General features: G+C 39.1%; 97 protein-coding genes (1 of these 97 running past the window's edge). 38 read left to right on the forward strand and 59 right to left on the reverse strand.

The window, feature by feature from the left end:
• Positions 1 to 294 precede the first annotated feature (294 nt).
• The 11 genes from GQR53_RS00005 to GQR53_RS00055 all read right to left on the reverse strand — a co-directional run bounded on the left by GQR53_RS00005 (position 295) and on the right by GQR53_RS00055 (position 17,768).
• Positions 295 to 1,269, reverse strand: coding sequence for a transposase (locus tag GQR53_RS00005; protein ID WP_165742499.1), 975 nt, complete (start codon positions 1,267 to 1,269; stop codon positions 295 to 297).
• Positions 1,270 to 1,365: 96 nt separating this feature from the next.
• Positions 1,366 to 1,671: a hypothetical protein gene (locus tag GQR53_RS00010; RefSeq protein ID WP_165742500.1), complete on the reverse strand. Its 306-nt coding sequence runs from the start codon at positions 1,669 to 1,671 to the stop codon at positions 1,366 to 1,368.
• 644 nt (positions 1,672 to 2,315) lie between these two features.
• Positions 2,316 to 3,041, reverse strand: a complete 726-nt coding sequence (locus GQR53_RS20700) for an RHS repeat-associated core domain-containing protein (protein WP_346774379.1) — start codon at positions 3,039 to 3,041, stop codon at positions 2,316 to 2,318.
• Entirely contained in the window at positions 3,042 to 7,133 is a 4,092-nt protein-coding gene (locus GQR53_RS00020) for an RHS repeat protein (protein ID WP_165742501.1), read from the reverse strand.
• Positions 7,133 to 7,552: a hypothetical protein gene (locus GQR53_RS00025; protein ID WP_165742502.1), complete on the reverse strand. Its 420-nt coding sequence runs from the start codon at positions 7,550 to 7,552 to the stop codon at positions 7,133 to 7,135. Before GQR53_RS00025 ends, GQR53_RS00020 begins: the two co-directional genes overlap by 1 nt.
• 7 nt (positions 7,553 to 7,559) lie before the next feature.
• Positions 7,560 to 7,940 carry a hypothetical protein gene (locus GQR53_RS00030; RefSeq protein WP_165742503.1) on the reverse strand — a complete coding sequence of 127 codons (381 nt, stop codon included), beginning with the start codon at positions 7,938 to 7,940 and terminating at the stop codon, positions 7,560 to 7,562.
• A gap of 457 nt (positions 7,941 to 8,397) precedes the next feature.
• Complete coding sequence (locus GQR53_RS00035; protein ID WP_165742504.1) at positions 8,398 to 10,653, reverse strand: acyl-CoA dehydrogenase; 2,256 nt, start codon at positions 10,651 to 10,653, stop codon at positions 8,398 to 8,400.
• 339 nt (positions 10,654 to 10,992) lie between these two features.
• Positions 10,993 to 12,021, reverse strand: a complete 1,029-nt coding sequence (locus GQR53_RS00040) for a zinc-binding dehydrogenase (protein ID WP_165742505.1) — start codon at positions 12,019 to 12,021, stop codon at positions 10,993 to 10,995.
• Positions 12,022 to 12,031: 10 nt separating this feature from the next.
• Entirely contained in the window at positions 12,032 to 13,444 is a 1,413-nt protein-coding gene (locus tag GQR53_RS00045; protein ID WP_165742506.1) for a TolC family protein, read from the reverse strand.
• Entirely contained in the window at positions 13,437 to 16,589 is a 3,153-nt protein-coding gene (locus GQR53_RS00050; protein WP_165742507.1) for a multidrug efflux RND transporter permease subunit, read from the reverse strand. Before GQR53_RS00050 ends, GQR53_RS00045 begins: the two co-directional genes overlap by 8 nt.
• A gap of 9 nt (positions 16,590 to 16,598) precedes the next feature.
• Entirely contained in the window at positions 16,599 to 17,768 is a 1,170-nt protein-coding gene (locus tag GQR53_RS00055) for an efflux RND transporter periplasmic adaptor subunit (protein WP_165742508.1), read from the reverse strand.
• A 119-nt stretch (positions 17,769 to 17,887) separates the two neighbouring features.
• On the opposite strand from GQR53_RS00055, the gene GQR53_RS00060 reads away from it, so the two are divergent.
• Complete coding sequence (locus GQR53_RS00060; protein WP_165742509.1) at positions 17,888 to 18,826, forward strand: LysR family transcriptional regulator; 939 nt, start codon at positions 17,888 to 17,890, stop codon at positions 18,824 to 18,826.
• A 10-nt stretch (positions 18,827 to 18,836) separates the two neighbouring features.
• On the opposite strand, the gene GQR53_RS00065 is transcribed toward GQR53_RS00060, so the two are convergent.
• The 7 genes from GQR53_RS00065 to GQR53_RS00095 form a co-directional block, all read right to left on the reverse strand.
• Positions 18,837 to 19,874 carry a GGDEF domain-containing protein gene (locus GQR53_RS00065; RefSeq protein ID WP_165742510.1) on the reverse strand — a complete coding sequence of 346 codons (1,038 nt, stop codon included), beginning with the start codon at positions 19,872 to 19,874 and terminating at the stop codon, positions 18,837 to 18,839.
• Between the two features lie 147 nt (positions 19,875 to 20,021).
• Complete coding sequence (gene moaA, locus GQR53_RS00070; RefSeq protein ID WP_165742511.1) at positions 20,022 to 20,993, reverse strand: GTP 3',8-cyclase MoaA; 972 nt, start codon at positions 20,991 to 20,993, stop codon at positions 20,022 to 20,024.
• Positions 20,994 to 21,179: 186 nt separating this feature from the next.
• On the reverse strand, positions 21,180 to 23,471 hold the full coding sequence (locus GQR53_RS00075) for a molybdopterin cofactor-binding domain-containing protein (protein WP_165742512.1): 2,292 nt from the start codon (positions 23,469 to 23,471) through the stop codon (positions 21,180 to 21,182).
• A gap of 12 nt (positions 23,472 to 23,483) precedes the next feature.
• Positions 23,484 to 23,972, reverse strand: coding sequence for a (2Fe-2S)-binding protein (locus tag GQR53_RS00080; protein ID WP_007582016.1), 489 nt, complete (start codon positions 23,970 to 23,972; stop codon positions 23,484 to 23,486).
• Positions 23,973 to 24,170: 198 nt separating this feature from the next.
• On the reverse strand, positions 24,171 to 24,764 hold the full coding sequence (locus tag GQR53_RS00085; protein ID WP_165742513.1) for a nucleotidyltransferase family protein: 594 nt from the start codon (positions 24,762 to 24,764) through the stop codon (positions 24,171 to 24,173).
• Positions 24,758 to 25,786, reverse strand: coding sequence for an XdhC/CoxI family protein (locus GQR53_RS00090; protein WP_165742514.1), 1,029 nt, complete (start codon positions 25,784 to 25,786; stop codon positions 24,758 to 24,760). The genes GQR53_RS00085 and GQR53_RS00090 overlap by 7 nt, the downstream gene beginning before the upstream one ends.
• An 84-nt stretch (positions 25,787 to 25,870) precedes the next feature.
• Positions 25,871 to 26,734, reverse strand: coding sequence for a DUF6279 family lipoprotein (locus GQR53_RS00095; RefSeq protein WP_165742515.1), 864 nt, complete (start codon positions 26,732 to 26,734; stop codon positions 25,871 to 25,873).
• 684 nt (positions 26,735 to 27,418) lie between these two features.
• On the opposite strand from GQR53_RS00095, the gene GQR53_RS00100 reads away from it, so the two are divergent.
• The gene (locus GQR53_RS00100; RefSeq protein ID WP_165742516.1) at positions 27,419 to 28,144 is read left to right on the forward strand and encodes a tetratricopeptide repeat protein; all 726 of its coding nucleotides are present in this window, start codon (positions 27,419 to 27,421) and stop codon (positions 28,142 to 28,144) included.
• Between the two features lie 137 nt (positions 28,145 to 28,281).
• Here GQR53_RS00100 and GQR53_RS00105 read toward each other — a convergent pair whose 3' ends face one another.
• From GQR53_RS00105 to dnaK, 12 genes are all read right to left on the reverse strand, one after another.
• Positions 28,282 to 29,700: a coniferyl aldehyde dehydrogenase gene (locus GQR53_RS00105; protein ID WP_197098430.1), complete on the reverse strand. Its 1,419-nt coding sequence runs from the start codon at positions 29,698 to 29,700 to the stop codon at positions 28,282 to 28,284.
• Between the two features lie 190 nt (positions 29,701 to 29,890).
• Positions 29,891 to 31,366 (reverse strand): SLC13 family permease, encoded by a 1,476-nt coding sequence (locus GQR53_RS00110; RefSeq protein WP_165742517.1) that lies wholly within the window; start codon positions 31,364 to 31,366, stop codon positions 29,891 to 29,893.
• A 9-nt stretch (positions 31,367 to 31,375) separates the two neighbouring features.
• The gene (locus GQR53_RS00115) at positions 31,376 to 32,332 is read right to left on the reverse strand and encodes a porin (RefSeq protein ID WP_165742518.1); all 957 of its coding nucleotides are present in this window, start codon (positions 32,330 to 32,332) and stop codon (positions 31,376 to 31,378) included.
• 177 nt (positions 32,333 to 32,509) lie between these two features.
• Positions 32,510 to 33,874 (reverse strand): sigma-54 dependent transcriptional regulator, encoded by a 1,365-nt coding sequence (locus GQR53_RS00120; RefSeq protein WP_002959078.1) that lies wholly within the window; start codon positions 33,872 to 33,874, stop codon positions 32,510 to 32,512.
• On the reverse strand, positions 33,867 to 35,597 hold the full coding sequence (locus GQR53_RS00125) for an ATP-binding protein (RefSeq protein WP_165742519.1): 1,731 nt from the start codon (positions 35,595 to 35,597) through the stop codon (positions 33,867 to 33,869). Before GQR53_RS00125 ends, GQR53_RS00120 begins: the two co-directional genes overlap by 8 nt.
• Before the next feature lie 190 nt (positions 35,598 to 35,787).
• A complete protein-coding gene (locus tag GQR53_RS00130; protein WP_024595558.1) occupies positions 35,788 to 36,051 on the reverse strand; it encodes a hypothetical protein in 264 nt (87 codons plus the stop codon).
• A 161-nt stretch (positions 36,052 to 36,212) separates the two neighbouring features.
• Positions 36,213 to 36,464, reverse strand: a complete 252-nt coding sequence (locus GQR53_RS00135; protein ID WP_002959073.1) for a hypothetical protein — start codon at positions 36,462 to 36,464, stop codon at positions 36,213 to 36,215.
• 304 nt (positions 36,465 to 36,768) lie between these two features.
• Positions 36,769 to 37,137, reverse strand: a complete 369-nt coding sequence (locus GQR53_RS00140; protein ID WP_165742520.1) for a response regulator — start codon at positions 37,135 to 37,137, stop codon at positions 36,769 to 36,771.
• A gap of 92 nt (positions 37,138 to 37,229) precedes the next feature.
• On the reverse strand, positions 37,230 to 37,634 hold the full coding sequence (locus GQR53_RS00145) for a DUF1761 domain-containing protein (RefSeq protein WP_002959069.1): 405 nt from the start codon (positions 37,632 to 37,634) through the stop codon (positions 37,230 to 37,232).
• A gap of 150 nt (positions 37,635 to 37,784) precedes the next feature.
• Positions 37,785 to 38,246, reverse strand: coding sequence for a Cys-tRNA(Pro) deacylase (ybaK, locus tag GQR53_RS00150; RefSeq protein ID WP_024604031.1), 462 nt, complete (start codon positions 38,244 to 38,246; stop codon positions 37,785 to 37,787).
• A gap of 97 nt (positions 38,247 to 38,343) precedes the next feature.
• Positions 38,344 to 39,483 carry a molecular chaperone DnaJ gene (gene dnaJ / locus GQR53_RS00155; protein WP_002959065.1) on the reverse strand — a complete coding sequence of 380 codons (1,140 nt, stop codon included), beginning with the start codon at positions 39,481 to 39,483 and terminating at the stop codon, positions 38,344 to 38,346.
• A 201-nt stretch (positions 39,484 to 39,684) separates the two neighbouring features.
• A complete protein-coding gene (dnaK, locus tag GQR53_RS00160; protein ID WP_165742521.1) occupies positions 39,685 to 41,595 on the reverse strand; it encodes a molecular chaperone DnaK in 1,911 nt (636 codons plus the stop codon).
• A 241-nt stretch (positions 41,596 to 41,836) separates the two neighbouring features.
• On the opposite strand from dnaK, the gene GQR53_RS00165 reads away from it, so the two are divergent.
• The gene (locus tag GQR53_RS00165; RefSeq protein ID WP_165742522.1) at positions 41,837 to 42,652 is read left to right on the forward strand and encodes a thioesterase family protein; all 816 of its coding nucleotides are present in this window, start codon (positions 41,837 to 41,839) and stop codon (positions 42,650 to 42,652) included.
• On the opposite strand, the gene GQR53_RS00170 is transcribed toward GQR53_RS00165, so the two are convergent.
• Complete coding sequence (locus tag GQR53_RS00170; protein WP_165742523.1) at positions 42,641 to 43,387, reverse strand: transporter substrate-binding domain-containing protein; 747 nt, start codon at positions 43,385 to 43,387, stop codon at positions 42,641 to 42,643. The genes GQR53_RS00165 and GQR53_RS00170 overlap by 12 nt on opposite strands.
• A 164-nt stretch (positions 43,388 to 43,551) precedes the next feature.
• Between GQR53_RS00170 and GQR53_RS00175 the strand changes: the two genes are divergently transcribed.
• From GQR53_RS00175 to GQR53_RS00185, 3 genes are read left to right on the forward strand one after another with little or no spacing between them, the layout of a single operon-like run.
• Positions 43,552 to 44,718, forward strand: coding sequence for a paraquat-inducible protein A (locus GQR53_RS00175; RefSeq protein WP_231619869.1), 1,167 nt, complete (start codon positions 43,552 to 43,554; stop codon positions 44,716 to 44,718).
• Positions 44,715 to 46,370: an intermembrane transport protein PqiB gene (pqiB, locus tag GQR53_RS00180; RefSeq protein WP_165742525.1), complete on the forward strand. Its 1,656-nt coding sequence runs from the start codon at positions 44,715 to 44,717 to the stop codon at positions 46,368 to 46,370. The genes GQR53_RS00175 and pqiB overlap by 4 nt, the downstream gene beginning before the upstream one ends.
• Positions 46,370 to 46,978: a PqiC family protein gene (locus tag GQR53_RS00185; RefSeq protein ID WP_165742526.1), complete on the forward strand. Its 609-nt coding sequence runs from the start codon at positions 46,370 to 46,372 to the stop codon at positions 46,976 to 46,978. Before pqiB ends, GQR53_RS00185 begins: the two co-directional genes overlap by 1 nt.
• Here the strand turns inward: GQR53_RS00185 and GQR53_RS00190 are convergent.
• Positions 46,975 to 47,481, reverse strand: a complete 507-nt coding sequence (locus tag GQR53_RS00190) for a GNAT family N-acetyltransferase (protein ID WP_165742527.1) — start codon at positions 47,479 to 47,481, stop codon at positions 46,975 to 46,977. The genes GQR53_RS00185 and GQR53_RS00190 overlap by 4 nt on opposite strands.
• A gap of 323 nt (positions 47,482 to 47,804) precedes the next feature.
• Here GQR53_RS00190 and GQR53_RS00195 point away from each other — a divergent pair, with 323 nt between their 5' ends.
• Positions 47,805 to 49,187 (forward strand): Na+/H+ antiporter NhaC family protein, encoded by a 1,383-nt coding sequence (locus tag GQR53_RS00195; protein WP_165742528.1) that lies wholly within the window; start codon positions 47,805 to 47,807, stop codon positions 49,185 to 49,187.
• 70 nt (positions 49,188 to 49,257) lie between these two features.
• On the opposite strand, the gene GQR53_RS00200 is transcribed toward GQR53_RS00195, so the two are convergent.
• Complete coding sequence (locus tag GQR53_RS00200) at positions 49,258 to 52,140, reverse strand: insulinase family protein (RefSeq protein ID WP_165742529.1); 2,883 nt, start codon at positions 52,138 to 52,140, stop codon at positions 49,258 to 49,260.
• Between the two features lie 239 nt (positions 52,141 to 52,379).
• Between GQR53_RS00200 and GQR53_RS00205 the strand changes: the two genes are divergently transcribed.
• Entirely contained in the window at positions 52,380 to 52,796 is a 417-nt protein-coding gene (locus GQR53_RS00205; protein WP_002959052.1) for an MAPEG family protein, read from the forward strand.
• 67 nt (positions 52,797 to 52,863) lie between these two features.
• Here GQR53_RS00205 and GQR53_RS00210 read toward each other — a convergent pair whose 3' ends face one another.
• Positions 52,864 to 53,604: a peptidylprolyl isomerase gene (locus tag GQR53_RS00210; protein WP_165742530.1), complete on the reverse strand. Its 741-nt coding sequence runs from the start codon at positions 53,602 to 53,604 to the stop codon at positions 52,864 to 52,866.
• A 250-nt stretch (positions 53,605 to 53,854) separates the two neighbouring features.
• Between GQR53_RS00210 and GQR53_RS00215 the strand changes: the two genes are divergently transcribed.
• Together GQR53_RS00215 and ushA are read left to right on the forward strand one after the other, a co-directional pair.
• Positions 53,855 to 54,040 carry a hypothetical protein gene (locus GQR53_RS00215; RefSeq protein ID WP_024594581.1) on the forward strand — a complete coding sequence of 62 codons (186 nt, stop codon included), beginning with the start codon at positions 53,855 to 53,857 and terminating at the stop codon, positions 54,038 to 54,040.
• Between the two features lie 87 nt (positions 54,041 to 54,127).
• Positions 54,128 to 55,759 (forward strand): bifunctional UDP-sugar hydrolase/5'-nucleotidase UshA, encoded by a 1,632-nt coding sequence (gene ushA, locus GQR53_RS00220; RefSeq protein WP_165742531.1) that lies wholly within the window; start codon positions 54,128 to 54,130, stop codon positions 55,757 to 55,759.
• A gap of 29 nt (positions 55,760 to 55,788) precedes the next feature.
• Here the strand turns inward: ushA and GQR53_RS00225 are convergent, their stop codons facing one another.
• Positions 55,789 to 56,733, reverse strand: coding sequence for a hypothetical protein (locus tag GQR53_RS00225; RefSeq protein ID WP_165742532.1), 945 nt, complete (start codon positions 56,731 to 56,733; stop codon positions 55,789 to 55,791).
• Positions 56,726 to 57,592 (reverse strand): hypothetical protein, encoded by an 867-nt coding sequence (locus GQR53_RS00230; protein WP_182671136.1) that lies wholly within the window; start codon positions 57,590 to 57,592, stop codon positions 56,726 to 56,728. Before GQR53_RS00230 ends, GQR53_RS00225 begins: the two co-directional genes overlap by 8 nt.
• 251 nt (positions 57,593 to 57,843) lie before the next feature.
• Here GQR53_RS00230 and GQR53_RS00235 point away from each other — a divergent pair, with 251 nt between their 5' ends.
• The 3 genes from GQR53_RS00235 to GQR53_RS00245 all read left to right on the forward strand — a co-directional run bounded on the left by GQR53_RS00235 (position 57,844) and on the right by GQR53_RS00245 (position 65,380).
• Positions 57,844 to 58,698, forward strand: a complete 855-nt coding sequence (locus GQR53_RS00235) for a S1/P1 nuclease (RefSeq protein WP_165742533.1) — start codon at positions 57,844 to 57,846, stop codon at positions 58,696 to 58,698.
• A gap of 43 nt (positions 58,699 to 58,741) precedes the next feature.
• On the forward strand, positions 58,742 to 61,924 hold the full coding sequence (locus tag GQR53_RS00240) for a TonB-dependent receptor (RefSeq protein WP_165742534.1): 3,183 nt from the start codon (positions 58,742 to 58,744) through the stop codon (positions 61,922 to 61,924).
• Between the two features lie 336 nt (positions 61,925 to 62,260).
• Entirely contained in the window at positions 62,261 to 65,380 is a 3,120-nt protein-coding gene (locus GQR53_RS00245; protein ID WP_165742535.1) for a TonB-dependent receptor, read from the forward strand.
• A 52-nt stretch (positions 65,381 to 65,432) separates the two neighbouring features.
• Here the strand turns inward: GQR53_RS00245 and GQR53_RS00250 are convergent, their stop codons facing one another.
• Entirely contained in the window at positions 65,433 to 65,864 is a 432-nt protein-coding gene (locus GQR53_RS00250) for a MarR family transcriptional regulator (RefSeq protein WP_165742536.1), read from the reverse strand.
• Positions 65,865 to 66,015: 151 nt separating this feature from the next.
• Between GQR53_RS00250 and hmgA the strand changes: the two genes are divergently transcribed.
• Positions 66,016 to 67,317 (forward strand): homogentisate 1,2-dioxygenase, encoded by a 1,302-nt coding sequence (gene hmgA, locus GQR53_RS00255; protein WP_165742537.1) that lies wholly within the window; start codon positions 66,016 to 66,018, stop codon positions 67,315 to 67,317.
• A 2-nt stretch (positions 67,318 to 67,319) separates the two neighbouring features.
• On the forward strand, positions 67,320 to 67,949 hold the full coding sequence (gene maiA / locus GQR53_RS00260) for a maleylacetoacetate isomerase (protein WP_024591819.1): 630 nt from the start codon (positions 67,320 to 67,322) through the stop codon (positions 67,947 to 67,949).
• Between the two features lie 11 nt (positions 67,950 to 67,960).
• Here maiA and GQR53_RS00265 read toward each other — a convergent pair whose 3' ends face one another.
• The gene (locus GQR53_RS00265) at positions 67,961 to 68,194 is read right to left on the reverse strand and encodes a TIGR02647 family protein (protein WP_007375551.1); all 234 of its coding nucleotides are present in this window, start codon (positions 68,192 to 68,194) and stop codon (positions 67,961 to 67,963) included.
• A gap of 126 nt (positions 68,195 to 68,320) precedes the next feature.
• Between GQR53_RS00265 and GQR53_RS00270 the strand changes: the two genes are divergently transcribed.
• Positions 68,321 to 68,623: a DUF1496 domain-containing protein gene (locus tag GQR53_RS00270; protein ID WP_002959040.1), complete on the forward strand. Its 303-nt coding sequence runs from the start codon at positions 68,321 to 68,323 to the stop codon at positions 68,621 to 68,623.
• A gap of 54 nt (positions 68,624 to 68,677) precedes the next feature.
• The gene (locus GQR53_RS00275; RefSeq protein WP_024591820.1) at positions 68,678 to 68,986 is read left to right on the forward strand and encodes a VF530 family protein; all 309 of its coding nucleotides are present in this window, start codon (positions 68,678 to 68,680) and stop codon (positions 68,984 to 68,986) included.
• Positions 68,987 to 69,037: 51 nt separating this feature from the next.
• Here GQR53_RS00275 and GQR53_RS00280 read toward each other — a convergent pair whose 3' ends face one another.
• The gene (locus GQR53_RS00280) at positions 69,038 to 70,657 is read right to left on the reverse strand and encodes a diacylglycerol kinase family protein (RefSeq protein ID WP_165742538.1); all 1,620 of its coding nucleotides are present in this window, start codon (positions 70,655 to 70,657) and stop codon (positions 69,038 to 69,040) included.
• A gap of 348 nt (positions 70,658 to 71,005) precedes the next feature.
• Here GQR53_RS00280 and GQR53_RS00285 point away from each other — a divergent pair, with 348 nt between their 5' ends.
• From GQR53_RS00285 to GQR53_RS00310, 6 genes are all read left to right on the forward strand, one after another.
• Positions 71,006 to 71,530: a sigma-70 family RNA polymerase sigma factor gene (locus tag GQR53_RS00285; RefSeq protein ID WP_007582398.1), complete on the forward strand. Its 525-nt coding sequence runs from the start codon at positions 71,006 to 71,008 to the stop codon at positions 71,528 to 71,530.
• Complete coding sequence (locus GQR53_RS00290) at positions 71,527 to 72,210, forward strand: anti-sigma factor (RefSeq protein WP_165742539.1); 684 nt, start codon at positions 71,527 to 71,529, stop codon at positions 72,208 to 72,210. Before GQR53_RS00285 ends, GQR53_RS00290 begins: the two co-directional genes overlap by 4 nt.
• Before the next feature lie 156 nt (positions 72,211 to 72,366).
• The gene (locus GQR53_RS00295; protein ID WP_165742540.1) at positions 72,367 to 73,959 is read left to right on the forward strand and encodes a DUF4331 domain-containing protein; all 1,593 of its coding nucleotides are present in this window, start codon (positions 72,367 to 72,369) and stop codon (positions 73,957 to 73,959) included.
• An 11-nt stretch (positions 73,960 to 73,970) separates the two neighbouring features.
• Positions 73,971 to 74,480: an Ig-like domain-containing protein gene (locus GQR53_RS00300; protein ID WP_165742541.1), complete on the forward strand. Its 510-nt coding sequence runs from the start codon at positions 73,971 to 73,973 to the stop codon at positions 74,478 to 74,480.
• A gap of 53 nt (positions 74,481 to 74,533) precedes the next feature.
• Positions 74,534 to 75,559 carry a hypothetical protein gene (locus GQR53_RS00305; protein ID WP_165742542.1) on the forward strand — a complete coding sequence of 342 codons (1,026 nt, stop codon included), beginning with the start codon at positions 74,534 to 74,536 and terminating at the stop codon, positions 75,557 to 75,559.
• On the forward strand, positions 75,556 to 76,668 hold the full coding sequence (locus GQR53_RS00310) for a HupE/UreJ family protein (protein ID WP_165742543.1): 1,113 nt from the start codon (positions 75,556 to 75,558) through the stop codon (positions 76,666 to 76,668). The genes GQR53_RS00305 and GQR53_RS00310 overlap by 4 nt, the downstream gene beginning before the upstream one ends.
• A 66-nt stretch (positions 76,669 to 76,734) precedes the next feature.
• Here the strand turns inward: GQR53_RS00310 and GQR53_RS00315 are convergent, their stop codons facing one another.
• The 7 genes from GQR53_RS00315 to GQR53_RS00345 all read right to left on the reverse strand — a co-directional run bounded on the left by GQR53_RS00315 (position 76,735) and on the right by GQR53_RS00345 (position 86,874).
• Positions 76,735 to 77,361: a TetR/AcrR family transcriptional regulator gene (locus tag GQR53_RS00315; RefSeq protein ID WP_002959031.1), complete on the reverse strand. Its 627-nt coding sequence runs from the start codon at positions 77,359 to 77,361 to the stop codon at positions 76,735 to 76,737.
• Between the two features lie 96 nt (positions 77,362 to 77,457).
• Positions 77,458 to 78,876: an efflux transporter outer membrane subunit gene (locus GQR53_RS00320; RefSeq protein WP_165742544.1), complete on the reverse strand. Its 1,419-nt coding sequence runs from the start codon at positions 78,874 to 78,876 to the stop codon at positions 77,458 to 77,460.
• Complete coding sequence (locus tag GQR53_RS00325) at positions 78,873 to 82,007, reverse strand: efflux RND transporter permease subunit (protein ID WP_165742545.1); 3,135 nt, start codon at positions 82,005 to 82,007, stop codon at positions 78,873 to 78,875. The genes GQR53_RS00320 and GQR53_RS00325 overlap by 4 nt, the downstream gene beginning before the upstream one ends.
• A 12-nt stretch (positions 82,008 to 82,019) precedes the next feature.
• On the reverse strand, positions 82,020 to 83,189 hold the full coding sequence (locus GQR53_RS00330) for an efflux RND transporter periplasmic adaptor subunit (RefSeq protein WP_165742546.1): 1,170 nt from the start codon (positions 83,187 to 83,189) through the stop codon (positions 82,020 to 82,022).
• A 307-nt stretch (positions 83,190 to 83,496) separates the two neighbouring features.
• Positions 83,497 to 84,798, reverse strand: a complete 1,302-nt coding sequence (locus GQR53_RS00335; protein ID WP_002959027.1) for a hemolysin family protein — start codon at positions 84,796 to 84,798, stop codon at positions 83,497 to 83,499.
• 147 nt (positions 84,799 to 84,945) lie between these two features.
• Complete coding sequence (locus GQR53_RS00340; protein ID WP_165742547.1) at positions 84,946 to 85,635, reverse strand: transporter substrate-binding domain-containing protein; 690 nt, start codon at positions 85,633 to 85,635, stop codon at positions 84,946 to 84,948.
• A 129-nt stretch (positions 85,636 to 85,764) separates the two neighbouring features.
• Entirely contained in the window at positions 85,765 to 86,874 is a 1,110-nt protein-coding gene (locus GQR53_RS00345; RefSeq protein ID WP_024605708.1) for an arginase family protein, read from the reverse strand.
• A gap of 454 nt (positions 86,875 to 87,328) precedes the next feature.
• Between GQR53_RS00345 and udp the strand changes: the two genes are divergently transcribed.
• Positions 87,329 to 88,084 carry a uridine phosphorylase gene (gene udp, locus GQR53_RS00350; RefSeq protein ID WP_007582384.1) on the forward strand — a complete coding sequence of 252 codons (756 nt, stop codon included), beginning with the start codon at positions 87,329 to 87,331 and terminating at the stop codon, positions 88,082 to 88,084.
• A gap of 94 nt (positions 88,085 to 88,178) precedes the next feature.
• On the opposite strand, the gene cdd is transcribed toward udp, so the two are convergent.
• Together cdd and ppc are read right to left on the reverse strand one after the other, a co-directional pair.
• Positions 88,179 to 89,105: a cytidine deaminase gene (gene cdd, locus GQR53_RS00355; RefSeq protein WP_165742548.1), complete on the reverse strand. Its 927-nt coding sequence runs from the start codon at positions 89,103 to 89,105 to the stop codon at positions 88,179 to 88,181.
• 136 nt (positions 89,106 to 89,241) lie between these two features.
• Positions 89,242 to 91,887 carry a phosphoenolpyruvate carboxylase gene (ppc, locus tag GQR53_RS00360; protein WP_002959021.1) on the reverse strand — a complete coding sequence of 882 codons (2,646 nt, stop codon included), beginning with the start codon at positions 91,885 to 91,887 and terminating at the stop codon, positions 89,242 to 89,244.
• A 120-nt stretch (positions 91,888 to 92,007) separates the two neighbouring features.
• Between ppc and GQR53_RS00365 the strand changes: the two genes are divergently transcribed.
• The 5 genes from GQR53_RS00365 to GQR53_RS00385 all read left to right on the forward strand — a co-directional run bounded on the left by GQR53_RS00365 (position 92,008) and on the right by GQR53_RS00385 (position 95,839).
• Positions 92,008 to 92,406 (forward strand): DUF393 domain-containing protein, encoded by a 399-nt coding sequence (locus GQR53_RS00365; protein WP_024594554.1) that lies wholly within the window; start codon positions 92,008 to 92,010, stop codon positions 92,404 to 92,406.
• Complete coding sequence (locus GQR53_RS00370) at positions 92,403 to 93,125, forward strand: SDR family NAD(P)-dependent oxidoreductase (RefSeq protein WP_165742549.1); 723 nt, start codon at positions 92,403 to 92,405, stop codon at positions 93,123 to 93,125. Before GQR53_RS00365 ends, GQR53_RS00370 begins: the two co-directional genes overlap by 4 nt.
• Before the next feature lie 9 nt (positions 93,126 to 93,134).
• Positions 93,135 to 93,743, forward strand: a complete 609-nt coding sequence (locus tag GQR53_RS00375; protein ID WP_165742550.1) for a flavin reductase — start codon at positions 93,135 to 93,137, stop codon at positions 93,741 to 93,743.
• 101 nt (positions 93,744 to 93,844) lie between these two features.
• Positions 93,845 to 95,065 carry a Xaa-Pro peptidase family protein gene (locus tag GQR53_RS00380; RefSeq protein ID WP_165742551.1) on the forward strand — a complete coding sequence of 407 codons (1,221 nt, stop codon included), beginning with the start codon at positions 93,845 to 93,847 and terminating at the stop codon, positions 95,063 to 95,065.
• 114 nt (positions 95,066 to 95,179) lie between these two features.
• Complete coding sequence (locus tag GQR53_RS00385; protein ID WP_165742552.1) at positions 95,180 to 95,839, forward strand: DsbA family oxidoreductase; 660 nt, start codon at positions 95,180 to 95,182, stop codon at positions 95,837 to 95,839.
• 56 nt (positions 95,840 to 95,895) lie between these two features.
• Here GQR53_RS00385 and GQR53_RS00390 read toward each other — a convergent pair whose 3' ends face one another.
• Complete coding sequence (locus tag GQR53_RS00390; RefSeq protein WP_165742553.1) at positions 95,896 to 96,753, reverse strand: immunity 49 family protein; 858 nt, start codon at positions 96,751 to 96,753, stop codon at positions 95,896 to 95,898.
• A 1,045-nt stretch (positions 96,754 to 97,798) separates the two neighbouring features.
• Between GQR53_RS00390 and GQR53_RS00400 the strand changes: the two genes are divergently transcribed.
• A complete protein-coding gene (locus tag GQR53_RS00400; RefSeq protein ID WP_165742554.1) occupies positions 97,799 to 98,530 on the forward strand; it encodes a MauE/DoxX family redox-associated membrane protein in 732 nt (243 codons plus the stop codon).
• Between the two features lie 107 nt (positions 98,531 to 98,637).
• On the forward strand, positions 98,638 to 98,982 hold the full coding sequence (locus tag GQR53_RS00405; RefSeq protein WP_165742555.1) for a TonB family protein: 345 nt from the start codon (positions 98,638 to 98,640) through the stop codon (positions 98,980 to 98,982).
• Between the two features lie 67 nt (positions 98,983 to 99,049).
• On the opposite strand, the gene GQR53_RS00410 is transcribed toward GQR53_RS00405, so the two are convergent.
• The 6 genes from GQR53_RS00410 to GQR53_RS00435 all read right to left on the reverse strand — a co-directional run bounded on the left by GQR53_RS00410 (position 99,050) and on the right by GQR53_RS00435 (position 103,413).
• Positions 99,050 to 99,328: a peptidylprolyl isomerase gene (locus GQR53_RS00410; RefSeq protein ID WP_004588770.1), complete on the reverse strand. Its 279-nt coding sequence runs from the start codon at positions 99,326 to 99,328 to the stop codon at positions 99,050 to 99,052.
• 87 nt (positions 99,329 to 99,415) lie between these two features.
• A complete protein-coding gene (locus GQR53_RS00415) occupies positions 99,416 to 99,838 on the reverse strand; it encodes a DCC1-like thiol-disulfide oxidoreductase family protein (protein WP_165742556.1) in 423 nt (140 codons plus the stop codon).
• Positions 99,839 to 99,865: 27 nt separating this feature from the next.
• The gene (locus GQR53_RS00420; RefSeq protein ID WP_165742557.1) at positions 99,866 to 100,393 is read right to left on the reverse strand and encodes a response regulator; all 528 of its coding nucleotides are present in this window, start codon (positions 100,391 to 100,393) and stop codon (positions 99,866 to 99,868) included.
• Positions 100,390 to 101,631 carry a sensor histidine kinase gene (locus tag GQR53_RS00425; RefSeq protein ID WP_206013065.1) on the reverse strand — a complete coding sequence of 414 codons (1,242 nt, stop codon included), beginning with the start codon at positions 101,629 to 101,631 and terminating at the stop codon, positions 100,390 to 100,392. The genes GQR53_RS00420 and GQR53_RS00425 overlap by 4 nt, the downstream gene beginning before the upstream one ends.
• Before the next feature lie 61 nt (positions 101,632 to 101,692).
• On the reverse strand, positions 101,693 to 102,097 hold the full coding sequence (locus GQR53_RS00430) for a DUF4440 domain-containing protein (protein WP_024595765.1): 405 nt from the start codon (positions 102,095 to 102,097) through the stop codon (positions 101,693 to 101,695).
• An 8-nt stretch (positions 102,098 to 102,105) separates the two neighbouring features.
• Entirely contained in the window at positions 102,106 to 103,413 is a 1,308-nt protein-coding gene (locus tag GQR53_RS00435; protein WP_165742559.1) for an amidohydrolase family protein, read from the reverse strand.
• Positions 103,414 to 103,566: 153 nt separating this feature from the next.
• On the opposite strand from GQR53_RS00435, the gene GQR53_RS00440 reads away from it, so the two are divergent.
• Positions 103,567 to 104,646 (forward strand): ketoacyl-ACP synthase III, encoded by a 1,080-nt coding sequence (locus GQR53_RS00440; RefSeq protein WP_101216126.1) that lies wholly within the window; start codon positions 103,567 to 103,569, stop codon positions 104,644 to 104,646.
• A 70-nt stretch (positions 104,647 to 104,716) separates the two neighbouring features.
• Positions 104,717 to 105,103 (forward strand): VOC family protein, encoded by a 387-nt coding sequence (locus tag GQR53_RS00445; RefSeq protein ID WP_024605693.1) that lies wholly within the window; start codon positions 104,717 to 104,719, stop codon positions 105,101 to 105,103.
• Positions 105,104 to 105,141: 38 nt separating this feature from the next.
• Here the strand turns inward: GQR53_RS00445 and GQR53_RS00450 are convergent, their stop codons facing one another.
• Together GQR53_RS00450 and GQR53_RS00455 are read right to left on the reverse strand one after the other, a co-directional pair.
• Positions 105,142 to 106,506, reverse strand: a complete 1,365-nt coding sequence (locus GQR53_RS00450) for a leucyl aminopeptidase family protein (protein ID WP_024605692.1) — start codon at positions 106,504 to 106,506, stop codon at positions 105,142 to 105,144.
• 87 nt (positions 106,507 to 106,593) lie between these two features.
• Positions 106,594 to 107,016 carry a hypothetical protein gene (locus tag GQR53_RS00455; protein ID WP_007582356.1) on the reverse strand — a complete coding sequence of 141 codons (423 nt, stop codon included), beginning with the start codon at positions 107,014 to 107,016 and terminating at the stop codon, positions 106,594 to 106,596.
• Positions 107,017 to 107,128: 112 nt separating this feature from the next.
• Between GQR53_RS00455 and GQR53_RS00460 the strand changes: the two genes are divergently transcribed.
• The 3 genes from GQR53_RS00460 to GQR53_RS00470 all read left to right on the forward strand — a co-directional run bounded on the left by GQR53_RS00460 (position 107,129) and on the right by GQR53_RS00470 (position 111,876).
• Positions 107,129 to 107,299 carry an oxidoreductase-like domain-containing protein gene (locus GQR53_RS00460; protein WP_010553991.1) on the forward strand — a complete coding sequence of 57 codons (171 nt, stop codon included), beginning with the start codon at positions 107,129 to 107,131 and terminating at the stop codon, positions 107,297 to 107,299.
• A 310-nt stretch (positions 107,300 to 107,609) separates the two neighbouring features.
• On the forward strand, positions 107,610 to 110,192 hold the full coding sequence (locus GQR53_RS00465; RefSeq protein ID WP_024605691.1) for a TonB-dependent receptor: 2,583 nt from the start codon (positions 107,610 to 107,612) through the stop codon (positions 110,190 to 110,192).
• Between the two features lie 250 nt (positions 110,193 to 110,442).
• Positions 110,443 to 111,876 carry a sulfotransferase gene (locus GQR53_RS00470; RefSeq protein WP_024605690.1) on the forward strand — a complete coding sequence of 478 codons (1,434 nt, stop codon included), beginning with the start codon at positions 110,443 to 110,445 and terminating at the stop codon, positions 111,874 to 111,876.
• Here the strand turns inward: GQR53_RS00470 and GQR53_RS00475 are convergent.
• Entirely contained in the window at positions 111,873 to 112,781 is a 909-nt protein-coding gene (locus tag GQR53_RS00475; RefSeq protein ID WP_024605689.1) for an alpha/beta hydrolase, read from the reverse strand. The two genes, GQR53_RS00470 and GQR53_RS00475, sit on opposite strands and share 4 nt — an antisense overlap.
• A gap of 128 nt (positions 112,782 to 112,909) precedes the next feature.
• Here GQR53_RS00475 and rlmF point away from each other — a divergent pair, with 128 nt between their 5' ends.
• Together rlmF and ltaE are read left to right on the forward strand one after the other, a co-directional pair.
• Entirely contained in the window at positions 112,910 to 113,842 is a 933-nt protein-coding gene (gene rlmF / locus GQR53_RS00480; RefSeq protein WP_024605688.1) for a 23S rRNA (adenine(1618)-N(6))-methyltransferase RlmF, read from the forward strand.
• Between the two features lie 40 nt (positions 113,843 to 113,882).
• Positions 113,883 to 114,887 (forward strand): low-specificity L-threonine aldolase, encoded by a 1,005-nt coding sequence (ltaE, locus tag GQR53_RS00485; RefSeq protein WP_024605687.1) that lies wholly within the window; start codon positions 113,883 to 113,885, stop codon positions 114,885 to 114,887.
• On the opposite strand, the gene GQR53_RS00490 is transcribed toward ltaE, so the two are convergent.
• Positions 114,861 to 115,343, reverse strand: partial view of a thymidine kinase gene (locus GQR53_RS00490; protein WP_007582344.1) — the 3' portion only. Its footprint extends 111 nt past the window's final position; 483 of the gene's 594 nt are visible here — the last part of the coding sequence; its start codon lies beyond the right edge, outside the window — the gene reads right to left on this strand; its stop codon occupies positions 114,861 to 114,863. The genes ltaE and GQR53_RS00490 overlap by 27 nt on opposite strands.

The raw sequence follows: 115,343 nt of genomic DNA on the forward strand, positions 1-115,343 counted from the left end.
CAAGCCTTCCTCATCACATATCATCAGCACTTGCGTAAAAAGCGGCTCACTCTGTTCATGCATTTTAGCCACAAAACCCGCTATAGATGTGTAACAGATAAACTAGACAGCCACTCTAATTGAACAAACAAAATGTTGCCATTAAATTTAATTTGTAGGTTAATAATATATCTTTTATCGACAGGTTATTTTCATTTCATCCATCAAATAAGTCACTAGCGCTCTTAATCTAAATTGCACGCATGAAAATGGCTGCATGGTGCAGTTGTGATTTATTACTGAGTAGTTTACGTTTTATGCCAGTAGCTTTTCGCAGTTACTGATATTCGCTCGCCGCTTTCGCTTTAAGTTTTCACAATAACCTTCTTGTGAGGCTGGCCTGCCCACTGCGCCATGAAATACGCGCGTAAATTGGGTTGTAAGCTTTAACCAGTTCTCTGGAGATATATTCACCCTTTCCAGTAAAGGCAAATGTGTACTTTCAATATACCCTCGCTTGTCTTCTCGCATACAACGTCCTGTTAATTCAACAAGTTCAAGGTACGATTTAAGCTCAAACGGCAGCCCTTTTGGCATAATCTGACGTGGCATACCTGCAAAGCGAAGGAGTTGTTTTGGCTGCTTGCCTTCTTTTGCGCATATTAAGCGTACTTGAGCGCTGGTATGGTCTGACTCTTCTGGCGTTTTAGCCATTTTGGCTCTAATCGGGTTTAAATCGACATACGCCATACAGGCGGCAAGTGCGGCTTCATCAAGCAGTGCTTGTGAGCTAAATCGCCCCTCCCAAAACCTGCCGGTACAGTTATCTTCCTTATTTGCTCTGCGAGCAATATCTTCATTTAACAACCGCATAAACCAGCTAATACTTGATAGACGCTCTCGATATTCCTTTACTGTTTGATTAAAAAAAATAAGTTCAACTTTACTTAGCTTTTCACCCTGTACATATTTTTGCGTTAACAATGTGCCTTTACAGAGTTTATGCCAGCGAATAACAATCGCTTTATCATTCAGCCTATTCGCTTTCTTATCATCAACATACAAGACTAAATGTGTATGATTACTCATTACGGCATAAGCACATACATCAATACAAAATGTCTTGGCTAACTCAAGCAGTTTGTCTTCAACCCAGCCCCTACGATGCTCGTAAGATTTGCCTGTAAAACGGTCTTCGCCACATAAAAATGCACGGCGTACGCAACGTGAAATACAGTGGTAGTACTTTGTATCAACCAAACTTACTTGACGCTTTCTTGCGATTGCCATAAAACACCCTGCTTATTTTTTACACTAAATAAAGGCTAGTCTTTAACTTCTAAAAGTGCAAAATTTAAAGTGGGTGTCTTGTTTATTTCTGTGCCATCAATTTAGAATGTGTATATACTTTCCTATACAATCAGTGTCATTATCATTTATATAAAATCTTATTTTTTTACCAGCAACCAGGCTAGTCATTAACATTGAATAGACTATCTTATTGTTTTCAGTATTATTTTGCCAAGTAAGCCATCCTCCTTCTGGACATGTAGTGCTTCCAACATCCAACTTAAATTTAATAACATCTGGCATATAGGTTGCCTCTAGTGTTACTACTTGACCTGTCAAAAATTCTAAAGAGAGCGCTTTGCTACTAAAAAATACAACTATAGTAAAAAATAATACTTTCATGAACCCTACCTTGGCTTATTAAAATTTTTAGTTATGGTGTATATTACTACTCTCACAACTACCTGTTTATTAAATTATATTAACTTAAAACCTTATCAAACACAGGTAATAAATAGGTAAACTTAGCTAAAATATTTAGCTGGTAACACAAAAAAATTTAAAATACAGGGTGTGTGGCGTGGATATCTTTTTATAACTAAAAACTAGTACAGTTATCTAAGACCAAACATACTTTCCATTGATGATAATCATAAAAGACAAATAGAAAGACCTGACCCTATGATCTAGGATCTAGTGATCTAGTGATCTAGTGATCTAGCATACCCACATTGAAAAAGTTCGTCCGTATCTAAAACATGTTAATTTTATCGCCTTTAGATCGAGTAATAAAAAGCCCCGCGAGGGCGAGGCTATAGAATAAAAGCACGTTTAGAAACTATCTTTTCTTTTCGGTGTAATCTATGACGAATAGAATTAGAGCTAAAACAATTGAGGCTGGTAATATTGCATATATAAAGCCATCAAGTATTCGTTGAAAACTTAATTCATACATTTCTCCATTCAAAGCTACTTTTAAAAATGTAAGCCCTGTTAAAATTCCAATACAAACAATTGTCAGTCTAAAAAACATTCTAAAACTAGTTCTAACACTCATTTTTAACACTCGAACATGACTCGCTAATTATCTTTTCACTACCTTGCGTTGCAGCTTCAGTACCAAGTTGTTTAGCCGTATCTCCGACCCCAGTCTTACCAAACGCTTTATTTGCCGCAGCTCCTGCTATTTTCCCTACAGCTTTAACATGGGGTGCCAAGCTTTCTACAGCATTTTCGACTGCATTATCAACAATTTGCCCTGACGGAGTACCATCTAAAGAATCATTTACCATACCCGCACCTGTATTTAATACAGCTCCTCCCCCAACAGTCATAGTACCAGCAAGGACCTTTTCAGCGGTAGTCGCAACAATTTGCCCACCTGTCGAGATTGTCGTTTTTGCTAAGGAACTCAAACCACCTGTTGCAGCCCCTGCTAGCCCTGAAACTGCGACTTTAGTTAAGCTAATCTCTTTACCCGTAAAGTATTGAGAAGCAAGTTCAACACCCGCCCCTACTACAAAGCCTATTACTAAATGAGCAAATTCTCCATCAGGATCTGTATATTTATATGGGTTGTTGTTAGCGTAAGCGTACCTATTAAGCCCATGAACAGCATTACCACGTGCAATATGACCCATCGCATCAACAGGGTCATTCGAGTAAAAACGCCCGATAACTGGATCATAGTATCGTGCCTGCATATAACTCAACCCTAAATCGGTGTCGAATTTATGCCCTGTGTACCCTACATCATCTTTGGGGGCTTCTATCTATTCACCAAATGGACGAGCATGCTGACGGCTTTCATTCACTGTTTGCGGTGTTACATTACCATATTTGGCAATCAGTTTTTTACCTAAGTAAATATAGTTAGTGCCGCTGCCGGTTATGGTGTCGCCTTTTTCTCTGTACAGCAATGTACCATCTTGGCTGTACATTGAATAACTTGTACCGTTAGCATCTGCCTGTTTTACGCGGCGGTTATGACCATCATATAAATAGCTGTTGCCTTTGGCTGAAGTAAGCAGATTAGCGCGGTTAAAGCTCAGTGAGTATGCGCCATTATTAGTGATGTTACCTCGGGTATCGTAACCTATTGAGCCATATCGTCCGCTTACGCCGGTTACTTTAGATAACCGATTTTTAGCGTAATCATAGGTATAATTAAGTGTTTTACCCTTATTTTTATAGTACGTAATGTTACCGAGCCCATCGTAGTGCATTTCACTCGACCCAATACCTGCTGCCCCAGTGGTACTGGTTAAGCGGTCAAGGTCGTCATACTGTAAATTAGTTAAACTATAGGCGCTGTTTTGGCTATCAATAATCGACGTTACATTTGCATTATTGTCGTAATCATAGGTTAAAGCCATAACAGTACTAGGTATATTACTGCCAGCTGGGCCTGTGTCTTTAAGCTGTTTTGGTAGTAGGCTATCTGCATATAGTGTTGTTTGATGCTTAACACCATTACCATACGTAAACGAACTCAGTGTACCATTAGCATAGTAGCTTGCACTTTTCGCAAAACTTAAATCAACATTTCCACTTTTATACACTTGTGCTTCTGTTGGCTCACCAAAGCCATTGGGTTTGAAGTTTACAATAGTTCCATCTGGGTAACCTAACTGTTCACGCTGTTGCAAAGCATTGTATTTATAATTAAGCATTAGAGGTAGTTCATTACCCACAAATAGCTGCTCTTCTTCGAGGCGATTTTGGTTGTTGTACTCATAACGATGAATTACATTACCAGCTGTTAAGGTTTTAACGTTCCCGTTGTTATCGCGCTCGTAGCTAACATCGCCTGAAGCATCTGGGTAGTTAACTTGTTTAAGACTGCCTAAGTTTTCATATGTATAAAAAGTACTCCCACTCGGCGCTGTACTGGTACATTGTGTATTAGCAACGCCACCTTGGCTCCAGATGAGTTCACCTAGTGTGTTATACTTATAAAGGGTATTGCCTACATCCGGTCGTGTAGTTAAACATAACTGTTTACTATTGTCGTAATAACGACGTTCAGTAACACTCGTTGAATTTCCATACTGATTAGCACCAGCTTGTGTAATAGCATGTGTTAAACCAAATATATCAATATCTAATGTGGTGGTTACATTCTCAGGCGATTCTATTTTTACTGCACGTGAGTAACTTGGTGAACCAAAGGCTTGATAGGTTGTAGTTGTTACGTGACCTTTTGCATCAGTTACTTCTATACGGTTATCAGATAAATAGGCGTAATTAATGGTGCCTACTCCACTTGTTGTAACACTTTGCTGTCGACCTAGTGAATCATAAACGGTTGTAGTGCCTTTATTTTCACTTATATTTGCGCTTGCATAAGATTGGAACGTTGGCTGATTCAAGTAGTTATATTCGAAAAGCTGATAACGGGTACTATTTGCTGCTGAGCTATTGACTAAATCTTGGCTTTTTGTTTTTGTCAGTCGCAATAAGTTGTCATAGTACTCTGTAGTTTTGAATACAGCGTTACCTGTACATGCTGTGCGTGAACTATTTAACGTACACGTTGATACAGTACGGGTATTGGTATCGTTATCCCAAGTATATAACGTGTCGTACCAGCTGCCATTAACCGCATCATTTGTTAAATCTACGGATTTAATACGACCCATGTCATCATAGGTGTAATTAGTTGATACGCCATTATAATCGGTTGTACGAGTTACCCACCCGTTATTATCAACTACCCTACCCGCACTCATGCTTCCTGTGGTTGACCTATTTGGCACCGTTATTACCTGCGGTAAACCGCGCTTGTAGTTTGCATATTCAATAAAACGCTTACCAGTGCCTACTGAACGATTTGAATTAAACTCTATTCGCTCAACATTGCCTTGTGCGGTGTAATCAGTGAAAGTACGTTGTAGTTGACCAAATAGGTACACTTTTGATGGTAATTGTTGGTTTGAAAAGTAACTATTCGAAAAAGCATTGTACTGAATGCGTTTAGTTTCTATATAGTTTTGATCATCGCTTGATACTTGGGTGATGGTAGGTAAATTTAAAATCCAATTTAAAGTGTCATGCTGGTAAAACTGCTTTTTATAAAAAGTACCCGATGGCCCTGCTAGAACAACTTGCTCAGGTGCATCATAAATATTATAGATATAACTTTTAGTAAAGCTGTCACTGTTAACATGTTTAGTAACTCTTTTGTCCTTTACGATATAAGATAAAGTGTCTGTATTCGTGGTTAAAATTGGATCGACAATACCACTGTTACCTTTAAAACTACTCTTCCAATATTGAGTCAATGTTTTTTGATTTATTTCTCCATTTGGGCCATGTTCGACCTGAGCTATAACCTGCCCTTCAGTTTCATCCCAGCGTTTACTAATATAGCTGTTAATATAACTATTATTCGGCGCTGTGACCTTGAGTACCCTTAAGTCATAAGCAGATAGCCCCAAACCACTTGGGATAGAGGAACAATCACTTTTAGTATTACAAGTAACTTCTTTAGTGTTTCCAATAATTGCAATACCACGTCTGAAACTACTAACTTCTGAACTACTTAAACCTGCAGAATTAAAGTGTGAATAATTATTACTGTAGGCATATGTCCATACATATTGTTCATCATTAATATCTATTGATTTACTTGAAATTGCTAAATTAGCATAGCAAGCATTATAGTTTATAGGCTTGCCTTGACGAGTATGACGCTGACTTTTTGCCGGGACTTCCGTTCGTCCATGTACGGTCAATTTGTAGTTAAAACTTATGTTGGCGCCGTTAGGATGTTTTACTTTAAGGGAGCTTTCTGGGCCATATAGCGGAGTAGTGTGGCTATATATACAGCTTTCTACATTAAAATTTGGTTTTACATATATCTTGCTCGCGTAGTTTATAAACTCAGGAAAATCATACTCCCAACTTTGGCCTGTTGGAAGTATGACGTCTGTTAAGTTATGGTTTTGATTTGCATACTTTTCTTCATATAAATACTCCCAAACCCGCTCTTGGCTTGTTATTTTATTTATGCGTCCCGATGATTCATATGAAAACGAAACGAGGTCTTCGCTATGGGCTGAGCCAGAAGGTTGGTATGTGATTTTTTCCAACTTACTACCATCAAATATATAATGCAGCGTATTGCCAAACTTATCTTCAACTTTTGTTGCAACGTAAGCAAGTTTACTACGTTGTGCAGGTTTTGTTTTTACAAGTGGTAACCCCAATTTTTCGATACGATGACCTAAAGTATAAATTAAGCCTTCACTCGTTTTTACAATAAAATACTCATTGCCATTTTCACTACTACAATTTATTGATGCATTGAGCTTGGTTCGGTAACGATGCTGGCCAGAACCACTTAATAATTTCCCACTAGCACCAGGTATAATCACATCGGCTCCGTTCCAATATTCATGCTGCTCATAAACATCACCATAAAATGAAATGGGGCCAGGAGATAAAGCACTTGAACAAGCTGTACTAGAATAATAATTATTGCTATAGCGAGTGCTGCCTTTTAAGTAAGTAGCTTCTATTTTTGGTAACTCGAGCTCCCAATCACCGAACTGTGCTGGGGATTTATCATTTTTACCTGTAAGCCGATTATATGTCCGTGTAATATTTAGAGGGATCTGTGAGTTCGTTTTAATACTTAAGTCAGTGACAGTAAATGAGAGTGAACCATCAGCTAGTGAAATACTTTCACCAGCCAAATTACTTGTAAGCGCCTCAACCTCTCGCTTGACGGCAAAACGCTCTAAATTATACTCAGATGGTGGCGCTATTAACTCAACATCACCTCCACCCGGAGGCTGTGCCGCTAAAGTAAACAGCGGAGCTAATAACATTGTTGATAAATAATAAGTAAAATTTTTCATTATTGCTCTTCCTGAGATTCAGCCACTGGACTACCAAGTAAATCCGTATGTATAAATATAATTTGTTTTGTGTTTGCTGGTGAACTAACCGTATAAACGGCCTCTTTTATATCACTAGATAATGAGCCGATCTTAGTTGCAAACACACATAACTGGCGACTAGAGTTAATAGAAAGAGGTGCAACATAGGTAAGCCAGTTATTTACACTGGAACAATCATACTCGAGAGGTATCAAAGCGTATTTCATTACTGCTTGCTGAGCATTCGTAATAATTATGTTATCTGTTGGAATTACATTACCCCCATCCGGTGATATAGAAGGAGCGGATAACTTAACTTGACGATTGATTAGAGGGCTATATAAATAAGCGGAATAAACAGAACTATCAGTAAAGGTATCTGTTCTTTTAGCTCTCACCCTAAATTTAACTGCTGAAAAAAACAGCCATGTTGTATAAGTAACTATTGCTAATTGTACTGCCTAGTAATCTATAATCATTACTAAGCATACTGTATATATTATTATTGCTAAGCTCTGCAATCTCAACGTCTATACTATATTTATAGTTACCCTCTCTTGGAACAGAGAATAACTCAGCCGGTGGTGGAAGTTTAGGCGGTAGTGTAATTACGCCATCATTGGGATACCAATTCCACATAATGCGCAACGAACCATTATTTTCTTCATACCTAAAGTTGCTTGGCGTTGGAACCAACGAAGGGGCTGGTATTGCAGGATCGATAATAGCTCCTTTCGAATCAAATACACAAGAAAGCATTAACAAAAAAGCTACTAAGAATCTCATTTTAATTTCTTTTTATATACAATAATTAAACATACAGTACACCTTTATAGGTACATAGTAAATTAAATTCTTAGTATGAAATGTGCTCACTTATTCAGAATAGTTACAAAAATTAAATACTTGTTTTTAGTTAATTTTATATCAACTAACTTTATTAATGGGCTACTTTGAGGTAAGACAGCTTTGTGGATAACGAGAAAAATATCTCGTTATATTATTGTCTTCGACAATTGATTTTCCTCCAGATCTTATTCAACCATAAATCAGGAAAAGCCACCGTAGTTGATATCAAGAATAATCTCAAAAGTTGAATAAATATTATTGAAAACTGATATTTAAAAAAACATAAAAAAGCCCCGCTTGTTTTTACACAAGCGGGGCTCCACACTAATACTTTTCAACAATAAAAGCGCCGATACTGCGGGCGCTTTGCATTATTGAATTTAATTACTTTAACTTACTGATTAACTACGCTTTTAAGCGGGTTAATCGGCTGTGCGTTATCGTCTAGTAGGTTCATATCAAAATCGAACTCATCTACACGAATCGCTTTTTCACGTTTAATGTTGTAATCAATTAACTGAACGTGCTCAGCTTGCGTGATTACATTTGCCGCTAATGCGTTATCAAGTGTAATGTTAAAACGTGCACCTGGTTTAATTACTTTAGCACGTAATGCTTTTTTAACTTTAGCCAGCTCGCCAAGTGATGCCATTTTAGCTTTGTAAGCTTGCTCATTAATATGATGGCCATCGCCCACTACTGGTTTAACTAAATGCGTGATTTGCGCTTTAAATGCAGTATCAAGCTGAGCTTGCTTAGCTAGTTCGCGGATTAAGTCATCGCTAATTTTTGGCATTTTAGTTGAGTAGTTCATTGTAATGAAACGAATAAACTTACGAGTACCACTTGCAGGGAAGTTATCTAAAAACTTGTGCAGCGCTTCTTCAGCACTTTGTAGTGCAAAGCGAGTTGCATAATGAAAATACGGTGCTGCTTGCTCACGTTCACTACTTGATACTTTTTGCTCGTAGTATTTAATTGACGCCATTGCCGCGTATAAAAAGCTCATTACATCGCCTAAACGTGCCGATAGCATTTCTGCTTGTTTTAACTTACCGCCAAGTACCAATAACGAAAAGTCTGCATATACCGCTAATTTAGCTGATAATTTATGAACAGCTTTTTCGTAGTCGCGTACTTCTGGTAAATCAGAGTTTGCACTTGCTGTAAATGGTAAAACACCTAAGCGGAAAGCACGTAAGCTGTTTGCTGTGCTGTAACCAATTGTTTTGCGTAAAATGCCGTTAAATTCTTTATCTGCGCCTTTATCTTCACTATGGATAGATTCAACCATAGATTGTAAATATGGATGACAACGCATAACACCTTGACCAAAGATCATTAGGTTACGAGTAAGAATGTTCGCGCCTTCTACGGTAATGGCAATCGGCTGAGCAACATAACCACTTGCTAAGGTATTTTGTGGACCGTTTTGAATCGCTTTACCCGCTTGAATATCCATTGCTGAATCAAGCACGTCGCGACCAAGCTCTGTCATGTGGTATTTAGCGATTGCAGTTACTACTGATGGTTTTAAGCCCATGCCTAAGCCTTCAGTTGTAAGTACGCGCATTGCTTCTTGTAGGTATGTTTTACCTGCAATGTCAGCTAGTTTTTCTTGAATACCTTCAAACTGACCAATGGCTAAACCAAACTGTTCACGCACTGCTGCATATTCAGATGCTGATTTAAATGCAACTTGTGCTGTACTAACACCTAGCGCAGGTAATGAAATACCACGGCCAGCACCTAAACAGCTAACCAGCATTTGCCAACCACGGCCGATGTTTTTCTGTCCACCAATAACAAAGTCCATTGGTACAAATACTTTGTTACCACGTGTAGTACCGTTGTAAAAACGAATACCCATTGGGTCGTGACGATTACCAAGCTCAACACCTGGGTGCTCTTTAGGAATAAGTGCACAGGTAATGCCTAGGTTTTCTTTACCACCTAGCAGACCATCAGGGTCAACTACTTTAAATGCTAAACCAAGTACGGTAGCAATAGGTGCAAGTGTAATGTAGCGCTTGTCCCAGGTAATTTCTAAACCAAGGACTTCTTCGCCGTTGTACATACCTTTAGTTACTTTACCAACATCAGGAATACCACCTGCATCAGAACCCGCTTCTGGGCTTGTTAATGCAAAACATGGAATGTCTGTACCATTTGCTAGGCGTGGTAAGTAATGTGCTTGTTGCTCTTGCGTACCAAAGTGAAGTAATAACTCACCTGGGCCTAACGAGTTAGGAACCATTACGGTTACCGCAACTGCTGAGCTTTTAGTCGCAATTGTGCCAACAATAGTAGAGTTTGCATAAGGGCTAAACTCTAAACCACCAAACGACTTAGGAATGATAAGCGAGAAAAAACGCTCTTTTTTCAAAAATTCTAAGATGTCATTTGGTAAATGAATGCCGTTTTGAATCACTGAATCGTCAATCATGCCCAATAACTCTTTTACTGGACCGTCTAAGAATGCTTGCTCGTCTGCGCTTAATGTAGCAGCAGGTACGTCGCGAAGTGCACTGAAATCAGGTTTACCTTGGTAGATAGAACCTTCAAGCCATACATCACCCGCGTCTAGCGCTTCTTGTTCTGTGATAGAAATACTTGGTAATACTTTTTTTAGTTTTGTACGTAAACTCATGATTGAACTCATCCGACCAGCTAAATAATAACTACATTACGTCATAAAAAATCGTTTAGATCAATTACTCTATTCAATTAATTAACAGTTTTTTCAATTTATTTTCTTTACCTGAACGTAAACTGTTGAAACACAAAGGCTTACAGTTGTACGCTGAAAAAAAGTATTTTAGCTAAAATGATGAATAAAACAGCAAAAGCGCTAGCGCTGTATCTATTTTTTTATGGGCATAAAAAAACGCAGCACAAATAGGCTACGTTTTTATTCAATTTGTAGAGGCTATATTATCAGTTAATCTAGCTAAAACTACCTAAATTTAAATCAAATTGTATAAGCGCTTCACTTAGCAACTTTAACAACTTGCTTGCCGGTAAAACCACCAGCAAGTTGTTTATTAAGCGCTTGCGATACTGACTCAGCACTAAAATCTACGGGCGTTATTTCTGGGTGTTTAATGTCGCCACTAACAGCGCCTTCAAGTAACAGGTTGCCCATAAAACTCAAACGTTGTTGTGCACATAAACTATTAGCAAGCCATGCTCCACCAATCGATACAACGCTAATATTGGGCGCTCGGTGATACATTAAGTCTCGATCAAAACAAGGTAGCGGATTTAAGCAGGCAATACGTCCGCAAAAACGCATTAACTCAATATTACGCTGAGTACACTCACCACCTATCGTATCAATAACCGCATCAAAGCCTTGTGGGCCAAGTTCTCTGCGGATTTTTTCGCATAGCTTTTTATCGCTATAGTCAAAAACCACATCAGCGCCTAGCTGCTTAACCAACTTATGGTTACGCTTTGATGCCGTGGTAAATACATCTGCACCACGATGCTTTGCATATTGAATAGCAAACTGCCCTACCGCTCCGGCTCCGCCTTCAATAAAAATAGTATCGCCTTCACTAATGCCTATTTTATCTAAGCTGATGAGTGCTGCCATACCGGCGCATGGAAGTGTTGCTGCAATGGCCGGATTTAAACCGCTTGGCACAACCGACACTGCAAAGTTAGATACTTTGGTGTATTCGCTCAAAGCACCTTGCTCACCAATGTTGGCATGCCACATAACGCGCTCGCCAACATTTGGAAACACACCTTTATTAGCTTTAACCACAACACCTACGGCGTCTAAGCCTAAAATATGTGGATACTGCCATTTACAAAAGCCTGTTTTAGCAAATTGACCATCAACTGGATTTAAACCAACGTACTCTACTTTTACAAGCAGCTCGTTATCTGCACAGTCTGGAACAGGCAGCTCAGCATCCGCTAAGTCAATTGCTTCATTTGGTTCTGGCAGTACAATAGCGCGCATTGTTTGCGGGATAATGTATTCATGTAAATTTTCAGTATTTGGCATCAATATAACTCTACTTATTAGTGTCGTTTAACGCATAACTCCATTGGCCATTAAATGACTGGTAAGCATTTACTTTGGCAAGCAGTGAAGAAATTGTTGTTTCAACAGCATTTTCTTGTGCTATTAAAACATCCTGGCGCGCTTCTAACAACTCAAGGTAAGGAATTTGACCTTCTTCATACATGGCTTGGGCTTGTAAAAATGCTTTATTAGCAAAGTCATAGCGCTCATCGGCAAAGCGTTTTTGCTGTGCTTGATTGACCAACAATTGCAGTGAAAGTTCACTTTCACTTAGTGCAGTTAATACCACTTGTTGATAATCGCTGTATGCGGCTTCACTTAAAAACTGCTGCGCGTCGCGCTGTGCTAATAATGCTGGGTAGCTTAATAACGACCATTGTAACTGCGGCGCTACTTGCCACTGCTGATCGGTATTTTTTAAGCCTGTGCTGTCTATACTCACAACCCCTGCAAATGCAGATAAGCTAATATCGGGTAATAACGCTTTGCTCGCTGCAACACTTAAACTATTTGCTTGGCTAAAATCAAACAGCGCGCGGCTAATATCAGGGCGTAAGGCAATAGCGTTATTAGCATTTTTTAGTGCGACGCTAAAGTCACGTTCAAGCACGCTTTGCTCGTTTTCAATAGCAATATTTTGCGCTAGCTTACCGCTTAGTACTGCAAGCGCAGATAAGTCGCTATATTTTGCATACTCAATGGCAGGCATAAGTGCTTGTTGCTGCCTAAGCTGCGCCATAGTACGGTTTAAATCAAGCTCGTTAGCTACACCTTCATCAACACGGGCTTGCAAAACGTCAATACTTTGCTCAAGCGCTTCTATTTGAAGCGCTACAATGTGTTGTTTTTCAACATTACCCTGATAGCTCACAAAGCCTTTAACAACTGACGATACTACTTCTATTTGTAATAAGCGTACTTGCTCTGCTTGGCTCATGGCCGATGCATTTGCAGCATCAACCAACGCCGTTATGCGACCAAATAAATCTAGCTGCCAATCAAGTGCAACGTTTGCACTTGATTGGCGGTCAAACACGCTTGGTGCATCGCTTCGGGCTGCGCCAACATTTACGCCACCTTGCGGAAGGTACTGGGCTTTTTGCTCTCCTAATCGCGCTAATGCGCTTTTAAGTGTCAGCTGGCTGGTTTGCAAATTATAGTTATTTGCAAGCGCGCCAGTAACAAGCTCATTTAGTTGATCAGAATTAAGCTTTTTCCACCAGTTTGTTTCATCAGCAACGCTAACGTTACTAGCAATATTAGCTTTAGCAACAAATTCGTTAACCGCTTTTTGCTCGCTCATGGTGTCTATTTTACTCGCGCACCCTGCTAAAAACGCAGCGACTAATACCGCACTGACGGTTAGACTTGTTTTAAGCCTTTTTTGCATTAATTTAGTCATGAGTATTCTCCTGCGCTTTCTCTTTTTTATTAGTCACTAGCATATAAAATACCGGCGTAAACAATAGGCCAAACACGGTTACACCTATCATGCCTGAGAATACTGCGTTACCCATTGCGTGTCGCATTTCGGCGCCCGCACCGGTGGCAAGTACTAACGGTACAACACCTGCTGTAAATGCAATCGACGTCATTAATATTGGGCGCAAGCGCATACGACATGCCTCAAGTATTGCCTCTAAGTGCGATAAGCCTGAGTCGTGTCTATCTTTTGCAAACTCAACCATCAATATCGCATTTTTAGAAGCCAACGCGACCAGAACTATGAGCGCTATTTGGGTGAATATGTTGTTGTCAGAGCCAACAAACCACACACCTAACAAGGCTGAGAAAATAGTCATTGGTACAATTAATATAATTGCCAGTGGTAAACGTAAGCTCTCGTACTGCGCTGCAAGTACCATAAATACAAGTAATACAACTAACGGGAATACATAAACCATGGTGTTACCGGCAAGTACTTGTTGGTACGTTACTTCAGTCCACTCATATTCAATACCTGTTGGTAGTGTGTCTGCGAGTACTTTTTCAATAGCAACTTGTGCTTGATCAGAGCTATAACCTGGCGCTGGGCTACCATTTAGTTCTGCACTTGGGTAACCGTTGTAATGCATAACACGGTCAGGACCAATTGTTGGTGTTACTGTTAATACAGAGCCTAGAGGCACCATATTACCTGAGCGGTTACGTACTTTTAAATTAAGTATTTGATCAGGGTCTAAGCGGTAGTCAGCATCAGCCTGTGCATTTACTTGGTACGTACGGCCAAACATATTAAAGTCATTTACGTACACAGAGCCTAGATAAATTTGCAGGGCATTAAATACTTCATCAAGTGGAATACCTTGAATAAGCGCTTGCTCACGGTCAATATCAATATCCATTTGTGGAACTTGGATACGGAAACTTGAGTACAGGCCAATTAATGCAGGGTCTTGTTGCGCTTTACCAATAACGGCTTGCAGGCTATTAAATAATGCTTCAAACCCTTTATTAGCTCTGTCTTCTATTTGCAGTTTAAAACCACCGGTAGTGCCTAAACCTTGAATTGGCGGCGGTGGAAATACCGCTACAAATGCCTCATCAATGGCAGCAAAACGTTTATTCAACTGCGCCGCTATCGCCATCGCTGATTGGCTTGGATCGCTACGTTTGTCAAAGCTTTCAAGTGGTGTAAATACAATGCCGCTGTTAGGGCTGTTTGTAAAACCGTTCACTGATAAGCCAGGAAAAGCAACAGTATGTGCAACGCCTGGTACTTCTAGTGCAATTTGCTGCATTTGAGCAAGTACGTCTTCAGTACGATCAAGGCTTGATGCGTCAGGTAACTGCGCAATAGCCACTAAATACTGCTTGTCTTGCTGTGGAATAAAGCCACCTGGTACGGTATCAAATAACTTAATTGTGCCGCCAACAAGTGCAATATAAGCCACCATTACAACAACGGTCATACGAATTAGTTTTTGTACCAGTTTTTCGTACCCTTTAGCACCACGATTAAATACGCGGTTAAATGGTTTAAACAACCAACGACCAAACAATTTATTAAGTAAACGCGTGAACGCATCTGGTTTTGCATCGTGCGATTTTAATAACAATGCAGCAAGCGCAGGCGATAACGTTAATGAGTTAAACGCTGAGATAATCGTCGAAATTGTAATTGTAAGTGCAAATTGCTTATAAAATTGACCTGATAAACCGGTAATAAACGCAGTAGGAATAAATACAGCACTTAGTACTAGCGCAATGGCAATAATAGGGCCTGTTACTTCGCTCATTGCAACGCGGGTTGCTTCAAGTGGCGATAAGCCTTTTTCAATATTACGCTCTACGTTTTCAACAACTACAATCGCATCATCTACAACAATACCTATGGCCAATACTAAACCAAACAACGACAAGGTATTAATTGAGACACCTAACCACTGCATTACGGCAAATGTACCAATAAGTGAAATAGGCACAGCAATTAGCGGAATAATAGATGCACGCCACGTTTGTAAAAATACAATAACAACAATAACTACCAGTACAATTGCTTCAAGCAAAGTGGCAATTACCGCGTCAATTGAGCCGCGAACAAATACCGTAGGGTCGTACACAATGTCGTATTCAACACCAGTAGGGAAATCTTTTGATAAGCGCGCCATTGTTTCGCGTACTTGATCGGAAAGCTCAATAGCGTTTGAACCTGGGCGTTGGAATATTGGTATTGCAAGTGCTGGTTGGTTGTCAAGCTCTGCACGCAGTGCGTAAGTGTCTTGACCTAAATCAACACGGGCTATATCAGATAAACGCGTTAACTGACCTTCATCGCCTACTTTAATAATAACTTGTTCAAATTCTTCAATACTGTTTAAACGACCTTTAACATTTAACAGTATTTGAAATTGACTGTCGTTTGAAATAGGTTGCGCGCCTAAGCTACCTGCAGCAACTTGCTGGTTTTGCGATCGAAGCGCTGTTACTACATCTGTTGCTGTTAATTCGCGTGCAGCAAGTGCATCTGGGTTTAGCCATACTCGCATTGAGTATTTACCGCCACCGAATAAGCGAATATCACCTACGCCTGGCAAGCGCGCAATTTCATCTTTAATGTTTAAATCAGCATAATTAGATAAGTAAGCTGTGTCGTGCGTTTTTTCAGGTGAGTATAAATGCACTAACATGGTTAAATCGGGTGATGATTTTTCAGCCACAACACCTAAACGTTGTACCTCTTCTGGCAAACGCGGAAGTGCACTGTTTACACGGTTTTGTACTTGTACTTGAGCACGGTCTAAATCGGTACCTAACGCAAATGTTACCGTTAGTGTCATACGGCCATCACTGGTACCTTGCGAAAACATATACAACATGTTTTCAGTACCGTTAATTTCTTGCTCCAGCGGTGTTGCCACTGTTTGCGCAATAACGGTAGGGTTAGCACCTGGGTAATTGGCGGTAACAACAACTGTTGGAGGAACTACTTCTGGGTATTCACTTACTGGTAATTGGAATAGTGATATGCCACCAGCAATTAAAATAACCAACGAAAGCATAGCCGCAAATATTGGGCGCTGTATAAAGAAATGCGAAAATTTCATCAATAAACCTTATTGCTTAGCCACAAGTTGTGCGTTGTCGTTTGACAATGTAAATGCCACACCGCTTGTATCAATTGTTACTGTTTGCGGAGAGATTGGCATACCAGGACCTACGCGAGCAGGACCATTTACAGCAATTACATCACCTTCGTTAAGGCCTGAAGTAACCGCACGTAATGCACCGTAACGCTCACCAATAGTAATTAGTTTGTATTCAAGTACGTTGTTTTCGCCAACGGTTAATACAAAACGATTTTTTAAGTCGGTACCAATTGCACGTTCTGGAATAATAATAGCGTCGCTAATAGAATTGGCTGCAAGCTTGATACGTGCAAACGAGCCTGCGCGTAATTGGTTGTTGTCTTCATTAAATACGGCACGTACACGTAATGTGCCCGTTGATGAATTAATTTGGTTATCAATAAAGTTAATGTAGCCTTTGTATGCAAAATCACTTTGACCGACTTTTTGCATTACAACAGTTTGATGGCTCGCAGCAGTAACATCATTAAAAGAGCTATTCCATGTGCGCTCATCAACATCAAAATAAGCGTACATAGCTTGGTTCGAAACAATCGATGTTAATACGCTTTGACCCGCAAGTACGTTATTACCTTTAGTAATATTTGCACGAGAAATAATGCCATCAATTGGTGATACTACTGACGTAAACTCTAAATCAAGTTCTGCTGAGGTAAGTTGTGCTTGCAGTGCAGAAAGCTGTGCTTCGCGTTGGCGCAGTGTTGAAGTACGCGCTTGTGCTTGCTCAGTTGAGATTGCCTTACGGTCTAATAAGCGTACCGCACGTTTGTCTTCACTTTTAGCTTGTTCAAGTGCGGCTTCTGCACTTTTAATTTGCGCTTTTAAGCTTGCAACAACCGCTGCAAATGGGCGAGCATCTAATTGAAATAAAACATCGCCTTCTTTAACCACGTCGCCTTCTTTAAATTCAATGCTATCGATGATTCCTGATACACGCGGCATTAAAGCAACTTCTTGTGGAGACTCTAAACGAGTTGTATATGTGTGCCAGCTCTGTACCGGCTTAACAAGCACCTGTGCTACATCAATTGGTTGAAGTTGCTGTGCAGGTGTTGATTGAGCTGTGCTCTCATCAGCACAACCCGCAAGTGTTAAAGATGCCGCAGTAAGTGCAGCAGCAATTAGATGTTTGTTCATGAAGACGCTCCATTGTTGATTAGCCTCGCATAATACGGATTAAACCCGTGTGTAAAAACCATAGATTTTTAAATTCATTAATGCCAAAATGGCATCAATAGATTAGTTAAGGTGTAATAATGGATACAACAAGTCGACTTTTAATGTTACTTGAAGTAGTTGAGCAAGGCTCTTTTGCTAAAGCTGCAGAAATACGCAACATAGATCGCTCTGTTATATCTAAACAAATTAGCCGTTTAGAGGATGAGTTAGGCGTTAGGTTACTTAACCGTACTACCCGTTCATTTTCGCTCACTGCGGCAGGCGCCGAAATGATCAAAAAAGCCGCAGAGCTTAGAGAGCTGCTCGGCGAAACCGTGCGCATGGCTGAAAACTACCATTTAGAGCCGCGCGGCGTTTTAAAAATCACTTCATCAACTCTTATTGGTCGCCGTTATTTACAACCTGTGCTTAATGATTTTCAAAAACGCTTTCCGCAAGTAGAAGTCGAACTGCGTTTAGACGATAGATTTGTAGATATAGTCTCTGAAGGATTTGATTTGGCTTTTCGTGTAGGAGAGCCTAAAGACTCGTCACTTATTGCACGTAAAATAGCGCGTAATCGATTATTAATTTTAGCTGCGCCACAGTTTATTGAAACTTATGGTATGCCAAAAACAATGGAAGAGTTAGCGAAATTACCAGCAGCAAGCTATGCCAGTAATTCTATTCGAGTAGAAGCAATAGATTATTACGATAGTAAAGGTGAGCGCTGCGAGCAAAAAATAAAAAGTGTGTTTCGTGCTAATGATGCCGAGTCATTGTTAATGAAAACATTATCGGGTACAACTTACTTTGTCGCCCCTGCATTTATTATTGGTGATGAAGTAATACAAGGTAAGTTAGTGCCTTTATTGACCGATGTAAAACTGATGGAATTGAGCGCAATGTATGCCGTATATCCGCATCGAGATTTACCAGTAAGAACCCGATTATTTTTTGACGCTGTACGCGAGCATTTAGGAAAAGATAAACCGATTTGGGAAAACGGGATCCCTAACTTTGAACAAATGTACTAAGTAGCACGACTTACGCAACGACTGCCTGGTAATCATTTTCTTTTTTAAACTTACAATACACTTTATTGCGACCAAATTGCTTTGCTTTGTATAACTGTTTATCAGCTTGGTTTACAAAGCTTTCCAATGAATTGGTACTTTTAAATTTTGCGACACCAATACTGGTTGTAACATTGATTGCAAGGCCGTCAATGTCAAATGTGGTACTTTCAAAACGTGCCCTTATTTGTTCAGCGGTATTAAGTGCAGCCTCTTCATTTTCAAAAGAGCTAAATAAAGCAAACTCCTCACCGCCGACTCTAAATAAATACCCTCTAGCGAGTATAACTCTTAGTAAAGTCGCTACTTCAATAAGCACTTGGTCACCCACACCATGGCCATATTCATCATTTACTTGTTTAAAAAAATCTAAATCAAGTAAGAATAAATATAACTGTGATTTATCTTGTAGTTCTACTTCAAAGTAGTGGTTCATTGAAAGGCGATTGCCTGCACCCGTTAGTGGGTCAAGTAACGCTAAATTTTTAAGTCGCCTTGAAAAGTGTGAACGACTCCCTTCAAAAACGTGAGAAATTGCCCAAATACTTAAATAAGCACAGAGTAGATTAAGGGATAAGTTAAAAGTCTCAAAAGGGGCAAGAGTAGACTGACTACCTAAAATAAACACTTGGATCACTAATAAATTTGCAGAGAAAATTACACCATATTGTTTACCCAATAGTAGGTAGTACAAAATAGGTAATGCAAACGACCATACATACACACCGTTACGAGGCGACGCCAAAGATGTACCCAAAATAACGATGAATGTGATAAGTGCGCACATTACAACGGATTGCCAAAACTGTAATGGTCGGCGTATAAGTGTAATGTAAGTAAATATACAATAAATAGAAAAACAGATTTCGATATAGCCAAGCAATGGAAAGTTATTTACAGTTAAATTAAATCCCGCAAATCCAACCGATAAAACACCAAAGCAAAGGCACATCCCTCTTAGAACGTCCTTTCTTAATGATTTAGTGCTATTAAGGGCTGCGATATCCATTCTAATCACTTAATAAAAATAAAAAGTAAGTTTAACGTGAAAATACAATTTAACAAGCTTTGTTGCTCTAAAACCATGTAAACACACCCTTTTATTGGTGATTTAGGAACACGTTTGATGTTTTTGTTTACAAGTTAGCTCTAAAAATTAACCACCTAACATAGATAAATTAGTGGTGATGCCCGTATTACCTTGATGCAAAAGATGAGTTGGCTTCTTAGTTTTAATATAACGAGATAACAAGGCCATTAATTCACTATGCGAACTATCGTTCATATATTCTCTTAGCGAAATACCCTCTTCAGAAAACAAACACAAGTGCAGATTTCCTTTTGCTGTAACCCTTAATCGGTTACAGGTACTACAAAAGTCGTTACTGTAAGGCATTATTAAACCAATTCTGCCTTGATAATCGGGGTGGGCAAACTCTTGAGCAGGACCTGCTGATGCACTACGCGCAACTTGCTGCCAGCCCGTTTGTAGTAGCTGAGTTTTTAAAACTTGCCCAGAAACATGGTTAGCATCAAAAAAGGCTTTGTTGTCGTTTGTTTGCATCAATTCTATAAAGCGGATGGTGACGGGGCGGTGTTTAACCCAATTTAAAAATGTATCAAACTCTTTTGCGTTGTATTGCTTCATCAGCACGCTGTTTATTTTTACCGAATCAATACCCGTTTCAAGCGCAGTATCAATACCTTTCATTACTGAGGTAAATTTGTCATGCCCAGTGATGGTGTTAAACATGCGTGAATCTAAACTATCAATGCTTACATTAATGGCGTTTAAGCCTGCATCTACCCAGTCATGAATATTCTTATGAAGAGAAAAACCATTGGTGGTCATTGCAATTTTTTTTATGCCCGCAACATCTTTTGCCGCGCGAACAACATCTATAAAGTCTTTTCTAAGGGTTGGCTCTCCGCCAGTGATCCTTACTTTTTCAATACCATGGTGTGCAAACGCTTTAAGCGTATTGCTAATTTCATCAATTGTGAGGAAGCCACGGTCATGACCGCCCTGATAACCATCTGGTAAACAATAAACACACTTAAAATTACATACATCCGTAATAGACAAACGTAGGTAACTAAACTCTCGCCCTGTTGGGTCGATTAGCATAAATAAACCTTAACTAATATCAACACGTAATAACAACCTAATACCAATTTGCAATAATGCTTAATCGTTTAATTAAGCAAACTGGTATAAACAACGCTACCTATTGATACATAAATAATAATTACATAAATATATTTAATAACTTAAAGGGGCAGCATAAAACATACCCCTTTAATTATTTTTGTTTTACGCTTCTAAGCCTTTTTTAAGTTCGCTTGGCTTCATTGGTAGGTCACGTAAACGCACGCCTACAGCATTAAACACAGCATTACCAATAGCAGGAGCGACCCCTATAACACCAGGTTCGCCTAAACCAACTGGAAACTCATCGCTTTGTAAAAATTCAATGTCAATATCTGGCGCATCTTGCATTCTTAGCGGTAAATAAGTATTAAAGTTAGTCGCTGATACCTGTCCATCTTTATACGTATTTGATTCATGCAATGCAAGGCTGCTGCCCCATAGTAACGACCCTTCAATTTGCGCCAGTGCGCCATCAGGGTGAACTATTAAGCCCGCATCTACAACAACATAGAGCTTTTTAAGCGTTATTTTACCACTATCACGGTTAACGTGAACATGCGCTGCGGTTGCAAGCCATGCTGGCATGGTACGTTCTTGCCCTGAGCTTACAGAAAAACCAATGCCCTCATCTTTAGCTAATTTAACAGAAGCTACTTTATCAGACACCGTTTTAAGCACATTACGTAAGCGCAGTGCTCCACCAACGCTCTCAGGTGCTTTACCCGCTTGCTTGCCTTTACCGTCTAACATTTCAATTCTAAATTGAACTGGATCTTTGCCTTGCTTATGGGCAATTTCATCAATAAACGACTCAAGGCTCCATGCAATCCAGCCAGGCCCTACTGAACGTAACCAACCAGGAGTAAAGGTGCTTTGTGCAACTTCGTTATTAATAGCACGTGCACGATGACTGCTCATGCTATACCAATGATCAGCGCCCGATGCCGAAAATGCATCAAATTTACCTTTGCCATCAACACCCGGTGATAAAAACCCTGGTGCCATAGCTTTAGTAGGCCAACCAGCGGCAAATGCATGTTCCATTCCTGTGAAGGTACCATTTTTATCAAACGACGCCGTCATTTTTGCAGCAGATGCAGAGCGAGACTGATCGAATAAACTATCATCTGCTCGTGTAAATACCAGTTTTACTGGTTTACCTACTGCTTTTGCAGTTAGAGCCGCAGGTACAGTCCAATCACCAAATAATCGACGACCAAAACCACCACCTAAATAGTAAGGACGGATAATTACTTTGTTTTGTTCTATATCGAGTGCTTTAGCAAGCGCTGGTAACGTAAGTGACTGCCACTGGTTACCAGTATGAATAATCCAATTTCCGTCTTTAAACTCTGCAACCGCATTTAATGGCTCTAGCTGATAATGACTCGCTGTCGCTGTGGTATACATTGATTCTAACGACTCACTAGCGTCTGCTTGGGTTTTCTTTATATCGCCTTCATCAACAAACAAAGTGCCCGAGTCGCGTTGCTCGCATAATCGCTTACCTTCTTTTTGAATATCAGCTTCAGATATATTTGCCGACTCACCCTTTTTGTAACTCACCTTTAAAGCATCTACTGCTTTAATGGCACTTGGGTAACTATCAGCTAATACAACAACCCAGCCTTGCACTGTGTTACTAGGGTCATTTAAAATTTCATAGCCTTTGTAACCTTTAATTGCTTTTGCTGCACTATCGTCAACGTTTGTTACTGTGCTGCCATAGCGAGTTGGTGGAATAACTGGACGCGCGTACAGCATGCCTTCAACTTCTACATCTATCCCATATACTGCTGTACCATTTGTTTTGGCTGGTATATCAAGCGCTTTAAAGTCTTGTTTAAGCCCAGTTAAATGACGTTTATTAGCAGGTTTTAGTGGAAGGTTTGCAACTTCATCACTGGTAAATGTACGATTAAACTCGCCTTTTTTAACTATGTCAGCATAACTAACCGATTTTTCGCCTGCAATAATGTAGCCCTTTTCAGCACGACATTTATCTGCAGGCACGCCGAGCATTTTCGCTCCTGCTTCTATTAATGCAATTCGACCCGCAGCGCCGGCTTGAGATAATGGCTTAAAGCTTTGAAATACAGACCATGAACCACCCGTTACCATAAAGCCCCATTTTTCATGAGTATCTACGTAGGTAATTGATACTTTATCCCAATCACATTCAAGTTCATCAGCCACAATACGCGCAAGAGCAGTACCGATATGTTGACCCATTTCAACTTTAGCAATACTCACTTCTACGGCGCCGTCGGTGCTCATAGTCCACCAAATAGTGGGTGAAAAAGCCTGTTGCGCAATTGATTCTTTTGCACTGAGCGAACCCGAAAATAACGCAGGGGCAAACGCCATGACTAAGCCTGCGCTAGCAGTGCCAATCATAAACGAGCGACGATTTAAATTAACGGTTTCGCTATTTTTTTGAAATAATTTTTTCATTATCGGCTCCAGTTAAGCGTCTTGTGCATTTGGATCAAATATATTTACTACACTTTGTGACTCATCTGCAGCGCGTTGAATAGCAGTTTTAATACGTTTATAAGCCATACAGCGACAATAGTTACCATTCATATGGCTTACTATTTCTTCATCTGAAGGACTTGGATTAGCTGCCAGTAATGTAGCAGCTTGCATTATTTGCCCCGACTGACAGTAACCGCACTGTGGTACTTGCTCTTCAACCCATGCTTTTTGAAGTGGATGTTCGTTATTAAGCCCTTCAATTGTGGTAATGTTTTTTCCTGCAATTGCGCCAATTGGTAAAACACATGAGCGAGTTGCTTGCCCATCTAAATGCACCGTACACGCACCACACATTGCAATACCGCAACCAAACTTCGTACCTTTTAATCCAATTTCATCGCGAATAACCCATAACAATGGTGTATCTTCACTTGCGTGTGATTCAACCACCTTGCCATTAATTGTAAACGTCACCATAGCTTGCCCCTTGATTAAGCTTTATAACCTGCGTTTAAATTGTTTAATTTAAACTAAGGTTATAACAGTTAAGATTGTTGTAACTACTAATCCATAACACATATAGTTACCGCATCAGCTACATTAACACTAAATACCATAACCACTACACTAAAGCGTTAGCGCAGCTAAAACTTATTTTGCCCTACTACTACTTTATCACTCATTTTTAGCTATAAAATTACTTAGCTGCTTTTGAGTATCTATGTCTACACTCGCACTACTTAAACTAATTGTATTGACGACCTCACTGCTGGAGCGCAGTAATTGCTGCGCACCTCTATCTGAAGTTAAGCTTGCAAGCTGAGATAAATCAACCGCTGGGAATAAAGCGGGTACACCTAAACGCTCGCCATAGTTTGCGCACCAGCGCGATGGGTTACGTTTAAAACCAGTAACTAGCTCACTTAAGTGCGCTACTTTTAGCTCAACCTGATCCGCAAGCATAAATAAAATCCCATCAAAGGACTTATTTTTAAACAAAGTTTGAGAAGCTGTCGCTATTGAATGACCCAAACCTTGGCTCCATTGCTTGTTCTCAATCAGCTCTATGTTTTTATAGCCTGCCAGTACTTGCGCTACTTCTTTATGCCATGCCCCGGTAACTACATACACGGGCGTGTCATCAAGTGCTTGCAGTGTATTTACAGCATGCTCAATCATTGTTTTGCCAAAGCCAATATCAGCTGTTAATTTACAGCCGTTAAAGCGAGATGATTGCCCTGCGGCTAAAACAACTTTTGCAATTAGCACGGCTCCTGCCCCCAATGACTTAGTGATTGGGCATCTTTATCACACAGCACTGCATGTATTTCGCTGATCAGCGATAGTGCAATACTCTCTGGCGAGTCGCCGCCTAAATTTAAACCGACGGGCCCAAAAACAGGAGACTTAATTTGTGAAACACGCGTATTTGCGTGCTCTAAAACTTGTTCACGTCTGTGCTTCGGACCCAATAATCCTATATATTTAAACGGAACATCTTTAAATTGAGCCAACGTACTGGCGTCAAGTTCAACGCTGTGAGCCATTAGAATAGCCGCATCAACTTTATGGGTTATGCAATATTCTTTTAACTCATTCGGTGTGATGCGCAAAATAGCATCTGCATTTTTAAAATATTGTCTTTTTGCATTAGCCGCGCGTGTATCCCATACCGTTACACTCCAACCAAGTTGTTTGGCAAATGTATAAACCGGAACTGCATCTGCGCCACCACCTACTATTAATAGATGGGGCGGTGGATAAATAGAGGTTTGCAAGCACGTAGCGCCTTGTAATTCTACCAACTGCGCTTTGCGGTTCATTGATAAACCATGCAACTCATCATTTTGCGTAAATACACCACTACCGGCTGGTAAAATGGGGCTTACTTGTTGAAGATATCGCCCTGGTTTATTCTCATTAAGTGCTTTAGATACAAGCTCTAACTGTAAATAGTCATTAGCCTTATGAATAGGCTGCAGTAAAATATGTACTATGCCTCCACAACCAATGCCAAGTTGAAATGTTAAATCGTCTTCATCGGTGGCATCATAACTAATGGTTTTACTGCTTAAAGTACTCATTACTTGTTTAGCATGGCGCTGTATGTCAGCTTCTAAACAGCCACCCGAAAGCATCCCTAAGCGCTCGCCTAGGCTCGAAATAAGCATCATAGCACCTAGCTTTCTGTAGCTAGAGCCTTCAATTTTGTACAAAGCAGCTAAAACCCATTCTTGGTTGTCCCTGTTGGGATACCAAGTGTTTAAGATACTTTTCAAATCTGTAACCATATATTGCCCTTTAAAAAGCATTTTTGCGTTTAAAAACAAATCAGCCTAAACAGCTAATTTAAAACTTAATAATTCACGCACAATTTAGTTTTCTATTATATCGTTTAAAGTCTCAATTAACTCATCAAATTGATCATTAACGCTTTGGCGTTGTTTATCATTTAAGGTTGAGTTTAATTCGTAGAGTAAATTTATATATAAATCTAAGTTTGCTTCATTGGTTTTCAATAGTGCGTCGCTCATATATAGTTCGCGCTCTTTAATAACTGTACTCAACTGATTTATAAATTCTTTTTTTGTTATTTCAACATTTTCAAATACCTGTTTGGCTGCATTCAAACGGGTTTGTTTGTATTCCAACCACAACATTCCAGAGTCTTGATGTTGCTCATTAGTTGATTTAATCAGCGCTTTTTGTTGTTTATTAAGCTTGCCTATCCACTGCTCGTAGTATTCAAATTGCTCTTCCAAACGCTCACTTTTTCGCTCAAGTGGGGTTTGTTCGTTAAACTCTTCGCGTTCGTCGTTAATTTTTATTTGGATATTGTCTAAAAGCTCACCTCTTTGCTCACTTGATAAGGTTGCCCCAAGTTCAGCTAAAGGCAGCTTTGCGTATCCAAGTAGGTTCTGCCAATGTTGTTTTGCAAGCACAACCTGTGTTTTTAATTGTTTAGCCTCCAATGTTTGGTTAAACAATACTTTTATATTTTGTATGTCTTGTCTGTAGGCGGGTAACTGCGTACTTCTATGCCACGCTTGGGTCGAGTTAATAATCTGTTTAAGCTGCTTATTTTGTGTTTTATTTAAATCAATATAATCATCTACCCAAAATGACGAAAGCCAGCTCAAGTTGTTATAAGTGAATGAGGCTGAACAGCTACACAAAAATACCATGCTGATAGCAAAGCATGCATTTATCACTTTTTTAGCTTTAAGATTATTAAGCATCACTTTCCTTATTTTAATTTTATAATTATGAAAACCTTATTTGATAATAATTATCATTTAAGCATTGACTTGCGAGTTAATCTAACTAATAATCATTATCATAAACAAAGTGTACCGACCTCAGTGCCTATGGAAGGATATTCAGCAAGGATGCTGACACATTAAAAGAAGAGCGTGCCGCTTCGTGTTATTACTTACTCGACCCAAGTAATAACATCAAATATCACATTTACTTGCTACATTGCTCATATTAGTGACGGTTAATATGACTCAAAAAAGCCCTAACGGGCTTTTTTTATTTCTTTAAATTTTCTATAAAATCTGTATCTTACACTTCTTAAACTCATTTACTTACCTTAAAAGTCCACCGCGCTATTATTTACATTTTATACGCACGATCTGATAAGGTATCGCCTTGCGTTTGCGCTAAAGCTGGCGTAAAACATAACAGTAGACACCCTTTTTTGCATCTATTTATAGTAACCGATTTAGTCTCTACTTAAATGCATTGAGTATTAAACGTTTAAAATGCGTAAATAGTGCAAAAATTTAATAATTTAGCATTTAACTAAAGTCTGTTTACCTTTCGGGATTAAAACTTGTTCTATTTAGGCGCTATTTAATCGCGGCAAGATATACTGGCCCTAAAACCTATCGAAACTATTACTAATTGGAGACATTAATATGTCACAGTTTAATTTAAAAGCACTCATTCTTGCTGGCGTTTTACTTGCCAGCCCTTTCGCTCATGCAACATTAGAAGATGGCATAAGAGCAGCTAACGAAGGTGAATTTGCAGTCGCCCTAAAAGAATTCCAATACCTAACAGATAAAGGTTTTGCGCCAGGAATTTACGAACTAGCTAAATTATACGAAGGTGGATACGGTGTAACACGCGATTACCGCAAAGCAGCTGCACTTTATCAACAAGGCGTTAAAAAGAACCATGCTGATTCGATGTTTGCTCTAGCTGTTTTATACGATGAAGGTAAAGGCGTTAAACTTGATCATCAAATGGCAGTTACCTTATTTGAAAAAGCAGCTAAGAAGAATTTACCTGCAGCTCAATTTAATTTGGGCGTAATGTACGCTAATGGCGTGGGTGTTACACGAGACTATGAAGCGGCACGTAACTGGTACGAAAAAGCAGCTGCAAACAATTACTCTTTAGCGCAATTTAATTTAGCCCTCATGTATTTTGAAGGACTAGGTATGCCGAAAGATTTAGAAAAGTCATATATTTGGAATACTATCGCTGAGTACAACGGTAATATGCAAGCGAGTCATAGCCGTAAACTTGATGAGCGTAAAATGCTGCCTAAAGAAATTGAAGAAGCTAAAGAAAAAGCCGATGCCATTTATGCAAAAATACAAGTGGGTACCTATGCTGGCGAAGGTCGCTTATTTTAAAGTCTTATTTTAGAAGTTTAAGACCGTAGCTTTAAACTAATCTAAAAAAGGCTGAATTACATAATGTAATTCAGCCTTTTTAATATATCTTGATTAGCAAGTTAACACTTATTCAACTTTACCAAATCAGCACCCTATTATTTTATGTAAAGCCACTTTAGAAGCTTAATAATAAGTTTGCTTTGTTTTAGTAGCATAACAATGCGAGGATTAAACGAGCCCGATACTAACGTATTTTTAGCATGGCTAAACGTTAAAAACCCTTCTATACCATGATAATGCCCCATTCCTGAATGCCCTACACCACCAAAGGGAGCATCATCAGCAGTTACTTGCACTAAGGTGTCGTTTATTGCCACAGTGCCACTGATTGTTTGCTTCATAATGTATTCTTGAGCGTGCTTATCTTGGCCTAAAATATAAAGCGCTAATGGGTGATGATGAGCTTTAATATAGTCAATTGCGCTGTCGAGCTTTTCATAACTCATTATTGGTAGTATTGGACCAAATAACTCATCTTGCATAAGCTGCATTTCGTCAGTTACTTGAGTTACTAAATGCAGCCCCATACGGTGCTTTTCTTCGTCTTGCTGGTTTTGCTCAAGTGGCTTAATAATGTTTGCACCCAGTTCTTGGGCTTGCTCTAAGTAGGTTGCCAAACGTTTATAATGCGCATCGCTAATGATAGAAGTTAAGTTTTTACCTTCAACACCGTCTTTAAAATGCTTTTTATACAACTCGCATAATTGCTGAATAAGCTGATGCTCAAGCTCTTTGGGTACAAATACGTAGTCGGGTGCAACGCATATTTGCCCTGCGTTGGCCATTTTGCCAAACAGTAAGGCTTGTGCCGCTTTTTTAATATCGGCATTTTGCGTAATAATAACTGGCGATTTACCACCGAGTTCAAGCGTTACCGGCGTTAAGTTACGACTCGCTGACGCCATTACTAATTTACCTATGTTCGTAGAACCCGTAAATAATAAATGAGCAAATGGCAGTGATGAAAACTGTGCTGCAACATCACTCGCCCCTAGTATTATTTTACAATGAGCTTGCAGATCATCTTTAAAGATTTTTTCGATAACGGCGTTTGTATGAGGTGTGAATTCGCTTAATTTAAGCATCACTCTATTACCGGCAGCTATGGCGGTAAGCACAGGTACTAACGCTAACTGAATCGGGTAATTCCACGGTGCAATAATACCAACCACACCTTTGGGCTGATAATTAACACTTACTTTTGAAGGCCATAAGCTTAAACCCACAGAGCGATCACTTGGCTTTGCCCATTTTGGCAATTTTTTAATAATGTGCGCGAGTGTTTGCACTGTAGGTAATATATCGCCTAGTAATGTATCGAAAGCGGTTCTGTAACCAAAGTCTTTTGAAGCAGCATCTACTAGCTCTTGCTCAAGTTCAACAATACGTACACGGAGTTTTTTCAATAAAACGAGACGTTTATCAATTGGCAAGTAAGGCGTTTCGAGAAAGATTTTTTGTAATTCATCAAACTGGGGAATTAAAGGCATTGCCTGTGATGTCTCAGTGCTCAAAATAGGTTACTCAATTTTTAAAGTTATTAACGACTATAACCTTGTTCTGTTTTTCGAGCAATAACACTAATTATCTAAAAAAGAGCTTCTTAAGCAATATAAATAAGCATAAAGAGTAGCTTTGTTTAAAACTGTAAATATAAACAAAGCTACTCTGGCATAGATTGGTTTGAACTAATTTAGTTCAGCTTTAAAAGCCAAATACTTGGGCTGCAATCGTCATTGTAACCAGCGTAATTAATACAATAGCCACAATGTTTAGCACAAAACCCGCTCTTATCATGTCGCGCATTTGAATTTGCCCAGAGCCAAACACAATAGCATTTGGTGGTGTCGCTACCGGCATCATAAACGCACAACTACACGCTATAGCTGCAGGAATAACCCAAACCAATGGTGAACCTGTTATAGACTCTGCAACGGGCCCTAACAAAGGAAGAAAGCCAGCAGCAGTCGCTGTATTGCTTGTGATCTCAGTTAAAAACGTAATTAATGCCACAACAACAAGTACACTCATAACAAGTGGAATAGTGCTAGCGCCTTCAATTAGGTGAGCAATAAATTCAGCAAGCCCTGATGACTTAATTTGAGATGCAAGTGTAAGCCCGCCACCAAATAATAATAAAACGCCCCACGGCACTTTAGCTGCGCTTTCCCAATCAAGGATACGCTCATCTTTGCCTTTATTCGCTGGCATTACAAACAACAGCAATGCCGCTGCAATTGCAATAGTAGTATCTGAAATATTAAGACCTGTTATGTCACCTAATAGAGGTCTAAATATCCAACACAGTGCTGCTAAAACAAACACAAATAACACGCCTTTTTCGGCGCGCTGCATTATACCTAGGCTTTTTAACTGCGTTGAAAACACCGCTTTTGTATCAATTTTTTGATCGTTTTTAATATTAGCATCTACTTTATACGCAAATTTAGTAAGCCAAACCCAGCTAATAATTAGCATGCCTAAAGACAGTGGTACGCCTACAATCATCCATTGCGCAAAGCCAATTTCTATTTGGTAACTATCTGACAAGTAAGCAGCCATTAAAGCATTAGGCGGAGTACCGATTAAGGTAGCAATACCACCAATACTTGCACCATAAGCAATTGATAACAGTAAAGCCTTACCAAAACCTTCATTACTCGGGTCTGATTGCTTTACTAAATTGGTAATCGAAAGCGCAATAGGCAGCATCATTACAGCTGTTGCGGTATTAGACATCCACATCGACAAAAATGCGGTTACCAGCATCATGGCTAAAATTTGCAAGCTTGGCTTTTTACCCGCATATAACATGGTGCTTAGCGCAATACGTTTATGTAAGCCCCAACGCTCCATAGCAATAGAAATTAAAAAACCACCTAAAAATAAAAATATTAGCGGGTGCGCATACGGGGCAGCCACGCTTTTAATTGCTGCTATATCAGCAAGTGGTGATATTACCAGAGGGAGCAAAGCAGTTGCTGGAATTGGTACTACTTCGCTCACCCACCACGATGCCATCCAAAATGCTAAACCTGCGGTTTTAAATGCCGCTACAGACATACCCATTGGTGGATCGAGTAAACATGTCATTAGCATTACTACAGGGCCTAGTATCAAAAAAAGCCATTGGAAATGTCTTTTCTTATCTGGTTTTTGCGTGAGTATATTATCTGTCATGGCAGGCCTCTAAAATTTGTATTTAAGACCAAGCGCAACACTGCTGTCGTCTTGTTCTTCTAAATTAAGGTCGGTGTATAAAAGGTAAGCAGTTGTTTGCTTATCAAATACATAGTCAAGGCCCGTAGTCCATTGTGTTGCCTCAGAAGTTTGACGAAGTAAAGAGTCATCTTTAGCAAACTGTAATTTAGGTACCCATTTATCAAGCGTATAGCTTGCACTTAACACATAACCGCTACCTGATTTTATACCATCTGTTGATTCTGAATGCTGATACAGTGCACCAAGCTGTAATTGTTCAAATTTATAGGCTGCTGCTATTCGGCTCGCATTAATATTATTAAGAGAATCAACATGGCTTAATGATAAGTAATATGAGGTTTTTTTTAAGCTACGATCACCATAAATAAAAGTTGCTGCAAATCCAGCTTCGTTATCTTTGTTGTCGTCTTTTGGAGCATAAGTAAACGAAAATTGCGTATTATGCCAATAATTAGAAGTGTATGTTAGCGTATCACCAAGTCTATCTTGTCCTGCAATAACTTGGGCTATGTCACCTTGGGTTTCATTAAAGTTATCAACTTTGCCTTCAGAGTATTTAAAGCGAGTATCATTTCTTCCCACTACAAGCTCGCCAAATTGACCTTTTAAACCAAGATAAGTATTCCTTGCACTAAATGGCTCTTCGGTGTCATCTTGCTCAAAGCCTTTTACTTGCACTTCGTATTTAAAAACAACGTTTAAATATTCATTTAATTTGTGTTGCCCTTGAATGCCTATACGCGAAAATGGCGCTTCAATCTGCGTGCCTTCTTCTGCGTAACGCATAATACCCGTATCTGTATTAGCAATTTGAACTTCGGCTTTACCATAAACATCATATTCAGTAGCGCAAGCCGTGTACGAGTAAAAAGCAAAGCTACTTATTGAAGTGAGTAAAATAGTAGAGTGTGTAAACTTTATCATTATGTGTCCTAATTATTAGAATCTACTTGTTGTCAGACCTAATAAGGCAACTTTACTGCCAATGGTAAAATACTCTTATATTTCAGGCGCTTAATGGATACTGCATATAAAAAAAGAGAATAAATGTGCGGTTTCCCACACACCATAAAAACGAAGTTGTCACATAAACCACACAATTTAGTCAATAAACATATCGCGGTTTAAATTGTATTTACTCATTTTATCGTAAAGGGTTTTACGAGCGATTTGCAGTGTATCCATCGTATTTTTAATACTGCCATGGTTACGCTCTAGGGCTTCTTCTATTAACGACTGCTCATAAAAAGCAACTTTTTCAGATAAGCTTAAATCGGGAGAAAGCTCACCTTTAGCCTGCGTTTTGCTAACACTAAAAGCAAGTTCTACTCCTAATAAAACCGCGCGCTCAGCTTGGTTTCTAAGCTCCCTTACATTACCAGGCCAGTCGTACGCTAAGAGTCGCTGTTGTATTTCGCTATTAAGAGGTGCTGGCGGCTTGTGATAGCGTGTTGCTGCAATAGAGCTAAAATGCTTAAACAGTAATACTATATCTGCTTTGCGAGCTCTAAGAGGCGGTATATCTACTTTTACCAAGCTTAGTCGATAATATAAATCTGCTCTAAATTCACCTTTTTCAACTAATAAAAGCAAATCTACTTTAGTGGCTGCAACAATTCTTATATCTAATTCAATTGCTTTATTATCACCTACTGGAGTTACTTTTCGCTCCTCTAATACGCGTAATAATTTAACCTGCAACGACATTGGGGTACTTTCTATTTCATCTAAAAAAACGGTACCGCCTTGTGCAAATTCAAACTTTCCCTTACGCGTGTGAGTTGCTCCTGTATAGGCGCCACTTGCAGCACCAAATAACTCACTTTCTATCAACTGCTCAGGTACCGCGCCGCAATTTATAGCCACAAAGTTACTTGCTGAGCGAATACTTTGATCATGTAAGTAACGCGCTACTAGCTCTTTACCGGTGCCAGTTTCACCTTCAATCATTACATCAGCGGGAGTATCAATAACCGTATTGAGTAAATGCATCATATCTTGCATTTTAGGAGTATCACCTAGTATTCGTACACCCGGCGCTGAGGTTTTTTGTACAGCAAGTTTTAGTGCACGATTTTGAATCACTAAGCTACGCTTGTCGCATGCTCTTGCTATGCAATCAAGTAATGTTTCGTTGACTGGTTTTTCAAATAAGTCATACGCGCCTAATTGCATAGCTTTAACAGCAATGGTTACATCGGCGTACCCAGTTAAAAATATAACCGGCAGTTCGCTATCAAATGCCGTAACTTGCTCAAGCAAAGTAAGCCCATCCATTGCAGGCATATTTATATCACTCAGTACAACACCCATAAAACGTCGATTAAGCTTTGTTAGTGCGGTACTTGCATCATTAAAACACTCAACTGTATAGCCTTCGAGGGTAAGTAATTGCTTTAATGAATCTCTGATCATCGCTTCATCATCAACTACAATGATGTGCTTACACGGTGAGTTTTCAATCATCTGTTTTATCCTGCGTGCTTGATAGACTGATTATAAACTCAGCCCCACCTTGCAGTCGATTGTGCGCACTTAAAGAGCCATTAAACGAATCAATGATTTGTTTTGAAATAGATAATCCAAGGCCTAAACCGTTACTCTCTTTAGTACTATAAAAAGGTTCGAAAATATTACCAAAAGCGTGTTGCTCTATCCCAGGCCCAGTATCTAAAATTGAGAGTTTAACTCGGTTATCAAAACACTCAACATTAAAACTTAATTTACGTATTATTGCGCCATTCATAGCTTGGCTCGCGTTGGTTATTAAGTTAACCAACACTTGCTCAAATTTAAGTGAATCAACCCACACTATTAACCCACTATCTAAATTAGGCTGCTCTACGTGTACGTTATCTTGCTTTAGTTGTGAGCTGGCAATCATCAAGGCGTTATTTAATAAACCAGCTAACGGATAAGGCCTTAATTGAGTTTGTGATGGTTTGCTAAAATGTTTTAGCTGCCCCACTATTTTGTGTACGCGACCTACAAGCCCCTCAATCACCGTTATGCTTTCGCCAAGTGCGGTGTAATTTTGCTTAGCGAGTAAACGTTTGGCGCTTGCTAGGTAAGTATTCATAGCGCTAAGGGGCTGGTTTATTTCGTGATTAATACCTGCGCTTAACTGCCCAATTGTTGCAAGTTTTGCTGATTGAACTAATGCAACTTGCGTTTTCTCAAGCTCTTGTGTGCGCTCAATCACTTTTTGCTCAAGACTATGCCTAGAGTAAACGAGCTTTTTATAACCCGCAAAACGAGCAAGTAAACTATAACCAACAATAATAACTAAAGCATAAATGCTAAATGCCCAAAACAAGCGTATTAATTGAGCTGAATTTACTTTTGTTATATCAACAAGTACGTTCATATGTGCACTAAAATAACGCAGTGGTTTTGTCGCACTCACATAAAGGTTTTTATTAATTTTAAAATGCGAAATACCCTGGCTCTTATATTGAAATTGCTTAATATATACAGGTTGATGATCTAAATAAGCACGGCGTAATTTTATATTACGTCGCTTTGTTATATCAAACTCGCTGAAGCTATTTAAACGCCATGTTTGCATATCAGACATCGCAATTATATTATCACTAAGCTCTAAATAAAAATGGCTACCTTTAGATGTATTTAAAAGCTCTCTGTCGTTTTCAAATTTGCTTACATTCACTTTTAATACAACAACACCAACCGCTTTGTTGTCGTGATAAACAGCCTGCGAAAAATAAATGCCACGCTCTTTTGAACGCATACCTAGTGCAAAGTAGGCCACTTTTTCACCTGCAAATGCACGTTTAAAGTAAGGTCTAAAGGCAAAGTTACTGCCTAAAAATGTGTAATCGGCTTGCCAGTTACTACTTGCCGTTACTGCGCCTTGGGCATTAAGTACAAATATATCTGATGCACCACTGGCTTGTTGTATATCAGCTAAGTAATTATTTATAGCGTTGTAATGGGCTTGGTCGCCGTTTGCAAATTCAATCATTAACTGATTATAAGTAAGTAGCTGGGGAATAGCCGAAAAACGAGCGAGTTCAGTATCAATGTAATTATTTAATTGAGTAACCTGACGCTGCGCTTGAGCTGTTGCTTTTTCAATATCGTGAGCGCGGCCTACCCAAAATGTAACAACCAAAATTAATACTAATAATATACATACTGTAATTATTTTTTTAGAAAACGTAAACATGGCCTACCCGAGAAATAGCCTAAAAATTTAAGGTCGCTAGTGTAACGACTTATATGAGGCAGGGATATAAACTTTTTGTTAACAAATGAATTTAATTATACTTATTAATTAAATCTAGTCCTAAAAACAAAAAACACCACAAACAGGTGTGCTTGCAGTGTTTAAGGTTTAGAACAAAATTAATACGTTATTAATTTGTAGCTAAAGCTGATCTGTTTTTTAGGTATTTGTATAAACCAATTAATGAAGCAGCTATCCAAAATATTTCTATCACAAAGCTAGCTAAATTAAAGTTATAGCAAAGGCTAATTAACAACAAAATCGCCCCTGTTAAATTCATCATATTATACGTTAGGCTAGATGGGGACGTTTTTCCTAGCTGCAGTAAGAAAAATGAACCAACTACTAAAAAAGTACCTGTCATACCTATGATGTCAAATAAGAGTGCTATCACGAAACTATCCTTTATCCATTTTTAAATAACCCAATAAACTGGCCCGATCCATGGGGAGGGTATTTTTTCATTCATTGAAACAGCAAACCGAGCGATTCTATCAATATGGTAAATTCTAACAAGGCCATATGTCCGTATGAAGAAATTTTACTGTATCTGAATTATTTAAAAGTTACTTTGCCACCAATTATTTTATAGGCAGGCGCACCACGAATAATCGCTTCTCGGGCAAAAGGCCGACTGCAATTAGGGCAAATACAGGGCTCGTGTGTAAAGTCTTGACTAATACGCTCTTTAAAACACTTAACTAATGCTCCTTTGCCTCCTTTTCGATATTTAAATAGGGAAGCTTTACAAGCAGAGCAAAAAATATCGACCGTTTTAGTAGGGCCTTTTTTATTGGGTTTTGCCATTAAGTCCTGCTGTACTATATAAAAAATTATTCTTTATGATACCAGTTTATAGCAATTCGTTTAATTAAGTGATCTATTTGAGGGTAGAAAAACGTGTTGATAGCTAGGCGAAAATTCGCTATTTAATTGTCCTAAATGAGAATTTTTTAACACAGGGAGAGATACATTAAGCCTCGCAAAATGATTAAGTATTATTGCTCATTGGTATTAGGTGGGTAAAGGTGACCACTGGGTTTTAGAATTTTTACGCGGTATAGTTATTAAAGTGAGCTCATAATAATTTAATGATGATGAAAAATATAACCTAATCTTTGAAAAAGAAGCGGTTTAATTGAGATGATAATACATTCATATTAAAAGGTTTGATTATAAACCCTGATACTTTAGCTGCAATAACTTGCTTAACTTTATCTCTACTATCCTCACAGGTAACCATCAACACAGGAATATCGGCAAGGGCTCTGTCTTTTCGAATGTTTGTGAGTAAATCAACACCATCCATTTTTGGCATATGAAGATCTGTAATAACCAAATCGAAATGTTGGTCACGCAATAAAGCCAAAGCTTGTAATCCATCAGTAGCTTCAACGATATTGCAATACTCCAATTTTCTTAGCATATTAATTAAAACATGACGCATGAGCGGCATATCATCAACTACTAATATTTTCATTAATACCGCTACCAAATCATGTAAATACGATTATATAAACCTACTCTACTCTCAGGTAAGAATCAAACCGGGCATTAACGGCTACTCAACCCTTACGGCCAAATACCTAAAATAAGCCCCATTAACGAAAACTGTAAAATACAGTAACTCCCGTTAATTAAAAATAGCTTTAAAGGGCGTTGCTCAAATATATAACTTAACCCTAGTGAACTACTGATCCAAAAAAAGCCGATCACAAAGCCTGTTCCTATACACTCAACTAAGCTTGCGTCTTTACCTAAAAATAGAGACAACATTAAAGCCGCTATAAATACTAAAAAGAAGCTGCCGCCAAATATCAACTTGGGATTGGCTGATTGTAAATCAAGGTCAGTTAAGCCAATACTTTCTAGCCAAGCGTTTTTAAAGAGTGCTTTTGAGTACCATATGCCGCCAAGCATAAAAGAAGACAATGCAGCCACCAGTATTGCAAAATAATCTACATCTAAAAGGTTCATACAAACAGCCGTATACAAAATGTGTAATACCGTTTGGTATTAAATATTAACGGTATAAAGATACTCTCAATGTAGTTACAAATAAGGTATTGAGCAAATTGCTTAACTTGAGTTAATTGCCTTTATGAAGAGTAATTTTAAAAATAAAGGCTATAAATCGCCAAATTTAGCGTCAGTTAACGCCGCTAAATTAGTTGGGGAGAGTGCGATTTCTAAACCTCGCTTTCCGGCGCTCACATAAATAGTATCAAAAAGTGAAGCACTACTATGAATAAACGTAGCTAAGCGTTTTTTTTGTCCAAGTGGACTTACTCCCCCTAAAATATAACCAGTGCTAGCTTGAACTTTTTGCGGGGCAGCCATGGCTACTTTTTTGGCACCACATAATTTTGCTAACTGTTTTAAGTTAACTTGTTGCGACACAGGAGTAACAGCAACAATTAGCTGCCTTTCGTGTGTTTCAAGAACGAGGGTTTTATATACTTGGGCGCTATCTAAATTTAACTTTTCAACAGCTTCAAGCCCATATTGACTATTACCTGCATCGTGTTCGTAACTGAGTACTTCAAAGGGGATTTTTTGTTTTTTAAGTAATTCGATTGCTGGGGTCATACTATTTAATCGTGTTTTTTTTAACAGTAACAAAAATAAAATTTAAAGCAAAAAAAACGACGCTAAAAAGCGCCGTTTCATTATTAATAATTTAAATTTACTTGGTTAAATCATCAAAAAACTTTTTAACACCGTCAAAAAAGCCTTGCTCTTTAGGACGATTTTTCGAGCTATCTGTACCCATACTTTCATCTAACTCTTGCAGTAGTTCACGTTGACGCTCGTTAAGATTAACTGGCGTTTCGATTACTACCTTACAAATTAGATCGCCTTGGGCACCACTTCGAACAGACTTAACGCCTTTGCCACGCATACGGAACATTTTGCCCGTTTGCGTTTCAGAAGGTATTTTAAGTTTTGCACGACCATCAAGTGTAGGCACCTGAATTTCGCCACCAAGACCTGCTGTTGTAAAGCTAATTGGTACTTCACAGTATAAATTATTTGCTTCACGCACAAATATTTCATGTTCGCGAACAGATACTTGCACGTACAAGTCGCCAGATGGCGCGCCGTGCATTCCGGCTTCACCTTCACCAGTTAAGCGGATACGGTCTCCTGTATCAACGCCAGCTGGAATTTTAACTGAAAGCGTTTTAGTTTTTTCTACGCGGCCCTGACCATGACATTTGTTACAAGGGTCTGAAATAATCTGACCTTGTCCCTGACACGTTGGACACGTTTGCTGAACAGCAAAGAAACCTTGGCGCATTTGTACTTGGCCAGCACCATGACACGTAGTACATGTTTTAGGCTTAGAACCTGCTTTAGCACCACTGCCATCACACGGCTCACAACCCACCCATGTTGGTACTTTAATTTCAACTTCTTTACCACGAACCGCTTCTTCTAAGCTCAAGTCCATGTTGTAACGTAAGTCAGAACCACGTTGTTGACGAGATTGACGTCGACCACCGCCGCCACCAAAAATATCGCCAAATACGTCACCAAATACATCACCAAAATCGCCATGACCGCCACCAAAGCCGCCATGACCACCGCCACCGCCTTGCTCAAATGCCGCGTGACCATGTTGGTCATACATTTGGCGTTTTTGAGGATCGGTTAAAATCTCGTAAGCTTCTTTAACTTCTTTAAATTTAGTTTCAAGCTCTTTATCGCCTGCGGTACGATCTGGATGATATTTCATCGCTAAGCGTTTATACGCTTTTTTTATGTCTCGCTCACTCGCATCTTTGCTTACGCCGAGGGCTTCGTAATAATCGCGTTTTGACATATCTATCACACTACTCTTTTCTGTTTGCAGCGTGAGCTGCTGGATAAACCGATAAATCGCATCGATTTATCATTGAATTTTTAAACCTTAAATACATGCAAAAGGCGCGACAAGCTATTGCTCGCGCGCCTCAATTGTTCATCCTAACCTAAACACTCGATTGAGTTAAGTGTTTTGGCTAGCGAGAAGCGTTAGCAACAATTACTTGTCGTCTTTCACTTCTTCGAACTCTGCATCAACAACGTCGTCGTCTTGCTTAGCTGATTGCTCGCCTGCATCTGCTGAACCTTGCTGTGCTTTCGCTTGTGCAATTTCCATTAGTTTTTGAGACTTTTCAGCAAGAGCTTGAGTTTTAGCTTCAATCTCTTCTTTGTTGTCGCTCTTAATAGCAGCTTCTAAATCTACAACAGCCGCTTCAATCGCTTCTTTGTCTTCACTTGGTAATGCATCGCCAGCTTCTTCAATTTGCTTACGAGTACCGTGTACTAGAGCATCAGCTTGGTTACGAGCAGCTACAAGTTCTTCAAACTTTTTATCGTCTTCAGCATGTGCTTCTGCATCACGAACCATTTTTTCAACTTCTTCATCGCTTAAGCCTGAAGATGCTTGAATTGTGATTTTTTGCTCTTTACCTGTATCTTTATCTTTCGCAGATACATGTAAGATACCATCGGCATCAACATCGAATGTTACTTCGATTTGCGGTGTACCACGTTGTGCTGGGCGAATACCTTCTAGGTTAAATTGACCTAAAGATTTATTGTCGCTTGAACGTTTACGCTCACCTTGTAACACGTGAATTGTTACAGCAGATTGGTTATCTTCAGCTGTTGAGAATGTTTGCGATTTCTTAGTAGGAATCGTCGTGTTTTTCTCAATTAATGCAGTCATTACTGAGCCCATTGTCTCAATACCTAGAGATAATGGAGAAACGTCTAGTAATAGTACATCTTTAACGTCACCAGCAAGTACACCACCTTGAATCGCTGCGCCTACTGCAACTGCTTCATCAGGGTTTACGTCTTTACGTGGTTCTTTACCGAAGAAATCAGCAACTGTTTTTTGTACTAAAGGCATACGTGTTTGGCCACCAACAAGAATAATATCGTTGATGTCGCTTACTGATAAATCAGCATCAGCAAGTGCACGTTTAAGTGGCTCTAGAGATTTAGTTACTAAATCTTCAACTAGTGATTCAAGCTTAGCACGTGTTAGTTTCACGTTCATGTGCTTAGGACCAGATGCATCAGCAGTTACATACGGAAGATTTACTTCAGTTGATTGTGCAGATGACAGTTCAATTTTTGCTTTTTCAGCAGCTTCTTTAACACGTTGCATTGCAAGAGGATCCGTTTTTAAGTCTAAACCTTGATCTTTCTTGAATTCAGCTACTAGGTAGTTGATTACACGGTTATCGAAATCTTCACCACCTAAGTGAGTATCACCGTTTGTAGCAAGTACTTCAAAAGTGTGCTCGCCTTCAACTTCATCAATTTCAATGATTGATAAATCGAAAGTACCGCCACCTAAGTCATATACTGCAACAATGTTTTCGCCACGGTTTTTATCCATACCGTAAGCAAGTGCCGCAGCAGTTGGCTCATTGATAATACGTTTAACTTCAAGACCCGCAATACGACCAGCATCTTTCGTTGCTTGACGTTGTGAATCGTTAAAGTATGCAGGTACTGTGATTACAGCTTCAGTTACTTCTTCACCTAAGAAGTCCTCTGCCGTTTTCTTCATTTTTTTCAGTACTTCAGCAGAAATTTGTGGTGCAGCGCGTTTTTCGCCACCCGCTTCTACCCATGCATCGCCGTTATCAGCTTTGATGATTTTAAACGGCATAATGCCGATATCGCGTTGTACTTCTTCGTCTTCAAAACGACGACCAATTAAACGCTTGATTGCAAATAATGTGTTTGTCGGGTTAGTAACCGCTTGACGCTTAGCAGATTGACCTACTAATGTTTCGCCGTCTTGCGTGTAAGCAATAATAGACGGGGTTGTGCGATCGCCTTCCGCGTTTTCAATAACACGTGCTTTGCCACCATCAAGTACTGCAACACAAGAGTTTGTAGTACCTAAATCGATTCCAATAATTTTACCCATGAAACTTCTCCAACTTCAATATTCGTTAATACGTTCGATGACATAGTAAATAGGGATGCGCCAAACTTATTTCAACTGTAAAAATGAAAAAAAATTCATTTTTTGTGATTTATTTACAAAATAACCCTAATAATTGTAAGGAATGGTGATTTTTGCACCGCCAGAGACGTTTTTAATTACTGGTCTGACTAGTTTGGTTGTGTTATAAATTTATTAAATCGCACTATAAAAGGACATCTTCATGCATTTTGAACAATTACTTCTACAAGCTGCAAAAATTGGAAGTTCAGACAATACCGAACAATTAACTAGCACAATGCAATTTCCAGAAAACTGGTGCCAAGGCAGAACTGCCTTTGGTGGGCTCTCAGCCGCACTGTTGTATCAAGCTATCAGAGGAAAAGTATCTAATGATCGTCGCCTACTCTCACTCAGTACAAATTTTGTAGGGCCATTACTAGCTGATACTCCTTTTTCGTTATCGGTAGAAATATTACGACAAGGTAAAAGCAGCACACAAGTACTTGCCAAAGCCATTCAAAATGAACAAGTGTGTGTAATTGTACAAGCGTGTTTTGCTAAAAGTAGAGAGTCGGGTGTAAATGTGCCAGTTTCAAAGTCTTTAGGATTAAAACCGGTAGACGAGCGCCATACTCTACCTTTTATTAAAGGCCAGATGCCTGAATTTTTTCAACATGTTGATTTATGTCCTCAACAAGGTGCCATGCCATTTAGCAGCGCAGAAACTTCTCACTTAGGGGGGTGGATGCGCTTTAAGCACACCCCAGAGCAAATAACAGAAGCGCATGTAATTGCATTAACAGATGCATGGCCACCTACGTTATTACAAATGTTTAAACAACCCGCTCCAGCTAGTAGCATGTCATGGTATTTAGAGTTTGTACAAGAGCCAAACTTAACACCTGGAGAATGGCTTGGCTTTGAAGCAATCACTCATCATTCAAAAGATGGCTATGGTTTAGAAGATGGCTGTATATGGTCACAATCCGGTGAGCTAATAGCGCTTACACGTCAAACAGTGGCGTTATTTGATTGATGAATGGGTTTGGCCTTCATCAACAATTCTTTTATAAGTACCGTTTTGCTTGATGAGCGCCAAACCAATATCAAACTCAGTAGCTAAAGAGAAGTTATTAAAATAAGCAGGTCGCTCTGCTTTTGGAAATAAAGTGTAAATTTGCACAGCTTCGGGTGATTTATGTTGATTGTAGTAATAGTAAAAAATACGCTTATCTAACACAATTATATCCACCCAACCTTTTAACAGCTTATCTACTTGCGCTTTTTGATTAATAACCTCTTGATATGAGCTAAAGTGTTTAACATTACTTTTAAATATAGAAGGCAGATATGCAGTTGCATTTTGAAAAGCAAGAACGTTTTTATTAAACATGCCTTCTATTTCATCAATATTATATTTATTTCGCTTGAGTGTAATGGCTACATTTTCATAACTAAGTACCGGTTTACTTGGGTAAATACCAGGACTACTTCTTCCTGCATAATTTAAAAGTATATCCACTCCTTTATTATGCAATTGATGCTCAGCGCGTTTATTCGACATATATTGCACATTAATATTGGCAAATCCATTAGCCTTTAACGCGGCTTTGATTAAACCTAGGTGTATACCCGAGTCTGTTTTTGCAAAAACATAGGGCGGGATTGATGCGCTCGCGGCGATAATTACTTCTCGCTCTTTATTAATAGCCACAGCATTTTGCGAGAAAATAAAGAGCCACATTAATATGCAGTACAAATAATATTTCAAACGCTTCCTTTATATAACGAGCAGCTTGATGGCAGAACGCGTTGTATTAATGTATTAAATATAGCAAAATTGAAGAAATATTCTTCTTGCTTGGTATTAAATTGCAAACTGTCTGCCCCTGTTGTGATCTGATCATAGATATACCTCGCATAATCGCAAAACAAATGGCGATATGCCCACATTGTCACCATAAACTTTGCGAAGCCGATGTTAATCACGACAGTCGCATAGTTGCACTAAGCTTTAGCGCACTTTTAATGCTGCTCAGCAGTATGTTTTACCCTTTTATTTCATTTAGTAGTAGCGGTATAACTCAAACTATTACACTGCCCGACGCGGCTCGAATTTTGTTTAATTATGATAGTGAGCTGCTTGGCTTATTTATTGATTTGAGCATTATTGCCCTGCCCATGGGTTTGCTTGTTATTTTAATTCCTTTGCATCTTGGGCTTTTAAAAGCATTACCAGAGAGCATTGCAAGGCGACTACTAAAGTTCACTTTGGCGTTAGAGCCTTGGATTATGTCGGAAATATTTTTAATTGGCGTACTTGTTAGTATGGTTAAAATCATGTCGCTGGCTGATATTAGCTTCGGCACGAGTTTTTGGGCTTATGTGGGGTTTGTTATTTTATACATAGCTGCACTTGTTCACTTAAATCGCCCACGCTTATGGGCTCAAATAAAGCCTGTAAAAGTACTTGAAGGCGCAGAGCATGCTAAACGTGCAATAGATGAAAATATTAAAGCCTGCCATGTGTGCCATCAACTATGTACCGGTAATATTTGCCAGCGTTGCCATACAAAAACACACGTCAGAAACCCTTATAGCGTACAAAAAGCAGCAGCTTGGCTAATTACTTCTGTTGTTTGTTATATTCCAGCTAATGTTTTACCTATTATGCATACCACTAGCCTTGGGGATGAATCACCTTCTACTTTAATTGGTGGCGTAATTACACTTTGGAAAAGTGGCTCCTACCCCATTGCTGCCATTATATTTTTAGCCAGTGTGGTTGTGCCGCTTGCAAAAGCATTTGTACTCAGCTTTTTATGCATAATGGTAACAAGGCCTGCAAACAGACACACAAAAAGTTATACACGAATTTATCAACTGACAGAGTTTATTGGTAAATGGTCGATGATAGATGTATTCGTGGTTGCTATTTTAGTTGCCTTGGTTCAATTGGGTAATTTAATGTCAGTAACGCCAGGATTAGGCATTGTATTTTTTACAGTTATGGTAATATGCCAAATGATGGCTGCCCATGCCTTTGACCCACGCTTATTGTGGGATTCACCCAAAAATAAAAAATCAGAGAACAAAGCATGACCGAAACTGCCGAAATAACAAAAGAACCGAAAATTTCCGCTATCTGGATTATTCCGGCAATTGCGCTGTTAGTAGGCATGTGGATGCTATACCAATACCAAGCTAATAAAGGCCCTACGATTTTTATCGAAATGCCACAAGCCGAAGGCATTATTGCAGGTAAAACTGAAATAAAAGTACGCAGTGTAAAAATAGGTCAAATTGATCATGTTAGGCTATCCGACACGCAAGACAGCGTAATTGCTCGCGCGCAAATAGATAAAAATTACAACGAGCTACTGACTGACGATGCCAAAATTTGGGTCGTGAAACCACGCATTGATGAAACAGGTATTAGCGGGATGAGTACGTTATTGTCTGGTGTATATTTAGAGTTTTCACCCGGTGAAAGTAAAGAACTAAAAGAGCGTTTTAAGTTACAAGATGAACCCGCCCTCATTGGTAAAGATGTGAAAGGTGGTCGTTTTAAATTAATGAGTTACAACGCTGAAGTACTTGATGTAAGCACCGGTATATTTTTCAAAAATTATAAAATAGGGCAAATAGAAACCGCCACTTTTGATTGGGAAAACCAAGCAATGAAGTACGGCGTATTTATTAAAGCCCCTTATCAAAATCTGATCACCATGAACTCTATTTTTTGGGTGAACGCAGGAATTGAAATTGACCTATCTGCCGATGGTATCAATATTAATACGGGCTCTTTAAGCAAACTTTTAAAAGGCGGTATTTCGGTTGGTTTACCTGAGCAACAGGCCCCGGGTGAAATAGCACAAGATGGGCATAGCTTTTCATTAAGCCAAAGCTATAAAGAAGCATTAGAAGAGCGCTTTTACGATTTTGATTACTACCTAATTGAATTTGAACAATCAGTTCGAGGACTACGCACTGGTGCACCTGTCGAATACAGAGGTATGCGTGTAGGTACTGTTGTTGAAGCCCCTGCTAATGTAATTGTTAACGGTAAGCCCGCTCACTTTAGAAACCACAATACGGCCGTTCCGGTACTTATAAAAGTAGAATACGGACGCTTGTATCACGACAGTGCTTCAGCAAAAGAGTATTGGCAAGGTAGTTTAAAAGGCTGGATTGAAAGTGGTATGCGCGCCTCGTTAAAGCCTGGTAATTTATTAACAGGTGCTGTGTATGTAGATTTTGATATATACCCAGATGCACCGCAAGCACACCTAGGTAAACTTGTTCAGTATGATGTTTTTCCAAGTGTTTCTAGTGGGATAACTGTATTAGCAGATCAAGTTTCTGACGTACTTAATAAGGTAAACAACTTAAAAGTTGAAGACAGCTTGGCACAAATGCAAGCTACATTTACCGATTACCGAGCGCTTGCTAATGAAATGCGAGAGCTGCTAAGCCAAAAAGATACACAAAACTTACCAGGCGACTTTAACCGTAATTTCGAAAAGATGACAAAAAGCATGGAGCAATTTGAAGTCACTATGCGCCAATTTGATAAAACCATGGCCAGTTACCAAGCCGGTTCTGAACTTCATCATCAAATACAGCAAACATTAAAAGAGTTTAAACGTTTAAGTGAAGGTCTACAGCCTCTAACTCGCGGATTAAACGAGCAACCTAATATGCTAATTTTTGATAAATCATTACCAGCAGATCCAAAACCAAGGAAGCAATAATGAAATCGTTATTTTTAACTGTAAGTTTATTATTACTATTGGCAGGTTGTAGTTCATCAATACAAACTGCGACACAGTATTACCAGTTTGAGCAGCCTATAGGTGCATCGTCTCGAAACGTTGCAGATACAGATGCGCAACTAAGAATACAAACTGTTGTACTTAGAGGCGCTTTAAATAATTTGGGCATTGCGATGAAAATAGATAGCAACCAAATTCATGCTGCAAATTATAACCTGTGGGGCGAATCGCCGGATGTAATGCTTACTGCAACAGCCCAGCAAACACTTTTTAATGCTATGCCCAACTGGATGGTAATAAAAGGCTTACCGGTCATTACTGAACTTGATCAACAAACGTTTTATGAGCTTGAATACGAAATTCACCACTTTAATGGCGATATGCAAGGTAACGCTGATATTTCTGGGCTTTGGCGTTTATATTACACACACCCTGAAACAGGCCGACGCCTTATAAGTATTCATAACTTTTCGCAATTGGTCCCTATTGATGATGATGGCTATGACGGTTTAGTTTCAACACTTGAAGCAACATGGCTAAATATAAACCTAAATGTTGCAAAACAAATAGAACAAGCAAGACTTTAATCGTTAAGTGACAATATAATCACGGCGGTTTTATCATCATTGATAACCGCCTTGCCCTCTATTTTAAAACCCAATTTTAACAACACATTCTGCGATGCCCTATTATCTGGTGATGTTATTGCACACAGTTTTGTAATTCCAAATTCATGCTTATGTTGCAAAAGTGCGCTGGCCGCTTCAAAAACATAACCCTTTTTTTCAAAACCGCTTACAAGTGCAAAACCTAAATCAGGTTGCAGTAACGCGGCGCGTTTATAAAACCCAACAACGCCAACCACTACAGCATTATGCAAAGTAATAATGTAAGGCCCAAAGCCTTGGCGTACATGAGAAGCAATAAATGACTGATTGATGTACGACTTGGCATCATCAAGGGTATAGATTGCTTTATCACCAATATGCTCTATGAAACTCGCCTGATTAACTAGCTTAAGTAACATAGCTGCATCAAGCTCATTTGCATGGCGCAACAACAGTCGATTTGTTTTAAATACAGCGTTCAATGTAAGCTCCTTTAAAAAACTTTGTTTTGCATGTAACTTTTTGTTGACTGAAATTAAAAAGCAGATTATTTTTGCGCCGATGTTTTTACAGGCACAACAATAGCGGTTTGCACTCCTTGCACCGTCTGGCGCCAAAGCCAACGCGTTTCACTTAAGCTGCTATTTAACATAACTGTTTATGTGTCCCTCCCTCGCGTACAAAAGCAGTGACTTGGAAGATGATTTAACAACAAACTTATCATCTTCTTTGTTTTTGTATAAGCAGTTTAAAAATTAATACTATTTTAATTTTTATACATGCTTTTAATTTTGTGAATACTTAAATGCTTGAACCTTCTGCGTTAAGTTTACTGCCACCGTTGGTGGTAGTTGTATTGGCTGTTGTATTACGCCGCCCCATTTTATCTTTACTTATTGGTGCTTTAGTTGGTTTAGTTATCGCCGATCCTGCACAAGTACTTACTAACTTTGCGAGTACATCGCTAAAAGTGATGACAGACGAAACCATCGGCTGGCTAATACTTGTATGTGGTGGCTTTGGTGCTTTAATCGCGCTATTAGTTCGCACAGGTGGCGCATCGGCTTTTGGCAAGTTAGCCCTTAAATACACTAAAGGTAAACGCTCATCTTTGTTTATGACCTTTTGTTTGGGTGTAGTTATTTTTATTGATGACTACTTAAATGCGCTTACCGTGGGTGAAACCATGAAACGCATTACCGATAAATTTAAAGTGAGCCGTGAGATGCTTGCCTATGTTGTAGACTCTACTGCTGCACCAATTTGTGTACTTGTCCCTTTATCTACCTGGGCGGTTTTTTTTGGTGGCTTACTTGTAGATAACGGTATTGCTGAAGAAGGCAAAGGGATTGCGGTTTATATCCAAGCCATACCGTATATGTTTTATGCGTGGTTTGCAGTGCTTGTTGTTTTACTTGTTGTGCTGGGTATTATTCCTGCGATTGGTCCAATGAAAAAAGCAGAGCAAATGGCGCAAATTGAGCAAGCTCAAGTCGAACCAGCCCAATACAATGATGTTCAAACAGCGGATGAATATGCAGTAAAAGCCGTAGAAGAGAACTTTGAAGATGCTGATCCTAAAGGTAAATTACGTAACTTTTTGGTGCCGATTATTTTACTGGTTGCATTTACTGTTTACTTTGAAATAGACGTATACAAAGGCTTATTAGCAACAATGGCGGTCACTCTCCCGTTTTATGCTCTACAAAAATTAATGAGCGTAAGTGAAATGATTGAACGCATGCTTGATGGCTTTAAAAGTATGATCCCCGCGATTGGTACTGTTATAGCTGCGTTTATATTTAAAGATGTATGCGACTTAATTGGTTTGCCTCAGTTTGTTATTGGCAGCTTAAGCCCTTATATGACCGCTGCATACTTACCAGCCGTGGTATTTATTTCAATGGCTATTTTAGCGTTTGCAACGGGGTCTAGCTGGGGTATTTTTGCTGTATCAATTCCCATTGTTATGCCACTGGCTAATGCGGTTGATGCAAACATACCACTGGTAATTGGGGCGCTATTATCGGCTTCCTCTTTTGGTAGCCAAGCGTGTTTTTACTCAGATTCAACCGTACTCGCAGCGCAAGGTTCTGGTTGTAATTTAATGAGCCATGCCGTTACACAATTGCCTTACACGCTAATTGCTGCGGCATTAGCTGTTATAGGCTTTTTAATAATGGCTTAAATTAGCTGAATAAATAAAAACCCCAATGTATTACTACATTGGGGTTTATTTTTAGCTACATAAATAAAGCTTATTTTTGTAATTTAATACCATTGTAATAGGCATCAAGCGTTGTGATTTTAGTTTGATTTGGTAAATCGGCAAAGTCACTTTCTAAAAACTTAGTCCCGCGTAATTGCACATTTAAACGTGCAGCATTAGGGTTAAGCATTGTTTGCTTGTAGTAGTCTTTTATATCTGCAAGCGTTACTTTTTCAACTTCATCAATCAGCTTTTGCTTAGAATCAAAGGTAAAGTTTTCACGGTACCAATCGTTTATAAGTGGGCTCATTTCATCACTTAAGTTTTTAGGCTGCTCTTTAAGTGATACAAGGGTAGAGTTTTTCAGCTGCTCAAAAGTCTCTTCGCTCATGTTATCAAGTTCAACTGCGTATTCTTTTTTAAACTTATCAAAACGAGCTTGTATTTCTTTTGGTCCTTTAACTGGTGTTTGAATATACAAACCAATTGCTGAGTAATCTTCAATTGGGCGAGCTAACGCACCTACTGCGTATGCAAGTTGCTCCTCAGTACGCATTTTATCAAACGCAACTGTTCTAAAGTGGCTTTGTAGTACAGCTGCTTCTGCTTTTTGTTTGTAACCCGCAACAGGGTGAACGGTCATATCAACCACCGCTACATCGGCTACATCAATATCTTTTTGCAGTACCAGCGTTTCGCCAGGTTGTGGCAACCATGCTTTGCTTCGCGCAAATTCACTGTGTTTATGATTACTTGGTAATGTTGCACTTAACTCTTGTGCAATCGCGTCTATATCTTGCTGATTGTAGTTACCGTAACTAAATACTCGTAAATCGTTTTGTGCAAACGTAGCTGTTTTTAATTGTGCTAAGTCGGCAACACTCAGTGAGTCAGCGGCTTTAATAAGCGCATCTGTATCAAAGCCACCTGTACGCGTTAGTTTTGAATACTCGCCAAATGCTTGTGCATACGGAAACTGCTTTTGTTGATTTAATAAATTACGTTTAAAACGATCTACCGCTTGGCTAAATGCTTGTGCTGTTTCATCGGCTTTTAATCCGGTTAAAGCTTGTTTAAGCAATACATCTTGCTTATCTGTAAAACCACTCATAGATAAAACAAGACCATTACTCGGTGCTAAGCTGACGCTCATACCGGCGATTGCTGCTTCAGTACTTAACTGACTTTGTTGAAGATTGTATAAATCAGCCCAAACAGAATAAAGGACTTCTGCTTTAATATCGTTCAAACCGGGTTGAGTATTTATATAAACTTCAACAAGCCCTTTTGGCTGCTCTGCAAATTTTTGACTTGCTTGGCGCCATACTTTTACACCATTTTTATCGTAAGCAAGTTCTGGGTGTTTTTGCTCTTTAAATGCTTGCGTTTTTATTGCAAAATTTTCAGGCAATAAATTGTTTACTGTTGGTAGTGCTAACTTAAATTCGCTTGGTTTTTTCCAGCTGGCAATTTCATCATCGCTAATATCACTGATGCGGTATTTGCCGTCGTAAAAGTGTAGTTGTGAGTCTGTCTCTTCTTGCTGCGATACATACCAAATACGAAGGGTATCGGCATTTAACTGCTCAAGTACATTACTTATAGCGTCAGCGTCAAACTTTGCATAATAATAAGGTGCATTAATAGCGTGATTTAACGGATAGTCTTGCATGCTTTGCGTAAGCGAGCTTACATAATTAAATTCATCACCTTTTTCTAAAAACTTAAACTGGTTATTAAGGGAAGTACGAATCTCGTTGAAGTACTTGCTATCAACGCCTTCTTTTTTAATTAAATCGATGTACTGCATAATAGTCGCAACTATTTCGTCACGATTTTTCATGCCTTCATCGGTAAGCTCTACATTTACATTTAACGAACCGTAGTTGCCATATTGATTTGGTGCAGCTGAAGCTGAAAGCTGAGACACCCACCCTTTATCACGAAGAAGTTGCGCTGGGCTGCCCGGCATTTCATTACTTAGTAAATACGCTACAAATCGGTTTGGTTTAAGCGCAAATTCGCTATTATTATTAGCAATGGTGAAATCAAGTTGCAGCTGTTTTACATCTTCATTTGGTGCATAAAACACGCGTTTTCCGCCAGCGTTATCAAAATCAAGTTTTGCAGTCACTGTTGGTTTTTCGATATTTTTATTTTTTATGTCAGCAAAGTATTTTTGCGCTTTTTGCTCCATTTCAGCAATAGGTAGATTATCAATAAGCGCAACTTTCATAATATTTGAAGAGTAATATTTATTATAAAAATCAACTGTTTCTTTATGAAGTGAACTGTTTTCTTTATCGCCAAGGGTTTCTAGGTTACCAATTAAAAAGCGATTAGCCGGGTGATCGCCCATCATTTTACGCGCGAGTTTAAATTGTCCAAAAAAGTCCATTTCGCGGCGCATTGACCACTCTGCATTCACTGCATTTTTTTCTTTATCTGTGTATTCTGGGTATAACTTAGGCGCTTTGAAAAAGTCAGCAAAACGGTCTAGCCCTTCATCAAACGCGTCGTTATTAATTTTAAACATGTAATTAGTAATATCGAGCCACGTGTAAGCATTGTGCGCGCCACCATTTTTGGTCATAAAATCAGAATACCCTTTTGTGTCTGGGTAGCGATCTGTGCCTAAAAACAGCATGTGCTCTAAATAATGCGCCATACCTTGTTGCGACATTGGGTCGTGCAGTAAACCAACACCAACGCTTAGTGCCGCTGCTGATTTTTCAGCACCTGGATCTGACACTAAAATTACTTCAATGTCGTTTGCCAGCTTAAGTGTTTTATATTCGCGGTTATCGTTAGGACTTACAACTAACGTATCTGATAGTAAAGAGGCCTGAGGCGCCACTGAAACCGAAGCCGTATTTGAACAACCACTTAAAACTGCAAGTGCGATAGCACTAAAACCAATAATCTTTTTCATTTTTGTTTTCCATTAAAAAGTATTGCGCAAAATAGCGTGCGCCAATTCAAAGCAATATAGTTAAGCTAAACTAACATTTTCAATTAATAACTTTCTACAAAATAACGCTATTTTGTGTAACACATTGTGAAAAATGTCTTCATAATCGGATATTAGTTGGGAGTCTGCCAACCTTGCGAGATTAAAAATCTTTCAATATCAAAAAATACGCAAATTCTAAATAATAATAAGGAAAAACAATGGAAAAAATCATCATACTTGCCATGTTTGCACAAGTTACGCTTTCACTGGTTGTCATGCTCATTATGGGTAAAAGGCGCTTTGCCGCAGCTAAAAACAAACAACTAGATTTAAGTGATTTTAAAACAATGCAATTAGATAAGGCTGGCGACACTATTAGGGTGGCAGATAGAAACTTTTCAAATCAGTTTGAAATACCTGTGCTTTTTTACGCGGGGTGTTTACTTGCACTGCAACTAAATAGCGCCAGTACACTTGTGGCAATACTGGCCTGTTTATTTGTAGCAACACGTATTGTGCACAGTGTTATTCATTTAGGTGAAAATAACGTACGCGCACGTTTTAAAGTGTTTTTACTGGGTTGTATTTGTGTGTTTTCAATTTGGCTAGCAATGGTTTGGCGAGTACTATTTTAAACAGCAAAGTTTAATAATAGTAATGTGGACGGCTGGTTTAGGCCATCCACATTACCGTTAATTTTAATTATTTAGCACGTTTTAAACGAGGTACCGCAAGCAAAAAAGCACCTAAAAGCCAAATTAACCCGCCGCCAGAACTGCTACTAGAACCTGTTGATGTGTCAGAATCAATTAACGTATTTTCAGTGACAGTAAGGCCTGCTGCTGAATTAGGATCATCATCCATTACCGCCACATTTTGAATAGTCACTAAGTTAGCACTACTAATTGTTACATCAGTACTTGCACATTGCTCAGCAGTAATATCAACCACGGGTGTTTCACCACAGTGTACTAACGCTGCAATTTTATCTAAAGTAGATTGGCTTGCTGCAGTAATTTGTCCAAACACAGTAAAGCCACCATTTTGCGTATCAAGTGCTACACTATTGTCTGTAATATTAAAAAACCACTGACTTGTTGCGCTATTAGCATCACCCGATAATTTAGCCATCGCAATGGTGCCCTTAACATTAGAAAAAACGGGCTCATTTTCTACAGCAGGCTTTGTAGTAATCGCATCTAGCGAATCAGAAAATGTAAATCCACCACCTTGAATAACAAAGTTACTAACAGAGCGGTGAATTACTGTTTCGTTATATGAATCGTCTTGAACGTAACTTAAAAAATTTGCGACTGTTTTGGGGGTTTGTTGATCAAATAAGTTAATCTCTATGACACCTTGGCTCGTGTTCATTTCAACTATAGTAGCGGTGCTTGTAAAACTTGCTGCAGCAAGTGCTGAGCCAAGTAAAAGTTTTTTCATGTTTTATTCCTGTTGTTATATTTTTTAAATAATTAGTTAATGCGTTAACACATTAATGCCATCGGCGACTAAAATCGATTCTAAAGTGTGAGTTGATACAATTAAGACCGTGTTGATAACAAATTAATTACATATGCCATTATTTATATTCTTTTTTGCTATATAAATCTAACTATTTAAAATTAAATCATCTTAAAAGTGTGGTCACTTATTTGTTACCTTAAAAAAACACAAACAACAGGATCTAACAATGCCACACACTAAACAAACAATTTGCGACTTTGGTTTACACAAAGGTGAACCATACACAAAACTACCGGCGAGCTTTTTAACGTGGATGGTAGGTATAAACCATACTAAGCGGGAATATGCGGATGCAGAGTTAAAGCGTCGCGAAAGTGCCGCCACAAATCGATTAACTGTACCTTCTAAATAAAATGTCAATAAGTACGTTTTTTTAGCATAAAACTAGTTTAAACTACCCGCTTGATAAATTAAGTAGACCTTAATCCATAGGTATTTTATGCGTATAATTATTTTATTTTCGATTATTTTTAGTGTACTTGGATGTACATCTCCTGCTCCTGAATCAATCTCTAACAGTACTCCTACTGAATATTTAACTGTTCTTCATACTAATGATAATCACGGCCGTTTTTGGCAAAACGAAAAAGGCGAATACGGTATGGCCGCTCGCAAAACGTTAATTGACTCTTTACGTAATGACGCCCAAAAGCAAGGTCATGCCGTTTTACTTCTCTCTGGTGGTGACATTAATACCGGTATTCCTGAGTCAGATTTACAAAAAGCAGAGCCTGACTTTAAAGGTATGTCGCTGATTGGTTATGATGCAATGGCATTAGGTAATCACGAATTCGATAACCCTATTGATGTATTGAAGCAACAGCAAAAATGGGTGAACTTTCCTTTTCTATCAGCCAATATATTTGAAAAAGAATCAGGCGAACATGCGTTTGATAGCTATAAAATATTCAAAAAAAATGGCTTAACTATTGCTGTTATTGGATTAACAACAACAGACACAGCTAAAATTGGTAATCCTCAGTATATTGGCCACTTAGAGTTTAAAGACCCTGTTGACGTTACCGCAAAACTAGCTAAAGAAATAAAAGCTAAGTACAACCCTGATATTACCATTGCGCTGACTCATATGGGTCATTATGTTGATGCTAGCTTTGGCATTAATGCACCAGGTGATGTAACACTTGCTCGCTCACTTCCTGCAAACACACTTGATATGATCATTGGCGGTCACTCACAAGAACCTGTGTGTATGAGTGATACAAATGTAAATGACGATAACTTTAAACCTGGCCTTGCCTGTAAGCCAGACCAGCAAAACGGTACTTACATTATGCAAGCCCATGAATGGGGTAAGTATGTTGGTAAAGCTGAGTTTAAGCTTGAAAACGGAAAATTAACGTTACTAGACTACAAACTCATGCCTGTTAATTTGTATGTAGATAAAGTTCAAGCTGATGGCTCTACTAAAGCAGTATTAGCAAACGAGTACATTAAACCAGACCCTAAACTTGAATCTTATTTAGCGGTATACCAAGCTAAAGGCGCTAAACAAATTGAAGGTACCATTGGTGAAGTAGATGCTCGCTTAGAAGGTGACAGAAACAAAGTTCGTTACCAACAAACAAACCTTGCACGTGTAATTATTCAAGCTCAAATGGATGTAGTAAATGCAGACTTTGGATTAATAAGTGGCGGTGGTATTCGCAGCTCAATAGAGGCTGGTAAAGTAAGCTATAAAGATATTTTAAAAGTACATCCTTTTAAAAACCGCATTACTTATATGGATTGGCAAGGCAGTGATTTATGGGATTACTTAAATACAGTAACGAGCTTCCCACCGGATGCTGGTGCCTATTTGCAATACCATAAAATATCGTTTGAGCGTAAAAATAATCAGTTGGTTAATGTTTTGATCAATGGCGAACCGCTTAATAAAAATAAAACATACAGAATGAGTCTAAATAGCTATAACGCATCAGGCGGTGATGGTTATCCTGCACTTACAAATAAAAAAGGCTTTGTAAGTACAGACGAAACAGATGCTAAAGCACTTCAAGACTTTATTTCAAAAAATAGCCCTCTCAAAGCGGCTGAATTTACCCCTAAATAACCTCTAAGAATAAGAGGAAAGTAATCTAGTTACTTTCCTCTTATTTCAATATTACCTTTTTTAATATTTACCAGCCCATAACTATGCAAACGAGAACGAGAGCCTTCTCCATAGGCTTTAGGTGGGTAATATAACTCTTTTTCTTCAGGACACTCACTAAGTACTTCATCTAACGCCGCACGTATTTCACTCAAGGTTTTTTCTAGGCTATTATTAAAATTAGGTCTTTTTCTAACCGTATGACCAAGTTCGACCAACCTATAAAAATACTTGTTAGCGAGCTCTAGAAGCTCCTCTGGTACATCTTTGTTATGGCTAAGCGCTACATCATCGTTATTTGTACAATACTCTACAAGTGCTAAATAAAAGCATAATGGCTTATTAGCTAAACCCACTTTTTGCTCTGTATTACAACTACTTGATAATGTCTTATCGTTAAGATCGACTATAAGTATCAGCGGCGTAGGCTCTGCAATTGATTGATGCTGTGCATTATTAGACTGCTTATTGCTTTGTTTGATAAACGCAAACTTCACCCAAAAACTAATCAACACACTTAATACTAAAAATATAAAATAGTAAATAAGATGGCTCACTGTAAAGTCGGTTTGCTGAACGTTAAATACAACTAATACAGGTCCGTTATTAGTGCTCAAACTACGTGTTATTTGGTGTAAGTTTACAGGTGCTAGTATTTCGCCTTTTGGTGCAATAGCAACAACTTTAAGATCATTCGAATTAATGTAGCTGTTTAAGGTTTTAATGTAGCTATTAACCGCATCTTTATTCCCTGAATGCTTTAGCAGCTCATTTGATAAATCAAGTAATGGTAAGTCGAGTGCTATTTGCCTTTCTATCTGCGTTATTTTTTGTTTAGTCACTTGCTGGCTTTTTTGAATTACAGAAATATAAAACACAGAAGATAAAGTTAAAAATAAGCATAGTAAAACAAGTAGTTGTTTATATTTACTCATCACTAACTTCCTCTTTTAAGTTTACTGAGCTAGTACCGCAACTCCAAAACGATTGTGCATTTTGATAATAATGCAAACTTTGATCTTTAGACATATCAAGCAAATTTGCCTGTACTGCACATAATAAATCAGTATTGTTTTGCTGCATTTTTAAATACCATCTTGTTCCAGTAATATTATTACTCAAAGGCGTAATATAGTTTTTTGAAAAACGTTTTTCGTCACTCTCTTTCCAAAACGAAGCAATAATATCTACTTTTCCGTCGGCGAGTAAATCGCGTAATTCGTTATGAGAACTAGCATAAGTGATTTTCAAATTAGCTAAATTTATATCCAGTTCTTTAAACATTTGCTTTGGTAAAATATGCCCTGATCGGCTGGTAGGATAATCAAGCAAACCTATGCGTTTATCTAAAAAATATTGTTTAGTGACTCGAGGTTTTTCTTTAGAAGATATAAAAAAAGCCGTGTAGTCAGAAAAACCAACAACGGGCTGGTAGTTATATGTCGACTCTGCTTTAAAGGCTGCCATAATATTGTTTTTAGCCAAAATTAGGTCAGCAATTCCTTTACCCACAAACTCAAAGCTGTCTGCCGTTCTATACCCCCAATACCCTTTTACAGAGCCATATTGCTTAGCTACTACGTTATCAGAGCATAACTTTTGTGTTAATAATTTGGCTATTTTTTTTGATTGTGTAAAAACAATTAATTGGCCTTTATTACTTGTAGCAGTTGTTTGACACTCTGTTGAGGTTTCGATCATAACCGGAAAATGTAAATCATCATTGTATACACTAACTTGACCGCAAACCCACGTAACGACCAATAATAGAAACAAAAATGTAACAATTAACATTTTGTGCAACACAATATTTTTATAATCCAAAGCAATGCCACCCAAAAATAGACGATATAGTGTATTTGAACAATTTCGCTTACCCATTACAACAAGTAATTTTACCTGTTAAATATAAGAGACTGATTTTAAACGCAATTTAATAAGAAACTATGAATTTTAATAAGTCCTTCCTATCAACATTAAAAATGAGGACAATTGACCGCATTAGCTTATAGCAACCCCATGAAATATTCATTTAGGAAGTTTTAATGCATAACAATATAAAGTACTCGATATCTTCTGCGCTTTTGATTAGTGCGATATTCACAAGCACTAACTCACACGCTTGGGGTCAAAATGGCCACCGTATTGTAGGGCAGATTGCACAATCTCATATAAGCGAAACAACTAAAGCAGCAATTAAACCTTATTTAGATGGTGAGTCACTTGCGCAAATATCAACGTGGCCTGATGAAATGCGCTCTGCTCCTGGCGACTTTTGGCAAAAGCAATCATCTCGTTGGCATTATATTAATGCAGCACCAGGAAAATCTTTCAGCTTCAATCACGATCACACAAAAAACAAAGAATCTGTAAGTAATATCCTAGAAGGCATTCACTATTCAATGCAAACACTCACTGATAAAAATAGCACCTCAGATGCTAAGCAGTTCAGTTTGCGTTTTTTAGTGCATTTAGTAGGCGATAGCCATCAGCCATTTCATGCCGGTCGAGGTGAAGACAGAGGTGGTAACCGTATTAAGGTTTCATTTTTTAACGAAGAAACAAATCTTCACAGCCTTTGGGATACAAAGTTAGTTGAGAACGAGAACTTGTCGTTTACTGAATACGCTCAATTTATTGATACAAATAACAGCGAGTTAATTGCTGAGTATTTACAAAGCTCACCTAAAACTTGGGTTGAAGAATCACACAATTTAGCAACAAAAATTTATAAGTACACCAACGACGAAGTTGGGTACAGCTACATTTATAACAACACTCCAATTGTTAAAACACGCCTACAACAAGCGGGTATTCGACTAGCTGGACTATTGAACGCCTTATTTGACCCTTCTGCAAAAGAGTTAGAAACGGCACTAAAAATGACGACTGACAAATAAACAGTATTAAATTTATATAACCTACACACGGGAAATCAACATTATGACTAAGCTTCGCCTTTCGAAATTAACTGGAGCGGTAATTTTAGCTCTAGGTGTTTCTACAAGCGCAATGGCTGCTGATACTTCATCTGCAATGCGTGGTAAAATTACAACGCCTTCAGGTGGCAGTGCTGCAAACGTTAAAATTAAAGTAGTTCACCAACCAACGGGAACTATTAGCGAGCTAACTACAAACGAAAGTGGTACGTTTATCGCTAATGGCTTACGTGTAGGTGGTCCTTACATGGTTATCATCGATTCTGATAAGTTTAACGATACGACTGTTGAAAATATCTATCTAAATCTGGGTGAAACATACCGCTTAAGTTCGCAGCTTGCTCCGCTAAACATTGAAAAAATTGAAGTGTCTGGTTATAAAATTGTTCAGCAATCTGGTGGCTCAAGCAGCTCATTTGGTTCTGATACTATTGAAAATATGCCAAGCTTTAACCGCGACATTAAAGATATTGCGCGCTTAAACCCACTTGCCAGTATTAATGGTAATGGCGAGCTAACGTTTGCAGGTAGTAACCCTCGTACCAACGGTTTAACTGTTGACGGTATTGGTCAAAATGATGACTTTGGCTTGAACTTTGGTGGCTACCCTACTTCTCAGCCTCCTGTAGCACTTGATGCTATTGAACAAGTTTCTGTTGATGTATCTCCTTTCTCAGCTTCTAAAGGTAACTTTGGTGGCGGTACTATTAATGCAGTAACAAAATCTGGTACAAATGAGTTTAAGTTCTCTGGCTTTTATGAAATCTCTACTCCAGAGATTGCAGGCGATGTCGATAGCATTGTTCAAGAAGATGACCTTGATGAGCTAGGTCATAAAACTTATTCTACAAATAAAGTAGAGCCGATTAAAACTGAAGAAAGATTTGGTTTTAACGTTGGTGGCGCAATTGTTAAAGACGAACTGTTTTATTTCGTTAACTATTCAGAATGGTCAAGCGAATTAGATCTTGATTACGGCTTTGACGGCTCTGGTGCAGCCAACGAATTTAATACTTCAGAAGCTAACTATAACCGTTTCATTTCTATTTTAAATAATGAATATGGCTTGACTGATTCATTAGCAGGTGCGCCAGAAGATACAAATAAAAACCTGTTAGTTAAGCTAAGCTGGAACGCAAGTGATGACCATCGTTTAGATTTTACTTACCAATGGCAAGACGATCAAGATGAGCGTAACACTAGCACCGGTGGCGATAATATTGTACTAACATCGAACACCTACGCCTACGTAACGAAGTTCAATAACTTTTCAACAAAGCTTTACTCTGATTGGACTGAAGATTTTTCTACTGAAATTGGTGTGTCATATAAAGATGTTACCTCTGATAGCGCAACTCGCTCAAACCTAGGTAGTATTTCAGTTGATGAAGATGGTCGAAATGGCCCTTCTTACAACTTTGGTACAGATCAATATCGTCATGCTAACCGCTCTGAAACGCAAAATTTAACTTTCACACTCGATGCTACCTATTTAATGGATGAGCATGAAATAAACTTTGGTGCTCAATATGAGTCACTTCGTTTATATAACTTATTTGCTGAAAACTCTCTTGGCACGTGGAAGTTTGATAGCTTAGAAAATTTTGAAAACCGTGAAATTGGTTCTTATGATTTCTCTTATCAGAATGCTTACACTAATGATTCAGCTGATACAGCATATGATGTAAGACGTAACCAACTAGCACTCTACATTGAAGACACTTTTTATGTAGGTGACGATTTAGAAGTTACAGCAGGTGTTCGTTATGAACGTTTATCATCAGATGATAAACCAACTCTAAATGAAAATTTTGCGAATACGTATGGCTTTACTAACCAAGAAAATCTAGATGGTCTAGACATTATACTTCCTCGCGTTGGCTTTAAATACTACGTAACAGAAGCCCTTACTATTAACGGTGGTATTGGTCGCTTCCAAGGTGGTATTCCAAATGTTTGGTATAACAACTCATTCCAAAGCGATGGTATTACATTAGTATCTGCTCCTAACGATGTAATTAACGACTACTATGCAAATAACACTGCCGATATTACTCAGGTGCCTGATGAAATTAAAAACTCATTAGAACAAGGTGCTGGTAGCGTTGCTTATATCGACCCTGATTTTAAATTGCCTTCAAGCATTCGCACCCAAATAGGTTTTGAATATGAGTTTGATTCTGAACTATTAGGTGATGGCTTTAAATGGCAAGCAGAGATTGCTTATCATAAAAAAGAGAATGAGGCGGTATGGCATAATACATCTATTAACCCAATCGGTATTGCAGCTGATGGTGAACGCGTCATAAATGAAACTATTTATAGTGGTTCTTTAGCTGATAACGCTGACATAGAAATGACGAATTCATCTGATGATGGACGTTCAATTATTATTTCAACAGGTATTGCTAAACAGTGGGATAATGGCCTGTTTGTATCGGCAAGCTATGCTCACCAGGATGTTACCGAGTCATCAGCCGGTTCAGCTTCTCAAGCGGAAGGTAACTACAAGCATAATATTACAGTAAATCGTAATGAAGATATTGCAGCACGTGGTTTTTACGAAGTTGAGCACAGCTTTAAAATCAACTTAGCATATAACACAGAGTTTTTTGAAGGGTATGCGACTAAGTTTAACGTGTATTTTGAACGTCGTTCAGGTCGTCCATTTAGTTATACAATGAACATGTATAAAGACAGTGATTTGGGTGATACGAGTAGTTTCTTCAGTAATGGTGCTTACTTACCATATATACCTACAGGTGCTGATGATCCAAATGTAAACTGGGATGAATCAGGTATGACTTGGGCTGAGTTAGAACCATTACTAGAGCGTGCTGGTATATCTCAGCGTGGTGGTATTTTAGGTAAAAATACAGCAACTCAACCTTGGGTTACTACGATGGACGTTAGCATTAAGCAAGAAATACCAGGCTTTGCTGAAGGTCACACTGGTGAGGTTTATCTAATGATTGATAATTTCGCAAACCTTCTAAACAGCGACTGGGGTGTAGAAAAACGCTTAGGTTACTCTAACCAAACTATTTATGACTTTGGTGGCCTTGATGACCAAGGCAGATATAAAATAGACAACAGCTTTGGCGGTGCAGATGTGCGTAATTACTCACAAATCAATTCATCGTCATCAGCTTGGCAGGCTAAAGTTGGTATTAGCTACAAGTTTTAAGCCTTAATAGGTAAGTAATAACACATTAAGTTAATTGTTAACAAAACCCATTGCAAATTTGTAATGGGTTTTTTGTTTTTCACACCCCAATTTCACATGTTTGTCATAAAGCCCACGTAATATATACCCCGATATAGAGTTATTGCTCAAAAAAACACTCAAATAGACAAAAATAGTACTATTTATTAAAAATATATTGCAGTTGTATTTTATTTGTAACGAATAAATAAGGTACACTAGTAACGGATTTTGAATAAATGAACTTTAACTGTTTATTTTGAAAAATTTTAAAATAAAAATATAAAAATTTAATTAATAACTACACGGGAAAATTAAATGAAAACTCAATTACGCAAAACAGCTCTTTCACTTGCTATTGCAGCATGTGTTGGTGTAAGTGGCGCTGCAATGGCTAACGAAACGACCTCTGCAATTAAAGGTCAAGTAATGGGGCCTAACGGCAACCCAGCAGCCGGCACTAAAGTAACAATTTTACACGTACCTTCTGGATCAGTAAAAACAACTGAAGTAAATGACGCTGGTTATTTTACAGCTAAAGGCCTGCGAGTTGGCGGTCCTTATAAAGTAATTGTTGATTCAGATGTATATGCAGACCAAGAATTCAATAACATTATTCTTAATATTGGTAACGATTATCCAGTAAACGTTTCTCTTGAGTCACAATCAAGCATGGAACAAATCGTAGTTTCTGGCGCGCCAATTAGCTCTATGTCTGGCGGTACTGGTCCGGCGTCTACTTTCACACTTACAGATCTAGAGAATCAGCCTGCTATTAACCGTGATTTAAAAGATATCATTCGTGTTGATCCACGAGTAGCAATAGATGATAGCCGCGGCACTATTAACTGTGGTGGCGGTAATCCAAAATTTAATAGTTTAACGCTAGACGGCGTTCGTATGAACGATAACTTCGGCTTAAGCTCAAATGGTTACCCTACTATTCGCGCACCTTTTTCTTTTGATTCAATTGAGCAAGTAGCTGTAGAACTTGCACCATTTGATGTTCAGTACGGTGGATTTACAGCGTGTAACATCAATGCTGTAACTAAATCTGGCGGCAACGAAATTCATGGTGGCGTGTTTTTCGATTACACAAATGATTCAATGAAAGGTGATAAAATTGAAGGCGAAGACGTTGATAACGGTAGTTATAATGAAAAACGCTACGGTTTTAATGTTGGCTTACCTCTAATTAAAGATTCATTATTTTTATATACTTCATATGAAAAGCTAGAAGGGGTAGCACAATTCAATTATGACCCTTTAGGTTCAAGTGTTTCTGAAAGCGACTTAGCTCGTATCCAACAAATTTCACAAAATGTGTATGGTTATGATGCAGGTACCACTCCTTCGAGTGCACCTGTAGAAGATGAAAAAATATTAATTAAATTAGATTGGAACATTAACGATTCTCACCGTGCTAACTTAGTTTATAACTATAATGACGGCTTTACATTATCTCAATCAGATACTGGTTCAACTCGCCTATCGTTAGATAGTCACTTTTATGAGCAAGGTGCAGAATTTACTTCAATCATCGGTTCAATATACTCAGACTGGAATGACGATTTTTCAACTGAAGTTCGTTTAGGTAAATCGGAACTAGATGCACGTGTTGAATCACTTGATGCTGCAAGCAGCTTTGGTGAATTCCAAGTAAACACATCGGATGGAGGTCGAGTATATTTAGGTCCAGATGATTCTCGTCAATCAAACGATTTAAATTACGATACAACTACATTTAAACTTGCTGGTACTTACTACCTTGACCAGCACACGATAACAGCTGGTTACGAGTATGAAGAGCTAGAAGTATTTAACCAATTCGTTCAACACACGCAAGGTGAATGGAGTTTTGCAAGTATTGATGATTACGAAGCAGGAATTGCAAGTGCAATTTTCTACAATAATGCCGCAGGTACGAATAATGCTGCAGATGCCGGCGCTAGCTTCTCATATGCTCAACATACTTTTTATATTCAAGATGAATATAGCTTCTCAGACATTGATGCATCACTAACGTTTGGTCTTCGTTACGACAGTTACACTAGCGATGACAAGCCTACTTTAAATGAAAACTATACTGCACGTTATGGTTTCAGTAACCAATCAACATTTGATGGTGTGGATTTAGTTCAACCACGTATTGGCTTTGAATGGTATGCAACTGATGCACTTGAAGTTCGCGCAGGTTTGGGCTTATTTTCAGGTGGTAATCCGAATGTGTGGTTATCTAACTCATATTCAAACGACGGCATCACAAATATTAGCGCAAATCAGTTTGGATCTATTGATTTATTTGCTACACCAAATGTGAATGGTGGAAAACCAGGTTTTGATGTACCACAATCACAGTTTGATAAAGTAGCTAACACAGTAATTGGTTCTGGAGATAGCTTTACGAACGCCGTAGCTTCTGATTTTGAAATCCCATCGGAATGGAAATATTCAGTAGGGGCTACTTATACAACAGAAGACGAATATGTAATCTCATTAGATTATCTCTACACCAAAAAGCGTGATGCAGCAACGTTAATGGACCAAGCCCTTACTGACAGTGGTACTACTACTTTTGATGGTCGTCCAATTTTAACCTCTATTGAAGGACGTGACGGTGATTTACTTTTAACAAATGTTAATGGTGACAGTGGTGAAACTTCAATTATCTCTGCAGCTGTAAGCAAAGCATTCGATAACGGTATTAAAGTACAACTATCATATGCTTATACAGATGCTGATGATGTTAACCCAATGACAAGTTCAACAGCGAGCTCTAACTACGGTAACTTGGCAACGTCTAACCCGTTAGATCCTGGTGTATCTTCATCAGATTATGAAATACCTCATCGCTTTACATTAAACCTTGCTTACACACATGAATTTATCGATGGATATAGCACTCGCTTTAATTTATTTGGTGAAGCATACAAAGGCTTGCCTTACAGCTTCACATTTAATGGTAACGATGAAGATACATTTGGTGATTTTAATTCAAATGATTCTCGCCAACTACTTTATGTACCGTTAGTAAACGATCCTAACGTTGTTTATAACATGTCAGCAGATGAGATTAATGAATTTAATGAGTTCATTGCATCTGAAGGATTAAAACGTGGTGAAATTTCAGGTCGTAACGCGCAAAACTCTGATTGGTTTGTTAAGTTTAACTTTAAGCTAACTCAAGAAGTACCTGGGTTCATGGATGGCCATAAAGGTGAAGCATTCTTCGTAATCGATAACTTAACTAATATGTTAAACGATGATTGGGGTGTACTGAAAAAAGGTCCTTTCGTTGGTGCTCGTATGATTTCAACAGATATTGATGACCAAGGCCGTTACGTTTATTCAAACTTTAACGGGAATAACGCAAGCACCACAACTCAACGTGATGCATCTCTTTGGGAAATGCGTGTAGGTGTTCGTTACACTTTCTAATTTAGAACTGTAGCCTAAAACATCTTTTAAAAGCCCACTTTGGTGGGCTTTTTTATGTCTTTAATTTGTTATTTAACTTTTCAAAAATACCCACTAACACTTCGTATTCTTCGTTGGTTAAAGTATTCAGTAATTGTTTTTCCCAATTCAGTGCATCGGGTGCTATTTGCTCATATAAGCTTTGACCTACTTTACTCAGTACAAGTAAGGCCGCGCGTTTGTCTTGTGCATTTAACTCACTTTTCACTAAACCTTTATCTATTAAAACTTTTACCGCACGCGACACTGTCGACTTGTCCATATTTGCTTGCGTGCATAAATCCTTTGCGTTGCTCTGACCATATTGCGCTAAATTAGCAAGTATTCGCCACTGCGGAATATTTAAACCGTATTTAGTTTGATAAACCTCGGCAAAGTCATTACTTACACGTGTTGCTACATTCGTTAATTGATAAGGTAAAAACGTTGCTAAATCAATTTTCATTTTTAGTTATCCCAGCTTTATAAGGCTTACTTTAGTGTTCATTAATATTTACACGGATGCGTAGTTGCACATTTGATATTAGTCTCACTTGAGAGTATCTTAACTGAAATAAAAATAATATTAAACCAACCCCCTCTCACAGGAGTCAGTAATGGCGACACAATTAAGTTATATGACCGGTTTTGGTAATGAATTTGAAACACAAGCGCTACCCGGTGCACTGCCAATAGGACAATTTAGCCCACAAAAAGTTAAATACGATTTATACACAGAGCAATTTAGTTCGACTGCATTTACGGCTCCTCGCGCTTCAAATCGTCGCACTTGGTTTTACCGCCTTCGTCCGTCTGTAGTGCAAGGTGATTACCAAGCAATTGATAACGGCCTAATAAGAACAGCCCCAATCACTGAAGCCGTAACACCACCAACAATGCTACGTTGGAATCCTATTGATATGCCTTCACAGCCTACTGATTTTATTGATGGGTTAGTAACGATGGCTGCTAATGGCAGTGCTAATGGGCAATCTGGTATTGGCATTCATGTATATGTCGCTAATCAGTCAATGCAAGGGCGTTACTTTTGCAATGCCGATGGCGAAATGTTGTTTGTCCCTCAGCAAGGTGAGTTATTAATTCACACCGAGTGCGGTAAGTTAAGCATTAAACCAGGTGAAATTGCTGTAGTTCCCAGAGGAATTAAGTTCTCTGTTGATTTAATTGATAATACAGCCCGTGGTTATATTTGTGAAAATTATGGCCATGCGTTAGAGCTTGCAGAGCGAGGACCTGTTGGTGCAAACGGTTATGCCAACGACAGAGACTTTCAATACCCTGTAGCGGCCTTTGAAGATAAAGAAGGTGACTTTGAGCTTGTTTCTAAATTTAACGGTAATTTATTTAGCTGTGAAATTAAGCACTCTCCTTTTGATGTGGTTGCATGGACGGGTAATAGTGCGCCCTATAAATACGACTTATCGCGTTTCAATGTAATAAATACAGTGAGCTTTGATCACCCCGATCCTTCTATATTCACTGTACTAACCTCTCCTTCTGCTACTGAGGGTATGGCAAATGTCGATTTTGTGATATTTCCACCGCGTTGGATGGTAGCCGAAAATACATTTCGCCCGCCGTATTATCACCGCAATATTATGAGTGAATTTATGGGCTTAATTGAAGGTGTGTATGATGCAAAAGAGCATGGTTTTGTACCTGGTGGCGCAAGTTTACACAATTGTATGTCGCCACATGGACCTGAAGCCGACGTATTTGAAAAAGCCTCAAACGCTGAGCTTACACCACAAAAATATGAAAACACATTGGCCTTTATGTTTGAGTCGCGCTATATAATTTCACCGACAAAATATGCATTAGAAGGTAAAGAGCGCCAACCAAATTACACCGATTGCTGGCGCACAATTAAAAAACAATTTACAGGTTCACAGGATTAATTATGAAATTATACAGCTACTTTCGCTCATCAGCGGCTTATAGAGTGCGTATAGCGCTTAACTTAAAAGCAATCGATCATGAACTTGCTATTGTTAACCTTTTAAAATCGGAGCAGCTTGGGAAAGAATACTTAGCGACTAATCCGCAAGGCTTACTACCGGCACTTGAAACCAATGATGGTGTTTTAGCACAATCGCTTGCAATACTTGAGTGGCTAGATGAAACTTATCCGCAATCGCCATTAATTACAGGGACTGCGTGGCAAAAGTCGCAAATAAGAAACTTAAGCTTTGCCATTGCTTGCGATATTCATCCTGTTAATAATTTACGCGTGCTGAAGTATTTATCAAACGAATTAGGTGTTGATGACGAGGCTAAAAATAAATGGTATCGACATTGGATAGAAGTGGGTTTTGAAAAAATAGAACTGATGCTAAACGAAAATAATGGCTACTGCTTTGGTGACCAACCAACACTTGCTGACATTTGTTTAGTGCCGCAAGTATTTAATGCAATTCGTTTTAACGTAGATATGAGCGCTTATCCAAAAATTGCAGCCATTTACGAACATTGTAATAAATTAGCTGCATTTAATGACGCTGCACCGCAAAATCAACCCGATGCAAATTAAGCTAATTTAGATTAACTTTGTAGCGCGCTATGAATAACCGTAACGTGCTCAATTAAATCTAAGCCCAGATCAGTTAAATATCCGCCATCTGGGCTATCTATAATCCCTTTTTCAAATAAACGTTGCGCTGCGCTAAGTAAGCTTGGCTCTGCGTCTGAATGTAATTTAATACCCTGCATTTTACTGTCGCGAGGAAACTTTGCTAATAGTGTGAATTCTTCGATCATTGTTTGATTAAATTGCATTGTGTGCACCTTTTTATTGTTATGTGAATAACTAAATTTATACTTAAAATCACTTTGTGTACTTTACACTAGCACGTTTTTTAGCTTAATGTATTATTTTTAACCCTCCCTATTTAAAGGCCTCTAATGCGTAACTTTTTAATTCTATGTTTTTGTTTTAGCAGCTTATCGTATTCAATACTTAGTGAAGCAACAACGCTAAAAACCCATTCAATTATTGATGCAAACCAGTTTGTAAATGAAGAAGCTAACTGTTGGTACGACAACAAACGCTATAGCGAAGGGGCATTAATACAAGTTCACTCTTTTACACTTTTGTGTGGTGCTAAAACACCCCAACACAGTAACAGCCAACTCATTTGGCTTAAAATAGATAAGCAAGGTAATGCTATTTACCCAACAGCTCCTAAAACAATCACTGTGAATTAGCGCTAAAAGCTGATTTAAGCTACAATGCATGCAGTTTAAATAAGTAGTATGGCTATGAATAATCAACCTAAAAACCCTCTACATGGGGTAACATTAGAACAAATACTTGTTGAGTTAGAACAACGACTTGGCTGGAGAACACTTGGCGAGCAAGTAAAAATTAAATGTTTTACTGATCAACCCAGCATTAAATCGAGTTTAAAGTTTTTGCGTAAAACGCCTTGGGCTCGCGATAAAGTGGAAGCACTTTATATTCACACTATAAATAATAAGCCTATTCGTAGACCAAAAAGTGCACCAAGAGAAACATCTTCTCAAGCGCCGGATACAACAGGGTTTGTTTGGCCATCAATTAAAAAGTGATGTAAAAAAAGGAGCTAATTTAGCTCCTTTTTTGATTATAACTAACGCGATTTATTGCTCTTTGCAAATCACATTTAATGAAGCCGGCTCAATAGTAATAACTAGTTTTTGAGCGGTTTTAACTTCACCATCTAGTACGTACTTAAGCTCTCCTTCACCTGTAACCTCTACTCTTTTGGCATTTGTATGGTGAGAGTTTATAGCTAAATGTGTTTGCGTTAAGCTACTAAACATCAGCTCTGCAATACTTAGTACTGTGGTTGAATCTTCATTATTTGGTGTTAACCAATTTATATCGAGTAGCCCGTCACTATGATCAGGTTGCCCGCCACCTTGAGCCAATAACGTTGTAAAAGGCGCTGCATTGGCCACAATAAAACTATTAGTACATATTTCTTTTGGCTCATTATCATCGAGTTTTACTTTAAGTAACTGCGATTTTTGCTCGCCAAACGCCTCAAAAAAACCATTTAAATAGGCAAGTTGCCCCGACTTATTTTTCGACTCTCTATCTGCTTTTTCTATCATTGATTGCTCAAAACCAATACCCGCGAGCAGTAGTACTAATTCATTATTACAATAAGCAGTATCTATTATGCTTGTTTGACCATCTATAATTAAGTCACAAGCCTGTTCAACAGGAATAAATTTAGAGGTAATACCCATCAATACATGCGCAAGGGCGTTTGCAGTCCCCATAGGGATGATGCCTAGTTTACATTGTGTATTTACAAGTACGCTTGCAACTTCGGCCACCGTACCATCTCCCCCGCATGCGATAATAATATCCGGATTTTGCGCAATTTCCTGTTTAGCCAGCTCAATACCGTTAACTTCTTTTGTAGTAGTGAGTACTTTCAGATCGTAATAATCCGATAGCCGCGCAACAATTAAGTGCTCTTTTTCTTCCCATAATCGTGTACCAGATACAGGGTTTGCAATTAAAACGGCTTTGTTTTTAATCAGTAATTCGCCTTTTTTATGTCGCTTAGCTAAATGGCGAAGTTGATGCTTATTTAAATTTGCGGTTTCGCGGGTTTCTTTTATTTGTGCAAGTACTTCATGCACATCTGCATTTTTGTTTTGGCTCAGTAAATAAGCCGCCATGACAAAAACAGAGCGCCCACGCCCTAAAGCACAATGAACGACTACGCGATGGTCTTCTTTAATATGGTGATGAATCCAATTAATAGCCTGATTTAACTGAGAATGGGTAGGAATACTATGATCGAGCACCGGAATGTTTAAATAATTAATATTCTCTTGTGTTGAACTCCACTCGAGCCCGTCGAATTCACACGTAACATCTAAAATCGCCGTAATCCCGTTATCTTTTAATGTGTCTATATCTGAGGGAAATAGTCGGCAAGCTAAAAATAGGTTTTCGTTTATTTGTTGAATGGGCGGCACTTTATCGCGCTTACGTGACCAGGCATTATAAATTTGCACACCGAATAAAAATGGCACAAACGCCCACCGTATATAAAATGGGATCACCCCATTTTCACGCTTTCTAAATATTTTTGCTGTATTAAAAATATACGCGGTACTCACTAATAAAAGTGACAGCGCAGTCCAATAAAAAACAATAGCAAAATAAACAGAGTTCACTTCCCAACCAATAAAAATAAGCAGTAGTGCTAATAGTGAATAACTAATTGCAGCCCACATAGTCTCTCCTTTGTGAAAATAATGCCGATTTATAATCTTAATTTAAACGGCTTTAAGTAGTCTTTTGCAAATATCACGCCATATAAATGCCATTTAAAATTCAAACGCGAACAGTAGGCCATTGATATCTATAGTAATTAATAAACTAAAATCTACTACAGACCGCTCTTTGTGCATTTTTTACAAACATGTGAATAAATTATACTTACACGTCTAAATTTCAAACACTGATCGGTTATTGCTTGTACTTACGTATAAAGCAGCTAATCTAAAAGGCAATTAAATTTTTTGCATCCAAATCACACTCTCAACCGTTTACTCAATGATAATAAGAAAAACAGGACCCCTATGGATAACGATGATTTACTCCCTCTTTTGTGCGCAACAGCACAAGGAGACAAAAATGCTTTCTCAAGTTTATATCAACAAACTAGCGGCAAACTTTTTGCTATTAGCTTAAATATGCTCACTAACAGGGCTTATGCAGAAGAGGCACTACAAGACGCTTTTATAAAAATTTGGCATAACGCATCTGAATATAACGCCTCTAAAGGCACCGTTATTAGTTGGATGATAAGTATAGTCAGATACAGAAGTCTTGACTCACTTCGCTATCACAAAGTACGAAAAGAGCAGTCGTTAGGCGATGACGAATATGAAAATGAAAGTGTTGACGTTAATTACGATGAAGAAACGAAACTGGTCAATTGTATCGAACAGCTTGAGCCGCAACAAAAACAAGCTATTCACTTAGCTTATTATAAGGGGCTGAGTCATAGCGAGTTAGTCGATCATATAGAAACGCCTTTAGGTACAGTTAAAAGCTGGATCAGGCGTGGGCTTATGCAGCTACAAAGGTGTTTAACATTATGAATTATAATAAACCCGAACTATTAGACGCGCTTGCTGGGCAGTACGTGCTTGGCACACTTAGAGGGCTTGCCCGAAAGCGTTTTCAGCGTCTGTTACTTAACTCAAATCAAACACGTGAAGCAACAAATATGTGGGAGCAAAACCTAAACAACTTAGCAAGTGCTATTTCACCGCAAACGCCACGTGACGATGTATGGGTAAATATACTACAGCGTATTGAAAACAGACCACAAACAAGTAAAACAGTCATACATACCAAGCCTTCAATTTGGCGTACATGGTCTTTTGTGGCAACTGCCGCATGCATTGTTTTAGCCTTTTTGGTTATTCAGCCTAGTACCAATGTTATGCAAACTCAGCAAATTGCTTTGGTTCAAAATCAAGATAAACAATCATTGTGGTTTATTGATGTAAGCGAGCAAGGGCTCTCAATTAAAGCTAGCAGCCAATTGGTTGCTCAAACTAATAAAGATTATGAGCTGTGGATGATTTTAAAAGGTCAAGATGCACCTATTTCATTGGGTTTACTGCCCAAGCAAGGCAGTAAAATATTATTTAAAGATAACCGCTTCAACGCAAGTGATATCGCATTGTTAGCAGTGAGTTTAGAGCCTATAGGTGGCTCACCAAATGGTTCTCCTACTGAAGTGCTTTACACCACAGAGCTGGTACTTTTATAACCCGACTATTATGACCAAAGTTGGCTGCTTACACAAAGCAGCCAACCTACTTTTAAACTTTTTAACAAAAAATAAAATAATTTAACTTTTTTGCATCCAATTTAAATCTCGCCCCGTTATTAGCTATGACTTCAATCAAAATTAAAGGACAAAGTCATGAAAGCTTTAACTCCATCAATACTCGCAGTAGTAATATGTAGTACGTTTGTAAGTGCACCAAGTGAAGCATCTAGCCACAGAGAAGCGCCAAATATAAGCCGTTTCCCGACTTTAGATTCAACCGATTTTTATGTATTTAATAGTTACGAGCAAGGTCGTGATGATTACGTCACATTAATTGCTAATTACATCCCGCTGCAAGATGCATACGGCGGTCCTAATTACTTTGCAATGGACCCAGATGCTACTTACAGCATTCATATAGATAACGACGGCGATGCTGTTGAAGATATTACATTTGCGTTTAACTTTAAAAACATGCTTCCTAATGATAACCAAGGTGTGCAATTAACTGTTGGACCTGAAGGTAATCAACGCACCGTGTCTGTACCGCTTAAAAATGTAGGCGGTGTATCTGCCGGAGATAACAGCGCTGCAAATTTTAGCGAATCATACACAGTAAGCATGATAAGCGGCGCGCAGCGTACTGGCGAAACAACGGTATTAAATAACACTGCATCAAACTCCAGCACATTTTCTAAACCGCTTGATTATGTGGGTAATAAAACATTTGGTTCAATGAGCGATTATCAAACTTATGCTGACCAATTTGTGTATCAGGTTTCAATTCCTAACTGTGAAAGCATGGCACAAGTTTTTGTAGGGCAACGTAAAGACCCATTTGTAGTTAACCTAGGTAAAACATTTGATTTAGTAAACTATGTACCTGTAGAGGGTGATAGCGCCCCAGGTGCTGGTGACGGCGGTGGTTTTCCTGGTGGCATAACACAATCAGCTGATAACGACGACCTTGCAGATAAAAACGTAACCTCAATCGCTATCGAAATACCTAAAAGCTGTATTGTTGGTGAAGGTAATGGCGTAATAGGTTCATGGACAACAGCAAGCCTCCCTCAAGCTCGCGTATTAAATCCTAATGCTAAATTTGCTAATAATGGTGTTAATGGTGGTGCTTTAACACAAGTTTCACGCTTGGGTAGCCCGCTTGTAAACGAGCTTGTAATTGGCATTAAAGACAAGGACACATTCTCCACTGCTCACCCTAAAGATGATGCACAATTTTTAGATTATGTATCTCACCCAGCACTACCAGAGTTATTAAACATTTTGTTTAAAGATGCTGTTAATACGACCCTTGGCGCAAACTTAGAAACACTGGCACCCACAAACTTCCCGCGTACTGATTTAATCACTGCATTTTTAACAGGTTTTGCAGGCGTTAATCAGCAAGCAACTGTAACACCTTCAGAAATGCTGCGTTTAAATACAGGCATTGCAGCAACAGCGCAAGCTGATCAATCTGCATTTGGTGTAGCGGGTAATGATTTAGCCGGCTTCCCAAATGGTCGTCGCCCGGGTGATGATGTGGTTGATATTGCACTACGTGTTGTGATGGGTCGTTTATGTCATCCTATCCCTGTAAATGGTGAAGACACTGATTTAGGACTTTGTGCACCAGAGGATGCTAATACAGGCACAGTGCCATTTACAGACGGCGCACCTATTGATGCAACAATGATGGACTCAACATTCCCATACCTTGCAACACCACTTGCTGGCTCTAAATAAGGAGTAAAATAATGCGTAATTTAAAAACTACCCATATTTGTGTTCTCCTCAGTGCATTAATATTGGGAGCATGTAGTAGCGATGATGATAAAAAACAGCCTACACCGGTTGTAAACACAGCGCCGACCGCAAGTGATGCAATGCTAACTACACAAACTGAAGTAAGCATTACCGATATGCTTAGCGCAACCGACAATGATGGCGATTCGCTTACTTACTCATTAACAAGTGAACCAACTCTTGGAACTGTTACCGTTAATAGCGATGGTAACTTTACCTATACACCAAATAAAGAAGTGACAGGTTCAGATAGTTTTATGTTTGGTGTAAGTGATGGCTTTAATTCGCAAGTAACTGCAACAGTAAACATTACAATTGACGCACTACAAGTCGACTTTGCTCAATTTGCAACCGATGCATTTAATCAAGCGCCAAATGCAGAGCCGTTAACTGTTAACGGTCGGGTGTTTACAAACACAGATACCGATGTTGATGGATTAATTTCAACAAACGGTAACTAACCAAGTAATTAAGCTGACAGGCCATGGATGGCTTTTTTCAAAGGATATTTATAATGCATTTATCAATTTTTAAGTCCGTCGCATTTATTACTTTATGCCTAACGACCTTTGCATTAAGCGCTGCGCCTTTTACCCCAAAAGATGATGCAGTTATTGCTAACAGTAATTCAACGCTTAGTGCTTCTCTGTCTGTTGAGGAGATAAATACATTAGTCACTAACAGCCAATATGTAGGCCAAACAGAGCGTTTACAGGGGCTACTTAAAACCCGTTTAGCCCAGCTATATAAACAAACACCCTCATCTCAAATTGGTTACTTATATGCACGCGTTTTACAAAAAGAGCACCTTTTCAACGAAGCTATTGATATTGCTAACAACGTTTTGATTAAAGAGCCACAGCATAGTAATAGCCATTTATTGCTAGCCAATATATTTATGACTCAAGGTAAGTTTGCACAAGCAAAAAAACACTGTGTCGCCTTAATTGGGCACGTAAGCACTATTACTGCTAGCACCTGTGTACTTGATGTTCAAAGCCAACATGAAAGCGTTTTAGACAGCTACCAAGCATTAGTAAAAATTATAAATAATAATCAAACTAGCCTAGCTACAAACCATGTTTTAAGTGAAATGAGCTATCGTTTAAATAACTACAAACAAGCATTGTCTCACTTACAAAGTGTAGATTTAGTTCAAGCCCCTGTGAGCCTAATTGTTTTATGGGCCGATATTCAAATTGCTCTAAACCAACCACAACAAGTATTAAATACATTAAGCGTACTGCTTCCTGATAAAGGTAATTTAGAGGACGCTATTTTGCTAAGACTTTCAATCGCAGAAAAAAAACTGAATAAACGCGATAAAAAATGGCAAAATACAATGGCGCAAAGAGTTACGCTACGAGAGCTTCGTAAAGATTCTTTTCATGCAAGTGACTTAGCTAAATATTACCTTGATGTACAACCAAATCGCGAAAAAGCACTTTACTGGGCTCATATTAATTGGCAGCAGGCTAAAATGAGCACCGATGAGCAATTACTTATTCAAGCAAAAGCGATGCAACGAGATACACTATGAAAACGCCTTATCTATTTATACTCACTTTAATGCTGTGCATTTTTTCAACTTACAGCTTTGCCCATCAACTAAGTACAAGTTATATAACCTTAAATAGCGAGAACAATAACGACACCAGCAAAAATCTATACACGGGTACCTGGCAAATAAATATTGCCGACTTAGAGCACGCAGTGCCTCTGGATTTAGATAAAAACGGACAAATTTCGTGGTCAGAAATAAAAGCAAAACGCAGCTCAATTAATAACTTCATTAAAGAAAGTTTAAATATCACGCAAAGCGCGCAAATATGCCCTTTAAAAAGTGAAGGTATCTATCAGCTAGATAACCATTTTAACCAACCTTATTTGGTAATTCCGCTGCAGTTTAGCTGTGATGATAATGAAGCAATCACCCTTTCCTATTCCGCTTTTTTCAAAACTGATGCTAACCATAAATCCATCGTAAATATTAACGGTGTATCTCGTGTATTTAATATCAATGAAGCACAACAAACGTTCAGCTTTGAACAAACAAGTTATTTAAGTACCTTTAATCAATACGTTTACCAAGGTGTTTTACATATTTGGATTGGTATTGATCATATTTTATTTTTGATCGCTTTGTTACTTACCTGTGTTTTAAAACGCAGCAATAAAGCATGGCAAGGTATTAGCTCTAAAAAACACATTATTAAACACACAGCATGGATAGTAACCGCGTTTACGCTTGCGCACTCTATTACGCTTACCGCCACCGCTATGAACCTTGTATCACCAAATAGCCGCTGGGTAGAGCTTGGAATTGCTATATCGGTTTTATTTGCAGCATTAAATAATGTGTGGCCGTTGGTACTTCGTTTAGGTTGGCTTACTTTTGCTTTTGGTTTACTACATGGGATGGGATTTGCGAGCGTACTTGGCGAGCTTGGCCTGTCGAGCGACTATCAACTGCTCAGTATTTTGGCGTTTAATTTAGGCGTCGAAATCGGTCAACTTAGTATACTACTGATAGCCTTACCAATACTCATTTATGTACGACACTACACTTGGTATAAAAAATGGTTAATGCCAATGGGCTCCGTTGCTATCGCAATTGTTGCACTTCAGTGGTCAATCGAGCGTTTTTAAATAGTATAAATAAAAAAGCTAGCCAAAATATTGGCTAGCTTACTTTTTAGTTATCTATTTTGAGCGTTACTGCGCTTTATCAAATGGCATCAGTAATGTTTTCATCGCAGGGCGAAGCGCTATGAGTACCGTTTCTTCGGTTAGCTCAGGGTAGAGTAACTTTCTAAGTAATAACCCTGCCATCATCGAAAAAATAACATTAATTCGGCTTTCAAGTTCACGCTCATCAATGTCTTTGAGCGCACTTCGCTCGCTTGTTAAAAGCTGCCTCATGCGCCCTCTTGCTTGAATATCGGTTTCACGCAAAAGAGTAGCGACTTTAATATTACGACCCGCTTCTGCCATCATATCTAAATCGATAACACATGAGCCTGTATCCATGTGTCTTTGCACGCCAATATTTAAGCCATCTAAAAGAGCCGCCAAAACATCACCAGGGTGATCTTCAAACTTTTGAAAGATAGAGAACATTTCTTCCATGTCTTTTTCAATAATGCTTTCTATAATCGCCTCTTTGCTTTCAAAGTAATTATAAATATGGCCTGCACTCATCCCTGCCGTTTTAGATATTTCTGCCATACCTGCACCGTGGTAACCTTTACGGCGAAAACACTCTGCAGCAGCTGTTAAAATTTGCTCACGCCTAGCAAGTGCTATCGCGGGATCTGTTTGCCTTTTTGCTTTAGGCTTCATGTTCAACTCCACTACCAAGTCATAAACTCAGTAAAGCAAGAGCTATAAATAGTCTCGCCATATAAATATGTAATGCGGCTTTAAAAGCCGCAAATATTATTTCTCTTCCTGAGTTGTTTCACTGGCTACATTCCATCCGCCACCAAGCGCTTTGTACAAGTTAATTTGACTCGCAAGATACGCTTGCTGACCCGCAATTAACTGCTGCTGCGCGCCGTACCACGTACGCTGAGCATCAAGTACTTGCAAGTAGCTATCTGCGCCTTTTTCGTAACGCATTTTTGATAAATCAAACGTGATTTGTCGACTACTTATAAGCATATCAAGGGCACTTAATTGCTCTTGATAACCTTCTCTATCAGCAAGTGCATCGGCAACTTCGCGAAACGCATTTTGAATTTTTTGCTGATACGTTGCCACTGCAATTTCTTGATCTGCTTTTGCTACATCAAGATTTGCTTGGTTACGTCCCATATTAAAAATAGGTAAGCTAATTGTCGGCACAAAACTCCATGTCCCAGAGCCTGAATCAAACAAGCCACTTAAGTCACTTGAAGCAGACCCCGCGTTGGCTGTTAAGCTTATGCTTGGATAAAACGCCGCTCGAGCAATACCAATATTGGCATTAGCAGCAAGCATTAAATGCTCAGCGGCTTTAATATCAGGGCGCTGTGATAGCAGATCAGACGGTAAACCAACTGGTACTTCTGGCATACTGATCAAGTTAGTCAGGTCTTTATTAGGCAGTAAATCAGCTGAAACAGATTTACCTACTAATAAATCTAAGGCACTTTTATCACGCTTTAACAAACGTTTGTACGTTGCTATGTCTACTTTTGCCGTAGCAACTGTGCTTTTAAGCTGCTCAAGGGTAATTGAAGACGTCGCACCTAAATCAAAGCTTTTTTGCGTAAGCGATAATGACTCTTGCTGAGAGGTAAGCGTTTCTTTTGCAAGCTCTAGCAGTTGCAAATCAGTTGCATAATTTAGCCACGCATTTGCCAACTCTGAAATTAAAGACACCTGCGTGCTGTATTGGCTAAGCTCTGTAGAGTATAAGTTTTGCAGTGCTTGCGCTGATTGATTACGTACTTTGCCCCAAATATCTAACTCGTAAGAGGTAATACCCACTGTTGCACTGTATTGCGAGCTAATAGCTGCATCGCCAGTACCTGATAAGTCAGCCGGTAAACGCTGGCGCGTACCAGAAGCATTTAAATCAAGTGACGGATACAAAGCAGAGTCTTCAATTTGATATAAACCACGCACACGCTGCACATTAAGCACTGCAATTTGCATGTCTTTGTTATGCTCAAGGCTTTGACTAATTAACGTTTGTAGTTTTTCGTCATTAAAAAACTGCTGCCAATTTAATTGCTGCGCAGCGGTTTGCCCAGTATCTGATGCATAAGCATCAGATACTGGTAGAGCAAGGTCTTTTTGCTCAGGCGCTAATTGGCAACCACTTAGCACCAATAAAGCAATTGCACTTAGGCTGAATGTTTTAATGCTCATTCTGCGCTCTCCTTCGTTGTCTCGTTAGCTTTGCCAGGAAATACACGGCGCACTAACACAAAGAATAACGGTACAAAAACAACAACTAATATTGATGATGCAAGTGTGCCGCCAATAATCGAAATACCTAACGCATTTTGCGCACCAGAACCCGCGCTTGAGGCAATAGCAAGCGGTAAAACACCACAAATAAAGGCCATCGAAGTCATAAGTATTGGACGCAAACGTAGGCGAACAGCTGCAATAGCCGCATCAACTAAGCCAAGCCCTTCTTCCATTTTATGAATCGCAAACTCTACAATCAGTATCGCATTTTTAGATGCCAAACCAATGGTTGTCAACAAGCCTACCTGCAAGTAAATATCGTTAGATAAGCCACCGCCAAGCGCTGCCATAATCGCACCAAATATACCCAGTGGCACAATCATCATTACCGCAAACGGTACCGACCAACTTTCATAAAGCGCGGCTAAACATAAAAATACAAACAACAGCGATAAGCCATATAGTAGAGGTGCTTGACCGCTACTAGAGCGCTCTTGGAATGAAATACCGGTCCACTCAGAAGAAATACCATTTGGTAATTGTTTAACTAAGCGCTCCATTTCATCCATTGCTTGGCCTGTACTGTAACCTGGCGCTGCACTACCTTGAATTTCCATTGCTGAAAAACCATTGTAACGCTCTAAACGTGGCGAACCATACGTCCAGTAGGCACTAGCAAACGCTGAAAACGGCACCATATCGCCATTATCATTGCGCACATACCACTTATTTAGATCCTCAGGGACCATGCGAGATTGTGCATCACCTTGCATATACACTTTTTTCACTCGACCACGGTCAATAAAGTCATTCACATAACTACTACCCCATGCTGTCGAAAGTGTACTGTTAATATCATTTTGCGACACGCCAAGCGCTTCGGCTTTTGCCAAATCTGTATCAAGTTGTAGCTCTGGCATATCTTCTTGTCCATTTGGACGCACGCCCGCTAAAATTGGACTTTGGCTTGCTAAACCTAATAACTGATTTCGTGCAGCTAAAAGTGCCTCATGGCCAAGGCCTACACGGTCTTGTAAGAAAATATTAAAGCCATTAGCAGTTCCCAGCTCAACAATTGCAGGTGGCGGAAAGGCAAAAACAAATGCTTCTTTTATCGTTGAAAAGTAGCCCATCGCTTTACCTGCAACACCTTGAACAGATAACTCGTCACGCTGACGCTCATCCCAATGTTTAAGATTTACAAAGGCAATTGCTGAGTTTTGGCCAGAACCTGCAAAACTAAAACCAGTCACGGTAAAGATACCGTTTACTGCTTCAGATTGATCGTTTAAAAAGTGGTTTTCTACCTTTTTAACAACCTCAAGCGTTTGTTGTGTTGTAGAACCCGCTGGTAATGACACTTGGTTAAACAAAATACCTTGGTCTTCGTCAGGCAAAAATGCCGTTGGCAAGCTTGAGAATACATAAACCATACCGCCCACAATCACGCCATAAATAAGTAAGTAGCGTTTAGAGTGAGTAAGCATGCGCCCTACAAAGCTTTGTGCACCTGAATTTGTTTTATCAAAACCACGGTTAAAGCCTGTAAAAAATCGACCAAATAACGTGTCATTGTTATGTACATGGCTTGGTTTTAAAAGCGTTGCACACAATGCTGGCGTTAAAATAAGAGCCACTAAAACAGATAACCCCATCGCCGATACGAGTGTTATAGAAAACTGACGATAAATTATACCGGTAGAGCCACTAAAGAATGCCATTGGAATAAATACCGCAGAAAGCACCATGGCAATACCTACCAGCGCGCCTTTAATTTCATCCATAGATTTACGTGTAGCTTCAAGTGCCGAGAGTTTTTCCTCGGTCATTAAACGCTCAACATTTTCTACAACAACGATTGCATCATCTACCAATAAGCCTATGGCAAGTACCATCGCAAACATCGTTAGCGTATTTATTGAATAACCAAAGGTGTATAAAATACCAAATGTACCTAGTAAAACTACAGGTACGGCAATAGTTGGAATCAGCGTTGCCCTAAAGTTTTGTAGGAACAAATACATCACTACAAAAACAAGTACAACAGCTTCAATTAATGTATGAATAACTTTTTCGATAGATAACGATACGAACGGCGTTGTATCGTAAGGTATTACCGCATCTAACCCTTCAGGGAAAAACGGTTTTAGCTCTTCAATTGCTTTTTTAACGCCCTCTGCGGTATCAAGTGCGTTAGCACCACTGGCTAATTTAATACCTAAACCTGATGCAGGTTGCCCATCGTAACGAGCTACAACGCGGTAGCTTTCACCGCCAAGCTCTACTTTAGCAACGTCCTCTAGGCGTACAAAAGAGCCATCTGGATTGGTTTTAACTAATATTTGTTTAAATTGCTCTGGCGTTTGTAATCGGCTTTGCGCCGTTACTGTTGCATTAAGTTGCTGACCATCAACGGCAGGCATACCGCCAAGTTGACCGGCAGATACTTGTGCATTTTGCGCACTAATTGATGCACTAATATCAGCAGGTGTAAGCTTATAATTTTGTAACTTTGCAGGGTCTAACCAAATACGCATCGCGTACTGAGAACCAAACAGCTGTACTTCACCTACGCCTTCAACACGCGAGACAATGTCTTGCACGTTTGATGAAACATAATCGCCAATATCAATATTAGTCATGCTGCCATCTTTAGACACAAAAGCATAAACCATTAAAAAGTTACGCGCTGATTTTGCAACTACCACACCTTGCCTTTGTACGGCTTCTGGTAATAGTGGAGTTGCTGTAGCTAGTTTATTTTGCACTTGAACTTGTGCAATATCAGGGTCAGTTTCAGCGCTAAACGAAAGTGTAAGCGTAGCAGAACCACTCGACTCAGACGTAGATGACATATAAAGCAAGCCATCAAGCCCTTTCATTTTTTGCTCAATAACTTGCGTTACCGTATCTTCAAGTGTTCGTGCAGATGCACCTGGGTACGTTGCAGTAATACTCACTGCAGGTGGTGCAATTGAAGGATACTGCGAAATAGGTAAACTCCTAATCGCCAAAATACCTGCAAGCATCACTACAATAGCGAGTACCCAAGCAAATATCGGTCTATCGATAAAAAATCGTGACATTAAAACTCTCCGTTATTGAGCTTGATCGGTTTTAGCAGACGATTGAATTTCAGATGGGTTCACAGGTGCACCAGGGCGGATTTTTTGTAAACCTTCAACTATTAACTTATCGCCATCACTTAGGCCATCAGTAACAAGCCAATCAGAACCAATAGTTCTATCTACTTTTAATACGCGGTTTTCTACTGTGTTGTCTTTACTGACAACCATTGCTGTTGGTTCGCCTTTTGAATTACGGCTAACGCCACGTTGCGGAGCTAAAATAGCACCCGCCTTAACACCTTCCACAATAGAAGCTCGGGCATACATGCCAGGCAGTAATAATTTTTCTGGGTTTGAAAATTTAGCACGCAGTGTTACTGAGCCAGTACTTGGATCAACGGTCACTTCAGAAAACTGTAATGTGCCTTTATGAGGATAAATAGAGCCATCTTCCATAATAAGTTCAACGTCAGTTTGACTAGCCGAATCGACAGTTAGAGTACCTGATGATAATGCTTTTTTAAGCTGGGTAAGCTCATTACTTGATTGTGTTAAATCGATATAAATTGGATCTAACTGAGTTACTGTAGCAAGTGCTGTACTTTGATTGGCACTTACAAGTGCACCCACTGTTACGCTTGATTTACTAATTTGACCACTAATAGGAGAAGAGACGTGGCTGTAATCGAGATTAATTTGCGCTGATTTTAACTGCGCTTTAGCTGTTAATAATTCAGCATTAGCTTGCTTATATGCAGCATCTGCTTCATCAAAATCTTGTTGGCTCACGGCTTTAATTTTTAAAAGCTCTTTATAACGCGATGCTTTTGATTTAGAGCTGGCAATGCTTGCCTCTGCGCGCGCTACGCTTGCTTCACTTGCTGCTAAGTCTGCTTCAAATGTAGCAGGGTCTATTTGATACAGTGCTTGGCCTTGTTTAACCTCATTACCTTCAACAAATAAACGAGATTGCACAATACCACTTACTTGTGGACGAATTTCAGCAATTTGAAATGCACTAATACGACCAGGAAGTTCTTTTTTGAGAGTAAGCGCTTGGCTTTTTACTGTAATTACACCCACTGGGACAGCTTTAGGAGCTGAAGCTTGTGACTGCTCAGCAGCCTGATCACAACCAGTTAAAGCAACAGAACCGACGAGGGCTGACAATACAAATAAAGCGATGCGGGAACGCTGCATGTTAAATACCTTTTAGTTTAGAGTGAACGATCATTCTAAATTAAAATGCGCTGATAATGAATCTTAATAAGGAGAAATTTACACAAACTTACACTATTGAATACAATATACGCCTTAGGTAGCATTAAATGTTAATTTGATGAAAATAGAATCAAAGCTGTTTGAAAATAGAATCAAAGCTGTTTGAAAATAAAGCAATTAAACAGATTGAAATAACCACTCATTTTAAGCACAGAACTTTTAAATAGGCACAAAAAAGCCAAGCAAAAACAGCTTGGCTATTTATATAAACGACTATCTTACTTTTTTAAAGGGGGTTGTCGTTCTGTGGATTAATAACTCTTGAAACTAACAACTGCTCTACCCTAATGCCCTCTACATCAACAACTTCAAACTTAAAGCCTGAAAAAGTTAAATGCTCTGCACGTTTAGGGATTCGCTTCATACTGTAAATTAAAAATCCAGCGACAGTTTCATAGTGCATCTGATCAGGAAATTCTTCTATATCAAGTACCTTTGCTAAATCGGTAATTGGAGTTAACCCATCTACAAGCCATGAATTTTTATCGCGCTCTATAATTAATTCATCACCTTGATGAGTAATTAAATCCCCCATAAACCCTTTCATTAAGTCTTTAACCGTTACAATACCTACCGAAAGCGCGTATTCGTTTACGACAACAGCAAATGGCTTTGCTGCGCTTTTAAACGCATTTAAGGCTTCTGATAGGCTTAATGTTTCCGGTAAGTAAAAAACATCTTTATCAATCAGCTCATCGTTTATATTGGCGGCTTCGCCTTTTAGTACTTGTCGTAAAATATCTTTAGATTCAACAGAGCCATGCAATTTATCTAAATTTCCTGACACTACTAAAAAGTGATTATGAGGGTGGTCAATAATTTTGGTCGCAATATCATGGCTAGATTCGTTTAAATCAAAATAGACAATTTGGTCGCGTGGCGTCATTACGCTTGATAAAAACCGCGCTTCTAGGTCAAACACATTACCAATGAGTTCATACTCTTGCTTTTGCAAACTACCATATGCAGCACCCGCTTCCATCATGGCAACAATGTCCTCAGTTGTAACGTTGTCTTCTCGCTCAGCGGGCACTTTAAATAAGCGCAGCACAAAGTTAGTTACCCCATTAAAAAACATCACTAGCGGAGTTAAGGCAAAGGTTACCCAGCGCATTATTGTAACGACTCTAACAGCGACAGCTTCTGGCATGATCATCGCTAAACGTTTTGGCATTAAATCGGCGAACAAGATAAACAGAGATGTAATAGTAAAAAATGAGAATAAAAAGCTAATTTTTTCTAAGTGTGCACCTTGATAAAAAAGCACTAAAACACTTTCAACATAAGGCGATAAAGCCTGCTCGCCCACAATACCACCCAAAATCGCAATCGCGTTGAGTGCAATTTGGATCATGGCAAAAAAAGCCCCTGGATTTTCTTGTAGCTTTAATACCGCTGCTGCTTTTATATTTCCTTCATCTGCCATTACCCGCAGTTTTATTTTACGCGACGCTGCAATTGCTATTTCTGACATAGCAAACAACGCACTGATCAAGATCAATAAGCTAATCCCGATTAAATCACCCATTTAACGCTCCAATAAGTTAGCGCTTTTTTAAACAAAAAGCAGCTGGATTATAATCGGTTTTTTAAACGCAGCAATTTATATTTACGAAATATATTTAAGCTATTAATTTTCAATTATTTAAGAGGTAAAACAGTGAGTTTAAAGTGCTTAAATTTTATTAAAAGCAACTTTTAATTGAGAAACTAAAGCCGGATCCATATTTATATTACAGGCAAAAAATAACGGAGACTGAGTTGTGTTTAAATCAAGTAATGGTTCTAGTAACTCAAGCTTAGGCTCTGTTTTAACTCGATAGTTAAATTGCTTTTTGTTGAGGATAACAAAATCAAGTATATGGTGACGAGTGCTTATGAGTTTATCTATTTTATCTAGGCTATCGATGAGTAATAAATGCTTGCTTTCACTAAAGCCGCTTTCAAGCAAATAATGATGACTAAAGTTATCACGCAGTACTGCTATTTTGTATTTTTTAGCATCATTGAGTGTGTTTAACTTTATACCTCTGGATTTTAGACCATAAATGGCAGAGTCAAAGCTTTCCAGTTCGCCTACCCAGTTAAACTTACTTTCTCTATTAGGTAATCGAACAATCGAAAATATACAGGTGTTTTTATCGCGTAGCGCTGCATTGTAGGATATGGCCCAACTATGCGCCAACATAGTGTAGTTTATACCTGTACCTTCTAGCGCTTTATGAACTTTTTCGACAGAGCGGCCAACGAGTTTGTTATCTTCATTAATATACTGAAAGTCCGGAAATACTTCCGTTACTATTGTAATTTCAGCTGCATCAACTTTAATACAGCTAATGAACAATAAAAAGATCAACAATTTCATCTAGCGAGGCCTCAACTAACTCATTATATGTATTTAATAAATATAGCTGAGGCTTTATGAACTGCTAGTTTTTAGTCATGTGATGCACACTTATACGCTGATAGTGCTAGTATTTATAGCTTCTACAGCTTACTTGTTCATTGCACTAATTAAAAAGGCTGAAATTTTAGCGCCTTCTCTAAGTGTCGTTTCTGAGCTTGATTGGCCAACTAAAGAGCTGTCGGTAAATGGCGCTATCTCCATCATATCTGCACCCGTAATAGGAAACTCATCCGCAATGGCTGATAAAATATCAAGCGCATGCTGAGGCGTTAAACCGTGATGCTCTGGCGTACCTGTGGCAGATGCAAACTCTGCATCAAGTGCATCAATATCAAAGCTTACGTATATTTCATCAACGTTATCGGCTTTTAACTGTGCAATAGCGTCGGCAGCAACCGCTGCTGCGCCGCGTTCAATGATTTCATGTGCCCAGTGCTGTTTAACACCAAAAGTATTTTCCCAATGCGCTTTAGGCTTGCCACTTGAGCGTATACCAAATTGTATTAAATGATGCGGCGCCGGTAAAAACTCTAATATATGTGTACACCACGAGCCAAAACATAAATCAATACCTAAGCGCTCCACAAGTAAATCGGTATGCGCGTCAAAGTGAATAATAGCCGTGCGCTTACCTTGCTCACGTTTTGCTTTTAAGTACGCTTTAGTAAGTGGGTAACTGATTGAGTGATCGCCACCAATACCAAATAATCCTTTATCTTTAAACGTTGCGTAAAAACTGTCGCACACATCTTCAGTGATTGATAACGGGCTTACGTAATAGTCGTTATCTTCATCACCATATAAGGCTTTTTGGCAATTAGAAATGGTTGCATCATTTAGGTATTTGTCATGAAGTAAATGTGGGATCACACGTACATCACCCAAATCAAAAGAATGACACTGCGGTTGCTGATCAATTAATGCTGAGCGTACAAACAGTGGCCCCCAGTTTGCGCCGCGTAATATCCCACCGCCACAGTCTGAACTAATACCTAACATAACGGCTTTATGTGGTGAGTTTGGTAATTCGTTTAAAGACTCGCGCCACAAATTATCAACGTTTTCAGTTTGTCCGTAAAGTTTATTACGCAGCGCGGCTTTGCGCTCTTTTGCAGTATTTACTGTGTATACGCCATCGCCCGGTGCGCACAAACAGTGCTCAACTTTGTTTTTAAATGCTTCAAATTGTGTGCTCATAATAAACTCCTTCGGTTTTTATTCTGTACGTAGCTAATTACTTTTGATTAGTTATGCAAAATCACTAAAAATGCCTAAACTTCAAATAAATGCCACTTTGCTAAATAAGTCAGTGCTTAATATAAGTAAACACGTTAGTTTTTACGTCTTCACTACAAGATTAAATCATTGAATTTATTTGATATTAATGAAAATTTGTAATCATTCATTTAATCGTAGTTACGCGCTTGAGTGATACTTATTATGTCTGCTTGAACATGTCAACAGCGCAACAAGGCTACGTATATAAGTACTTGAGTGAATATTCATAGTTGGTGAATAAATCAAATTAGCCCTTAAAATTATTAAGGCTTTATTGGAAGAGTTAAGATAAAACGGACAATCGTCCTGTACTTGATAAACGTTTCTAGCAATCATGCTAGATTGACAACAAATTATTATAAAAGGCTTAGCTATGGAAAAGGTATTTCACTTAGGACTATGTATTGACGATCTTAAAGGTGCAAAACTTGCGATTGTACCGGGCGATCCAGATCGTGCAGCACGTATTTCACAATTCCTAGACAACCCAACCTGCCTTGCTCAAACTCGCGAGTTTCATGTTTATTTAGGTCAATTAAACGGCCACTCTGTGGTTGTATGTTCTACAGGTATTGGTGGTCCATCTACGTCGATTGCAGTAGAAGAATTAGCACAACTTGGCGTGCGTAAATTTTTACGTATTGGTACAACCGGTGCAATTCAGCCACACATTAACGAAGGCGAAATTTTAATTAGCCAAGCGTCTGTACGTTTAGATGGAGCTAGCCAACATTTTGCACCACTTAGCTACCCTGCTGTATCTGACTTTTATGCAACACAAGCTATGGTACAAGCATGTAAAAACCTAAATATCGATTTTCATATTGGTATTACTGCATCAAGCGATACATTCTACCCAGGGCAAGAGCGTTACGATACGCACTCTGGTTACGTTCCTAAATCACTACAAGGTAGCTGCGAAGAGTGGCAAAAATTGGGCGTGATGAACTACGAAATGGAATCGGCAACATTATTTACTATGTGTGCAGCCCTTGGATTACAAGCAGCATGTGTAGCTGGCGTACTTGTTAACCGTACTCGCCAAGAAATACCAAATGTAGACCACGGTGAAATTGAGCGTAAATCTGTAGCAGTAGTATTAGAAGCAGCTAAAGTATTACTTGATTAATACAGGTTATAGCAGTCAGTGAGTGAGTTAATTCGATAGAATGGCTCGCTTTAATAAAGCACAGCTCCGGCTGTGCTTTATTGTATGCAAGCCACTATTTAAGTGGTGCGCTAATTACTTTAAGTGCTGGTAAATGCGTAAAACTGGCAAGTACAGCTTTTGCCACTTGCGACTGGTTTTCACGACCCGCTGTTTCGAGCAATGTTATTCCCTTCACCGTACTTTCGTTAAAGCTAAGCCCAGCTAAAAAGAACTGACTTAGTGCACTTTGTAGTGGCGATAAACTTGGACTGTAAGCTGCATTTTCGGCGTAACTTCCGTAAAAATCACCATCACTAAATGTACTTATTTTTACGGCGCTAAAGTTTTGGCTGTAAGGCACGTACGCATTAAGTGCAAAACGCGCAAGGGTTTCATCAAGGCCATCAAAGCTAAAATTACCTTGCTGTGGTTTTGGGTTAAACAAGCTAAATTCGTTACCTAAATCGGTAGGTCCAAATGAATGCGGCAGTAATTCAGCAAGTTTAAATTGCTGATCAGGAAGTAAAATATCAAACTCTTTCGCATCAGCGAGTTCGTTCATAAACTGGCGACAATACCCACAAGGCGCATCGCTAATCGCAATTTTAACTATTTTTTTAGCGCCGTTTAACCATGCGTTATTTATAGCCGATTGCTCTGCATGAACCACTAAACTCAATGCTTGATGATCAAACTCTACATTCGCACCAAAGTAAAAGTTTACCTCACCCTTTTTATCAAGCGCTTTAACAATTGCGCCTACATGAAAATCTGACACTGGCGCAACGGCATACTCAGAAGCTAAAGGCACTAAACCTTGTAGTAATACATCATCAGACACATTGAGTTGCGCGCATAACGCTTTAATATTATTAGAATTTAATATACCACGTTGTGATTTTAATTGACTACGTAATGACGCTGTTTGCGCTACGCTTAATGTGAAGTGCGAATTTGTAAGTGCTGTATCTTGCTGTACAGTAAAAGTTGCTGAAGCCATAATATTTTTTAATTATTCAATGGCTAAGTAGTTTAAAAGGTTAGGATGTTAAATACCAGCCTATTTAACGCAAAAAAAGGGAGCACATCGCGTGCTCCCTTTTAATACCAATAGGTATACCTAACAAAATAAAGTGTTAGCCGGTATTACGCATACCTGCAGCTATACCTGTCATCGTGATCATTAACGCATTATCAATGTCACCTTCGTTTCGTTTTTCCTCTGAGCGAGCACGGCGTAAAAGCTCAACCTGTAATAGGTTAAGTGGATCGGTGTACGGATTACGTAAACTAATCGACTCCTTAATCCAAGGTTGTTCGGCGAGTAGGCTTTTTTGTGGGCTAAGTGATTGCACCAAGCTAATGGCTTCTTGAAGCTCTTTACGAAGTGTTACACCCAATGGTTTGTACATATCTTCCACCAGCGCATTATCGTAATGCTCACTCAACCAGCAATCGGCTTTACTAAATACCATTTCTAGCATTTCTAGGCGCGATCTAAAGAACGGCCACTGTAAGCTCATTTCGTTGAGTGTTTCTGCGCCGTACTTATTAAGCGCAGCTTTTAAGCCAGTTAACGCACCTAACCATGCAGGAAGCATTAAACGGTTTTGGCTCCACGCAAAAATCCATGGAATAGCACGCAGGCTTTCAACGCCACCATTAGGATTACGTTTTGCAGGACGCGAGCCAAGCGGCAACTTAGACAACTCAAGCTCAGGCGTTGCCATTCTAAAGTAAGGTACAAAGTTTTCATCGTGGCGAACTACATTACGGTAGTGTTCACACGACTCCTCACTTATTAGCTTCATTACTTCGCGCCACTGAGGTTTTGGTTCCGGCGGCGGTAATAAGTTACTTTGTAGTACTGCGCCTGCGTAAATATTTAAGCTTTGCAGTGCTACATCGGGTAAACCAAATTTAAAGCGAATCATCTCGCCTTGCTCGGTTACACGCAAACCACCTTTTAACGAACCTGGCGGTTGTGAATGCAGCGCTTGTGCAGCAGGTGCACCACCACGCCCTACTGTGCCACCACGTCCGTGGAATAAAATAAGTTCAATACCACGCTCATCAGCAAGCTGCACTAGTTTATCCATTGCTTCGTACTGCGCCCAACCTGCTGCCATCATGCCGGCATCTTTAGCAGAATCAGAGTAACCAATCATTACATTTTGGGTGTTTTTAATGTGCCCGCGATACCAAACATTATCAAGTAATGTAGTAATTACATCACTGCCTGCGTTTAAATCGTCGAGTGTTTCAAACAAGGGTGCTACTGGTAAATCAAAGCTACAGCCGCTTTCTTTTAGCAATAATTGTACTGCTAAAATGTCTGATGCTGTTCGCGCCATCGAAATAATATACAAGCCAAATGTTTGTTCGTCTTGCTTAGCAATAACGTCAAAGGTGTCTAGCACTTCTTGAACATCAGGGCTTGGTTGCCAATGTTTTGGAATAAGCGGTCTGCGAGAGTTAAGTTCAGTAAGTAAAAAAGCTTGTTTATCTTGCTCTTGCCATTGGTTGTAGTCGCCTAAACCTAAATAACGAGTCAACTCAGAAAAAACATCGCTGTGACGAGACGAGTCTTGGCGCACATCGAGTTTAGCTAAACGCAAGCCAAAGCTATTAATACGGTACAGTAAATCAAGCAATAAGCCATCAGCAACTACTTTCATATTACACTTTAATAACGAGCGGTAGCAGACCTCTACAGGGTGCTTAAGCTGATTAATGTCAGTAATTAAATCTTGTGAATCGCTACGCTTATTTTTAATTTTAGCGCCCAAGTGAGCCACGGTCTCTGCAACTTGGTTTTTAAGCTTTTTGATCACCGCTCTGTATGGTTCAAAGTCTTGACCTGCCAACTCAATAAGCTCATCACTGGCATCTGACATAGATAATTCAGCGCATAACGTTTTTAAATCTTGAATATATAAGTTAAGCGCCATCCAACGACCGTGGTCAAGCACCTCAGCTGTAACCTGCGATGTTACAAATGGATTTCCATCACGGTCTCCACCCATCCAAGATGTGAACTCAATCGGGCTGTAATCTTTTGGTAGCTCTAAACTTAATTGCTCTTTCACATTGGCTGAAAATTCACGTAAAAAGCGCGGAACAGCGTGCCAAAGACTGTTTTCGATTACCGCATAACCCCATTTAGCTTCATCAACTGGCGTTGGGCGAGAGCGGCGAATGTCGTCGGTATGCCAAGCCTGGCTAATAAGCTGTTCAATACGATTTAAAATAGCATCTCGCTCTAGCGGTAAGTTATCTTTTCGCTCTAATGACGCTAAGCAATCACTTAGTTCAACATGTTTGTTAATAATAGTACGGCGCGTCACCTCGGTTGGGTGGGCGGTTAATACTAAGTTTATGTGGAGTTTTGAGAGTGTTTCGGCCAAATGATTACTATCTAGCTGGCCTTGTTCTGCTTTTGTAACTAACGTTTTTAATGTTTGAGTGAGAGGGTTTTGTTGACCAAGGCCAACGTCATTAAAACGCGAAACGGTATGAAATTGTTCTGCGACATTAGCAAGGTTTAAAAAATGATTAAATGAACGGGCAACCGGCAAAAGCTCTTCATCACTAAGCGCATGTAAAACGTCTATTAGCGCTTGTCTGTCGTCTTCATTACCACTGCGAGATGATTTAGATAAAGCCCGAATTTCTTCTACTTTATCTAAAATAGCTTGGCCTTGAGCATCCTTAATAGTTTGTCCTAGTAATTGCCCAAGTAAATTTACATTACCTCGCAAGGCGGCATATTGTTCACTCATTTCTCATTCTCCTTTGTTTCGTAGGACACTATTAATATCATCATGAAGAGATATTTAATAGATCCATTTGCAATGTCTTGTCGTAAAAAAGTATATATAAAATAATCACAAAGCAATTACATGATCATTTTTTACGATGGAAACTGCCCTCTTTGCAGCACCGAAATGCAGCAACTAAAACACGCAGACTCTAAAAATCTAATTACGCTTGAAGATCTTAACGCGAGCGACTTTAGTGAACGCTACTCGTATATTGATAAAGACAAAGCAATGAACTACCTGCAAGCCCAAAAGCAATCAGGTGAAATGATTTACGGGCTTGATGTAACGTACGAAGCATGGAAAATAGTGGGTAAACACAGCTGGTTGAAAATTTTTCGCTTGCCAATAATTCGCTTTTTCGCTGACTGCGGATACCTGTTATTTGCTAAGTATAGGCACCCCATCAGTCGCTTTTTAATGCCAAATACTCAGTGCAGTAACGGCCAATGTGGACTAAAAGCAAAAGGTGATAAATGAAAACCATTGTTTTATTCGGCGCAAGCAGTGCCATAGCAAATGCATATATAGAACATTTGCAAATAAACACGCCTACTCATCAGATTGTTTGTATTAGTTCAAAAAGTATTGAATCTGACTCTAGTGTTGTCCACCTGCATACTGACTACACAAAACAAAGTTTAGCGCGCGTTACTAATTACCTAAAAGAGCAAAATGCCGATATACAACAAGTTATTATATTCAATGGTACACTGCACAACGAAACCCATATGCCCGAAAAAAAGCTGGAGGATTTAAACGCTGAGTATTTTAGCCAACTTCTCAATTCAAACACCCTAACTCCCCTACTTTGCTTGCAGAGTATTTTGCCGCTCTTAACACATAAAACGCAGTGTACTATTACAGCACTCAGTGCGCTTGTGGGCAGCATTAACGACAATAAATTAGGCGGTTGGTATACGTATCGCGCCTCTAAGGCAGCTCTTAACATGCTATTTAAAACCGCAGCGATTGAGCTTTCACGCCGAGCTAAAAATACCAAGCTCGTTTTATTTCACCCAGGGACTACTGATACTGCGCTTTCAAAGCCATTTCAAAAAAACGTACCCGCTGGAAAACTCTTTACAGCTGAATTTGTAGCTAAGCAGCTTTTTACACTTACTTTTAATAACCCTCATTTAGAACTCAATGGTGAGCCTGCCTACTTAGATTGGCAAGGCGAAACCATACCGTGGTAAGGACCTTTAATGCATTTTACTAAAGAGCGCATAAACGCACTTGAAAAACACACTCGTACTCATTTAATTAATTCGCTTTCGGGTTTTAAAAGCGCCAACTTAATTGGCACGCAAGACAGACAAGGCAATACTAATCTCGCCATTGTTAGCTCTGTTATTCATTTAGGGGCTCACCCGCCGCTGGTTGGCATGATAATGCGCCCAAATAGCGTGCCTCGCCATACGTTCGAAAACATAATCGAAACCGGTAGTTACACCATTAATCAGGTTAATAAGGCTATTTATAAGCAAGCTCATCAAACATCAGCCCGCTACGATAAAGGCGAGTCAGAATTTGCAGCGACAGGTTTAACGCCCGAATACTTAAACGAGTTTGCAGCGCCTTTTGTTAAAGAAAGCCGCTTAAAGTACTCGGTTAAATTTGTAGAAAACCAACATTTAGCCATCAATGGCACAGAGCTTGTAATCGGTGAAATCACTGATGTGTATTTAGATGAAGTAGCACTTCAAAGTGATGGCTTTTTAGATTTACAGGCTATTGAAACCGTGGCAGTAACTGGGCTTGATAGCTACCACACAAGTAATAAACTCACGCGTTTACCTTACGCTAAAAAATAATATGCCATTTTAAGAGGCTATAAACTAATAGCCTCTTATCGCATAACATTGAATTTTACCTTGGTATTAATCACACTAGCTAAAAATCCAAGGAGAAAAATATGACCACCATAGGTATCGGTACACAATCAAGCGAGCAAGCGCTGGCAAGCCTAAGTAACATGACGCAAACGCTGACCCCTATCGCAGCTGACGAACATTTAGAGCGCATAGCCAAGGCTCAAGCGTATATGCTAGCAAACAACATAGATGCAATTTATTTAAACGCTGGCACCAACCTTACCTACTTTACAGGCATGAAATGGTACGCGAGCGAACGTATGGTTGGCGCGATATTACCCGCCCTTGGTGAAGTACAATACATTGCGCCTTATTTCGAAATTGGTTCACTAAACGGGTTTAAAGTAATAGAGGGACCTATTCATGGGTGGCAAGAGCACGAAAATCCTTATACACTTTTTGTCGAAGTATTAAAAAAGTTAAACATTAATGAAAACGCAACTATTGGCATTGATGAAAGCGCACAATTTTTTATATTCGACGGCATTAATAAAGCACAAACGGGTTTAAACCTCATAAACGCCCAACCTGTAACGGCGCATTGCCGTATGCATAAGTCAGTTCATGAGCTTAGCTTAATGCAACGCGCGATGGACATGACCTTAGCCGTACATCAAGCCACAGCAAGCATGCTTTATGAGGGAATAACCACCACCGAAGTAGAAGCTTTTATTAAGCAAGCACACCAAAAAGTAGGTGCACCAGGTAACTATTTTTGTATTGTTTTATTTGGTGTTGCAACGTCTTTCCCGCACGGTGTTAAAGATGCCCAAATACTTAAAAAAGGCGATATGGTACTAATTGATACTGGCTGTAAAGTACACGATTACTTATCAGATATAACCCGTACCTATGTATTTGGCGAACCTACAATGCGCCAACGGATGTTTTGGGATCATGAAAAAGCAGCGCAAATGGCGGCATTTAATGCAGCTAAAATCGGTGCCAGCTGCGAAGACGTAGACGCGGGCGCCCGTAACTATTTAGCGGCGCAAGGCCTAGGTCCGCAGTACCAAACACCGGGTTGCCCGCATCGAACGGGCCACGGCATTGGGCTAGATATTCACGAATGGCCATACTTAGTTGGCGGTGATAAAACCCCACTTGCCCCAGGCATGTGCTTTAGTAACGAGCCAATGTTAGTTATACCCGATGAATTTGGCGTGCGTTTAGAGGATCATTTTTACATGACCGACAACGGCCCTCATTGGTTTACACAACCAAGTTATAGTATTGACGACCCATTTGGCCTTAACGCTTAAAACTGAATACCTTCAAGAGCAGCTGCTTAGCTGCTCTTTTTAGTTTGGTATTGATAAAGTGCAGTTCATCCCAATATCCCCTGTTATACCAAAGCAATCCTCAAAAGGATAAATATGAAAAACTTTAAAATTGATATCGTTTCAGACGTAATGTGCCCTTGGTGTGTAGTGGGTTATAAAAATCTAGAAACTGCACTAGAGCAACTCAAAGACGAAATGAGCGCAGATATTACGTGGCATCCTTTTGAACTAAACCCAGATATGCCAATTGAAGGTCAAGACTTAAACGAACACTTAATGCAAAAGTACAACCTAAGCGAAGAGCAAGGCGATGAAAATCGTAAAAACATGTTCGAAGCAGGTCAGCGTGCCGGGTTTACCTTTAATTTTGATGGTGAGCGCATCATGATCAACAGCTTTGATTTACACCGCCTACTTACTTGGGCGCGTGAAGAAGATAAGCAAACCGAATTAAAGCTTGCCATGTTTGAAGCACACTTCACCGATTTAAAATACTTAAATCAAGAAGAGGCACTGCTTGATGTAGTAGAAAGTGTTGGCCTTGATAAAGAACAGGCCCGCAGTATTTTACACTCAGATAAATACGTTCAAACAGTACGACAAGAGCAAGACCGCTTTAAGCAACTCGGTATTACCTCAGTCCCTACATTTATTATCAACGATAAATATGCAATCAGTGGCGGACAACCAAGCGACTCGTTTATTCAGGCACTAAAACAAATTAGTGAAGAAGAGGCTAAGCAAGACGCTTAGTTAGCTAGCAAAATTAAAGGCTGCAATATGCAGCCTCGTAGCCAAACAATGCTAATTTAAGCATTTTCAAACTCTTTATAAATTAGCCACTTTGGCAGGTAAGGGGTGTCGGGCACTTGCCAACCATGTTTATCATAGGCAAGGCTAGCCACTGCGCTTATTAGCAGAGCTACATCGCCTGTCCACGTAACTGCGCCCTCAGGTGGGTCATTGTAGAATGTATAATGTAATTCAATAGCCTTGTAGATTGCCCGTTTATAATGAGCTTCATCGTTTGATAAAAGCGCTACCCACACATCCAAATAAGGCAAGAAAAGCATGTTCACATAAGGCGCTCTAAATTCATCAACATGCTCAGGGCCTGATTTTTCCATTACCTCGCGTAATAACACTGTTTGGTCTGCGTCTTGTACAAATATATTTCGCACAAAATTTAGGAGTGCGAAGTCAAGGGCGTCAGGGTACTCAAGCCAACTTTCTTCGCATCGACAGATTAGCTCAGTCGCATCAGCATCTCTTAAACACAGGGCTAAACTTAATTGCAGTAACCAATCATCAACCATGATTAAGCGATGTTCAGCACGACCTTCTAAGCGAAATACGTGATCTTTTAAAGTAAAAATATGGCGCTGCCCGGGGTTTGACACTAAATTATAATGCGCATGCAATAAATCTAGGCCAAAGCGCATAATAGGCACGCCCTCAAGCCCTTTTTCTGCTTTTTGTGCAGTAAAGCTAACACGTATACAACTCATTGCATCTGAACTTAACCGTGCTTGAGGTGCCTTGTAAAATGATGGTTCCTTCTCCAAGTAACGAAACCATTTGTCCTCATAGCGTTCTAAATGAATTTGAAAAGCATTTTGCAAATTCACTAATTTATAATGGTCATTGTGGTACTTTAAATGGCTCATAACTTGATACTTCCAATGGTGTAATTTGTCACGTCAAACGTTGGTTTTAAACTACTGCCAGTTTGAAACTTCTGTTGCACTTTACGAAATTCAATGTTACCAGAATAACTATCAAATGCTTGCAAAGTGTTGCCCAAGGCTTGTGTAAATAGGGTGGTCAGGTCTTTCTTTTTGACACTATTTTACTTACACGAGAATAGTGCAATTGAAAATAGTCACCAATCTCTTTCAAAGTGTCTTGTCCTGAAATCTGTTTACACATTTCAGGACAAGACAAGTTTAAAACTAAATAAGACTGCACATTTTAGCCCTATTGGTTCTCAACTGTAATATGCAAATATTCGCCGCTGTAGTTGATTAAGCAATCCTTACTAGCGCAGTAATAGAGCGCCCCTGACTTGAGTATTTCCTCCTCAGTATTTTTAATTATTAACGCGCAGCGATGCGTATTTTCGAAAGTCTTAATCGATATTTCTAAAAAGCCTATGAGGGATTTATTATTTATTGTTACCTGCTCTGTTATTAAGTTTATTTTAATAACCCTAGCCAATCGAAAATATTTATAAACTATATACAAACTGGCTAAGCAGCTAAATGGCAGTATCATCTCCCCTGCTACTTTGCTAAAGCCACCTTCGTATGTTGGTAAATGAGTGAATAGACTAGTAAGCTCCCCTAACGCTAAAACGAGCCCTGCTAATATAGCGATAGCTCCTATCCCTACACCTTTAGATTTTATTAACGTGACTGTATTTTTCATAATAATAGGTAGTTGATATTGCTTATGGTTAATTTCTAATATAGGAACATATCTACTATTTGTTCCTTTGCCACAATTAACATTACACGAATAGATTTTTACACTGGCATTATAAGTGCATTATTAGCAAAGAAAATTATTACATGCTCTGTGAGATAATTTTGTGCGAATGATAGGTAAAAATTACATTTATTTAGACCCTTTTTTCAAAGCGACCAACAATGTTGAAACCTACATTTGTACTGTCTGCACAAATAAATTAACTATTTAAAGTAAGGAGTACACATGGCTAAGTCAGCAACATTATATAGAATGGCAACCGATGAACATATATGTCCGTTTGGACTCAAATCAAAAGATTTACTTAAGCGAAAGGGCTATAAGGTAGATGATAAGCCGCTGACTTCGCGCGAAGAAACCGATGCATTTCAACAAAAGCACAATGTTGATACCACACCACAAACATTTATCGATAACGAACGCATTGGCGGGTATGACGACCTGCGCGCTTACTTTAATAAATCGGAACCTGGTCAACAAGGTACTACTTACACTCCCGTAACGGCTATTTTTGCTGTTACCTTATTGCTTGCCTTTGCATTTAGCTACTCAACTGGCTTTGCACTTTTTTCTATGCATACAATTATGCTGTTTATCGCGTTAACAATGGGCGTACTGGCTATTCAAAAATTACGCGACTTATACAGCTTTAGTAATTCTTTTATAACCTATGATTTATTTGCGATGAAAGTAGTGAGATATGCTTATGTGTATCCATTTTTAGAAGCATTTGTAAGTATTGGCATGATTGCAGGGCTTTCAGCTTATATTGTTGCACCAATTTCTTTATTTATTGGGGGTGTTGGCGCCGTGTCGGTGATTAAGGCTGTTTACATAGACAAACGAGAGCTTAAATGTGCCTGTGTTGGCGGAGATAGTAATGTACCGCTGGGGTTTGTCTCTCTAACCGAAAACCTGTTTATGATTGCTGCGGGTATCTGGATGTTTATTAAATAACCTTAACTCAGGTTAAACAATGAGCTTGATAACTAACCAGGTTATTTTACATGACTGGTCATTTAGTGTAAAAAAAGGCTACTAACTAAATAATAAAAGGAATTAAAATGAAATACTTACTGTCTATCATTGCCGCTCTAATCATTACTGGCTGTACTACAACTCCACTTCAAGACAGTCCTACCGCAACAGTAAAATCAACAGTTCCCCCTAAATACCCTGTTGCAGAGGTGCGTAACAAAACAGAAGGTTTTGTTACCATGTCTTTTGATGTAGATAGTTATGGGCGCCCAAATAATATTAAAGTTATTAACGCTAAACCTGATCAAGTGTTTAATAGCGAAGCCAAACGTGCCCTATCTAAATGGCAATACTCACCTAAAGTTGTTAATGGTGTTGCTGTACCTGATAAAAACTTAGAAATGACAATTGAGTTTAATTTGGATAATTAATAATCGGGTAAGATTATATCTTAAAGGCTGCAGTGTGCAGCCTTTTTAGTATTTGTCAGCGAGCTTATTAAGTACGATAAAGCACTTTAATTACATGCCAGCCAAATTTGGTTTTAACTAAATGTGGCTCTAAAATTGCGCCATTAAAGGCTATTTTGTCAAACTGTGGAACCATTTGCCCGCGTCTAAACTCACCTAAGTCACCGCCTTTTTTACCTGATGGGCACGACGAGTATTTTTTAGCTAAGGTTTGAAACTTGGCACCTTTACCTAATTGCTTAATAATGTCTTCTGCTATTTCTTTGTGTTTAACCAATATGTGGAGTGCGTGCGCTGTACTTGCCATTTCAAAGCCCTGATAATTTAAAACGCGGCGATTTTAGCACAGCCACCTAAACCTAGCATCTACTTATAGCTAAGTTAACTTAGCCAATTATAAATAATGTTTTGCGTCCTCTGGGTTGGGTATTCTGCAATACTGATATTTGCCAAATAACGAATACCTATTTAAAGCAACCCTATCGTATAACCAATTATTAAACCTATTTGGCAAAATACTAAATACGTTTGCTAGTTTGTATGGGTAACCTAGCTGCTTAACAACATTAAAAAAAGCATGGCTTTGTGTAAATGCTTTACCATTTTCAACAAGCACCATTGAGGCATATTCAGTTGTTGAAAAACCAAAATGCGTTAACAGCAATTCCCCTTTTAGAGATTGCACGCTGCATAATTTAAAAATAGTATTTTTATCGTGAGCAATAATAAAATTACACCACGCGCTGCACAGCTTACATTGCGCATCAAATAAAATAACTTTTTGATTTTGCATTAATATAGCTGCATCATCGCTCATAACACCTCCCTTAAATTAAGTACTAAATTACTGCTGCACCGGTTTTTTTTGTAACTTGCGCTGCAAAGTACGCCTATGCATATTAAGTTGCCGCGCGGTAACCGACACATTGCCATTATTGCTGTGCAGTACTTGTTGAATATGCTCCCACTCTAAGCGCTCCGGCGACATAACCGCATCATCAATAACATTCGATGCCAATGCCACAGGCTCGGTGTTAAGCGCTTTTAATAATGTTGCCATATCAACCGGCTTAGTAAGGTAATCGTTTGCACCTAACCGCATTGCCTCTACTGCGGTTGCTATACTTGCAAACCCAGTTAGTAAAACAATATGAGTTTGGGGGAGCAAACTACGCAGCGGTTTTATGAGTGCAAGTCCGTTGTCGTCACCTAGTTTCATGTCTAATAAAACAAAGTCGGGCAATAGTTTACGCGCGGTAAGTAACGCATCACTTTGATTATGCGCCACCTCACAGGTAAAGCCCTGTTTAGTTAAACGCCTTGCCAGTGTGCTGGCTAAATTAATGTCGTCTTCAATTATAAGTAACTTCATGAGGCGTTATTCTCAGTGTTTACAATTGCGAGTTTAACTTTGGCGACAGCGCCGCCATCTGCATGGTTAAACAAGGTAAGTGAGCCATTTAAACGCTCAAAAGTAACGTTTGATAAAAGCACAGCAAGCCCCATTCCTTGATCGCTTGGCATAAGTTGACCACCCAGCTCTGCTAATTGCGATGATGAAAAGCCACGGCCAAAATCGCGAATTAACAAGTAAACGCATTCACTATGTAAGTTATCTTGCTGCCAACTCAGCTCTAATTGAGTTTGGCCTTGTTTTTGATTAGCGAGCGCGGCATTTTGCAATAAATTTAAAATAGCAGGCAATAACATCGCATCACTCAATAGCGTTGCCGCAATAGGTGGCGTTATCCATTTAATGTGCTGATCAGGGTATTGCAGTAAAAGCGTATCTGTAATTTGCGTTTGCAGTTGCTTTACGGTGGTATGCTCTTGCGAATTTTTAAGGCGTAATTGCTCTGAGAGTTTTCTAAAGTCGTTAAGTTGCGTACTACACTGAGTAAGCGGCGCTTGCATGTGCTTAACAATTGGGTTGTTTGGTTGCTCTTCTAATAACTCTTCAAACAATAGCTGTAAATTTGCAATTGGGGTCGCTAGTTGATGGGTGATTTGTGCAGCGGCCCCATCAAGGGTAACAAGCTGTTCATTACGCAATTGTTTTTCACGCACGTTTGCAATAATTCGCTCTCGCTCTTTAAGTGCCCTGCTCATTGCGCCAATAACAAGTGCAATTACGCTAGCACTTAAAACAAAATTAACCCACATGCCAATAAAATGACTACTCATATTCATTTGATGCATACTGTGATCGGGCATCTTTATAAGTAGCAAACTGTATGCGGCAATGGCTAATACCGCAATATAAGCTAATCCTTTTTCTCGCAGCGTAACAGCAGCGATCATTATTGGGAGCAATAATAACGAAACAAATGCATTAGTTGCACCGCCGCTTAGTGAGAGCAAAACCGTTAAAAATAATACGTCTGCAGTTAGCTGCATCAACATACCCAAAGGTTTAGCACGGCTTACATTTCGATAAGCAAATAGGCTAATAAGCTGAAACACAGCCTCAACGGCAATAACAATAAGTAAAGGCAGTAATGCAATTTGATGTTCTAGTAAAAAATAAACGCTAAGTACCGCAATTAATTGCACGGCAATAGCGCCGCTTCGCAGCATTAATAATCGACTAATGGTGGGGTCGGTACGCATTAACAACAGGTTATTGCCCAATCAAATGTTTAATAAGGTTATTTTAACGGTTATATGATTTTTAATCATCATCCATCGAAATTGAAAACGGCGCACAAGGCGTTCCTTGGTGAAACACCATTTTCCATTGTTCATTACTTTTACGCCAAAGCGACATACGCAATGAATAATTAAACTCAGCGCGAGCAGAGCGCCTAAAAGCAGCTTGGTAACTAAGTTGCACTACATCATCGCTCAGCATTCGGCCCTTAAAATGCTGATTATAAAACTGTGGCACAACCTCGGTAGGTAAGCGGGTAAGTACTTGGTATTTATTAAATGTAGTGCCATTGGCAGCAATTTCGATAAATTCATCATCGAGTAAAGCATCTAATGCGCGCTCAGATTGGCGAACTTCTGGGTCTAGTAACTGGCGCTCAGCGTCAATCAAATGATTAAACAACGACACTTTTATTTTGCTGCTCATAACCTTCCCTATTGTCTATAAACTTGCCCAGCTTTCATAACAAATTGCACGTTTTTAAGTACGTCAATATTTTTAAGCGGTGAGCCATTCACACTGATAATATCTGCTTGTTTACCAACACTCAAGTCGCCAATGAGTGCGCTTTGCCCCAGCAGTTTAGCTGCATGTATGGTTGCTGATTTAATCGCTTGGGCTTCGCTCATTCCATTGTTTACCATTAAACTAAATTCGTTAGCATTAAGCCCATGACGCGATACCCCAGAGTCTGTTCCAAAAGCTATATTAACCTTGTTTTTCAGTGCAAGTTTAAACGAAGCCTGCATTTTCGGAGTCACTTCACGCACTTTGTCGGCTATTGCCGGTGGCATATTTGGGTTTGTAAGCACCTCTTCACTTACCGTTGCCCCCGCTAAAAGCGTCGGTACTAAATAAGCCCCCGTTTTTTTAAATAACTTTATTGCCTCTTTATCTAAATAAGAGCCATGCTCAATAGAATCTACACCGGCTTTTAAGGCCGCTTTTATACCTTGTGTACCGTGTGCATGGGCTGTAACTTTACGCCCTAAGTGGTGGGCAGTAGCAACAATTGCAATCAGCTCTGCATCTGTAAGTTGTTGGTTAACCCCTGCGGCGGTATTACTCAATACTCCGCCTGTGGCAGTAATTTTAATTACATCAGCGCCACTTTTTATTACCTCGCGTACCGCACGGCTACAATCATCCGCGCCATTACAAATACCAATCCCACCTGTAACCGCATCTGTAATATCTTTTCGATAACCGTGCATATCAGCGTGTCCACCGGTAGGCGATATTGTATTACCCGCTGCAAAAATACGAGGGCCGTTAATATCATTTCTCTCGATAGCGCGTTTTAGCGGAAATATAACTTTATGATCGCTACCTAAATCTCGCACTGATGTAAAACCCGCATCGAGCGTACGTTGCAAATATTTAATTGAGCGCAAAGCATAATCGGCATCATATTCTGTTGCCCAGCGGTGAGGGTTTGCTTTAGCATCTCGCTCAAACGTAACGTGAACATGCATATCAATAAGACCAGGCATTACAAATTGATTTTTAAGATTGATAATATCGGCATCAGATAGGTTAAGTTCTGCTTTTGTGAGGTAGCCGTTTTTAATGGCTGTTATTGTATTATCTGTTATGACTAACGTTTGCTCTGTTTTTGCTTTTTGATCCTCAGATGCAAGTAAGCTGCCCGCATAAATAATTTTATGCTGTTGGGCAAAAGCCCCATTTGCAATTAATGCCAGCGCTATTGAAGTGAATGTTGTTATTAGTGTTGTTTTCATACTTGCTCCTTTTTTATACTAGCATTACCTTAAATAACCTGTAATTGCGAATATTTACGACACAAAGCATGCTATAAACTAGTCTTGAAAGCCGTTTTTTGGTATAACTCACCCATTAGAAATACATGTCAGACCACCTTAAGAGAACATACTATGCCTTACGCACATATCACTGGTTGGGGTAAATGCATTCCACCAGCAAGCATTAGCAACGATGAAATTAGTGAAATAGTTGATACCACCGACGAGTGGATAACCACGCGTACAGGCATTAAATCTCGCCGAGTGAGCCATGTAAGTACCGCCGAGCTGGCAACCGTTGCTGCTAAGCATGCTATTGCGTGCGCGGGCGTTGATCCTAAAGATATTGATTTAGTGATATTAGCCACTTGTACACCTTCTACTGTTGTGGCAAATACCGCCTCACAAGTGCAAAAAAATATTGGTGCAACCGGCGCTGCCGCAATGGATACAAACGCGGCATGTTCGGGCTTTTTATATGCATTGCAAGCTGCTACAGCACAAATTCAAGCGGGTATGATCAAAAAAGCCGTGGTCATTGCCGCTGAGCGTATGACCTGGTACGTAAACTGGGCACGTCGCGATAGCGCTGTTTTATTTGGCGATGGCGCAGGTGCAGTAATACTTGAAGCTGCCGATACGCCTGCTGGTTTACTTGGTACCAAAACCGGTTGTGACAGCGAAGACCGCGATATTTTACACATCACCAACTTTGGTAGCGATTTAAATAAGTATGAGCCAATTGGCCCTTCTGATTTATTATTTGAAGGTCGTGAAATATTTAAACGTGCTGTAAAAGGTATGAGTGAAGCCTGCGACGACGTACTTAAGCAAGCTGATTTGAGCCTTGACGACATTAATGTACTCGTTCCACACCAAGCTAACTTACGTATTATTCAGGCTATTCAGCATCGCTTAAAAGTACCTGACGAAAAAGTAATGGTTAACATTGGTGAGTATGGTAATACCTCTGCTGCTACGATTGCTATTGCGTTATGTGAAGCGGTTGAGCAAGGGTTAATTAAACCGCATTCAAATATTATGTCTGCTGCATTTGGTGCAGGTCTTACGTGGGCTGCAAGTTACATAAAATGGGGCGAACGTGTAACGCCTATTAGTGTAAGTGATGCCGCTTTACCGCCATGTGATAAAACTGGTTTAGAGCTTGTAGCACCGGCTGTTAAAGCATGTAAAGAAGCCGAGCAAAGCTAACACAACATGTAATAAGCCACATTTAAAACGCACTTATTTAAGTGCGTTTTTGCTTTTTAAGGAATTAAACTTGAAACTTTTAGGTATTCATCACGCTGCGATTATTTGTAGTGACTATGTACGTTCTAAACACTTTTATAGCAATGTACTTAAACTTGACGTTATTAATGAGCACTTTAGAGCTGATCGTAATTCATATAAGTTAGATTTAGCCATGCCCGATGGTAGCCAAATAGAGCTATTTTCGTTTGATGGATCGCCCGCAAGACCAAGCTATCCCGAAGCACAAGGCTTAAGACATTTAGCTTTTAAGGTAGCGGATGTACAGATTGCAAAAACGTATTTAGAGTCGTGCGATGTAAACGTTGAGGATATTAGAGTGGATGAAATAACCGGCAAAAAGTTTACCTTTTTTGCCGATCCAGATAACTTGCCACTTGAGCTTTATGAGGTTTAAAACTCATAAGCTCAAGTTCTTACTATTGAATCAAAAACTTACTTATTAAAACGATTTTGTAAGTAGTTAAACACTGCACGAATACCTAATGCTTCACCACCCGTTGGACGACCTGGTAATGCACGTAAGTTCCACGCCATTACATCAAAGTGTACCCACGGTGTTGTTGGCTCAACAAATTCTTTTAAGTAAAGCGCTGCAGTAATAGCACCACCAAACGGTGTACTTGCACAGTTTGCCATATCGGCTACATCACTTTTTAGTAAGTTTTTGTATTGCTCAAACAACGGAAGTTGCCAAACAGGATCATGTACACTTAAACCTGCATCAATAATACCGTTTGCTACATCGCGCTCTGTTGAGAAAAAGCCCGGAAGCTCCGTGCCCAGTGCAACACGACATGCACCCGTGAGGGTAGCAAAATCAATAATTAGCTCAGGATTATCGTTTTGTGCTTCGCTTAATGCATCACACAATACTAAGCGCCCTTCTGCGTCTGTATTATCAATTTCGACCATAATGCCTTTGCGTGTTTTAACAACATCGCCCGGGCGAAATGCATTGCGCGATACTGCATTTTCAACAGCAGGTACAAGCACTCGTAATCTAATTGGTAAGTTAGCTGCCATAATAAGCTGTGCTAGTGCAATTACGTGCGCCGCGCCGCCCATGTCTTTTTTCATGTTACGCATGCCAGAGCTTGGCTTTAAATCAAGTCCACCTGAGTCAAAACATACGCCCTTACCTACTAGTGTAATTAATGGAGCATCTGTTGCGCCCCATTTTAAATCAAGTAAACGCGGTTTATTTTCGCTTGCACGACCCACCATGTGAATAGTCGGGTAGTTTTGCTCTAGTAACTCATCGCCAATCCACTGTGAAAATTCGCCATTGTAAGTTGCAGCTAAATCTTCCATTACTTGCGATAAATGTTGCGGCATCATATCTACCGCTGGCGTATTAACTAAATCACGTGCAAGTGTAATAGCATCAGCTTGTTGGCTAATACGCTCAAACAACGCTTTATCGCTAATGGCTAATTGCGCTTTTGCTGTTGGTTTTTCTTTATATTCACTAAATTCGTAACCACCAAGCACAAACCCTAAAGCAACTTGCTCTACAAAAGCGCTCTCGCCTTGAATTTGATAAGTACCAGTAGGAAGTGTATTTGCTAAATTACCCGCAGCCCAAAAATCATCGCTACTTTGCATTAAACAAAATACCTGGCTTAACTCGCCCGTTTTAGCATCAGGAATTAAAGCAACACCTTGCTTTTCAAAACCTGTATTAGTTAACCAATTTTGTATAAATGCAGGCTGCTGTGCTTGCCAGTCAGATAATTCGTTTTTAAGAATAAAAGATAAAGGAATACCAGAAGATGTATGACGTAGTAATGCACTCATTAAAAAGCTCATATAATATAAAAATGGTACTTAAGAGCATATCAATAAGCGCACCTAAAAGGTATCGCTAATTTGAAGGGATTTTAGCTACTTTTTTAAGCTATTTTTGGATTCTTGCTTTTGATTTTCTTGATCTATTTTAGCATCAAGTTCTTTAATTGATTTGTTCATATTAAACGAACTTGGCAGTACATCAACTCCCACTAAACTCCCTAATTTAACAACTAAAGGAATTGTAAGCGGGGCAAAAGGTAATACTGCAAACACACCAAGCCCTAACCCTTTTAAAATATCAACAAATTGCTCATTTGCGCGCTTTAACTCCTCTTTACTTGTTTGGCCTTGAGTGTAGCGCCTATAAATAGAGAGCATTTCTTTGGTTTCTTGTTTTTCTTGCGCAAGTGCAATTTTAAGCGCCACCATAGCACGGCGAAAACGCAGCTGTTGGCGTTTTTTACTAATTTTAACTACCCGCCAAGGTGCACGGTGAATAACTTTATATAATCGCATAACTTTTATTTTCACACAGCAGCACGGGTTCACAAAGAATAATTTACTTACAACATCCTTTAACTTATCCTTTGCACCAAATTAGTATTAAATACATACAACAACACTGAATATGACAAACCAACTACCGCAAAAACCTGAAAAACCAAAATCTGATGAATGTTGTGGTGGTGGCAGTTGCTGCCCCTGCGTGTGGGATGAATATAAAGAAAAATTAGCAACTTGGCGATGCGCACAAAACATTGAAAACCCCACCAAAAAGAAACAAATAAATAACATTTAAATACTGATAACGCATTAATTTTCCTCTCAACAACCCTATTTTCACTTATTTAGTTCATTTTAGCTTTACTTTGCACCATTGTTGCATTTTTTCTTAAATTGAATCTTTTTGTTATCAAATGGTTAATTAGTAATTGCCCTTCCAGTTTTTTACCTATAGTCTGTAAATAGGACTTCACAAAAAGTAAGCTTAATTGATTAGGCTTTTGAGCTAAACCCTCAAACTTATGTGAAACAAAAAATTAAGTAAAAAATAAATGATGTGAAATTAGCATCAAAAATAAGAATTATTCTAACTGGGGAAAATTAGAATGAAATTAAAAAATAATGCGCTAAACCAAGCAATCAAATTTGCTTTAGCTACAACCACTGCAGGGTTGTTTTTTTCGGGTTCTGCTATTGCAGCAGACGAGCAACAGCAAACTAAAGTAAATAAAAACGTAGAGAAAATTGCCGTAGTAGGTACGCGTTCAGCTCCTCGTTCAATAGGTGACTCACCGGTTCCAATCGACATTATTGGCGGCGAAGAGCTTGAAAAGTCAGGTAACACTGACATGCTTGAACTTTTAAAAGGTGCAGTACCATCGTTTAACGTACACCAAAACCCTATCAGTGATGCGGCTTCTCTTGTTCGTCCAGCTAACTTACGTGGTTTACCGTCAGACAGCACATTGGTTCTTTTAAACGGCAAACGTCGTCACCGTGCTTCTGTAATCGCATTTTTAGGCGGTGGTATTAACGATGGCGCGCAAGGCGCAGATATTTCAGTTATTCCAAGCATTGCGATTAAACAAGTAGAAGTACTTCGCGATGGCGCGGCTGCGCAGTATGGTTCTGATGCAATCGCCGGTGTAATGAATTTCCAACTAAAAGACGCTTCAGAAGGTGGTAAATTAGAAATCCGCCATGGTCAATTTTATGAAGGTGATGGCGATACAACACAAGTGTCGGGTAACGTAGGTTTACCGTTTACCGACAATGGTTTTGCTAATTTAAGCTTTCAATATAAAACAGCTGATGCAACAAGTCGTTCAGTTCAACGTGCCGATGCCGCAGCACTTTCAGCTGCAGGTGTGCCTGATGTATCTTCTCTTGCACAAGTATGGGGCGCACCAGAAGTAGATGACGATATTACTATTTTTGGTAATGTGGGTTTAGAGCTAACAAACGACTCTGAATTTTACATGTTTGGTAACTACTCTGAACGTGATGTACGTGGCGGTTTTTATTACCGTAACCCGCAAACACGTTCTGGTGTTTACTCAAATGATGGTGGCGAAACATTACTTGTTGCCGACACAACACCTGATATGAGCGCTAACTGTCCAACTATCACAATAACAGACGGCAATGTACTAGATGATCCTGCTTACATAAATGGTGTAGCAAACAACCCAGATTGTTTTGCCTTTAATGAGATGCTTCTAGGTGGTTTTACACCTAACTTTGGCGGTAACATTACTGATACTTCTTTAACTATTGGTACTAAAGGTCGATTCACTGGTGGCTTCTTAAAAGATACTTACTATGACTTAAGCGGCACTGTAGGTTTAAATGAATCACGTTACTTTATTTACGACACGGTTAATGCCTCTTTAGGTGCAGATACGCCACGTGACTTTAGCCCAGGTAAATACGAACAGCTAGAGAAAAACTTTAACTTTGATTTATCAAAGGGTGTCGACTTTGGTTTAGCATATGATGTAAACATTGCCGGTGGTTTTGAATGGCATGAAGAAACATTCACTATCGTCTCTGGTGATGAAGAATCTTACACTGCAGGCCCTTTAACAGCACAAGGTTTTGGTATTGGCTCTAACGGCTTTCCTGGTTTTAAACCATCACAAGCAGGTGAATTTTCTCGCCGTAACTATGCAGCATATGTTGATGTTGAAGCACCGTTTACTGAAGACTTCTTAATGGGCGTAGCACTTCGATTTGAAGACTACGACAGCTTTGGCACTACCACTAACTACAAAGTAATGGCTCAATACCATTTAACTGAAGATTTAAATATTCGTGGCTCTGTAAGCAGTGGTTTCCGTGCACCAACGGTTGGTCAAGCTAACGTAAGTAATGTACAAACAAGTTTAGATGGCGGTGTATTACAAGATTCAGCGCTTCTTCCACCAACAAACCCAATTGCAGTGCAATTAGGTGGTACAGAGCTTGAGCCGGAAGAATCACAAAGTTATACGCTTGGTGCTGTATACACAATTGGCGAATTATTTTTAACGCTTGATTACTACAACATCCAAGTAGATGACCGTATTAGCCAATCAGATAAAATCAACTTAAGCCAAGCAGACAAAGATACCCTTGCAGCAGCAGGAGTACCTAATGTACAAGGTCTTGCTCAGGTAAGCTTTTTTACAAACGACTTTGACACAACAACACAAGGTATCGATTTAGTTGCAAACTATACAGCTGAATTAATGGGCGGTAGCTCTACATTTAGCCTTGCATATAACTGGAATGATACTGAAGTAACTAAATTTAGTGAAATTACAGGTGCGTTTAAAGTTAAGCGTTTAGAAGAAGATTTACCTAATCATCGTGCAACGTTCACATTGTCTCAACAATGGGAATCAGTTTCTGCATTTGCTCGTGCAAACTACTACGGCGAATACCAAGGTGTTCACGTTGATTATGATGCAACAGCTAAAACAGCAGATGCTGCAGTCACTATTGATGCTGAAGTAACTTACTTCTTAAATGAATCAGTTAGCTTCTCAGTAGGTGCTCAAAACTTATTCGACCAAGATGCTGAAAAACTTGATTTTGCAGATGCAACGGGCATCCCTAATAACAACTGGGGTGGTCAGTTCTACGAAACATCTCCGTTTGGTATTAACGGTGGCTTTTACTACGCTAAAGCAACATATACTTTTTAAACTATTTTCATGAAGAACCAAAGGCGAAATGTTAAAGACATTTCGCCTTTTTAATTTTATAGTTAATAAAAATAATAATGAACAATACCAATTGCATTGAATAAGTGTTCTATTATAGCGCTCAGAAAATAGCGTAATAACAAGGCGAAAACTATGATATATAGTTGCTCTATATGAATAATTTTTAACGCAGTGAGTACGCTATTTAATGCGATAGAATGATTATTTTTTTAATAAAATTGGTATAACTATGCTACTTGAAAAAGCCAACCAACTACTGCAACAAAATAAACTCAAAGAAGCTGAGTTTCATTTTAAAACGCTATTAAATAGTAACCCTGAAAATGGTGAGGCTTTATTTGGCTTAGGCAGAATTGCCTTACGACTAGAACGTTACGACGCTGCTGTATACCTACTCCAAAAAGCCTGTGAGCGCTTGCCTCATATGCTTGAACCATTACATGCCCTTGCTGATGCATTTAACGGTGTTCATTCGCCAAACGATGCACTAACGGTGCTTGAATACGCAAAAAAATTAGCAAGTCATAACCCAGAGCCTCATTATTACTTAGCACAGCACTATTTAACACATGGCGAGTTAGATAAAGCTCATACAACCTTTGCTCATGCACTCAGTATTGGGGTATACCCTGTAACAGCTTATATTTTATTTGAACTTGTGCAGTTAGGTCGCTTTGATAATGAGCATAATTATGTAAGTAATTTGCACCACTTATTAACTCAAACGAGTAATTTACGTTTAAAAATGGTGTGTTACTACGCATTAGCAAACAGTTACGATGCACTTGAGGATACCGAGCAAGCATTTAATTATTTTATATTGGCGAATAAATTACAAAAAAAATTAAGTGAATTTAACACTAAAGATTTAACCCCTTTTTACGATGAAATAATAAAATACAACACCGAGGAGTTTATAGCCTCTGCCGATAAAAAGTTTACGGGTAATATCACGCCTGTATTTATTATTGGCATGCCTCGTAGTGGTTCTACCCTTGTGGAGCAAATGCTGGCAAGCCATAGTCAGTTTTCGAGCCTAGGAGAGAGCACGAGTATTAGTAATAACGCAGTTGCTTTTATCGAACAAAAAACGGGAGTGACTTACCCGCAATGTTTAGCATATTTAACGCCGGATTTAATCAAAAAAGTCCGCGAGCTGTATATTACAACATTAAAAACAGCATCGCCCATCAGACCTTTTATAATAAATAAACTGCCGAGTAATTATCAGTCGCTCGGACTTATATATATTCTATTTCCAAATGCTAAATTTATAAATTTAAGTCGTGATTTTAATGCCACCGCATTTTCTATCTTCACTAATTACTTTGCTGAAAACGAGCCTTACTTTTGCTCACTACCTGAGTTTAAGCTTTATCATAAGTTGTATGAAAAATTGATGAGCCATTGGCACTCTTTTAAAGAGATGCCAATTTATGATGTCAGTTACGAAGATTTAGTGAGTAACCCAAAAGAGCAGCTAACGCAGTTACTTGGTTTTTTAAACTGTAGTTTTGAAGAGCGCTGCTTAGCATTTTATAAACAAAAAACACCGGTAACGACCTTGAGTAAACATGCTATTCGCCAACCTATTAATAACGCCGCAATCGCTAAGTGGGAGCGTTACAAAACACCTCTTTTAAAGTTACTTGATGAGAATTAATTAATCGGATGTGCTTTAAACCAATTAAGTAAATCTTTAAATTGATCATCACGCGCACTTGGGTGGGTAAGCATATTAATATGATCGTAATCAAAATTATGCCCGTGTTTACGACCGTAAATTTGCATTTGTTGAATGCCTAGCCCCGATTCGTCCATAAATTTTTGAATATCGATTGGTTGCGCTAATGCTTTATCTTTTACCGCAGCAATATGAAGCGTTGGCGGTAAATGCAGGTTGTTTAGCGCTTTTGCATAATCAAAATTATCATCAGAATCTATCCATGGCTTCTTTTTAGCCCATTGCATACTTTGATAATGCGACTTTTGAGTTTCGTTATCGCTTCCCCACTTATAACCTTTAGCATTTAAATAGCCGTGTTTTTTAGCAAGTAAAGGTGCCATAAAATACCAAATTAAATTGGCTTGTAATAATTTTTGAGGATGATTATTAAATAAAGAACGCTTAGAGCCAAAATACACACACGCTTTTACATCATTAATATATTCTGGAAAACGTGCAAACGCGCTGTTCATCAATACCCCGCCCCAAGAGTGAGCGACCCAGTAGTCAGGCTTCTTGCCTTCAATCAACTCTATTTGCTTAATAAAGGCAGGAATGTCTTCTAGGATAGACTCAGTTTGTCCATATTCGGACTCGCTCGAAATAATTGGCTTACTATCACCTCGTCCACGTAAATCAGCCACATAACATCTATACCCATGCTCAGCCAAAAAAGGGGCAAGCCCTTTATTAGAATGGGTGTAAAAAATTTTACCGTTTTCTATTGCTCCATGCATAAAAAATACGATGGGCCCTTGCTGATCTTCATCGCTAATACGGCGTAAATGAAGAGTTTGCTGAGAGTCTAAATCAACTATTATTGATTGCTGAGAAATTGCCACAGTTATTCCTTTTTATTATTTTCAACTCATCCTACCAGCAATATTAAATATACCAAAGGAAATGTCTGCACTTTACTCATCAGCATTTGTTACAATCACCACATCATATCTGTTGTTAAAATGAAGCCATGAAAGAAAATAAAGCACGTTCAAAATTACACCCTCGTAACCTACATAAAAATGGGTACGACTTCGATTTATTAACAACAGAGCACCCTGCTCTACTGCCCTTTGTTATAACCACACCTGCAGGTACTAAAAGTATTGATTTTAGTGATAACAAAGCCGTTAAAACACTAAATCAAGCTCTTTTAAAAGCACATTATAATATTGATTTTTGGGATATTCCCGAGCACAACTTATGTCCACCTATACCTGGGCGTGTTGACTACATTCATTACTTAGCCGACTTATTAAGTGATGATAATCAACAACAAATACCTTTAGGTAAGCAAATTAAAGTACTTGATATTGGTACTGGCGCTAATTTAGTTTACCCGCTTACTGGTACAAGTGAATATAAGTGGCATTTTACAGGGACTGATATTGATGCAACCTCAGTAAAAATAGCAAAGCAAATTGCTCAGTTTAATGGTTTAAAAATAACCCTAAAACAACAAAAAAACGCATCACATATTTTTAAAGGCGTTATAAATCAAAAAGATTTATTCCATTTAACACTTTGTAATCCTCCGTTTCATGCCAGTGAAGAAGAAGCGACTAAAGGTAGTGAACGTAAATGGAAAAACTTAGGCAAAACACCAAGTAACGCGCTTAACTTTGGTGGCCATAATAATGAATTATGGTGCGAAGGCGGTGAAGTACAGTTTATCTCTAATATGATTAAAGAAAGCGAAGACTTTGCAGAGCAAGTACTGTGGTTTACGTCGTTAGTATCCAAAAAAGATAATATTGCAGCCCTTGAAAAAGTATTAAAAGCCCACCCGATAGCACAATATAAAATAGTTGATATGGCACAAGGTCAAAAAATTAGCCGCTTTATTGCATGGAGCTACTTTGATAAAGAAACCCGCGAGCAAATTTGTAGCGAGCTTGATTAATACCAATTTTATTAAAAACAATAAAAAGGATAAGGCAATCATGATAGATTTTCGCTCTGATACAGTTACAAAACCAACAAAAGAAATGCGCGATATTATGTGCAGCGCACCGGTTGGTGATGATGTATATGGTGATGATGAAAGCGTTAACCAACTAGAAGCTTATGCGTGTAAGCGTTTTAACTTTGAAGCCGCACTTTATTGTAGCTCAGGTACACAAGCCAACTTACTTGCAATAATGGCGCATTGTGAGCGAGGTGACGAATACATTTGTGGCCAAAATGCGCATAACTATAAGTTTGAGGGCGGCGGTGCAGCTGTTTTAGGGTCTGTGCAACCACAGCCTATCGAAAACGATGCTGATGGCAGTATACCTTTTAGTAAAATATCGGCGGCTATAAAACCAGACGATTGCCATTTTGCAAAAACGCGATTGCTTAGTTTAGAAAATACCATTGGCGGAAAGGTGCTGCCTCTTGAGTACTTAGCCCAAGCTCGTGACTTTGTTAACACACATAATTTAGCGCTGCACTTAGACGGCGCACGTGCATTTAATGCCGCAGTTGAGCTAAATGTTGATATCACTGAAATTACAAAACACTTTGATTCAGTTTCTATTTGTTTATCTAAAGGCTTGGGAGCGCCCGTAGGCTCTTTATTATTAGGCTCACCAGCACTTATTAATAAAGCAAGACGATGGAGAAAAGTACTTGGTGGCGGTTTGCGTCAAGCCGGAATGCTTGCAGCCGCTGGGCAGTTTGCACTTGAGCACAATGTAGAGCGCTTAAAAGACGATCATGCAAATGCACGTTATTTGGCTCAACAATTAAGTGAAATCAGTGGCTTTACTGTCGATATGAGTAACACCACTAATATGGTTTACGCAACATACACTAACAGTATAAACATTGAAGAGGTTGCTGAGGCACTTAAACAACAAGGTATATTATTTAGCCCAAGCAAGCAGCTTAGGCTAGTAACGCATTTAGATATTACGCGCGAAGATATTGATACATTTTTAAATGCTTTGTCGGCCCATATTTAACGCGGCTTTATAATGTTTGCGGCATACCGAAACATATCGGTCATTGCCGCCAATTTCTACTTGGTTACCATCGGCAATTGCTTCACCATTTTCATCGGTACGAAGTACATGGTTAGCTTTACGCCCGCAGTGGCATACAGTTTTAAGCTCAACTAACTTATCAGCCCACGCAAGTAAGTATTGCGACCCTATAAATAGCTCGCCTCTAAAGTCATTACGCAGGCCATAACACAATACCGGTATACCAAGTTCATCAACCACATCGGTTAATTGCATTACTTGTTCTTTTGATAAAAATTGACACTCGTCAACTAATACACAATGGCGTTTTTTATCATTGTTGAGTGATTGAATAAGATCAAAAACATCTTTGCTAGCATCAAATACATGCGCATCAGCTTGCAAGCCAATACGAGACGATACTTTACCCACGCCTTGTCTATCATCAATGGCCGC

Origin of the sequence: Pseudoalteromonas sp. Z9A6, assembly GCF_011378805.1 — a bacterium.
Classification (GTDB): Bacteria; Pseudomonadota; Gammaproteobacteria; order Enterobacterales; family Alteromonadaceae; genus Pseudoalteromonas; species Pseudoalteromonas distincta.

What these genes read in the sequence shown, in the direction of transcription:
- GQR53_RS00440 (WP_101216126.1), top strand. Translation starts at nt 103,567, where the DNA reads ATGCCTTACGCACATATCACTGGTTGGGGTAAATGCATTCCACCAGCA.
- GQR53_RS00405 (WP_165742555.1), top strand. Translation starts at nt 98,638, where the DNA reads ATGAAATACTTACTGTCTATCATTGCCGCTCTAATCATTACTGGCTGT.
- moaA (WP_165742511.1), bottom strand. Translation starts at nt 20,993, where the DNA reads ATGCTAATCGACCCAACAGGGCGAGAGTTTAGTTACCTACGTTTGTCT.
- GQR53_RS00430 (WP_024595765.1), bottom strand. Translation starts at nt 102,097, where the DNA reads ATGAGCAGCAAAATAAAAGTGTCGTTGTTTAATCATTTGATTGACGCT.
- GQR53_RS00210 (WP_165742530.1), bottom strand. Translation starts at nt 53,604, where the DNA reads ATGAAAAAACTTTTACTTGGCTCAGCACTTGCTGCAGCAAGTTTTACA.
- GQR53_RS00100 (WP_165742516.1), top strand. Translation starts at nt 27,419, where the DNA reads ATGTCACAGTTTAATTTAAAAGCACTCATTCTTGCTGGCGTTTTACTT.
- GQR53_RS00435 (WP_165742559.1), bottom strand. Translation starts at nt 103,413, where the DNA reads ATGAAAACAACACTAATAACAACATTCACTTCAATAGCGCTGGCATTA.
- GQR53_RS00035 (WP_165742504.1), bottom strand. Translation starts at nt 10,653, where the DNA reads ATGAGTTTACGTACAAAACTAAAAAAAGTATTACCAAGTATTTCTATC.
- GQR53_RS00330 (WP_165742546.1), bottom strand. Translation starts at nt 83,189, where the DNA reads ATGCAGCGTTCCCGCATCGCTTTATTTGTATTGTCAGCCCTCGTCGGT.
- GQR53_RS00095 (WP_165742515.1), bottom strand. Translation starts at nt 26,734, where the DNA reads ATGCTTAATAATCTTAAAGCTAAAAAAGTGATAAATGCATGCTTTGCT.
- hmgA (WP_165742537.1), top strand. Translation starts at nt 66,016, where the DNA reads ATGGCGACACAATTAAGTTATATGACCGGTTTTGGTAATGAATTTGAA.
- GQR53_RS00280 (WP_165742538.1), bottom strand. Translation starts at nt 70,657, where the DNA reads ATGTGGGCTGCAATTAGTTATTCACTATTAGCACTACTGCTTATTTTT.
- GQR53_RS00250 (WP_165742536.1), bottom strand. Translation starts at nt 65,864, where the DNA reads ATGAAAATTGATTTAGCAACGTTTTTACCTTATCAATTAACGAATGTA.
- GQR53_RS00165 (WP_165742522.1), top strand. Translation starts at nt 41,837, where the DNA reads ATGCATTTTGAACAATTACTTCTACAAGCTGCAAAAATTGGAAGTTCA.
- ppc (WP_002959021.1), bottom strand. Translation starts at nt 91,887, where the DNA reads ATGAGTGAACAATATGCCGCCTTGCGAGGTAATGTAAATTTACTTGGG.
- GQR53_RS00450 (WP_024605692.1), bottom strand. Translation starts at nt 106,506, where the DNA reads ATGAGTGCATTACTACGTCATACATCTTCTGGTATTCCTTTATCTTTT.
- GQR53_RS00005 (WP_165742499.1), bottom strand. Translation starts at nt 1,269, where the DNA reads ATGGCAATCGCAAGAAAGCGTCAAGTAAGTTTGGTTGATACAAAGTAC.
- GQR53_RS00385 (WP_165742552.1), top strand. Translation starts at nt 95,180, where the DNA reads ATGAAAAACTTTAAAATTGATATCGTTTCAGACGTAATGTGCCCTTGG.
- GQR53_RS00195 (WP_165742528.1), top strand. Translation starts at nt 47,805, where the DNA reads ATGCTTGAACCTTCTGCGTTAAGTTTACTGCCACCGTTGGTGGTAGTT.
- pqiB (WP_165742525.1), top strand. Translation starts at nt 44,715, where the DNA reads ATGACCGAAACTGCCGAAATAACAAAAGAACCGAAAATTTCCGCTATC.
- GQR53_RS00410 (WP_004588770.1), bottom strand. Translation starts at nt 99,328, where the DNA reads ATGGCAAGTACAGCGCACGCACTCCACATATTGGTTAAACACAAAGAA.
- GQR53_RS00145 (WP_002959069.1), bottom strand. Translation starts at nt 37,634, where the DNA reads ATGAACCTTTTAGATGTAGATTATTTTGCAATACTGGTGGCTGCATTG.
- GQR53_RS00065 (WP_165742510.1), bottom strand. Translation starts at nt 19,874, where the DNA reads ATGGATATCGCAGCCCTTAATAGCACTAAATCATTAAGAAAGGACGTT.
- rlmF (WP_024605688.1), top strand. Translation starts at nt 112,910, where the DNA reads ATGAAAGAAAATAAAGCACGTTCAAAATTACACCCTCGTAACCTACAT.
- GQR53_RS00270 (WP_002959040.1), top strand. Translation starts at nt 68,321, where the DNA reads ATGCGTAACTTTTTAATTCTATGTTTTTGTTTTAGCAGCTTATCGTAT.
- GQR53_RS00380 (WP_165742551.1), top strand. Translation starts at nt 93,845, where the DNA reads ATGACCACCATAGGTATCGGTACACAATCAAGCGAGCAAGCGCTGGCA.
- GQR53_RS00120 (WP_002959078.1), bottom strand. Translation starts at nt 33,874, where the DNA reads ATGATTGAAAACTCACCGTGTAAGCACATCATTGTAGTTGATGATGAA.
- GQR53_RS00310 (WP_165742543.1), top strand. Translation starts at nt 75,556, where the DNA reads ATGAAAACGCCTTATCTATTTATACTCACTTTAATGCTGTGCATTTTT.
- ushA (WP_165742531.1), top strand. Translation starts at nt 54,128, where the DNA reads ATGCGTATAATTATTTTATTTTCGATTATTTTTAGTGTACTTGGATGT.
- ybaK (WP_024604031.1), bottom strand. Translation starts at nt 38,246, where the DNA reads ATGACCCCAGCAATCGAATTACTTAAAAAACAAAAAATCCCCTTTGAA.
- dnaJ (WP_002959065.1), bottom strand. Translation starts at nt 39,483, where the DNA reads ATGTCAAAACGCGATTATTACGAAGCCCTCGGCGTAAGCAAAGATGCG.
- GQR53_RS00075 (WP_165742512.1), bottom strand. Translation starts at nt 23,471, where the DNA reads ATGAAAAAATTATTTCAAAAAAATAGCGAAACCGTTAATTTAAATCGT.
- GQR53_RS00175 (WP_231619869.1), top strand. Translation starts at nt 43,552, where the DNA reads ATGGCGATATGCCCACATTGTCACCATAAACTTTGCGAAGCCGATGTT.
- GQR53_RS00290 (WP_165742539.1), top strand. Translation starts at nt 71,527, where the DNA reads ATGAATTATAATAAACCCGAACTATTAGACGCGCTTGCTGGGCAGTAC.
- GQR53_RS00420 (WP_165742557.1), bottom strand. Translation starts at nt 100,393, where the DNA reads ATGAAGTTACTTATAATTGAAGACGACATTAATTTAGCCAGCACACTG.
- GQR53_RS00305 (WP_165742542.1), top strand. Translation starts at nt 74,534, where the DNA reads ATGCATTTATCAATTTTTAAGTCCGTCGCATTTATTACTTTATGCCTA.
- GQR53_RS00340 (WP_165742547.1), bottom strand. Translation starts at nt 85,635, where the DNA reads ATGAAATTGTTGATCTTTTTATTGTTCATTAGCTGTATTAAAGTTGAT.
- GQR53_RS00230 (WP_182671136.1), bottom strand. Translation starts at nt 57,592, where the DNA reads ATGTTAATTGTTACATTTTTGTTTCTATTATTGGTCGTTACGTGGGTT.
- GQR53_RS00235 (WP_165742533.1), top strand. Translation starts at nt 57,844, where the DNA reads ATGCATAACAATATAAAGTACTCGATATCTTCTGCGCTTTTGATTAGT.
- GQR53_RS00275 (WP_024591820.1), top strand. Translation starts at nt 68,678, where the DNA reads ATGAATAATCAACCTAAAAACCCTCTACATGGGGTAACATTAGAACAA.
- GQR53_RS00245 (WP_165742535.1), top strand. Translation starts at nt 62,261, where the DNA reads ATGAAAACTCAATTACGCAAAACAGCTCTTTCACTTGCTATTGCAGCA.
- GQR53_RS00080 (WP_007582016.1), bottom strand. Translation starts at nt 23,972, where the DNA reads ATGGTGACGTTTACAATTAATGGCAAGGTGGTTGAATCACACGCAAGT.
- GQR53_RS00020 (WP_165742501.1), bottom strand. Translation starts at nt 7,133, where the DNA reads ATGAAAAATTTTACTTATTATTTATCAACAATGTTATTAGCTCCGCTG.
- GQR53_RS00050 (WP_165742507.1), bottom strand. Translation starts at nt 16,589, where the DNA reads ATGAAATTTTCGCATTTCTTTATACAGCGCCCAATATTTGCGGCTATG.
- GQR53_RS00390 (WP_165742553.1), bottom strand. Translation starts at nt 96,753, where the DNA reads ATGAGCCATTTAAAGTACCACAATGACCATTATAAATTAGTGAATTTG.
- GQR53_RS00300 (WP_165742541.1), top strand. Translation starts at nt 73,971, where the DNA reads ATGCGTAATTTAAAAACTACCCATATTTGTGTTCTCCTCAGTGCATTA.
- GQR53_RS00090 (WP_165742514.1), bottom strand. Translation starts at nt 25,786, where the DNA reads ATGGTTACAGATTTGAAAAGTATCTTAAACACTTGGTATCCCAACAGG.
- GQR53_RS00060 (WP_165742509.1), top strand. Translation starts at nt 17,888, where the DNA reads ATGGATACAACAAGTCGACTTTTAATGTTACTTGAAGTAGTTGAGCAA.
- GQR53_RS00345 (WP_024605708.1), bottom strand. Translation starts at nt 86,874, where the DNA reads ATGAGCACACAATTTGAAGCATTTAAAAACAAAGTTGAGCACTGTTTG.
- maiA (WP_024591819.1), top strand. Translation starts at nt 67,320, where the DNA reads ATGAAATTATACAGCTACTTTCGCTCATCAGCGGCTTATAGAGTGCGT.
- GQR53_RS00285 (WP_007582398.1), top strand. Translation starts at nt 71,006, where the DNA reads ATGGATAACGATGATTTACTCCCTCTTTTGTGCGCAACAGCACAAGGA.
- udp (WP_007582384.1), top strand. Translation starts at nt 87,329, where the DNA reads ATGGAAAAGGTATTTCACTTAGGACTATGTATTGACGATCTTAAAGGT.
- GQR53_RS00320 (WP_165742544.1), bottom strand. Translation starts at nt 78,876, where the DNA reads ATGAGCATTAAAACATTCAGCCTAAGTGCAATTGCTTTATTGGTGCTA.
- GQR53_RS00125 (WP_165742519.1), bottom strand. Translation starts at nt 35,597, where the DNA reads ATGTTTACGTTTTCTAAAAAAATAATTACAGTATGTATATTATTAGTA.
- GQR53_RS00225 (WP_165742532.1), bottom strand. Translation starts at nt 56,733, where the DNA reads ATGAGTAAATATAAACAACTACTTGTTTTACTATGCTTATTTTTAACT.
- cdd (WP_165742548.1), bottom strand. Translation starts at nt 89,105, where the DNA reads ATGGCTTCAGCAACTTTTACTGTACAGCAAGATACAGCACTTACAAAT.
- GQR53_RS00030 (WP_165742503.1), bottom strand. Translation starts at nt 7,940, where the DNA reads ATGAGATTCTTAGTAGCTTTTTTGTTAATGCTTTCTTGTGTATTTGAT.
- GQR53_RS00110 (WP_165742517.1), bottom strand. Translation starts at nt 31,366, where the DNA reads ATGACAGATAATATACTCACGCAAAAACCAGATAAGAAAAGACATTTC.
- GQR53_RS00370 (WP_165742549.1), top strand. Translation starts at nt 92,403, where the DNA reads ATGAAAACCATTGTTTTATTCGGCGCAAGCAGTGCCATAGCAAATGCA.
- GQR53_RS00115 (WP_165742518.1), bottom strand. Translation starts at nt 32,332, where the DNA reads ATGATAAAGTTTACACACTCTACTATTTTACTCACTTCAATAAGTAGC.
- GQR53_RS00315 (WP_002959031.1), bottom strand. Translation starts at nt 77,361, where the DNA reads ATGAAGCCTAAAGCAAAAAGGCAAACAGATCCCGCGATAGCACTTGCT.
- GQR53_RS00135 (WP_002959073.1), bottom strand. Translation starts at nt 36,464, where the DNA reads ATGGCAAAACCCAATAAAAAAGGCCCTACTAAAACGGTCGATATTTTT.
- GQR53_RS00460 (WP_010553991.1), top strand. Translation starts at nt 107,129, where the DNA reads ATGACAAACCAACTACCGCAAAAACCTGAAAAACCAAAATCTGATGAA.
- GQR53_RS00455 (WP_007582356.1), bottom strand. Translation starts at nt 107,016, where the DNA reads ATGCGATTATATAAAGTTATTCACCGTGCACCTTGGCGGGTAGTTAAA.
- GQR53_RS00240 (WP_165742534.1), top strand. Translation starts at nt 58,742, where the DNA reads ATGACTAAGCTTCGCCTTTCGAAATTAACTGGAGCGGTAATTTTAGCT.
- GQR53_RS00140 (WP_165742520.1), bottom strand. Translation starts at nt 37,137, where the DNA reads ATGAAAATATTAGTAGTTGATGATATGCCGCTCATGCGTCATGTTTTA.
- GQR53_RS00265 (WP_007375551.1), bottom strand. Translation starts at nt 68,194, where the DNA reads ATGCAATTTAATCAAACAATGATCGAAGAATTCACACTATTAGCAAAG.
- GQR53_RS00040 (WP_165742505.1), bottom strand. Translation starts at nt 12,021, where the DNA reads ATGCCAAATACTGAAAATTTACATGAATACATTATCCCGCAAACAATG.
- GQR53_RS00055 (WP_165742508.1), bottom strand. Translation starts at nt 17,768, where the DNA reads ATGAACAAACATCTAATTGCTGCTGCACTTACTGCGGCATCTTTAACA.
- GQR53_RS00375 (WP_165742550.1), top strand. Translation starts at nt 93,135, where the DNA reads ATGCATTTTACTAAAGAGCGCATAAACGCACTTGAAAAACACACTCGT.
- GQR53_RS00425 (WP_206013065.1), bottom strand. Translation starts at nt 101,631, where the DNA reads ATGCGTACCGACCCCACCATTAGTCGATTATTAATGCTGCGAAGCGGC.
- GQR53_RS00045 (WP_165742506.1), bottom strand. Translation starts at nt 13,444, where the DNA reads ATGACTAAATTAATGCAAAAAAGGCTTAAAACAAGTCTAACCGTCAGT.
- GQR53_RS00185 (WP_165742526.1), top strand. Translation starts at nt 46,370, where the DNA reads ATGAAATCGTTATTTTTAACTGTAAGTTTATTATTACTATTGGCAGGT.
- GQR53_RS00325 (WP_165742545.1), bottom strand. Translation starts at nt 82,007, where the DNA reads ATGTCACGATTTTTTATCGATAGACCGATATTTGCTTGGGTACTCGCT.
- GQR53_RS00205 (WP_002959052.1), top strand. Translation starts at nt 52,380, where the DNA reads ATGGAAAAAATCATCATACTTGCCATGTTTGCACAAGTTACGCTTTCA.
- GQR53_RS00200 (WP_165742529.1), bottom strand. Translation starts at nt 52,140, where the DNA reads ATGAAAAAGATTATTGGTTTTAGTGCTATCGCACTTGCAGTTTTAAGT.
- GQR53_RS00365 (WP_024594554.1), top strand. Translation starts at nt 92,008, where the DNA reads ATGATCATTTTTTACGATGGAAACTGCCCTCTTTGCAGCACCGAAATG.
- GQR53_RS00295 (WP_165742540.1), top strand. Translation starts at nt 72,367, where the DNA reads ATGAAAGCTTTAACTCCATCAATACTCGCAGTAGTAATATGTAGTACG.
- GQR53_RS00415 (WP_165742556.1), bottom strand. Translation starts at nt 99,838, where the DNA reads ATGAGCGATGATGCAGCTATATTAATGCAAAATCAAAAAGTTATTTTA.
- GQR53_RS00215 (WP_024594581.1), top strand. Translation starts at nt 53,855, where the DNA reads ATGCCACACACTAAACAAACAATTTGCGACTTTGGTTTACACAAAGGT.
- GQR53_RS00335 (WP_002959027.1), bottom strand. Translation starts at nt 84,798, where the DNA reads ATGGGTGATTTAATCGGGATTAGCTTATTGATCTTGATCAGTGCGTTG.
- GQR53_RS00010 (WP_165742500.1), bottom strand. Translation starts at nt 1,671, where the DNA reads ATGAAAGTATTATTTTTTACTATAGTTGTATTTTTTAGTAGCAAAGCG.
- dnaK (WP_165742521.1), bottom strand. Translation starts at nt 41,595, where the DNA reads ATGGGTAAAATTATTGGAATCGATTTAGGTACTACAAACTCTTGTGTT.
- GQR53_RS00470 (WP_024605690.1), top strand. Translation starts at nt 110,443, where the DNA reads ATGCTACTTGAAAAAGCCAACCAACTACTGCAACAAAATAAACTCAAA.
- ltaE (WP_024605687.1), top strand. Translation starts at nt 113,883, where the DNA reads ATGATAGATTTTCGCTCTGATACAGTTACAAAACCAACAAAAGAAATG.
- GQR53_RS00400 (WP_165742554.1), top strand. Translation starts at nt 97,799, where the DNA reads ATGGCTAAGTCAGCAACATTATATAGAATGGCAACCGATGAACATATA.
- GQR53_RS00465 (WP_024605691.1), top strand. Translation starts at nt 107,610, where the DNA reads ATGAAATTAAAAAATAATGCGCTAAACCAAGCAATCAAATTTGCTTTA.